Below are 115343 nucleotides of genomic sequence, written 5' to 3' on the forward strand. Positions count from 1 at the left end.
CGCCGCCACCGCCAGGGACACCCGCGCGCCATACAGCAGGCCACTGCCGAGGTCGCGACCGAGCATGTCGCTGCCCAGCCAGTGTGCCGGGTCGTGGAACGGTGCGAGCAGCGGCTGGCTGTTCATCTCCCAGGGCTGGCTGTCGGTCAGCCAGGGAGCGGCCAGCGCCAGCAGGCCCAGCACCAGCAGAAACAGCAGCCCGGCCAGTGCCGACGGCTGCGCAAGGAACCGGCGCAGGAAGGAATGCCGTTGCATCAGTGTGGCCCTCCGGCGCCGATTCGCGGATCGAGCCAGCGACAGGCCAGGTCGGTCAGCAGGTTGAAACTCACCACCATGATCGAAATCACCAGGAAGCCGCCCATCAATACCCCGTAGTCGCGCTGCGCCAAGGCCTCGTACATCAGCCGACCGATGCCCGGCCAGGAATAGACCACCTCGATCAGCAGGATGCCGCTGGCCAGTTGGCCCAGTTGCAGGCCGGCGAAAGTCACCACCGGCAGCAACGCATTGCGCAGCACGTGGGCCCAGAGAATCCGCCGCGGCGACAGGCCCTTTGCCCGCGCGGTGCGCACGTACTCCTGGCCCAGCGCTTCCAGGGTCGCGGCACGGGTCAGGTGGATGTAGAGGGCCAGGAACAGAAAGCTCAGGGACAGGCATGGCAGCACCAGGTGCTGCAAACGGTCAGCCCACCAGGCCAGACCCTGGTAGTCGGCAGCGACGGTTTCCATGCCGAAGGCCGGCAACCAGTCGAGACTCACCGAGAACAGCAGGATCAGCAGCATCGCCAGCCAGAACGACGGGGTGGCATAGAGCAGCAGCGCGCCCTGGGCAATCAGCCGGTCGAGCCACGGCCGGCGTTCCCGGCTGCGCGCTGCAAGCACGCCAAGGGCGATGCCGGCCAGCGATGACAGCAGGAACGCCGAGCCCATCAGTGCCAGGGTCGCCGGCAGCCGCTCGGCGATCAGCGACCAGACCGGCGCCTGGTTGCGATAGGAATAGCCCAGGTCCAGTCGCGCGATATGGCCCAGATAGATCAGCAACTGCTGGGCCACCGGCTTGTCCAGCCCCATGTCCTGACGCAACTGCGCGATGTACCGGGCGTCATCGACCCCGGCTTCGCCGGCCAGCATCAGCGCCGGGTCGCCCGGTGCCAGGCGGATCAGCAGGAAGCTCAGCACCAGCACCCCGAGCACCATCGCCAGCGCCCGCAGCAGCCGCGAGCCAAGGAAGATCAGCCCGCTCATGGTGTCGGCGCATCGAGGTAGACGCTTTCGTCGTCTTCGTTGAGGCTGGTGGCGGTCTGCAGCAGGTTCCTGACCTGGCTATGGTAGAGCGTCGGATAGCGCATCTCGAAGATCGGCAGGATCGGCAGGTCGGTGTTCAGGCGGTTCTCCAGCTCGCTGTAGACCTGGCGACGCTGCTCGCCGTCCGCCGTGTTGGCGACCTTGCTCCACAGCGCATCCGCCTGCGGGTTGCTGTAGCCGCTGACGTTGGCGAACGGCGAGGTCTTGAGGATGTAGTCGGAGCGGTACAGGTAGGCGGTGGTCAGGTACGGATCGCCGACCTGGAAGATGAAATTGTAGGTCAGGTCGAAATCCCAGTCGCTGACCCGCTGGAACCAGGTGGCCGCGTCCGAGGTGACCACCTGGACCTTGAAGCCCAGCGGCTGCAGAGCCTGCTTGGTGTACTCGGCGGCGCGTTCCCAGGCACCGCCCTTCTCGCCGTTGAGCAGGCGGATGCGCACCGCGCCGACATCGACGCCGGACTCGGCGATCAGCGCCCTGGCTTTCTTCAGGTCATAGCTGTACTGCGGCAGTTGTGGATCGTGATACGGCGAGCTGGAGACGAAGGGTCCCTGGGCCACCTTGCCCGTGCCGAAGAAGATGTTGTCGACAATGAACGGCCGGTTCAGCGCATAGAGAATCGCCTGGCGTACCTTGGGGTTGTCCAGCGGCGGCTTGCGGGTGTTGATCTGCAGGAAGGCCAGCCCGGAGTACAGTTCCCAGCCCTGCTCCGAAGACTGCACGCCGGGCAGGCCGCTCAGGCGCTTGAGGTCGGAGTAGTCGGCATCGCCGCCGCGCAGCACCTGCACGTCGCCACGCTCGAAGGCGGCGGCCCGGGAGGAAGCGTCGGGGATCACGTGGAAGACGATACCGTCCAGGTGCGGCAGGCCCTTTTTCCAGTAGTCGGGGTTTTTGCCCAGCTTGATATAGGCACCTCGTTTCCATTCCTGGAACACGAACGGACCGGTGCCGACCGGCTTGAGGTTATAGGGGTTGTTACGGAAATCGGTGCCTTCGTAGAGGTGCTTTGGCACCACCGGGCGCAGGCCGCTGCCCAGGGACGAGAGCAGCGGTGCGAAAGGCTTCTTCAGGTGGAAGGTCACCTGCAGCGGGCCGCTGGCGTCGATGGAGGCGACGAATTCGGTGAACACCCCGCCGAGGCGCTTGTCCACTTCCGGGTAGAAGGTCCGAAAGCTGAACACCACGTCGTCGGCGGTGAACGGCTGACCATCGTGCCAGCGCACGCCGTCCTGCAGGTCGAAGGTGTAGGTCAGGCCGTCGGCGGAGACAGTCCAACTCCTGGCCAACACCGGTTTGGGTTGCAGGTGGGTGTCGTAGGTCAGCAGGCCCTGGAGGATCTTGCCGCTGACGTACTGGGTCGAAACATGGGAGACCACGCCATGCATCAGCGATGGCGGTTCCGGCTGGGCCACCAGGTTGAGCACACCGCCATCGCGGGGTTGTGCCTGCACGCTGCCAGCCAGGATCAGCGCACTGGCGGCGAGGCCGAGCAGGGCCCGGCGCAGGGGCCGGGTGCGAGATGAAGGGGTCGGCGAAAAATCAGGCATGGCGGGCTCCGCAGGAAAGATTCGGCAGGCACGGCACAGGGTGTGCGACCGGCCCTTTCGAGGGTTTTAGCAAGGCCTGTGCCAGTGCTTTTGCGCCCGTGTTTGCGCGGTACCGGGTTGCCGCGCAGTGATGAAAAAACCACAACCCGTGCCGGACACTGTGGAAAAAGCAGCAGCCTCCCCTGTCTCATCGTTGGGAACCGGCTCGCTGGCACCCAAAAACACCAGTCGCGGCTCCCCGAGAAAACCCATTGCCCTGCCCTGGCACAACCCTTGCGACAACTGCGATCTTCGAACCCGCGAGCCTCTTCCCATGTTTCTGGATTACCTGGGCAACCCCATCGATAGCGACCTCTCCACCACCCGACGCGGCATCGACGACTTCATCGGCGGTTTCCTCGGTTATCACCCACGCGCCGAAAACATTCTCGCCGCCGCCGATGCCGACCCGAACTCGCGGCTGGCCAATGCCCTGGCCGGCATCCTGCTGATGTTCAGCGAGTCTCCCGACGGGCCGCGCCTGGCCGAGCGTTATCGCCAGCAGGCCGATGCCGTGCACGTCGCTCACCGCCGTGCCGACCTCTACCTGGCGACCCTCGATGCCTGGATCGCCGACGATCTGGAACGGGTACTGGGCCTGACCGAGCATTTGCTGGACAGCTTCCCCCGCGACCTGTTCGCCGCCAAGCTCAACCAGTACGTGGAATTCAACCGCGGCAACTGGCCGGCGCTGCTGCGCATTGCCCTCAAGGCCCGCGACGCCGCGCCGGAAATCGCCCATAGCCATGGCCTGCTGGCCTTCGCCTATGAACAGTGCCACCTGCTCGATGAAGCCGAGGCCGCCGCCCGCCAGGCCCTGGCGCTGCAGGCCGACGAAGCCTGGGCCCAGCACGCCCTCGCCCACGTGCTGCTGACCCGCGGGCGGATCGAGGAAGGCATCGACTTCCTGGAAAGCGTCAAGCACCACTGGCAAGGCCTCAACTCGTTCATGTACACCCACAACTGGTGGCACCTGGCGCTGTTCTACCTGGCCCGGGGGCAGGATCAGCGAGTGCTGGAAATCTATGATCGACACGTGTGGGGCATCCTCCCGGAATACTCCCAGGACCAGATCGGCGCGGTGTCGCTGCTGGCCCGCCTGGAGCTGGCGGGGGTGGATGTCGGCCAACGCTGGCAGGCCGTGGCGGCCTACCTGCGGGTGCGGGTCGCAGACACGGTGCAGCCGTTTCTTAGCGTGCAGTACCTGTATGGCCTGGCGCGCGCCGGGTTGCCCGAGGCGGACCGATTGCTCGAGGCCCTGCGCGAACGCAGCCACAGCGCACCGGCCTTCAGCCGCGACACCTGGGCCCAGGTGACACTACCCCTGGCCGAGGGGTTGCTGGCCCATGCCCGTGGCGACTGGCATACCGCAGCGCAACGCCTGGGCAGCGTGTTGCCGCGCCTCAACGATATCGGCGGCAGCCACGCCCAGCGCGACCTGTTCACCCAGATCGAACTGGATGCACGGCTGCACGCGGGCGATTGGCGAGCGGCGCAGCAGACCCTGGAACTGCGCCGAGGCTACGATGCGCTGGATGTGCCGACCAATCGGCATCTGGTACGGGTGTATGAGGCGTTGGGGTTGCCGTCCGAGGCCAAGCGGGCCAGGGCACGGATCGAACACTGATCGACCGGACGATCATTACAGCAGACGCCGTAAAACCGCGGGATTCATCCGCGAAGAGGACCTGGAGACCGCCAAGAGCCTCGCGGATGAAGCCCACGGTAGCTCGCAGGCGCATGAAGGCTTGGCGCAATCACTTGCGCGCTTCGAACACCCCCCGCGCAATCGCCCGCGCCACGCAATCGGCTGCCGCCGAGCCGATATAGCCGATCTGCACCTGCCGACGCGGCCCGTCCACCAGCGGCAACTCACCGGAGGCCATGGCGAACACCGTGTCGCCATCGAACGGCAGGTGCGCCGGCCGCACCGCCCGGGCAATGCCGTCCTGGGCCATGATCGCCACACGCTTGCACTCGGCAGTGGTCAGCCGAGCGTTGCAGGCCACCGCCACCAGGGTGGTGTTGGCCCCGGCCTGCAGGCGGCCCATGCTGTCCAGCCGCGACAACTCCGGCATCGGGTCGCTGGCGTCCATCACCGCGGTGGGCCGCGCGCCCCCGAACTCGCCGGCGATCTCCCAGGGCCAGGACCAGAAGGTCTGTCCGTCCGGCATGTACACCGAGCCGATGGGGTTGGCCACCACCAGGGCCGCCACCACCAGCCCGTCATCGAGGGCCAGCGAAGCCGATCCGAGCCCGCCCTTGAGCACGCCGGCCATCGCTCCACGGCCGGCCCCCACCGAACCCAGGGCGAAGTCCTCGCCGACATTGTTCAGTGCCTCGAAGCCAAGGCGGCGGTACGGCGGCTCCAGCCCCCAATGCTTGTCGCCACCGTTGGCCAGGTCATGCAGCACCGCCGCCGGAACGATCGGAATCGCCGGTGCACCGGCCTTCAGGTGCAGGCCGACCTCCTCTTGCGACAGCGCCGCCGCCACCGCATCCGCCGCGCCCAGGCCGAACACCGAACCGCCTGCGAACACCAGCGCATGCAGTTGCCCGACCATGTTCTGCGGCTCCAGCGCCGCCGACTCCCGCCCCCCCGGACCACCACCACGAATATCGATGCTGGCCGTCCAGGCGCCATCGGTGCGGATCACCGTCACGCCGGTGTCGACCCGCAGGTCGGTGGCGTGTCCGACGCGAACGCCAGGTACATCGGTCAACAGGTTACGGGGTCCCGGTAACGGCATGGTCATTTCCTGAGTTGAAGAATATCGGTGTCCTGCCCTTGCGGGAGCCAGCTCCCACAGCACATGTATCGGATCCATTGAGCAAGTGATGTGCCAGCCATCGACGATCCCATGTCGGCTCGGCATGGCTGGCGAAGGCCTGTTGCTAACTCAACAGCCCCCATCGCGACTGCTGACAAATCAACACTCGCCTTCCCCGCTACGCCCACCCACCGCGCGCTGTAGAAAAACCAACAGCCTGAATCGCCGCCGTTGGAAAAACACCAGATCCGCTTCGTCATACGAGCCAAAACCTTGATTTTAAAGGGCTAAAACACATGGCACAGGCCTTGCTCCACGGCCTTCAGCAGAGCTTGAGACCGCGGCCATCGCGCCGGTCCGGCAACAAGCCGTCACTGACCACGCTTGCGACGACCCGCCACGACACCGTCGCCTTACCCGAACAAGGTGGGCCCTGCCAGGGGCCACACCGGGGAACCACTGGAGCGATTCACATCATGAGTTCGACACGCGCCGCCGGCCGCCAGGCCCGTACCACCTTCACCCACAGCCTGCTGTTCCTCGCCGTCTGCGAGGCCCTGAGCTACAGCAGCCTGACCCTTGCCGCCGACATCCCCGCCAGCGACAACCCGCTGGACACCGTGGTGGTCATCGGCAACCGCGGCCAGGCCCGTACCCTGGCCGAAAGTCCGGCCCCGGTGGACGTCATCTCCTCCAAGCAACTGCTCGCCACCGGTCAGGGCGACCTGACCCGAGCCCTGAGCAAGGTCCTGCCGTCGCTGAACCTGCCGGCTTCCTCCGGCTACGGTTCGGCCTCGGTGGTACGCCCGGTGAGCCTGCGCGGCCTGAACGGCGACCAGGTGCTGGTGCTGGTCAACGGCAAGCGCCGCCACAATAGCGCCCTGCTCAACAACGGCACTTTCCTCAACTCCGGCTCGCAACCGGTGGATCTGGACATGATCCCCACCGCCCTGGTCGATCATGTCGAAGTCCTGCGTGACGGCGCCTCGGCCCAGTACGGCTCCGACGCCATCGGCGGCGTGGTCAATATCGTGCTCAAGCAGACCGACCACGGCGGCAGCCTGTCCACCACCTACGGCCAGAACTTCGAGAACGGTGACGGCGAGACCGCCCGCCAGACCGGCAACCTCGGCCTGTCGCTGCCCAACGACGGCTTCATCAACCTGGCCCTGGACGTGAAGAAACAAAACGTCTCCGACCGTTCGGACGCCGCGCCCTACACCGACAGCGCCGGCAACACCAGCCTGCGCCACACCTACTACGGCACCGGCCTGCCGGAAGCGCGCAACTTCAGCTTCGGCTACAACGCCGAGTTGCCGGTGGACGACGCCCTGACCCTCTACTCGTTCTCCACCTACACCCGGCGCAACTCGGAAAAACCCCTGGCCTTCCACCAGCCGGCCAGCTTCGACGGCATCGCCACGCCGTTCCCCGAAGGAGTCGAGGACACCCTGCGTTTCATCGAGAACGACTTCCAGGTCGCCTTCGGCGGCAAGGGCCAGGTCGCCGGCTGGGACTACGACCTGTCCAGCACCTACGGCCAGGACCATGCCCAGGCGACCCTGCGCCACACCTACAACCTCAGCTACGGACCGGACTCGCCGACCTCCGTCGACACCGGGGTCAAGACCTTCAGCCAGTGGACCAACAACCTCGACCTGACCCGCGCCTTCGACCTCGGCCTGGCCAAGCCGACGCAGATTTCCTGGGGCCTGGAACAGCGCTATGAAAACTACAAGATCGGCAAGGGCGACTACGAGTCCTATGCCCTGGGCAACTTCAGCACCGGCGCCAGCGGCAACCCGATCGCCCCGGGGACCATTTCCGGGGCCGGTACCACGCCGGCCGATGCCGCCGAAAAAGGCCGTACCAGCGTCGCCACCTACGCCGAGATCGGCCAGGACCTGACCGACAAGTGGCACGTCGACCTGGCCGGGCGCTATGAGCACTACAACGACGGCTCCGGCACCACCACCAACGGCAAGCTCGCCACCCGCTACCAGCTGACGCCGATTCTCGCCGTGCGCGGCAGCTTCAGCACCGGGTTCCGCGCACCGTCGCTGGCCCAGCAAATCTACAGCTCGACCTCCCAGAGCAGCGTCAACGGCAACCTGATCGACTACCGCAACGTCGCCGTCGACTCGGCCGTGGCCAAGGCCCTTGGCGCCGAAACCCTCAAGCCGGAGAAATCGACCAACTTCGGCCTGGGCCTGACTCTGCAACCGCTCGACAACGCCAGCATCACCCTCGATGCCTACCAGATCAAAATCAAGGACCGCATCGCCCAGACCGGCTACCTTGGCGGAACCCCGCAGATCAACGCGATCCTCGCCGCGGCCGGACTCAACACCAACCAGGCGGTCACCTACTTCACCAACGCCCTGGACACCACCACCCGCGGCATCGACCTGGTCGGCGACTACCGCCAGGACCTCGGCGCCTACGGCAGCCTGCGCTACACCCTGGGCTTCAACTGGAACACCACCGAGATCGATGCGATCCACGCCTCGGACGTGGCCCAGCAGGCCCTCGGCCCGGATGGCGGCTACGACCGCCAGCGACAGGGTAACCTCAAGCACGGCACACCGGAATCCAAGCTGCTGCTGGGCGGCACCTGGACCGTCGACAAGTTCGACATCGGCCTGAACCTGACCCGCTATGGCGAGTACACCCAGTACGGCACCGCGGCGATCTACGACCGCACCTTCGCGCCGACCTGGATCACCGACCTCAACGTCGACTACCACGTGACCAAGGCCATCACCCTCACCGCCGGGGCCAACAACCTGTTCAACATCTACCCGGAACGCACCAGGCTGGCGAGCAGCTCGGGCGGCTTCCCCTACGGCAACTTCTCGCCCTACGGCACCACCGGCGGCTACTGGTACACCGGCGTGACCTACAACTTCTGACCCACCGGGTGGCAGCGGCGCTCGAACGGATCGCCGCTGCCGCCCGCTCAACGGGAGCACACTCATGACCCGCCGAACCGACCAACTCAAGCTCGGAGCCTTTCTCGCCAACAGCGGCCATCATGTCGCTGCCTGGCGTCATCCCCTGGCCCAGGCCGATGCCAGCCTGGATTTCGCCCACTTCAAGACGATTGCCGAAACCGCCGAACGCGGCCGGTTCGACGCCCTGTTCATCGCCGACGTGGTCGCGCTCTGGGGCCATCACCACGATGCCCTGAGCCGCACCGCCCGCGCCGAACATTTCGAACCGCTGACGCTGATGTCCGCACTGGCGGCCGTGACGAACCACATCGGCCTGATCGCCACCGCCACCACCAGCTACAACGAGCCGTACCATATCGCCCGCAAGTTCGCCTCCCTCGACCATCTCTCCGGCGGCCGCGCGGCCTGGAACCTGGTGACCTCGGTGGTTTCCGACGAAGCCTGGAACTTCGGCCGCGAACAGCACATCGACCACGGCGACCGCTACCAGCGCGCCGAGGAATTCCATGATGTGGTCAAGGGCCTGTGGGACAGTTGGGACGACGATGCCTTCACCCGCGACAAGGCCAGCGGCCAGTACTTCGACCCGGACAAGCTGCATACGCTCAACCACCGTGGCGAACACTTTTCCGTACGCGGCCCGCTGAACGTCGCCAGGCCACCCCAGGGCCACCCGGTACTGGTCCAGGCGGGCGCCTCGGAAGCCGGCAAGACCCTCGCTGCGCGGGTCGCCGAAGTGATCTTCGCCTCCGCCAGCGACCTGGCCGATGCCCAGGCCTTCTACCAGGACATCAAGGCCCGCGCCGCCGATCTTGGCCGCGACCCGGACCACATCAAGATTCTCCCCGGCATCACGCCTTTCATCGGCGAGACCCGCGAACAGGCCCAGGCGCTGTTCGACGAGTTCCAGGCCCTCATCGACCCGGTACTCGGCCTGCGCCTGCTGGCCGACACCCTTGGCGAAGATATCGACCTGAGCGGCCATGACCTCGACGGCCCGTTGCCCGAGACCCCGGTCGGCCAGCGCGGCAGCCGTCGCGACAAGGTGCTGGAGCTGGCGCGCAAGGAAAACCTCAGCATCCGCCAGCTGTACCTGCGCCTGGCCGGCGGCAACCCGGTGATCGGCACCGCCGCCGATATCGCCGATCATTTCGAGGCCTGGTTCCAGGCCCGCGCCTGCGACGGCTTCAACGTGTTCTTCCCGTACTTCCCCGGTGCCATCGAGGTGTTCGTCGACCAGGTGACGCCACTGCTGCAGGCGCGTGGACTGTTCCGTCGTGAATACCAGGGCCGCACCCTGCGGGAAAACCTCGGGCTGCCACGGCCGGCCAACCGGTTCAGCCGATCATGAGCGGCGGTTTCTCCCTGGGCTTTCTCAGCCGCGTCTACCGCCCGGCCTTCGACCCGCAGGTCTACCGCGACACCTTGGAGCTGTTCCGCGTTGCCGAGGAGCTGGGCTTCGACAGTGGCTGGGTGGCCCAGCACCACTTCGCCAGCGAACAGGGCCGCCTGCCCTCGCCACTGGTCCTGCTGGCCGCCATCGCCCAGCGCACCCGGCGCATCGCCCTGGGCACCGGCATTATCGTGCTACCACAGGAGGACCCGCTGCGCCTGGCCGAGGATGCGGCGGTGCTCGACCTGCTCAGCGGCGGCCGCCTGGAACTGGGCCTGGGTGCCGGCTTCGACCCGCAGACCTACGACGCCTTCGGCCTCGATCACGGTGAGCGCCACCGCGACTACGAAACCCACCTGCAACGCCTGCGCTCGGCTCTGGGCAACGCACCGCTGAGCGCCGACGGCGCGCGCCTGCTGCCCCGTGCCGAAGGACTTGGGCGACGCTTGTGGGAGGCGACTTCACGGGTCGAACAGGTCGCCGCCCGCGGCAACGGGCTGATCATGGCACCCAATCCGCACCTGCCGCCCGAGGCCGGCGTGGAGCTGGTGGAGCGCTATCGCCAGGCCTGGACCGGCGACAACGGCACCCCGGCGCGGGTGGTCCGGGTTCAGGCGGTCTTCCCTGACGCGGATGCGGCGGCGCCGGGATCGACGCTGCACGGCGATATCCTCGCCTACGTGCGTCGCCAGCAGAGCATCGGTGTCTATCGGGCCGGAATCGATGCCGACTTCAACCAGGTGCTCGCCCGTCTCGGGGTGCTTCACGGAACACCGGAGCGGATCGTCGAGGCTCTCGCCCAGGGACCGCGCCTGGGTGCCCACGACCATCTGGTCGTGCAGGTGCAGACCGCCAGCACGCCACTGCGCGAGGCCATCCGCGCACTGCAGATCATCCGCGAACGGATCGCCCCGGCGCTGGGCTGGCAGCCGACCCCGCAGCGTCCCTCGTCCCTGGAGAAACCGCATCCATGAGCAGCGTCCGTCCCTTCAAGCTGGGTTTCCTCAGCCATGCCTTTGGCGATGATCCGCAGCAGGTCTATCGCGACCTGATCGAACAGTTCGAGGTCGCCGAAGCCCTCGGCTTCGACGGTGGCTGGATCGCCCAACACCACCTGAGCAACGGTTTCGGCCGCCTGCCCTCGCCGCTGATCCTGCTGTCGGCGATCGCCGAACGCACCCGCACCATCGAGCTGGGCACGGGTGTCATCGTGCTGCCCTTCGAGGACCCGGTGCGCCTGGCCGAAGACGCCAGCGTGCTCGACAGTCTCAGTGGGGGTCGCGTGCAGCTGGGACTGGGCAGTGGTGGTGCCAACCTCGATAACTTCGCGGCTTTCCGGCGCGACGCCGAGGAACGTCAACAGGACTTCGCCCGACACCAGCAACGGCTGCAGCAGTTGCTCAGGGGCGGCCCGGTGGACACCTCAAGCGACCTGACCCTGCAACCGCCGGCAGCGGGCCTGGCCCGACGCCTCTGGCATTCCCACGGCAGTGTCGAGGGCGCGGCCTACACCGCCCGGCAGGGCAATGGCCTGCTGTTGGGGACGGCGACCCATGATCCGCTGACCGTGCAGAAGCCTTTGGCGGATGCCTACCTGCAAGCCTGGGAGCATACCGGGCAACCGCCGCGCATCGGTGTGGTCCGGGCGATCTTTCCGGCGGCCGACCGCGCCAGCGCCCAGGCCGAACTGGCAGTGGACATCGAGCGACATATCCCGCGTCTCAAGCGCGAGGGGCTGATCGATGAGGCGGTGGACCTGCAGGAACACCTGCGGCTGATGAACGTGCATCACGGCCACCCCGACGAAGTGATTGCCAGCCTGCGCCAGGACCCGTCGCTGCTGCCCTACGCCGACTACGTGATCGCCGTGGTCCAGGCCGAAAGCTCGACCCAGGCGCAGATCCTCCGGCGCCTGGAAATCCTCGCCGGCGAAATCGCCCCGGCCCTTGGCTGGCATCGCGCATGAGCACAGCGCAACCCTGGCTGGCGGTGGCGTATGCACCGGCGCTGCAAGGCCGGGGGGCCCATTCGCGGGCCAGCCCGGCTCCTACGGATGTGCGTCATGCCTCCTTGCCGCCTACGACTCGATCCATTGGGGGAGCGGGCCGGTCGGTGCTCCGCTTGCTGGCGATCGACAACAACGCGCAGTATCAGGCACAACCCCATTCTTGTCCGGGAACCCCACATGGCACTTGAATTCAGTTGGCAACTCCCCCTGTGCGGTCCCGGCCAGACGCCGGGCTGGGCCCAGCGGCCCGGCCAGTGGATGCAACTGGCCCAGGCGGCGGAATACGCCGGGCTCGACGGCCTGTGGATACCTGGTGGCGCCCATTGCGCCGACAGCCTCGGCGTGGCCGCTGCGCTCTGCGCCCATACCCGGCACCTGCACCTGACCGTCAGCGTACCGCCGGAAGTCATGCTGCCCGCCGCCCTCGCCGCCACCGTGCAAAGCCTGCAATCGATCAGCTCCCACCACGTGCGACTGCACCTGCCCGACAGCGAACAAGGCAGCCTGCGCAGCGCCTTCGGCGAATGGCTCAACCGCGACCAGCGCAACGAGCGTATCGGCGAATACCTGGAAATCCTCGGTCCGCTGCTGCAACCCGACGGCGACGAATTCAACTATGACGGGCGCTACTTCCAACTGGAAAACGCCGGCGTCGGTCGCCGCCCGCTACCCGCCCCGCCCCTGGTGCTTGATGACTCCCAGGACGCCGCGCTGATCGCCCGCCATGCGCAGGTCTGCCTGCTGCGCTCCGGCGCACCGCACTGGCTGCAGCAGGCCATTGAACGCCTGCGCGACAGCCAGGGCCGGCTGACCTTCGCCAGCCGCTTCGGGCTGATCGTGCGCGACACCGAGGACGAAGCCTGGGAGGCCGCCCAGGCCACCCTGGAACAGCCCCCCTTGCAGGTCCCGGACGTCCCGTCGCGGGTCCTGCCGCTCAAGCGCCAGCAGCACCCGGCACGGCGCTTCGAGATCCATCCGAATCTGTGGCAACCCCACAGCGACCAACCGCTGTACATCGTCGGCAGTCCGCACCAGGTCGCCACACGCCTGCAGCAACTGCACGGACTGGGCCTGGGTCAGGTGATCGTCCAGGGTGAGCCGGCGGTGCGCGAGGTGCTGCGGTTCGGCGAACAGATCCTGCCGTTGCTGACGGCCCAAGGCTTGCGCAAGGAGCGCTGCTAGCATGCCCCACGAGTACCGCTCGGCCCTGGAAATCGACTGGTTCCTGCCCACCAACGGTGACGGCCGCCACCTCACCAGCAGCGGCCTGCCCCGCACCGGACTGCTGCAGGCCGGCGAGCGCGCGCCGACCCTGGACTATCTGCGCCAGATCGTCCGCGCCGCCGAACTGGCCGGCTTCGACTCGATCATGGTGCCGACCGCCAGCGGCTTCGAGGACCCCTGGCTGATCACCGCGGTACTGGCCCAGGAAGTGCGTCGGCTGAAGTTCCTGCTGACCCTGCGCCCCGGCCTCGAACTGCCCGCCTACACCGCGCACCGGGCGGCCACCCTGCAACTGCTCAGCGACAACCGCCTGGCCCTGCATGTGGTCAGCGGTTCCAGCCGCTTCGAGCAGCGCTCGCTGGGCGACTACCTCGAACACGACGAGCGCTACGCCCGTACCGCGGAATTCCTCCAGGTGTTCCAGGCGGTCTGGGCCGGCAAGGGCCTGCCGTTCCACGGGCGCTACTACCGCAGCACCAGCGCCACGCCTATCAGTCCCTATGCCTCGGCACCGGCGATCTACTTCGGCGGAGCCTCGGCGGCGGCCGAACAGGTTGGCGCCACCCACGCCCAGACCTACCTGATGTGGTGCGAACCGCCGGCGATGATCGCCGAACGGATCGAACGCATGCGCGAACTGGCGGCGCTACAGGGGCGCACGCTGCGCTTCGGCCTGCGCCTGCACATCTTCGCCGCGGCCACCGACGATCAGGCCTGGGCCCATGTCGAGAAGCTGCTGGAGGAGATTCCCAAGGAGGCCATCGACCGGGCGCAATTGCAACTGGCGGCGTACGAGTCGGTGGGCCAGAGCCGCCAGACGCAACTGGTCCGGGGCCGTGGCCGACGGGCGCGGGAACTGGAGGTTTCGGCCAACCTGTGGGCCGGTGTCGGCCTGGTGCGGGGGGGTGCCGGAACCGCGCTGGTGGGTAGCTATGAGCAAGTGGCGCAGCGGATCGAGGAGTATCACCAGCTAGGGGTCGACAGTTTCATCCTGTCGGGTTTTCCGCATCTGGAAGAGGCGATTCACCTGGGTAGCGAGCTGTTGCCGCAGTTGCGGCGCATCGGTGCGATGCAGCGACAAACCGAACAACGAGTTTGAATGGGCCCCATGGGTGCGACTTTGCCTGAACCGGCCTCTTCGCGGGCAAGCCACGCTCCTACAGAGCCATGTTGTGCGCAAGACCGGCGTACGACACAACCTTTGTAGGAGCGTGGCTTGCCCGCGAAGAGGCCGGCACTCCTTGCACCAAACTACCGCCCCTCCACCGACTCAGGATTTCGCTCGGCCCTTAAGCATGCCGTGGTTGACCAGCAAGGTACGCATCGCGTTACGGGTAATCCCCAGCAATTGAGCGCTGCGCAGTTGGTTGAACCCGGAAAAGGCAAACGCCTCGCGCACGATCAGGTCTTCGATGTCATGCAGCAGGCTCTCGCCCGGCACCTCGAACAACCGCAGCAACTGCTCGCGGATCACCTCCTGGGGTACCCGCGCCACCGTACTGGCACTGGGACTGCGCGCGGCACTGAGGCCGGCGGAAAACTTCAGGTGCTCGGGGCGGATCGGCTTGTCGCCCGCCACCAGCAAGGCCAGGTGCACGACATTCTCCAGCTCGCGGATGTTGCCCGGCCAGGGATAGTCGAGCAGCGCCTGGGTAGCCGCCTCGGAGAGCATCGGTTCGACGATTTTCAGCCGCTGGCTGTAGAGCTTTCGGAAGTGCTCCACCAGCGGCAGGATGTCCAGCGGCCGCTCGCGCAACGGCAGTACGCGGACCTGGGCGACGTTGATCCGGTAGAACAGGTCGAGGCGGAAATTGCCCGCCTCCACCGCCTGTTCCAGGTCGATGTTGGTCGCCGTCACCAGGCGGATATTGATCTTGATCGGCTTGCGCGAGCCGACCCGGACGATCTCCTGCTCCTGCAGCGCCCTGAGCAGTTTCACCTGCAACGGCAACGGCAGGTCGCCGATTTCGTCGAGAAACAGCGTGCCGCCATCGGCCTCCTCGAACCAGCCGGCACGCCGCCCGACCGCTCCGGAAAAGGCCCCAGCCTCATGCCCGAAGAACTCGCTCTCGGCCAGGGTTTCGCTGATCGCCCCGCAGTTCACCGGAACGAAGGCACCCGTGCGACCGCTGGCCGAATGGATATAGCGCGCCACCAGTTCCTTGCCGGTACCGGTCTCGCCATTGATCAGCACCGGCGCTTCGCTCGGTCCGACCCTCTGCAGGTAATCGAGCAGTTGCCGCGAACGCGGGTCGGCGAATACCAGAGCCTTGGCGCGAATCGACAACGGGTCCTTTTCACCCTGCGGCAGGGTCAGGATCGGGCCGGACCGCCCGGCGGTCGTACTCATAGCTTGGCGATGGACACTTCTGTGGATTTGACGAAGGCGATCACCTCGCTGCCGACCGACAGTTCAAGATCGCGCACCGAGCGCGTGGTAATCACCGAAGTGACGATGCCCGAAGCGGTCTGCACATCGATCTCGGACAGCACCTGACCGAGGTTGATTTCCTTGATGACGCCACGGAACTGGTTGCGGACGTTGATAGCCTTGATGGTCATGGGGCAGCTTCCTGTCTGGGAGAGTGGCACGAACGTCGTGCGGTTCGTGGATAAGGTGCACCTTTCTCTATTTTTTCAAAAGGAATTAATAATCATCATTTTATTCCTTTAAGAAATAAGACAGCGAATCTTCCTGAACATCCTTCCTGCGTGGCTAGAATCAGCTTTCGGAAACCGGCATGGCGGAACCTCGCGGACCGACCGTTGCCACACGGATACCCCCGGTATTTCAAGGAGACTTCAATGCGAACGCTCGATCTGGCCGGCGTGGCCGTCCCCGTCATCGGCCAGGGCACCTGGCGCATGGGCGAGGATCGCCAGCAGCGCGCCCATGAGGTGCGTGCCCTGCAGGCGGGTATCGACCTGGGCATGACCCTGATCGATACCGCCGAGATGTATGGCGACGGCGGTGCCGAGGAAGTGGTCGGCCAGGCCATCGCCGGGCAACGCGACAAGGTGTTCCTGGTCAGCAAGGTCTATCCGCACAACGCCAGCGGCAAGGGCATTCCCCTGGCCTGCGAACGCAGCCTCAGGCGCCTGGGCACCGAATACATCGATCTGTACCTGCTGCACTGGCGCGGCCAGTATCCGCTGGAAGAGACCGTCGAAGCCTTCGAGCGCCTGCGCGAGCAGGGCCGGATCGGTCGCTGGGGCGTGTCCAATTTCGATGTCGAAGACCTGCAGGAACTGGCCTCGCCGTTCTGCGCCACCAACCAGGTGCTGTACAACCTGCAAGAGCGCGGCATCGAGTTCGACCTGCTGCCCTGGTGGCAACAGCACAACCTGCCGCTGATGGCCTACTGCCCGGTCGGCCAGGGCGGCGCCCTGCTCGACAGCCCGACGCTGCAGCAGATCGCCGCTCGCCACGACGCCACCCCGGCTCAGGTCGCGCTGGCCTGGGTGATCCGCCATGAAGGTGTGCTGGCGATTCCCAAGGCGGTCAACCTGGAACACGTGCGGCTCAACGCGGCTGCGGTGCAACTGGAGCTGGACCAACACGACCTGGACGCCATCGACCGGGTGTTCATGCCGCCCAAGCGCAAGCATCGGTTGGCGATGGTGTGATCAACATCAACGTCTCGGACTAATCCTCCGCAAGGCATCCGGACCATTTCCAAATCGATGTCAATTTGATATCGATGAGCTATCATCCTGGCCTAATACGCGCCAGCGATTGCTAGCACCCTGGAAATGGAATTCCCTGTGAACAGAATACGTCCCTCCTCTTCGAAGCTTGATCTCCAGGTCATCCCCTTCCGGGTGAAAACCAGTGCCCTTTCGAAAGACTCGCTGCTGACTGACCGACCCTTCTCTCGAAACCCTTCCAGCGAAACGCTGAGCATGCGCCACATCGCCTGATGTTGCGCGGCAGCGTATCGAAAAGTATCCAACCAAAGAGCTGACAGTACGGCTCGTTACAATGGAATTGCTTGCATGATCGATAACGAAACGCCCCAAATTGAACTGCCTATTGATCAGAGTGAGCAGGCAAGACAACCGGGGCGCCAAAATCTGCTGGCTCAGGATGTTTACAGGAAAATAAAAGAACACCTGAAGAACAGCTTGGAAAAGCTACCTGGCCATAATCCTGGGGGCAAGGTAGACCTTGATGAAAACCGAAGTCACGAAGCCATTCTCATTGATGGTGGGCGTGGGACGGGGAAGAGTTCGGTCTTGGTCAATCTAACGACTTACCTCCACGACATGCCGGAACTACTGATACTCAAACCGGTTGACCCGACATTGCTCGAGAACGGCGATGACTTGCTACTGAACGTAATCGTTGCTGCGCTGATGCGGGACAAGACTGTCCAAATGGCTCTGCAGAATAACGAAAGCGCCGCGGAATCGTTCTACGATCAGTTGCATAAACTGGGGGCCGCTCTCGAGGGAATACAGAAGCAGAAGGAACAATATGGACTGGACAAACTTCGCTCATTCATGGGCAACCAGGCCCTCGCCGAACAGGTTCACGAGCTTTTCAAGAAAACACTGGAGCTGACTCGCAAGAAGCTTGTGGTTCTGCCTATCGACGACGTGGACACATCCCTACAGCTCGCTTTCGAAAACGTAGAGGTTGTGCGCAAGTATCTAACGTCACCCTATGTGGCGCCACTAATCAGCGGTGACCTGAGCCTTTACAATGAAGTGATCTGGCGTGAATTCTACAGCCGCCTGACAAATAAGGCAGAGGTCATCGAGGGGGCCGCGCAGCGCCAGGCTCGTGACCTCGCGGAAGAATACCAGCGGAAAATCCTCCCTTTCCCTAAACGTATACAGCTTCCTCTCCTCTCGACATATCTTAAAAATTCAAAAATAGTCCTCACAGAAAAAGGCACATCACTATTTCCGCTACCTGTACTTGAATATTGGCTGGACGCACTCCTCAACGAACGCGTCAATGGCGAAGAAAATAGCCATCAGGCCTTCCCGCTGAGGACGATTCGGGAAATGGCGCAATTCATAAACGCCACACAAACGCTTATATCGAAGCTAAAAGAAAACCTACAGTTAGGCTCACTCAATATCGCAGACCCTTCGCTCCCACATAACCTAAAGCGGCTAATGTTTATGTCAAGGGAAGTTTCCGAAGCAGTACAGGATTTTGAGAAAAGCTATCGCGAGGCATTTTATACCGGCCCTCAGCACAATCGAAAAAGCCGAACGGCTCGAGAGCATGCGTATCAAAAGTTACAAGCTCATGTATCAGCAGTCAGCAGTAGCCTCCCTGACTTCCAGATAGCCCACCTACAGGAATGGTACTCGGCAATTGTCGAGTATTTCCGCTACCAGCGTAAGGGAGGCGTGGCCTTCCTGACAGCAGATACCAACTTGAAATGGATGGGCGATGCCAAATCCCCCTCGGAGCTCTCTGTTTTAAGACATGATCTGTTTCAACCATTCAACCACAGGCAAAAAATTTTCGACAATTTTGAGAAGAGTGCCGAAACCCGGTCCAATTGGACCGAAGCATTAAAAAAACATTTCCCTGAAATAAAACTCGAACATCTGCCCGAAAGAACGATACTTGCATATCCAGCCCCGGAGAGGGGACGCCCTATTGGCAGCTCGCGCTCTGGTCCATGGGCACTCGACGATTATGTATCAGCTGAATATTCAGGGAAAGCTGAGTTTGTACGTAGACTAATGATTCACTGGGGATTCTACTCTTCCAACCAACGTTCCAATCTGGTTCTTCGTGGAAGGCTGTTCGAACTCATGATCACTACGTTGATCAGAAACATTACCGCCACTGAAGTAATGCAAATCCTGAATAGAGCGCCATACCACTCTACAACCGCTCTCACGGATACAAAGCCACTCAACTTCATCGATGATCTGGAACCAGGTAACTCAAAGGAAATCGATGAAACCAGCGAAAGTGACGAGCAGGATGAACTCTTCAAGGAAGCGATCTTGAGTCTCACTGAAGATGTAAACCACTGGAGAAAATCCAGGAACATAAAGACACCTCATAGCTGGCTAATCTATAATGTAATGAACAAATTTTTCAGCCAAGCCGAAAGCTCAAGCCTAAGCAACAATAAACCAAGAAAAGAGGACAACCCATTACGACGAATGGTTGAAGTCGGCATCCAGGCATTTGACTCTCTATGGGCAGCCTTTGGAAGCTTCGAAAAAAGTGAAATATTTGGCTTCCCTCAGGTTATTGCCAATGTAAGCATGACTGAAGCGCACAAGGACTTTGAGAAAAGCCCACTTTACCGACAAAACATACTACCTTTCCTTCAAAACAGAAAAGATGACACCTTTTTCGACTTCAAAACAAACTCCTATACATTCGCACTAGAGTCACACCCGCTACGATTTATACTAAACGATACTTTCTTCGAGTTCGCAGTACCACTGAGTGAAATAATTACCCGAACGAACCTATCAGGCCTAACCGTCGAAAGCGACAAAAGTCCGGAAGCACTGAAAATCGATAGAATTTTCAATGAAACTGCCAGGAAACACGGAGTAAAGCTACAAAGATCCATAATTCAAAACCTTCCACTACATGTGGCAAAACCATTGGTAGACGATGTCATGTCCCAGTGTTACGACGCAGGGCTCGAGGAGAAATATAATTTCGTCATCCACGATACCAATCTCCCGCCACGGTCAGGCAGGCAGAACCTCCAACTATGTATAGAACGGATTGCAGATCTCACGAACATCTCAGGCCCTAGGCCAGCATAATGCTCGACCAATCCCTCTTCGAACTCTCCAGCGCCAGTTGTTTCTCCAGCCCGGCGCTGGGTCAACTGATCCGTGCACACCTGCTGGCTCTCACGGGAGGCTGGCGCGACCCCATGGAACGTCAAACCTTCCACCATGACTGCCTGCTGAAACTGCGGCAAGACCTCGATGCCGACTACCCGCGCCGGTTCCGTATCAACGACATGGAATTGGCGCTCGAGACACTCTGGCCCAAGGGCATGTTCTTTGGGGCCAAGGGCGGCCAACTGAGCATGCTGGACGGTTTGTTCAGGCAGTTATTCGTCGAGAACGGCGACGTCATTCACTATCGGGATGACCATGTTCAGGCTTACGTACGTAGCGCCGCCCGATTGGACCCCAGCGTGGTGGTTGCCTGGCGGCTGGCCAAGCGGATCCGCGAGCAGCCCCAGCTCGAATGCAAGGACCTGATCCGGATCGTCCGGGCACAACGCCCGTTCTTCAGCCCTCCACCGCACGTCGGCAAACCCTTTGCGGAAAACCATGTCCACCTGGGTGGAGTGCACTACGATGGTCTGGTGCTAATGTCGGGACTCAGCAACCCTCTGCACGATCTGGCCAAGGAACCGGCGCTCAGGCTACTGCCCTCGCTGCAGCGTCTGGCTCAGCGGTTACTGATGGAAATCGGCGGCGAAGATCCGGCTCCGAACATCAGGCAGATTTGTGCGCAAACCCTCGGCAATGGCTGGAAAGCCCGCAGTCCCCAGGTCATCAGTTGGAAGTGGCTGGCTGAAAAACAGCTGGAACCCGCGGGTACGCCCCACAACCCACGGTGGCTCAGACAGCAGATCGCCCGCGCCCTGGTCAGCGGCGATATCGGCAAGGCCTGGCTCTGGTTCCTTATCTGGTGCTGGTCGCTGTATCAGGATCAGGATTGTTCCAGTGAACTGCGCATGAGTATCTTTTACTTGCTCAACTCCTTGACACACATGCGCCGCCAGTTGCTGATGGATGGTCAGGGGCTGACGCGCTTTGTCGACGTCTACAACAACCAGGCTCGCCGCAACCTTGGCTGGGATCATCAATACACCGATGCGGCTCGACGGATATTCCAGGGCGTCAACGATGTCGCCGAAATCAAGGTCGTCCATCAACAGTTCAATCCAGAGGCCATCGTCCAGTGGTTGGGACATCTCAACAATGCCACGGGCCTACCCCCAACCTCGAAACTCAGGCCTGTGCCTCTGGCGGAACACCTGGCTCTGCGGGAGTCATTCGAACGTTGGCACTTCTGTATTCATCTGATCAGGGAAGAAAGAAGCCGCGACAACCCCGCCAATGTCTGGATGGAAGCCAATGCGCTGGAACGCAAGTTGCGCAGTGACGCAGCCTGGCAACGCGAAGAGCTGCTGAACACCTCTCCCCACTGGCCGGGCCGTCTGCAGCCAGCCCGCTGGGTTCGCGGCCTGGATGTGGCCGGAGACGAGAACTCGGTCAAGACCGAAGTCTTCGCGCCCGCCCTGCGCTGGCTGCGCCAGGGCCTGCAGAGCAAACCCCATCGCACAAGACCGAGTTCGGGGCTGCACCTGAGCGTGCACGCTGGAGAAGACTACGCCCACCCTCTTTCGGGTATGCGCCATGTCGATGAAACGGTGGTGTTCTGTGACATGAGAGCAGGCGACAGGCTGGGCCACGCGCTGGCACTAGGCATAGCTCCAGCCGTCTGGCTCAATCGTCATGGCGAAGCCGTACTCGCCCTGGATGAATACGTGGATAATCTGGTCTGGGCTTGGCATCACGCCTGCGCGATGAGTCCCCACCTCGCCCTGGCAGCACAAGTTATACCAAAACTCGAACTGACACTCAGAAGGCTAATTCCACACCTGTCCTGGCTTCAGTTTGGCGTAGCCGAAACCTCACTGCCCACACTGGACACACTGTTCAAGGCATGGCATCTGAGGCGCAACTGCTACCACTACTGGAAGCGTGACAACCTGGGCTCGCTCGAAGATGCAAAATTCAAGGTTGCCGTGCCCGACCGCAACCTTCTGGGAGATCCTGATAACCAGGCCGCCAAAGCCTATGAAAGGCGATGGAGGCAACTGCGAGGCAAGCGGGCTGGATTCAGCGGACCGTCCCTTCAAGTGGGTGCCGAAAATCACCAGGAATACCGGGTTCGAGTATGCCAGGCCGATCACGAGACCTCGACAGACCCCCATACCGAAAACGAACTCAGGCTGATCACAGTCACGGAAACCTCCAGTGAAGTCGCCTTCATGCACGCGCTGCAGGACTGGCTGCTCGATCGGTATGACCGTCTCGGCCTGATCATCGAGGCCAACCCCACCTCGAATGTCTACATCGCACGCTTGAAATGCCATAAGGAGCACCCGGTGTTCCGCTGGTATCCACCTGATGAAAACAGCTTGAAGCCAGGCGCCAGCAACAACCTGTACGGGCTACGCCGCGGTCCCATCAAGTTCTGCATCAATACCGACGACCCCGGGATCATGCCCACGACCCTGCGCACCGAATTCGAGCTGCTACGTGAAGCGGCCCAGGAGCATGGGGTTTCCCGTACCCAGGCAGAAAACTGGCTGGAGCGCATACGCGTATTCGGTGTCGAGCAATTCAATCAGAAGCACGAATCGCTGTGGAGTTAACAGCGGCGTCGCTCATACCCATCACTCAGGAAAAAACCATGCACCAACTCAGGAAAAAACGTGACACGGATAACCCGAAACGCCTGCGCTCCTTTCTGGAGAATATGAAGAACAAGCAGTCCGAATTTCGTGACCTTCAGGCGCTCAACACACTCTTCGAAGAACTCTGCACGCTGATACATGACGACGTGCTCTACTATGAACGTATACGCGCCAAACATCGCAGGATCTCGACAGCAACCCGTCTGACTGCTTTTGTGTTTGGAACACTGGGTGTCCTGGCCCCACTTTTAAGCAGTGTTGTGAGCAAGCCAGACAATCTGGCAGCCTGCGGATATCCCCTCTTCGCCATAGCGGGTTCCGCTCTGCTCTTCAATCGTATGTTTGGCGCCACAAAGGGACATGTCAGATACGTAACCGCCCATCTGGCCCTGCAGAATCTAATCACACTGTTTTATATAGACTGGTCATCTTGGAAATCACAACATCCGCAGGGAGTACTTTCGGACGAAGACATCACCAGTGCTTTCGCACTGTTCAAGAAGTTCGTAGGCGACGCGGGCAAACTTGTTCAGGACGAAACGATTGCCTGGGGGCAAGCGGTCATGGAGGACATGGAGTCAGCGGCTAACCAACTGATCGGCAAAGGCTCCTCCAATGCCACTCCTCAGCAACCAACACTCCCAAATCCAGGCAAAGCGCCTACTACCCGATAGACATTAATGCCGCCCAAGGCATCAGGTCCCAAAATACGGGAATACCTACGAAGAAAAACTGACAGCCCCAGGAAAAAAATCCCGCAAGGTGGTATTTCTCTGCAAAAAAGAGAGGAATACCCCCATGGAAGCCGCAAAAGGTACCGCCGCCCTGGAAAAGGCGTTCGATCTGCTCGAAGCCATCGGCCTCGCCCCCGAGGGCCTGGAGACCCAGCAGTTGGCGGCCCAGGTCAATCTGCCCCGCTCCACCCTCTACCGCCTGCTCGGCCTGCTGGTCGAACGGGGCATGGTCCGCCGCGATGCCCACCAGAAGCGTTACCGCCTGGGCTTTCGCTACCTGGAAATGGTCCGTGGCGCCTGGCTGGAACCGGACCTGGTGGCCGCCGCCAGCTTCGAGTTGCGCGCCCTGCGCGACCTGACCGGCGAAACCACCTACCTGGCGATCCGCGATGGCGACCAGGTGCTGTCGCTGGAGCGCTGTGACGGTGCCCACAGCCATCGTTCCGCGGCGGCCATGGGCCAGCACAAGCCCATGCACTGCACCGGCCAGGGCAAGGCCATTCTTAGCGTCATGCCTGACAGCGAGCGCCGTGACCTGCTCAAACACATGTCGTTGGTACCGCTCACGCCACTGACCATCACCGATCGCGACCGCCTGCTGATCGAGCTGGAGGTGACCCGCACCCGTGGCTATGCGATCGACGACGAGGAAATTGCCCTGGGCATCCGCTGCGTCGCGGCACCGGTGGTCGACTCGGCAGGACAGGTGCGCGGCGCCCTGAGCATCGCCGGGCCGGCCTATCGCCTGACCCGCAAGCGCCTCGACCTGCTCGGGCCGGAGGTCGCCGCCTCGGCCCAGCGGGTTGGCAGCCAGTTGGCCGTGCGACACATCTCGGATAATCCGGATGCCCTGCAACCGCTCAGCGAGCGCTGGGCGTTCCTCGGTGGGCAGCCGCGCTGGAGCGAACGCGAGGCCTGCCTTTACTGGACCGACCGGCTCGGTCCGGCCGTCTACCGGCACGGCCCCCACGGCACGGAAAAGGTATTCCATTGCGAGCGGCCGATTCTCGGCATGGAGTTGACCACCGACGGGCTGTTCGTCGCCCTCGACGAGGAGTACCTGTTCGTCACCGAAGGCCGCATACGCAACCGTGGCCAGTGGGGGTTCGGGACGCCGAGCTGCCTGTGCAGCGACCGCGAGGGGCGGCTGTGGGCAGCGATCCGCATGGGCAGCGGGCAGTGGAAGGTCGGCGAGGTACACCGCGACGGCACCTTGGCCAGCCACTGGCAGTTCAACGAGGCGATCAGCGCGCTGTGCTGGGACTCGCAGCACGGCCAGCTGTTCGCACTGGCCGCAGACTCGGGCACGATCCTGCGCCTGGACAATGCTGGCCAGGTGCGCCGCTTCGCTACCCTGCCCAAGGGCTCAGGGCTGCTCAGCGGCCTGGCGGTGGACCTGGATGGCAGCGTCTGGACCGCGCTCTCGGGCGGCTGGAGCATCGTCAAGTTCGACCGTGGCGGCAACCTGGAACGCATGGTCGGCGTGCCCGTCGCCTCGCCGACCGACCTGTGCTTCGGCGGTAGCGACGGCGCAACGCTGTACATCACCTCGGCACGCCAGGCGGTGAGCCGCGAGGCCCTGAAGACCGCGCCGTGGTCCGGCACGGTCATGAGCACGCCAGTGGACAGTCGCGGAGCCCCGGCCGCCATCACCCGGGGCCCCGCCTGAGGCTACTTGAGGGCGAAGGTGTAGCTGAGGACCACCCGGTTCTCGTCGCGGCGCCTGGTCACGTCGCCCTGGATCTCGACGTTGCGCCAGCGCAGCGCCAGGTCCTTGAGCGGCCCGCTCTGGATCACGTAGCTGACATCGAGGTTGCGTTCCCATTCCTTGCCGGCATGACCGTTGACCTGGAAGTTGTCGCCATACACATAGCGAGTGAAGGCACTCAGGCCCGGCACGCCAAGACCGGCGAAGTCGATGTCGTAGCGAGCCTGCCAGGAGCGCTCGCGGGCACGGTCGAAACGCAGCACCTGGATCGCGTTGGATACGCCCGGCAGATCGGTGTCATGCAGGAACGGCAAGGCACTGTCGCCGGCGTTGAACTGGTAGCCCATCGTCACTTTCTGGAAGCCATAGGCGGCGCTGAGCAGCCCCGAGGTCATGCGGCTGTCGAGCACGCCGGCACGGGCCTGGCCGCTTTCGCTGCTGTCCAGGTAATTGAGGGTGCCGCTGAGCCGCCAGCTTCCGACATCGACGAATTTAGTGCCGGTGTACAGCGTCTGCTGGTAGACGTTCTCCAGGCGCCCGCCCCAAATACCCAGGGACAGGCTCGGGTCCGGGGTCCAGGTACCGCCGAGGTAGTTGAAGCGGTCGCTGGTAACGTTCAGGTAGTTGCCGGTCTGCATGTCGCGCGAGCCGCTGAACTCGCGGTAGTTGACTTGGCGCATCTGGCCGAGGCTGAAGCTGAAGTGCTCCAGCTCGTTGACATCCAGCATCGCCCCCTCGAAGAACTGCGGCAGCAGCCGCGAGTCGCCGGCATACACCAGGGGGATTTTCGGGAACAGCCCGCCGACCTTCAGTTCAGTCTTGGAGATTTTCATCTTCAACGCCGCCGTGGCCTCGGAGTACTGGTTTTCCGAGCTCGGATCGGCATTGCGCGGCCCACCGGCCCGATTGTAGGCCCCCGGCAGCAGGGCGCTGCCGCTACGATCCGGGGCTGAGTCGAGCTTGAGCCCGAGGCCGGCATACAGGTCCACGCCAAGGGCCACTGGCGTATCGGTATAGCCGGACTGTGCCTTGAGGATGAAGCCCTGGGCCCATTCCTCGATCTTCGACTGCGCTGGCGGCTTGGAGTCGCGCAGGTCGTGGTTGTAGTAGAAGTTGCGCAGAGTCAGGTTGGCCTTGCTGTCGTCGAGGAAGTCCGCACGGGCAGTGGCCGGCAACAGGCCGGAAACACAAAGCGCGAGGACTGGGACGGATGAGGGGCGAAGCGGACGCAATTGCATTGTTATTATTTTCCTTCGGTCGAGTGATGTTGCGGCACCGGCTCATTGAGCTGGCGCGGATTCAGCGGGCTTGCCAGTTGAATACGAGGGTGCTGCCCAGGCGCTGCCCGGGCTCCAGGACCTGAGTGCCCTGGGCGGGCCATTCGGCGACCGGGCTGTTGAAAGCGTCGGCCAGGTGCGAGACCGGCTCCAGGCACAGGTAGGCGGCGTCCATCGGGGCAAAGGCGACGAAATGCGTCAGCGGCGCCTGGGCCTGCATCAGCAGGCGGCCCTGCGGGTAATCCACCCGCAGAGCGCCATCCCATTGCGAGCCGTACAACGCGAGTTCCTGCTGCGGGCTGTCATCGATGACCAGTGGCTGCTCCAGGGAACGCGAGCGGCCGGTCGGCAGGTAGGCGGCATCAATTTCCCAGGAGCAGCCGACGCTCAGCTCGATCCGCATGCCCGGATGACGCTGGAAATAGGGATGCAGGCCGAGCCCACCGGGCATCGACGAGTGCCCGAGATTGGTCAGGCCCAGGTCGATACGCAGTTGCTGGCCTTCGAGGCTGAAACGCTGTTCGAAGCGAACCGGCCACGGCCAGTGCTCGCCGGTGTATTCGCAGGTCAGATCGACATGCCCGGCGCCCTGCTCCACCACCTGCCAGGGCAATGTCTGCGCCACGCCATGCAAGGTGTGCGGTAGCGCCGCCGGATGCGCGGGCAAGACGTGGCTGGCACCGGCATGCTCGAGTCTTGCGTCACGCAGGCGATTGGAATAAGGCAGCAACGGGTAGATCCCGCCGCGCGGCCAGGCCAGCGGATCGAAGGCCTCGGCGCGGATCGGTGTCATGATATCCAGGCCATCGGCCTGCAGCAGCGCCACGCGCCCACCCCATTCGGGTAGCAGGGCCAGGGACCAGGTTGCGTTCGCCAGTTCTATACGTTTCATAGACAGCTCCAGAATCGAGGCATGCACAGTCCCGTCCGGCGCGCTTTCACGTGCCGGGGGAGGTTTTCCAGGGAGGATTGCGAGGGTTCTAGCTGCGTCGGAACCGTTCGAACACCGCCATGTCCAGCTCCAGGCCGAGCCCGGTGCCGGTTGGTACCTGCATCAGGCCGTCCTGCAGCAGCCCCTTGACGTCATGCAGCCAGCCGTCGGTCTCGACATAGTGGAACTCCACCAGCGGCACATCCGGCTGGACCGCCGCCAGGTGCAGGGTCGCCAGCAGCCCGGGGCCGAAATACGGACTGTGCGGCAGCACCAGGGTGCCATGCCGGCTGGCCAGCTCGGCGACGCGCAGGCACTCGCTGATACCACCGACCTTGGTCACCGAAGGCTGGATCGAGTCCACCGCGCCCTGGCGTATGGCGCTTTCGAACTGCACGGCGGTGCACCAGTTCTCCCCCGCGGAGATCGGTACGCCGTGGCCACGCAGGCTGGCCAACGCCGGGAAATCCTCGGGCGGAAAGATCGGCTCCTCGAGCCAGGCCAGTTCGAGTTCCGCCAGCGCCGGCAGCCACTCGCGCGTGTCGTCCAGGCTCCAGGAGCAGTTGACGTCGGTCGCCAGCGGGATATCGCGGCCAATGGCCCGGCGGCACGCAGCGACCTCCGAGACCGTGTTCTCGTGCAGCTTGATGTGCCTGAAGCCCTCGCGCAGCGCGCGCTCGCACACCGCTGGCGCCAGACCGTCGGTGCCGTAGCGCACCAGGCTGGCGTAGGCGGGAATGGCCGCGCGGCTGGCGTTGCCGAGCAGGCGGTGCAGCGGCAACCCTTCGCGCCTGGCCTGCAGGTCCCACAGCGCCATGTCGACCCCGGAGAGGCCGAACATCGTCACTCCATAGCGACCGAAGATGTGCAGGCGCAGTTGCGCGTCGAGGTTCCAGGCCGGGATGTCGTGGATAGTCTGGCCGACGACCAGCGGCGCGATCAGCCGGTCGATCATCGAGCGCACCGAGTCCGCCACGAAATAGCCGAAGGCCTCGCCCCAGCCGACATTGCCCTGTTCGTCCTCAACGCGGACCAGGACGTTCTCCAGGGTGTGCCAGGTCAGCGGCGTGATGACCTTGGCCGGGCCACCATCGTGGAACGGGATCTCGACGACGAAGGTCTGGAGGCTGGCGATTTTCATGGGCGGGCATCCAGCAGGCTGACCAGCCTGGCCCCGGCGTAGGCGCCACCGACATGGTCACGGCCGGAGGTGGTCGGGTCCATGGCCTCGTAGGGCAGGTAGCCTGGCGCAAGATGATCGCCCGCATTGTCCTGCGGCTGGTAGCCCAGTTCCCGGGCGCGACGGTTGTGGAACAACGGATCGGGGCTTTCGGAAACCCCATAGACCACCTCATGGCGTACCTGCGGGTGCTCCAGGCCGATACGCACCAGTTGCGCCAGGTCGCGGGCACTGGTCCACATCCGCAGCCGTCGGGCATCGGCCACCAGCGGATCGGCGTTGCCGATGCGGATGACGAAGGTCGCCAGGTCGTAGCGCTGGCTGAAGGCGGCACAGGCTGCTTCGCCGAACACCTTGCTCATCGCGTAGTAGCTGTCCGGGGCGGCGGGGGCATCATCGAAGGTCGCGGCGGCATCGGTACGGTACTGTCCGACCACGTGGTGGCTACTGGTGAACAGGAAGCGCCGGGCTCCCTGGCGCTGCGCAGCTTCGAGCAAATACAGCGTGGCGTGGTAGTTCGGCTCCACGGTGCTCTGGAAAGCGATGTCGGTACCGTGGGCGCAAGCCAGGTGCAGGATGCCGAAGACACCCTCGACCGCACGCTCGACCAGCGCCGGATCGGTCAGGTCACCGACGATTTCGCTCTCCCCCGGCTGCAGGTCGCCGACCGGGCGGCGATCGAGCAGGCGCAGTTGATAGTGTTCGCGCAGCAGGGGCCGCAGGGCGGTGCCGACGATGCCGGCCGCGCCGGTGATCAACAGGGTTTGCATGGAATGGATATCCTCGTTCTACGGTCGGCCGTGCCGGTGGACCGGCACGGCCGTTGAATGATCAGGCCGCGATCAGGGCGGGGTTGGCCACGGTCCTTTCGGTGACGAAGATCGCCACGATCAGTGCACCGATGATGCCCAGCAATCCGGCAAGGGCGAAACCACTGGCGAAAGTGCCGGTGTACTGAATGATCAGCCCGGTCACGGTCGGGGCGACGATGCCGGACAGGTTGGCCAGGCCGTGCATAAAGCCGCCGGCGGTGCCGACCTGGTGGTCCGGCACGGCGTCCTGGATCATCGACCAGTACGCCGGGGCGGACAGCATCAGGAAGCCGACCGCAATGGTCATCACCGCCACCGCGCCGGTGATGCTCTCCAGTTGCCCGGTCAGGCCGACGCAACTGGCGGCGACCAGCAGGCAGCAGACCAGCACCACCTTGCGCGAGAACAGCCGCCGTCCGGTGCGTTTGAACACCCAGTCGATCAGCAGACCGCCGCCGATAAAACCGAAGGTACCGACCAGCCAGGGCAGCGCGGTGACCACGCTCATGGACTTGAGGTCGACGCCCTTGGCATCGATCAGGTAGCTGGGGAACCAGGTCATGAAGAAATAGAGGATGTAGTTGTAGCAGAACAACGACAGCCCCGAGATCAACACCGCTCGCTGGCGGATGACCTCGATCACCGGCGTGGTCGGGGCATCGCTGGCAACCTGCACCGGTGTCTCGCGATCGGCATTGATCAACGCCAGTTCCTCGGCGCTCACTTCGGGGTGTTCCTGTGGCGTCGACGTCGCCAGGCGCCACCAGGCAAGTGCCCAGACGATGCCGACCACGGCGATGACGATGAACGCCACGCGCCAGCCCAGCCAGATCGCCAGGAAGCCGACGATCGGGCCCGCCAATGCGCCACCCAATGGACCGCCAGCCTGGGCGATACCAATGGCGCGGGCCCGCTCGGCAATCGGGAACCAGCTGTTGATGGCCTTGTTCGCCGTGGTACTGACCGGCCCCTCGCCGATGCCGAACAGGGCCCGCACGATCAGCAGCGACCAGAAGTTGAAGGCCAGCGCAGTGGAGCCGCACAGCACCGACCAGAACGACATTGACCAGGTCAGTACCCGCTTGGGGCCGAAACGGTCGGCAAAGTAGCCGCCAACGAAACAGAACAGCGCATAGCCGAAGAAGAAACTGCTGAAAATCAGTCCCTTCTCGGCTGGGGTCAAGTGGTAATCCTGGGTAATGAATGGCATGGCAATGGACAACGCCGCGCGATCGACGTAGTTGATCACCATGGCGATGAACAGCATCGCCAGGATGGTCCAGCGAAAGGACTTCTTGTTCTTCATCGGTGTCTCCGCGCGCCCTCGTTGGGGCGCGTCTGTTGTTATTACGGTTATTACGGCAAGCGATCAGGCGGTGTAGTCGACCGCCACCCACTCGAAGTACCGCTTCAGGTCCTGGACCAACGCCTGGTGTGCCGGATGAGGCAGGTAGCGCGCTACCGCCTCGGCATCATCGAAGCTGGAATCGAGCAGGTAGTCCCAGCAGATAGGACGATCCAACTCGTTGGCCGCTACATGCCAGTCGCGGATGAAGTCGATGCGCTGCGGCAGCAGGCGCATGCGTTCGACCAGTTCAGCCTCGAGTTCAGGCTGGACGGGCACATCCGGCAGGCGGCGAAACATCACGAGATGACGCATCATGTTTTCACCCTCCCCTTATGCCTGGGCCCAGGCCGGCGCATCCTGCAGTGCGACCGGACGCAGGAAACGCTCCAGCGCGGCATAGCCGACCGAGGTGGTCTGCGGCGCGGTGGACGATGGCCATGGCCCGCCGTGCTGCTGCGCCGCACACACCGCAACGCCGGTCGGCACACCCTGGAACAGCACGCGACCGGAAACCTGCCCGGCGGCCCGCACTAGGGAACGGTTGGCCGGCGTGTCGTCACTGGCGCCCCAGAGGGTGGTGGTCAAGGTGCCACCGATCGCCGCCAGCACCTGCTCGACCTGGGCCATATCATCGGCGACCACGACCAGCGCAGCCGGGCCGAACATCTCCTCGCGCAAAGCCGGATTGGCGATGAATGCCGTCGCATCGGTGCGATACAGCCGTGGTGCCGGGCCCGCCGCAGCAGTCCCGGCGAACAGCGTGGTGGCGTGCCCGGCCACCACCGAACTGGCATGCTCGAACCCTTCGCGCATGGTCGGCGTCAGCATCGCATGGGTACGCACCGGTTCAAGCGCCGCGCCCAGTTGTGCGACGAAACGCTCGCTGGCCTCCCCCTTGAGCAGCACGATCACACCCGGACTGGTGCAGAACTGACCGCAACCCAGGGTGATAGAACCGGCCAGGGTGTTGGCCAGACCCTGGCTATCCGCTTCCAGCGCGGCCGGCAGGGCCACCAGCGGGTTGATCGAACCCAGCTCGCCGAAGAACGGAATCGGTCGCGGCCGCTCGTTGGCCAGCCGCCACAGCGCGGTGCCACCCTGGTACGAACCGGTGAAGGCCACGGCGGCGATTCCCGGATGCTGCACCAGGTAGCCACCGGCCCCACGAGAGGCACCTTCGACCAGGGTCAGCAGGCCTTCTGGCAGGCCTTGGGCAAGTACCACCTGGCGAGCCAGGTCGAACACCGCCTTCGACAGGCGCGGATGGCCGGAGTGGGCCTTGACCACCACCGGGCAACCGGCCGCCAGGGCCGAGGCGGTATCGCCACCGAGTACGGAGAAGGCGAACGGGAAGTTGCTCGCCGAGAACATCGCCACCGGCCCCACCGGGCGCAGGACGCGCACCAGACGCGGACGCCCGGCCGGCGGTGCGCCGGCAACCGCCTCATCCACGACGCTATGGATGGCACCGGCTTCCAGTTGCTCGGCAAAGCCACGCAGTTGGAACGCGGTGCGTGCCACTTCGCCGTTCAGGCGTACGGCACCGAGATGGCTTTCCTCGTCGGCGATCGCCACCAGATCGGCCTGGTGCGCTTCCAGCGCCACCACCAGGCCACGGAGCAAGCCGGCACGTACGGCCACGCTGGCCTCGGCCCAGGCCGCAGCGGCCTGGACCGCCAGGTTGACCGCCTGGTCGATCGCTTGATGCGCGTTATTCCCGGTCATGCCTGGTCTCCACGCGATTGCGGCTCAAGGTGATAACCACGGCCGGCATAGTCGAAATCGACCAACTCGTTGATCGCGACGTTCTTGTCCGCAGGCGAGGCGTAGAACGCGCGAATCTCCCTGATCAGGCCGCTGTCCTTGTCGAAGATGTACCACTCGTCACCACGCAGGGCGGTTCCCAGCTTGCCTTTCCAGTGGGTCCATTCGATCACCGCTTCATCGCTGTCGTGGCTGACGAGGATCTTGTCGATGGTCCATTGCGAGCCCAGGTTCTCGACGCACCAGACCCATTTGCGGGCGATGGTGTCGGCACTGCGCCATGGGACATCCGGCAGGCCGGCCGGGAAGTAGTGCACGGCATCGGGGGTGAAGCAGGACACCAGCTTGTCGTAGTCGCCTTCGTTGCAGGCGGCGAAGTAGCGGCGAATGGTCTGCGCGTGTTTATGCTCTGCCATGATCGGGGTCCTTATCGGGCGATGATCGAAGGGATGGCCGGGCGACCGGAGGCGACCCAGTCCTGGTAGGCGGCGATGGCCTCGGGGCTTGGCGGGTAGACCCCCCACAGCGGCTCGCCGGCGGCGATGCGCATGGCCAGGTAGTGCTCGATGTCGTCCTGTTCCAGGCAGACCTCGGCCAGTTCCTCGGCCAGGTGCGCGGGGACCAGGGTCAAGCCGTCGGCGTCACCGACGATCACGTCGCCCGGGTAGACGGCGATGCCGGCGCAGCCAATCGGCACTTGCAGGTCAGCCACGTGGTGGTAGGAGATGCGGGTGGTGGCGGTGATTTCGCGGGCATAGGCCGGCAGGCTCATTTCGGCGATCTCGCTGCCGTCGCGCAGTGCGCCGTCGGTGACGATGGCGCGGGCACCACGGGCCAGCAGGCGGGTCACCAGGATGTTGCCGGCGGACGCGGCGGCCGGGTCGTTGCGGCTGTCGATCACCAGCACGTCGCCCGGCTGGATCTGCTCGACACCCTGCCACTGCAGGTTGTCGCCATTGGGCCGGGTGGTCATGGTGCCGTAGGTGTCGATGTCCTCGCGGGCCGGAATGAAGCGCATGGTGAAAGCCCGCCCGGCGAACGGCTTGGCATTGCGACTCATGGCTTTCAGCCCGACGAACGCCGGCTGGCGAAAGCCGCGCTTGAACAGTTGCGTGGTCAGCGAACCACTGGAGCAACGCGAGAGTTTTTCGAGGGTCGCATCGCTGACCGACACCTTGCGATTGGCGCTGTTGTCGTAGTCTTCGGCGTATTGGTGAATCGCCATTATTGTTCTCCAGGCTGAATGGGACGGCGGGCTCGTCGAGCCGGCAACTGGAGACCGATCCTAGGGGCAAGCCCGGCTGCGACAAAACGTCATCACCCGAGAACCGGGCCGCTTGTCCCACATGGCGAGAATCACCCCTGGCGACACTGGCGGAAAAAAAACTCGCGAAGGCAGGTGGCGCTAGGCTGCGCGGGACTTTCCACCGGAGCCTTCGGCATGTCCGCCTACCCACTCGATCCCAACCTCGCCGCGTATGTGGCGCACAGCGCGACCTTCACCCCGGAGAACGACAGCCTGGCAGCTCGTCGCGCAGCCTTTGCCAAGGCCTGCCGGCATTTCACCCCGGCACGGCCAGCCCGCGTCCGGGTCGATGACGAACACCTCGACGGCCTGGCCGTGCGCCTCTACACGCCCCTGCAGCCGGCACCGGCAAACGGCTGGCCAACCCTGCTCTACCTGCATGGCGGCGGTTGGAACATGGGCAGCCACACCACCCATGACTGGTTCGCCTTCGCGCTGCTCAAGCGTCTTCCCGTGGCCATCGTCGCGGTGGACTACCGCCTGGCGCCAGAGCATCCGTTCCCGGCCCCGCTGGAGGATGCGCTGACAGTCTGGCACGCCCTGCGCAGCGGGCATTGGCCACGATGGGACTCGGAGCGGTTACTGGTCGCGGGCGACAGCGCCGGCGGTTCGATCGCCGCCGGCCTGTGCGTTGCCCTGCGCCAGCTCGGCTTGCCGCAGCCGCTGCTGCAGGCGCTGGCCTACCCGGTACTGACGGCGGACGAGACACTGGAGTCGATGCAGGCCCATGCCCATGCGCCGATGCTGACCACCGCCGGGCTGCGGGCATCGCTGGCCGGCCATCTACCGGATGCCGAGCAGCGGATCGACCCTCGCGCGCTGGCCCTGGCGATCGATGACGCCACCGGCCTGGCGCCGGCCTTCATTGGTGTCGCCGAGTACGATCCGCTGTTCGACCAGGGCCGGCAATACGCGCAAGCCCTACAACGCGCCGGGGTTCCCGTCCAATTGCACATCGGCCGGGGCCTGGTGCATGCCAGCCTGCGAGCGGCCGGAGTGGCGGCGGTGGAACAGTTCTACGACGCCCTGACCGAGGCCCTGGGCAAGGCGCTGGCCCTCTAGCGGCATCGCTTCGATTCCCACAGTGCGGGACGCAACGCCCCCTCGGCCAGGCCGGCGCGATTGCAGCCCGCCGCCCTTTTCCACACGCTGCGCCGCATTCCACTTCATCCAAAAATAATCAGGGGAATGCAACATGAAAGTCTTCATCACCGGCGCCAGCGGGCGCGTAGGCAGCCAGGTCGCCAAGGCGCTGATGCAGCGCGGCCACACGATCAGCACCGTGGTACTGCCGAGCGACCGCAATCTCGCCGCGACCCGGGCCACCGGCATCGACTGCATCACTGGCGACCTGGCCGACCGCAACTGCGTCCGCCAGGCCATGGAGGGCGCCGAGGCGGTGTTCCACCTGGCGGCACTGATCTCCTTCCGCACAGAAGACCGCGACCGCCTCTGGCAGGCGAACGTCACCGGCAGCTACAACGTCTTCGACTGCGCCGCACAGCAATCGACCGAGCGGCCGGTGCGGCTGATCTTCGCCTCCAGCGACCAGGTTTACCCGACACGCTTCGCCCGCTATCGCCCGGTCGACGAACACCACCCGCGCGAGCCCTACAGCTTCTACGGCATGACCAAGCTGCTCGGCCAGGACCTGCTGGACTTCTTCGCCCGCACTCATCCCAACCTGAAAGTCACCACCGCGGTGTTCTCACACATCGAGGCGGCAGCCGAAGTGGTCGACCCGAATGGCGAATACTCGCGCCCGGCGTTCTCCCTGCAAGGGCGCATCGACAGTCTACGCGCCGCCAGCAGCCACAACGCCAACTCGGCAGCCAGCGACGTGCAGCGCCTGCTGGATATCCTCGAACCGCTGGCGGGTGACGACGACCCGCTGCTGCTCGCTCGCGATGCCAACGGCAATGCCCATACCCAGGAGTTGACCGACGTGCGCGACATCGTCGACGCCCTGCTGCTGATGCTCGACAAGCCGGCTGCCATCGGCGAAACCTTCAACCTGGCGCCACCGAGCCTGGTCGGCCTGGACACCTTCATCCCTTACCTGGCCAAGGCCACTGGCCGGCGCTACGTCGAGGCCAACCTGCCAGCCGAACTCGGCCAACCCCACAGCACTGCCGCCAAGGCGCGCGCCCTGCTCGGCTGGTCACCCCGCTACAGCCTGTTCGACATGGTCGACGAAGCCGTGGCCGCGCAGAAGCGCTGAGGCCCCTCTCCTCCTCCACCTCCTCACGCAGGTCGTCCCGGCCTGCGTGTGCCTGCACAGGCGAACCTTCATGAACAAGAACAAAAGCCAATATCGTTGGTTCATCGTGACCCTGCTATTCATGGCCATGGTCATCAACTACATGGATCGCGCCGCGCTGTCGGTCGCCATGCCCTTCATCACCCAGAGTTTCGAACTCACGCCCAGCGAAAAGGGCATGGTGTTCAGCGGTTTCTTCATCGGCTATGCCGCCTTCAACTTCATCGGCGGCTACCTGGCCGACCGCTACGGCCCCAAGCGCGTGTTCCTGTGGGCGATGTGCATCTGGTCCGGGCTGTGCGCGCTCACCGCCACGGCCTACAGTTTCTGGTCGCTACTGATCGTGCGCGCGCTGTTCGGCATCGGCGAAGGCCCGGTGCCGACCACGGCAAACAAGGTGGTCAACAACTGGTTCCCGATCCGCGAGCGGGCCCGGGCGGTCGGCATCAACCAGGCCGGAGGCCCGCTCGGCGGCGCGCTGGCCGGGCCGGTGATCGGCGTGCTAGCGCTGTCGCTGGGCTGGCAATGGTCCTTCGTCATCGTCGGGGCCATCGGCATGGTCTGGGCGATCGCCTGGAAACTGATCGCCACCGACCACCCGGCCCAGCACCCACGGGTGAGTGCCGATGAACTGGCCGATATCCAGGCCGGGCGCGACACCGCCACGACGACCGATGACGCCACGAACAAGCCGAGCCTGCTTTCCGTGCTGCTGCGCCCGGCCGTGCTGTGCACCGGGTTCTCGCTGTTCTGCTACAACTACACGCTGTACTTCTTCATGACCTGGTTCCCCAGCTACCTGGTGGACATCCAGGGCGTCAGCCTGCAACAGATGAGCTGGATCACCGCCTTCCCCTGGCTGGTCGGGGCCTGTGGCATGGCGGCCGGTGGCTTCCTGATCGATCGCATCTACCAGAAAACCGGGCGCCAGCTGTTCTCGCGCAAGGTGGTGCTGGTCAGTTGCCTGACCATCGCCGCAGCCTGTATCGGCATGAGCGGCCGCTCCGAGTCCACGCACCTGGTGGTGTTCTTCATGTCCATCGCGATCGGCTTCCTGATGCTCACCGCCTCGGCCTACTGGGCGCTGATCCAGGACACCGTGCCCAGTTGCTACGTCGGCACCGCCGGCGGCCTGATGCACGGCATGGGCAACTGCGCCGGGCTGTTCGCACCAACCCTGACCGGGTTCATCATCCAGACGACCGGCACCTACAGCGCTGCGTTCATCGTCACCGGGGTACTGGGCGTGGCCGGGGCGCTGGCGGTCGGATTGTTCGTCCGCCAGCGCAATGAAGTGCCCCATCAACGGGCGGTGACCACCAACTGACGGCTGTGCGGGCGGTCTGGAACGACCAGCAATAGCGGCTGCTCCACTCCCGATCGTCCCCCTACGCCCGGCCGTCTCCCACAGCAGGATAGTGTCGCCAGTTCCTCCATTGGCTGTCCTGCCACGTATACTGCCGCCCTCTTCCCTCATTCAAGGATGAATCGTGCGCATCATCGTCATCGGCGGCCTGGGCAACTTCGGCGCGCGGATCTGTCGGCGCCTGGCGCTGGAGCCCGGCCTGGAGCCGATTGCCGCCAGCCGCAGCGCCAGCGCGGGCCGGCACCGCTTCGACAATGGGCAGACCGTCGCCACCCTGCGGCTTGATATCGAAGCCGCCGATTTCGAGCAACGCCTTGCCGAGGCCAGGCCGGACCTGGTCATCCACTGCGCCGGGCCCTTCCAGGGCCAGGACTATCGGGTTGCCCTGGCGGCCTGCGCCGCCGGAGCGCACTACATCGACCTGGCCGACGGCCGCGACTTCGTCGACCGCTTCGCCGCCAATGTCGATGCGCAGGCACGAGCGGCCGGCGTACTGGCCGTCTCCGGTGCCAGCAGCGTACCGGGCCTCTCCTCGGCGGTAGTCGACCACCTGGCCCGATCCTTCGCCCGCCTGGACAGCATCAGCATCGCCATCGCCCCCGGCCAGCAGGCGCCTCGCGGCGTAGCGACCATCCAGGCGGTGTTCGGCTACGCCGGCCTGGCTTTTGACCGATGGAACGGTGGCGCCTGGGTGAAAAAGTACGGCTGGCAGGACATTCGCACCTTCCGCTTCGCCGGCATGGGGCGCCGTTGGGGCGCGGCCTGCGACGTGCCGGACCTGGCCTTGTTCCCAGCCCGTTATGCCGGGGTCCGCGATGTCGAATTCCATGCCGCCCTGGAACTGCGCCTGGAACATGCCGGCCTGTGGCTGGCGGCAGCCTTGCGGCGCCTGGGCATGCCACTGCCGATCAGCCGGTTCGCCGCACAGCTGGATGCCTTGTCGAGAAAGGCCCTGGACCGCTTCGGCAGCGACCTGGGCGCCATGCGCGTGCACCTGCGCGGCCTGCGCGGCCTGCGCCAGGACGGCACACCCGGCAGCCTGACCTGGCAACTGACCGCCCCCGGCGGCAACGGCCCGGAGATTCCCTGCATGGCCACCGTGCTGCTGGCCTGCAAGCTGGCCAAGGGGGAAATCCTCCGGACCGGGGCGATGCCGTGCCTGGGCCTGGTGCAACTGCAGGAGTTCGAACCGGAATTCCAGCGCTGGGGCTTCACCTCGGCAGTTGTCGACGGCGAAACCTGACACGCCATCAATGCCTGTGCGGCTTGAGCAGCGGCGTCAGCACCAGCATCGCCAGCGAGGCCACCACCAGCAGGCCGTAAGACGCCTCGAAGGTTCCGGTATGATCGCGCAGGAAGCCGAAGGCAAACGGCCCCAGGGCAGCCACCAGGTAGCCGATGAACAACATGAAGGCGGTCCATTGGCCGGCTTGTTCATGAGTGCGGGTGTTGTCCAGTGGCAAGGTCATTGCCAGGGCGAAGCAGGTGCCCTGCCCCAGGGCAATCGCCACCACTGGCAGTGCGCCAAGCAGGGCCGGGGCCAGCCAGAGCGCCGCCGCACCAGCGGCCGAGAGAACCGCCGACCAACCCAGCCAGGCACGGCGATCCGGTGTGGAGCGGGTCATGACCCCGGAGACGAAACTGCTGATCGCGATGATGGCGGCGAACAGGCCCAGGTTCAGCCCCGATCCCAGGCTGTTGATCGCCAGTTCGCGGCTGCTTTCGCCCACCCAGGCGAAGCAGGCATAGCAGACGAACTGGCCCAGGCCGAAGTACACCGCGATCAGCCAGGCCCGGCCGCTGCGAAATGCCGGTTGGCTGACAGGGCTGCAGGCGCTTTGCACAACCTGCGGCCGGGACGGAAACGCCGTCGCCAGACGTTGCCAACTGATCATCGCCAATACGCAGAGGACCGCCCAGATACCCGCCGCCACACGCCAGCCACTCTCGGCCAGCGCCACGTATTCACTGCCCACCGCGGCCAGGGTGGCGCCTATGCCGAGACCGGCGGCATAGATGCCCATGAGCATGGCCGCGTTGCTGGCGAAGTGGCTCTTGATCCAGCCGCCGATCAGCGGGCCGGAGATGGCAACGCCCACCCCTACCAGGAAGGTCGAAAACAGCAGGCTGGTCGATGACCCGGCGAATGCCCGCAGGACCATCGCTCCCCCCAGCAGGGCCAGGGAGAACAGCACCACCCGGTCGTTGCCGAAACGACGACCGATGCGCGGAATGAAAATGGCGAACAGCCCCATGCACACATCCGGTATCGCCGTCAGCAGCGCCGCCTGGGCGTGCCGCAGGCCGAACTCGGCCTGTATCGCGCCGACCAGCGGCCCGACCGAGACTATGCCCGGTCGCAGCGACAGCGCCAGGATGAACAGGCCGAGGCCCGCCATTAATTCGATTGCCCGCGCTCTCTGTGCAACGGCGACTGACATGTGCTGCCTCCAGGTATCTATCGCTGAACTGATTTGTGTGGCAAATACTAAGTTCGCCACCGACCTGGACGGTTTTGCATGAATGCCAATATTCGTCGCCAAAGTGACAGCCGCAAAGCCGAGGGGCACAGCGATGATCATCACGACTATCAGGACCTGCCCCGGGTGATCACCGCGTTCTCCCGCGACCAGCCGGCCGGCAGCTACAACGCGCCGCACAGCCATCCGCGGGGGCAGTTTCTCTATGCCAGCAAGGGCCTGATGCGGGTCGCCAGCGAACAGGGCATCTGGTACATCCCACCCCAGCGCGGGCTGTGGATTCCGGCGGGGGTGGTGCACGACCAGGTGATGCTCAGCGACACGCGGATGCGCACGATCTACGTCGAGCGCAGCCAGGCCGAACGGTTCGGTGAGCGGGTCAAGGTGATCGAGGTCGACACGCTGCTGCGCGAGCTGATCCTGGCCCTGGCCGAGCAGCCGATGCTGTATCCGGACGACCCGCCCAACCGCAGCATCGTCACGCTGATCCTGCACAAGCTGGAACATTCGCGGACGGTGCCGCTGGAGATTCCCTGGCCCCGGGACCGCCGTCTGGTCACGATCTGCCAGCAGATACTGGAGGAGCCGGGCAAGGCACAGACCATCGAGCAATGGTCCGAGGTGGTCGGCGCGAGCAGCCGGACGCTGATCCGGTTATTCATCAGCGAAACCGGCATCACCTATCGGCAGTGGGTACAACAGGTCCGGGTAGCCCGGGCCTTGACCCTGCTGGAGGCTGGCGAACCGGTCAATCGCATTGCCGACAGCCTGGGGTTCGCCAGCCCGAGCGCCTTTTCGGCGATGTTCAGGCGCCTGCTGGGCGAGTCGCCCAGGGACTATCAGGAGCGGGACTGAAGACCTAGATCGGCTTGATCGAAATCACCTCGAAGTAGCGAAACTTCTTCTTTTTCGCCGCGGCCTTGGCCTCCTGCTCGGCGGTGAAGGTGCTAAGGGTGTTGGCGTCGTACACCAACTCCTCGATCTCGCCTTCGAACTCCTTGGTCGCGTGCAGGATCACCCGCAGCTTTGGCGACAGAGCCTTGGCGACGGGCCGGCGTTTGGCGGGCGCCGCCGGGGTGACGACAATCTTGGGTTCAGGTACTTGCGGGGAGATCGGTTCAGCACTCGGGCGCGGGGAGCCGAACAGCGCCAGGCGCATCTCCTCTTCGCTCAGGACATTGCTCATTGCGGGTGTCTCGATTACAGGTAGGCAGCTGGATATGTAGTAAGCTAACGAACTTTACCAGAGTTGTCTGTCGTCCGCTGCGATCGTTGTCACCGTTTGCTTTCCACCTTGCAGAATCAGGCCCCCTTGGCGATCAACTTGGCAAGAAGCCCCGCCCGGCGCAGGCGATCGGCATTTTCCTTCGCCACGAACTGCGGCAACAGTTCCCGGGCCTGCTGCGCCGTGAGGATGAACACCCCGTCATCGTCACCGATGGCCAGGTCACCCGGCTGGACCTGGACGCCACCGACCCGCACCGGCAGGTTGAGTTCGCCGCTCTGCCCCAGGCTGCGGGTGGTCAGTGCGCTGACGCCTCGGCTGAAGATCGGCAGACGGTGCTCGCGCAGCGCCGCAACGTCGGTCACCGCGCCGGACACCACCACGCCGGCCAGCCCCTTGATCAGCGCCGCCAGGGTGCGCAACTCGCCCCAGCAGGCACACTCGCCGTCGCCCTCGCATTCGATCACCAGCACATCACCCGGCTCGCAACACAGCAAGGCATCGCGCAGGATGCTGCCATCGGGTGTGCGCAGCCTGGCCGTCACCACGTTGCCGATCATGTGGATGCCCTCGAACAACGGCCTCAGGCCCCGCAGGTAGCCCGCGTCGAGCACATGGCCGATGGTGGAACTGGAAATACTCCGGTACTGCAGCAGCAGTGCTGCGTCGACCAGTTGCCGACGCGGTGCGATTCGTGGGTTCAGCGACATTTCTTCGGCCTCAGCAGGGGGCAGGTGGAACAGTATTCGACCGGATGGCTCGCCTCGTAGTAGAAGCAGCAGGTGCGTCGAAAGCGGATGCGCTTGCCTTCGTTTTCAAGGATCGTCGGCGGTCGGCGAAAATGCCGGAGCGGGTTGTAGTCCAGGCCGAACAAGGCCGGCTCGGCCTCGTTCAGCAGCCAGTGGAAATCGGCCTCGCAGCGCTGGCGAATCAAGGGGTCCTCGACCTTGGCCATGCGCTTCTCGTACAGCGAATAGACCCGCACCGCGGTGTTCTCCCAGAGAATCCTGCGGGAAATGCCGGTGACCCGGTAGAAGGTCTGCCACAGCGGCTGGAACGTCCCGGCGAACAGGCTGGAGACGATAGACTCGCGCCAGGCCTCGCGCTGCCCCGGCGCATAGCCGAACGCCTGGGGCTGATCCAGCGGCATCGACGAGGTCCACAGGCCATCGTCATGCCCGTACTCGACCCGGCAGTTGTCCAGCGACAGCAGCAGGCCCTTGTCGTACACCGACATCGCGTACAGGCAGGCGCCGGTGCCGAGAAAGGAGAAACGCTTGGCCAGCAGCGAAGCGGTGATCGCCAGGGTCGGCGAACCGATCACCGGTCCCAGCGCCTGCAGCAGGTCTTCGCAGGTCGTCTCATCGAGCAGGGCCCGCGCCGGCAGCGAACGCGGGTCGCTCTGCTGTAACGGCTTGAGCCGCAGCGCCCCGGACAGCAGCGCCCACTGTGCGTCGGTGAACAGATGGGCCAGGGTCATTGCGGCAATTCCCGGCCAAACGGGATGCACAGCGGTGTTCCGAAGAACGGGTCGCTGATGATCCGGCAGTTGAGGTCGAACACCTGCTTGACCAGCGCCTCGCTGAGAATGTCCGTCGGGCGCCCCTGGGCGAAGGCCGTGCGCTGGTGCACCGCGACCATGTGGTCGGCGTAGCGGCAGGCCAGGTTCAGGTCGTGCAGGACCATGACGATAGTCTTGCCCTCCTGGCGATTGAGGTCGCGCAGCAGGTCGAGGACTTCGATCTGGTGAGCCAGGTCGAGAAAGGTGGTCGGCTCGTCGAGCAGGACCATCTCGGTGTCCTGGGCCAGGGTCATGGCGATCCACGCCCGCTGCCGCTGGCCGCCGGACAGCGCGTCCACCGGACGCTCGGCCAACTCCAGCGTGCCGGTCTGCTGCAGGGCGCGCTCGACCATCGCCTCGTCCTGCTGCGACCACTGCTGCATCCAGTTCTGGTACGGGTAGCGCCCCAGCGCCACCAGTTGCCGCACGCTGATACCCTCGGGCGCGCTCGGCATCTGCGGCAGGATCGCCAGTTCGCGGGCCACCGTCGCCGTCGACTTGCGATGGATGTCGGTGCCGTTGAGGATCACCCGCCCCTGCTGCGGTTTGAGCAGCCGGGCGAAGGATTTGAGCAGGGTGCTCTTGCCGCAGCCGTTGCTGCCGATCAGTACCGACACCTGGCCCTGGGGCAGTTGCAAGTCGAGCCCTTCGATGATTGCCTGGCGCTGGTAACTCAGGGTCAGGCCTTGGGCTGTAATGGATGCCATCTGCAATTCCTCAGTGCCGCTGGTTGATCAGGAGATAGAGAAAGAACGGTGTGCCCAGCACCGCGACGAAAATACCCGCGGGCAGGTCCAGGGGCAGAAACAGCGTGCGCCCGACCAGGTCGGCCAGCATCACCAGGTTCGCGCCGACCAGCGCCGACATCAGCGCCTGCCCGGCAAACCCCGGCGCCACCAGGCGTTTGGCGATATGCGGGGCGACCAGCCCGACGAAGGCGATCGCCCCGCCCCAGGCCACGGCCGCACCGGCCAGGGCCACGCTGACCAGCAACAGCCCGGCGCGCAGCCACTGCACCCGGGCGCCGATACCCCGGGCCAGGTCGTCGTCCAGTTGCTGCACCCGCACCTGCCGGGCCAGCCAGAGCAGCAACGGCAGGATCGCCAGCAGACAGCCGGCCAGGGCCCGCGGCTCCGGCCAACTGGCGCCGTAGACACTGCCCGTCAGCCAGACATAGGCCGACAGGGTGGTGGTCAACGGGCTGAACACCAGCAGGAAGGTGGTCACCGCCGCCAGCAGCGCCGACACGCCGACGCCGATCAGCACCAGGCGCAGCGGCGACGTGCCCTGCTTCCAGGCCAGCAGGTAGATCGCCAGCGCGGCCAGGCCGGCTCCGGCCATCGCCGCCAGCGGCAGGAACTGCGAGCCCAGGGCCAGCGAGAAGAACGACAGATAGCCCACCGCCGCGGCGCTGGCGCCACTGGTGATGCCCAGCAGGTCCGGCGAGGCCAGCGGGTTGCGAATGATGCTCTGCAGGATCAGCCCGGACACCGCCAGCGCCGCCCCCACCAGAGCCGCCAGCACCAGACGGGGCAGGCGCAGTTGCTCGACGATGAAGGTCAGCCCCGGGTCCGCGCCGCCGGCGAGCACGCGCAACACGGTCAGCGGCGACAGGTTGATCTTGCCCAGCGCCAGCGCGCCGAGCATCACCAGCAGGGTCAGCAGCAACGCCAGCACCAGGCGGCCCAGGCTGGAGAGGTCGAGCTGCCGGGAAAAGACCCCGTTACGCACGGTCACAGGCCTAGCCATGACGAGCCCCCCGTCGAGCCAGGACAATGAAGAACGGCGCCCCGAAGAACGCGGTCATCACCCCCACTGGCACCTCCTGCGGCAGGATCACCACCCGCGCCAGGGTATCGGCCAGCAACAGCAGCGTCGCGCCGAGCACCGCGCAGCCCGGCAGCAGCCAGCGATGATCGACGGACAGGCTCTTGCGCACCATGTGCGGCACCAGCAGACCGATGAAACCGATACTGCCGGCCAGTGCCACCGCACTGCCGGCCAGGCCGACGATCAGCACGCTCATCAGCAGGCGGATCGAGCCGGTACGCTGCCCCAGCCCGGTGGCGATCGCCTCGCCGGCGCTCAGCACATTGACCTGGCCGGCCAGCAGCCAGGCACCGAACAACGCGAACGACACGCCGACCAGCAGCGGTGCGGCCATCGCCAGATCACGCTCGGAGAGCGAACCGGCGAGCCAGAACAGCACCGTGTCCAGGCCCTCCTCGTTGACCACCAGCAAGGCCTGACTGAAGGCGGAGAACAGCGCGGTCACCGCCGCCCCGGCCAGCACGATACGCAACGGGCTGAGACTGCTCTCGCCCCGGTTGCCGATCAGCCACACCAGGGCGCCGGCCAGCGCCGCGCCGAGAAAGGCGCACCACAGCCATTGCTGCATCGACGACAGGGCCAACAGCGACGAGCCGAGGATGATCGAAAAGGTCGCACCGGCGTTCACCCCGAACAGCCCCGGCGAGGCCAGCGGGTTGCGCGTCAATGCCTGCATCAGCGCGCCGGCCACGGCCAGGCTGGAGCCGACCGCGATCGCCATCAGGGTCCGCGCCAGGCGGGTGCTGACGATCAGTTGCTCGCCGGCGCTGAGGCTGTCGGCCTGCATCAGGCCACTCAACAGCTGTGCCGGAGAGATCCAGGTGGCACCCGCCGCCAGGCTCAACAGGCAGGACAGCAACATCAGCAGCAGCGCCAGGCTCAGTTTCGAACCACGACTCATGAGGAGGCCACCACCCGGGCGATGTCATCGAGCATCTGGTTGGCCCCGAGGATACCGCCGGAAAAACTCCAGGCGATGCTGTCGACCCGCCAGACCTGGCCATCGCGCGGAGCGCGCAGGTGCTGCCAGAACGGGTAATGCAACAGACGCTCATAGTTGTGCTGCACGGTCTGGCTGTCCGTGCGCTGGAAAACGAAAAACAGGTCGGCATCGACCACAGGCAGGCTCTCTTTACTGGTGAGTTTCATATAGGTGCCATGCGCGCCACGGGCCACCGGATTCCAGTCGAAACCCAGCTCGGTGAGCACGGAGCCGGCGAAGCTGCCCGGCAGGTAGCTGCGCACATGGTCTTCGCGCACATCCAGCACCGAGACGGTCAGCGGCCAGCGCCCGGCGAACTTCGCCTGCAACTGCTCGCGCAGGCGGATGACCCGCTGCTGCCACTGTCCGAGCAGGTCGCTGGCCGCCTGCTGACGGTTGAGCGCCACGCCCATCAGCGCCAGGGTCCGCTTGAACTCGAAAACCTCTTCGAGCATCAGCACCCTGCCCATGCGCTCCAGCAACGGCGCGATACGCTGGTGGCGAAACCGCGAGGCGACGATCACGTCCGGCTTGAGCAGGACGATGTCCTCCAGGCTCGGCTGGGTTTCCAGGCCGACATGGGCGACACCGGCCAATGCCGGACGCAGGTAGCGAAACGTCGGTTTCTCGGTGGGCGAGTCGACCACGCCGACCGGCGTCAGCCCCAGGGCCACGGCGCAGTCGGTGGCGCCCTGGAACAGCGTGACCAGCCGCGGCCCCTCGGCCCGGGCCAGGGACGGCAGGGCCAGCAGGCCGAGGGACAGGCGCAGCACGCTGCGCCTGGAAGGATGCCAGGAACGCTCAGACTTCACGGCGCAACCTGTGGAACGGGTTGACCACCTCGCCCTTGCCGAACGGCATGCTGCCCGGCCCACCGGCGCGGGCGATCATCGGCGTCAGCAACAGCTTCTGCGGCCAGCGCGGTGCCTCGAACAACTGGCGCTGGATCATCGCCCGGGCCTCGTCGTCGAACTCGATGCTCTGCAACAGGCCTTCGAGCACATCGCGCAACACCGTCCACAAGGCCGTCACCGGCACCGCATAGACCTGCGCCAGGGTGTCGATGATCGCCCGCACGTTGACCTGGATGCCCAGGGTCTGCAGCCAGAACAGCAGATCCTCGGGACGCTCGTGGTAAAGGGTGTTGGCATGGCCCTTCTTGATCCGGTAGACCGGGTCGGCCATGCCGTTGCGCTCCAGCCACGGCACGAAGATGCGCAGCGAGTCATGATCGCGCAACAGCAGGCCCTGGGCCTGGCCGGCCTTCCACACCAGCACCGCGTTCTGCCCATGGACCTCGCCGAGCATGCCGATGCGCAGCATGCGCAGGTTGATGTCGAAGAAGCTGTGGCTCAGTTCGCGAAACAGGGTCAGCACCGAAGCCTGGTTGCGCGGCAACTGGCGATACTCCAGCCACTCGTCGAAGAAGTGCCGGTCGCTGTCGGGCAGCGGCGTGCCCAGCGCGGCCATCGGCAGCAGGCGGCACTCGGGATCGTCGAGCAATGCCTTCGGATAGCCCCGCACCATCGCCGACAGGTGCCGCGGCGCCTCGTCGAACAAGGTCGCCTCGGGCGGCATGAACGCCCACCACTTGCCCTCGTCGCACAGGTGCAGCGAGCGCGCCAGGGTCTCGTCGCGGGTCAGCGCCTGGCGCAGCAGGTTCTCGCTGAGGCCGCCGTTGATCATCTTCACCGCCGGCAGGTAACGCGAGGCACCGAGGGAGTAGATCGCCATCGGCAACTTGAGGTAGTCGGCACTCGCGAAGCACGGGGTCATGGACCGCAGCGACGACGTGGCGAACACCGGCGCGCCCTGGAAGGCCAGGCGGCGGCAGTCACCGCGCGCGAACGCCGAGCCCAGCTGTGCCTCCAGCACATGTTCGAACTGCCAGGGGTGAACCGGCAGGGCGACGTGGCTGCGCTCGATCCCCAGCCCACGCAGTTCCTGTTCCAGCTCGGCCTGCAGGTTCTCCGGCAGCAGGTAGCGCGCCGGGAAGGACTGTTCGAGGTCCCCAACCCCGTCGCCGCATTGCAGCAGGGTCTTGTCCACCGCGACCCAATGCAGGCTCACCGGCTGGGCGAACTCGGACTGGTAGCGCCGGTACTCGTCCTCGTCCAGGCCCTGCTTGGCCTTCGCCAGCGGGTGGTACGGACGATCGCGCAGCGACGCCCACTGCTCCATGGTGCGAAAGAAGGTCGCGCCATCCTGTGCCATCAGGTCCTGGTGGTCGATGCGGTGTTCCAGCGACAGCGCGGTCTGCCAGACACTGATGCGCAGCACTTCGAGAAACAGCGCCAGGCCCTTTTCATTGTCCTGCAGGCGCGGCGCCAGGCCGCTGAACACCCGCTGCATGAAGTCCTCGGGCGACAGTCGGGCCCAGCTTTCGCCCTGGCGCGCCAGCACCGGCGTACCTGGCACCTTCTCCCATTGCTGGGTGATGCCGGGACGCAGGGCGATGCTGATGAAGCGCTGCTCCGCCGCATCGCAACACCACTCCCAGATACGCTGCTGCGGGCTCGCCTCGGCCAGCAGCGGCGCCTGCGGATGAGCCAGTTGCCAGTGGGCGGTGTCCACCAGGTTCAGCGGTTCGCTGCCAAATAAGTCTTCCGCCAGCAGGCAGTCGACCAGATCCTGCATCACCAGATCGGCGGCACGTGAAGTGAAGTTCATCGAGTCATTTTCCTTCTGCAGAAAGGGTGGCCAGGCGCGCTTGCAGCGCCCGGAAGGCAATACCGCGCTCATCGCCGAGAACAAAGGCGCGCACGCCCCGTTCCTGCCAGCGGGCGGCATCACCGGGTTGTCGGGGGATGGTGCAATACGGCACGCCCGCGGCCTGCGCGGCCTGCCAGGTATCGAGCAACGCCTGCTGCACGGCCGGCTGGTCGATCCGCCAGGGCATGCCCAGCGATTGCGACAGGTCGGCGGCGCCTTCGAGGATCATGTCCAGGCCCGGTACCGCGGCGATCTCGGCGGCGCGACGAACGCCTTCGGCGCTCTCGATCATCGCCACCAGCATGATCTGCTCATTGGCCTCGCCGACGTACTGCGCCAGGCTGTGCTTGCCGAACGCGCCGGGGCGCCCGGCGTTGAGGCTGCGCCGCCCCAGCGGGTGGTACTTGCAGGCGGCGATGGCCTCGGCCAGTTGCCCGGGGCTTTCGATCATCGGCAGGACGATGCCCTGGGCTCCGCCATCGAGCAGGCGCAGCAGGGTCTTGGGGTTGAGATCGGCGACCCGCACCAGTGGCGTAAGACCATAGGATTCGGCGGTGCGAATCATGTGCTCGACGGTTTCCGGATTGATCAGCACATGTTCCATGTCGATGATCACGAAGTCGAAACCGGCCTCGGCGATCAGCTCGATGGCCGCCGCCGCCGGGATCGAGCTGATCAGGCCGTAGACCGTCTCGCCCGCCTGCAACTTGCGCTTGAGCTGGTTGGTCCTCAGCATGCTTGCGGCCTGTAGGCGTGCAGCGGGTTGGGTACCGAGCGGAAGCGCCGCTCGCCGTCACCGAGCAGCCGGCGCTTGGTCAACTCCTCGACCTCGTAGCTGGGCGCGAATACGTCGAACAGCGCGAAACGCTCACGGTGCTGCGGATGGGCCGCCTGGTAGGCCAGGATCACCTCGGCGGTCATCTGCCAGAACAGCGCTTCGTCCAACTGGTACTGCTGGCGCAGGAAGATCGCCATTTCGGTCAGGCAGATGAAGAAGAAGCAGTCGCAGGAGAAGTCGCGTACCGCCTCGACATCGTCGGTGATGATGAACGAGTTGCGGTTGAGCCTGGCGTGGCTGGCCGGCAGCGGGACCAGGGTCGGGCACAGTTCCGGGCGCGCCAGATGGGCCGGCGAATAGCGGACGCCGTCGTGGAAGTCCTTGAGGGCGACACGCTGCGGCCACCCCTGCTTGACGATCAGCACGATGTTCTGGCCGTGGGACTCCATGCCGATGCCCTCGGCGTAAAGCATGTGGATGATCGGCGGCACGGTGACCTGCAGCAGCTGGCGGGTCCAGGCCTGCAGGCCGTACTGGCGGATCCAGGCATCGATGAACGGCGCCTGCGTGCCCTCGCCGTAACGATTCTCCACATGGCTCAGGCCGTTGAACGGCACCGCCTGCTCGTCGGCCCTGAGGTACGGGTGCAGACTCTCGCGCCAGATCGCCCCGAGGGTGCCGTAGGTCTGCGGCGCCCGGGACTCGGGCAGGTGGTCGTAGTCGAAGCTGACCCCGGCGACTTCGCCGAGGATGACGAAATCCAGCGCGCGGGCGGTGGCGTCGCTGGCAATCAGCTGCTGCAGCCAGTCGGTGATGATCGGTCCGTTCATCACCGTATGCCGGGCCAGGATGCGGGTACTGGAGGTGTTGGTCATGCTCATCGCCAGCTTGACGTACGGCCGCTCCCTGACGCTGGCATTGGCCAGCGTGCGGATCGACTGCTGGGCCCTGTAGGTATCGTCGGAGGTGCCCAGGTAGATCAGCTCGCCACTGAGCAGTTCCGGGTAGAACGTCGCGACGATGGTGTTCTCCCACTGCCAGGGGTGCACCGGCAGCAACTGGTAATCGTCGATACTGCGCCCCTGCCCGGCCAGGCTGCTGGCCAGCTGTTCCCAGCGCGCGGCACCGAACTCCTGGCGGATAAACGCCGCGAAGTCGAGGTTGCGCGAGTGGTTGACCGCCGCCCGCGAGTTGGCCACCGCCAGCCAGACCACGGCGATCGGCGTGGCGAACTCCGGCCCGTAGCGGAGGTTGTCCGCCAGGGAGAAACCGATGCGCGACTTGTAGCAGGGGTGATAGCTGTGGGCGTCCATGAAATGCTGCTCCAGGGCATCCACGTCCAGTTCATGGGCCGGCACCGCGGCGGCATAGCCCTGGCTGCGGGCCTGCAGGTCCTTGAGCTGGGTCTGCTCCAGTTCGAGGATGAAACGGGCCAGGTGCGGGCTGTCGCGGAACTCGCCGAGCCATTCGGCCAGGGCCTGGTGCAGGTCCGGGGTACTGCGCTGACCGTTGCCGTCGACCCGCTCCAGGCTGCCATGTTCGAGGCGGATCACCGCGAAGCTGTCGCTGAGCAGGCCATTGCAGTGGTACTGCACTGCGGCCTGTCGGGCATCACGGCCGTGTACGGTGAAACGATGCAGGCCGTCGCCCAGCGGTTGCGCCTCATAGGGCAGAACCGCTTCATACAGCAGGGTCTGCAGCAGTTGCCCGACCACCCGCTGCTGCACGGTGGCCCGGCAGCGCTTGTCGACCGTGGCCAGCCAGGCGGTGCTGGCCGGGTGGCCGAGTGGCGTTTTCCCCCATTGAGCGGTTGCCAATTCGAAAGTCGTCATGTCCGTACCTTGAAGAAGAGTGTCAAAAGAAGAGTCATCGCTGCTCGACGGCAGCGGGCCGGGCCTCGGCCGTTTCGTCGTGCTGCGGAAAACGCCAGGCGCATGGCAGCGCCAGCAGGATCAGGATGCCGGTGGCGATAAACACCTCGCTGATGGCCGCCGGGCTGGCCGCCTGCCCCGCCGGCCCCATGCGCCACTCCAGCCAGAGCGAGGCGATGACGATGGCCAGGGACGCCACCAGGCGCCGGGAGATGTTGTTCATCGCCGCCCCCTGGGTCACCATCGGCTCGGGCAAGGCATTGAGCCCAGCGGTGGTCACCGGCATGTAGGACAGGCCCAGGCCGGCGCCGCGGACCATCATCAGGGCGAACACCACGGCGATCGCCGCGTCGGCCTTGAGCAGTCCCAGGGCCAGGGTCGACAGGCCAGTGAGCAGCAGACCGCAGGCCACCACCGTGCGCGGTCCGTGGCGGTCGAGGATGTGTCCGCCCATCTGCCCGAACAGGCTGGCGAACGCCGCCGTGCACAGCAGCGCCAGGCCGGTCCAGATGGCGCTGTAGCCCAGCACCACCTGCACCAGCAACGGCAACAGCACCAGGCATTCGAACATGCCGACCGACTGCACCACGGCAATCACCACGCTCAGGCGATAACCGCGCAGGGCGAAGATCCGCAGGTTCAGCAGCGGCGCCTGGCGGCTCAACTCCACCCGGACAAACGCCACCAGGCACAGCAGACCGGCCAGCAGCATGCCCAGGTCGAGGGGATCGAGCAGCGTGCTGGCGTGGCGCAGGCCGCTGATGGACACCATCAGCAGACCGATACCGGCCGCGATCAGCAGGTAGCCGGCCAGGTCGAACGGCTGCCGCTCGGCGGGCTCCGAATCCGGCAGCACCACCATCCCCAGCACCAGCGCCAGCAGGCCGATCGGCACGTTCATCAAAAACAGCGAGCGCCAGCTGAACCACTCCAGCAGCAGGCTGCCGCACAGCGGCCCGAGTGCCGGGGCGAGCATCACCGCCGCACTCCACAGGCCGGTGACCCGCCCCCGTTCGGGCTTGGCGTAGACCGAGAAGATGATCGCCAGCGACAGCGGAATCATCAGCCCGCTGGCAATGCCCTGCACCACCCGGGCGGTGATCACCAGGCTGATCGAATTGGCAACGGCGCCGAGCAGCGAGGCACCGACGAACAGTGCCACGCCCCACAGGTACAGGCGCTTGCGCCCCAGGCGCTGGCTGAGGAAGCTGGTCAGCGGCATGGTCATGCCCATGCTGGTCATGAACCCGGCGACGATCCAGGTCGCCAGCAACGGGCCGATCCCGAACACGTTCATGAACATCGGCAGCGCCGGGTTCAGCGAACTGTTGCTCAGGCTGACCGTCAGCGTCCCCAACAGGACGTTGAACACCACCCAGCGCCGCTGCACGGCGAACCTCACGCCCACTGGCCGTTGCCCCGCAGCAGTTCGCCCTGGCGCACGAAGAGTTGCGGCGGCCTGGGATGACAGAGGAAGTCGGCATGGGAGATGTTGTAGCCGTAGGCCCCGGCCAGCGGCAGTACCAGCAGGTCACCGACTTCGACCCCCTTGAGCGGCCGGGCGCGGCTGAGCACATCCTTGGGCGTGCACAGTTGGCCAACCACCGTGTACAGCCGTTGCGGCGCGTGCGCCGACACTGCCGTGCGCGGCAGGTGCAGCACCGGATGATCATGGCTCTGCGCCGCCGGCAGGCGGAACTGGTGGGTCCCGCCACGGCAGACCAGGAAGTTCACGCCGTGGCTGCTCTTGCGGTCCAGCACCTCGATCACGTAGTAGCCACAGAAGGCACTGATGAAGCGCCCGGGCTCGAAGCGCAGCACCGGGGCATCGGCCTGCCCGGCGAGCCGGCGCTCCAGGTAGCGGCACAAGCGCTGCCAGTCGAACTGTGGACCGCCCAGGTAGTCGACACCGATACCACCGCCGACGTTGAAATGCGTCAGTTGCTCGGGATAGGCCGCCAGCGCCCGCCACTGCTCCCAGCGTTGCAGGTAGAAATCCAGCAGTTGCTCATGGCGCTCCACCGACAACTGATGGGACATGGCGTGCACATGGAAGCCCTTGAGGCTCAGGTGGCTGGCACTGTCGACCCGTTGCACCGCCAGGGCCAGGTCCGCCTCGTCGATGCCGAACGGCGTGGCGGTACCGGCCATCGCCAGCTTGCTCGACAGGGTCGGTGGCAGTTGCGGGTTGACCCGGATGAACACCGGCTGCACCCGCCCGACCTGGTTGGCCAGCCGTTGCAGGCGCTCGATCTCGTTGAGGCTTTCCACATGGATGGCCTCGACCTGGTGCTCCAGTGCCGCACGCAGATCGGAGTCGAGCTTGCCCGGGCCGGAAAACACGTAGGGCTTGCGGGTCGGGCAGGCCATCACCCGCTCGATCTCGCCCCCCGAGGAAATCTCGAAACCGCTCACCAGCGGCGCCAGGGCTTCGAGCATCGGCGCCTCGCTGTTGGCCTTGATCGCGTAGTACAGCTCGACGCCGGCCGGCAGCGCCGCCATCACCTGGCGCACATGCCCGACAAGCGCATCGAGGTCGTGGATGAACACCGCCAGCGGATCGCTGCTCATGGCCCGGGCGTCACGAATCGCGCCCAGAACGGTTTCAGGCAACTCAGCCATAGCGAACCTCCTCGCTCCAGGGTGAATGCAGGTTGACGTAACCCGCCTGACGGTCAGCCGCGGCCGCCAACCGCACCTTGAGGTTGGTCTTGCAGGCGATCGGCTGGCCGGCGATCAGCGCGTCGAGCTCCGGCGCCGGGCCGACCAGTTCTTCGCGAATGCTGCGCAGTTGCCGTTCCACCTGCCGCCACATCAGCGGCGCCAGGTGTGCCCGCTCCCAGCTCAGGGCGAGCACCGCCTCGGACAGGTTGTTGATCAGCAGGCAATAGCTGATCCGGCTCCAGCCCTGGGCACGGGAATACAGCAATGACTGCCGGACCCGCGGATGCAGGCCGACCTCGATGTGGCCCGCGCCCAGCTCCTCGGTCAGCTTGACGCCCTCGAAGTCGCGCAGCAGCAGTTGCCGGGGCTGGCCGGCGTCGTGGATCAGCACGGTGTTCTGCAGGTGCGGCTCCATCACCACACCGTGGTTGAAGAACAGCGCCATCACCGGCCTCAGCAGCAGGGCCTGGTAGCGCTCGAACCAGTCCAGCAACTGGCTGTCTTCCAGCGGCTGGTCATGAAAGCCCTGCAGAAAGCCGTGCACCAGCGGCCGCGAATGAATATCGCGGGCGAACAGCGTGCCGGCCATGACACTGCGATCGGCACCGGCCCGCCGACAGAAGTTTTCCCGCAGGATCGCCCCGGTCTGTTCGCGGAACCAGTGGGCATCGGCTTCGTCGGCCTGCTGCGGTGCCCAGCTCACCGAGCCGGGCTCGGCCACGGTCGACAGGCCACCCAGGGTCTGCGGCGTGCTCTGCTGCAGGCGCTGGAACAACTGGTCGATGATCAGCGTGCTTTCCAGTTCGTACCAGGCGTTCTTGCGCACGCAGTTGGTGATGCGCACATTCAGCGAACCCTTGATGAAATAGTCATGCCCTTCGATGTACCAGGTGCGCATCGAGGCGGTCGGGCTGGCCAATGGACCGGTGGTGCCATGGTCGAAGATCTGGCCCTGTTCCAGCAGGCGCCGGACCCGACGGTCCTGCATGAACAGTTGCCCCTGTACCGGATGCATGCACAGCATGGCGTGGCCTGGCCGGGCCCGGCGCTGGTCGGCGAAACCGGTCAGCACCTGTTCCTCGCTCAAGCCGTTGGCAGTGATCCGCAGGCCCTGCAGCGGTACCTCGAACAGGTGCAGCGCCGTGCGTGCCTGGAACTCCGGGGCATAGGTTTCCTGGGCCAGATGGGCCGGCCACAGGCGCGCCTTGGGGGCGGGATGGTTGGGATGACCGAACCACAGCCCCTGCTCGCTGGCGAGGTAGTCGCGCAGGGGGTCCGGCCGTTGCTCGTCGAGATTATGCGCGACGATGGCCGCGGTCAGGTGCTGGCTCTGCAGGACCTGATCGAGCAGTTCTTCGTTGCTGGCGTTGGTCATGTGCTCGCAGGCCGCCAGCAGCTGTTCGACGAATTCGGGGAACGCCAGGCAATGCCAGGCACCCGGCCCCTTGCGCGCATAGACGTCGGACAGGTAGCGATGGCTGCCCAGGCGGTCGCGGCGATCCACCAGCACGAAGAACTGTTGCTGGTTCGGCAGGCTGATGGTCAGCGGAATGCCCTTCCAGGCCAGCCCCTCCAGGTAACAGCCGGGAGCGATGCCCTCCATCTGCTGCGGCCATTCATAACGCAGGCAGTTCTCGGGTAGCGCGAATTCCTTGATCAGGCAATTGAGCAACGCGCGAGTGCTCGCCAACTCACTCACCATTTTCGAAATAACAGCACGATCGGGATTATTCATGGTCGCTCCACATTGGCCGCAGCCTCACCGGGGACGTGATATCGCAATGACGACACGTGGCATTCATTGCCAGAAAACAGCCAGTTTCTTTCCATAATAAGCAGATAACTCGAAGTGGATATTCGACAAACTCTGCAACTACCTGAAGTTGCCCCTTGATGACCGGAACCAGGCAACAGCCAAGTGCACCGCATCAATCATCGCGGTGGGTTTTCAGCATTCATCAATATTGGGCAAACAGTGTCGCGAACAACTTCAGCCGCGTATCTGCGACAGGGCGGCCGCCAGGGCCTTTTCAAACCGCTGGATGACCAGTCCGCATTGTTCGTCATCGATGATCAATGGCGGCAACAGGCGAATCACGTTGCCGTGGCGTCCGCCGCGCTCGAGCAGCAGCCCCTGCCGGAAGCAGTACTGCTGGATCGCCACCGCCAGTTGCGGATCACCGGGGAAGCTGCCGAGACGGTCGGCCGACTGGCGCTCGTCGACGATCTCGATACCCAGCATCAGGCCCGGCCCGCGGACCTGGCCGATGGCCGGGTGGCGTGCCTGCAGCAACTGCAGTTGCTCCTTGAGCCAGCGGCCGCGGGTTTCGGCCTGGGCCGCGAGGTCCTGCTCCTGCAGTACGCGCAAGGTCGCCAGACCCGTAGCCATGGCCATCTGGTTACCACGGAAGGTACCGGCGTGGTTGCCCGGCGACCAGGCATCGAATTCGCGCCTGAGCCCCAGCACCGCCAGGGGCAGGCCACCGCCGACCGCCTTGGACATGACGATGATGTCCGGCTCGATCCCGGCGTGCTCGAAGGCAAACATCCGGCCGGTACGGGCGAAGCCGGCCTGCACTTCATCGAGGATCAGCAGGATGCCGTGCTGGCGGGTGACCTCACGGATCCGGCGCAACCAGCCGGCCGGCGCGCTGTTGACCCCGCCCTCGCCCTGCACCGCCTCGACGATCACCGCGGCCGGCAGGGACACGCCGCTTTCGACGTCCTCGATGAACTGGCTGAAGTAATAGCCCAGCGCCTCGACCGCGGCCTCGCCACCGATACCCAGCGGGCAGCGGTATTCATGGGGATACGGCAGGAACTGCACCCCCGGCATCAGCGTGGCGATGGCATTTTTCGGCGCGGTGTTGCCGGTCAGCGCCAGGGCGCCATGGGTCATGCCGTGATAGGCGCCGCTGAAGCTGATCACCGTATTGCGCCCGGTGAAGGTCTTGGCCAGCTTGAGTGCCGCCTCCACCGCATCCGCCCCGGACGGCCCGCAGAACTGCAGGCAGTAGTCCCGTCCCTGCCCCGGCAGCAGGCCGAGCAGGGTTTCGCTGAAGGCATCCTTGACCGGCGTGGTCAGGTCGAGGGTGTGCATCGGCAGGCCCGAAGACAGGAAACTGTCCAGGGCCCCCATGATCGCCGCATGGTTGTGCCCCAGCGCCAGGGTGCCGGCACCGGCCAGGCAGTCGAGGTAGGTATGGCCTTCGACATCCGTCACCCACACGCCATGGGCCTTGGCAATCGCCAGCGGCAACTTGCGCGGATAACTGCGCACATTGGATTCGAACTTGCCTTGACGAGCCAGATAATCGGCATTGGTTTGCCGCACAGGATTAGAATGCAATAGGCCATCATTCAACATCTGCTCACCCTCCATAATTCCTGAATGAAAATTATTACCAATGACTGACAAGTGCAACTGTTAGTTCCTGAATATTTAAAAATTCATGAAACTTGCGGAAACTTCGCAAAAAACATCAGACAGCCGGATACCCAAGCCTTATAAACTTGTAATATGCAAAGATGCGCTGCATGCGTTATGCATCTTCAATATAAAAACAACAGGTGCCGTTATATGTTCAAGGCATTATCCAACTTGCATATCGTCAAATGATTCGCTGCTGTTGCCGAACCGCGGAACGCGCAATGATCTTGCGCAGGCGCCGATCCCTGGCGCACCTGCCCCGAGTCAGAAGCCGACGGTGGCCGAGAGCAGATAGGTCCTGGGGGTCGACAGGGTCAGGCCGGGCTCGCTGTCATCCGAGGCACCGGCCGAACTCCAGTAGCGCTTGTCCATCACGTTCTCGACGCTGGCGCGCAAGGTGATGGACTTGTCGTCGATCTTGAAGGCGTAGCGGGCACCGACGTCGAAACGCTCCCAACTGTCGATTTCCTTGCTGTTGGCCTGATCCAGGTACTGCGAACTGGTGTAGATGCCACGGCCGGTCAGGGTCAGCCCCTCGACACCGGGGATGTCCCACTCGGCGCCCAGGTTGACGTTGTACTCGGGGTGGCCGGCGCGCGGTTGCCGTCGAAGGCGCCGTTGGTGGTGTTGTTCAGCTTGCTGTCGATGTACATCACGCCACCGAGCAGGCGAAAGCCCTTGAGCGGTTCGCCGAACACGCTCAGTTCCACACCGCGGTTCTGGCGCTTGCCGTTCGGGCCGAAGACCCGCGAAACGGCATTGGTCTCGTAGGCCGGCTGACGGATCTGGAAGGCCGCGGCAGTCAGGGCGACAGGGCCGAAGTCATACTTGGCACCGACCTCGAGCTGGCGGCTGATGAACGGCGGGAAGATCTCGTCCTCGTTGATCGAGGTCGACGGGGCGATCTTGCCCTGGCTCAAGCCCTCCATGTAGTTGGCGTACAGCGACAGCTCGTCGGTGGCCTTGAACAGGATGCCACCCGATGGCGAGACCTTCTCCTCGTCGTAGGAGGTATCGCCCTTGACGCCGTTGGTCCAGTCGTCGACCTTGACCCGCTGCCAGCGGGCGCCGAGGGTTAGCAGCAGGCGGTCATCGAAGAAGCCCAGGGTATCGGACAGTGCCACGCCAGTGAAGCGGTTCTCGGTATAGACCTTGTCGTCGTAGCGGGTGGGCGTCAGGGGGTCCGGTGTCTGCACCGGGTTGTAGAGGTTGCTTCGGCCCGTCGCGTAACGCGCCCCGCCGTTGGTGAAGTCCATGTAGAAGTCACTGGCCGCCAGGTTCAGCTCATGGCTGACGGAGCCGGTGTGGAACCAGCTGCGCACGCCCGCCGTGGCGGTGCGGACATTCTCGTCCCGGGTGAAATCCCGCGGCGAGACCGTAAAATCTCCGGCATTGTTGGTGATCGACACGGCGTGGCGCAGAAAGTCGTGGTTGCTCTTGCGCAGGCCGACACCGCCGTAGACCATCACCGAGTCGCTGAGGTCGTACTCGCCGTTCAGCGTGCCGAAGGTGTCCTTGGTGTGCGCCCAGCTCCAGGCCTGCGCATAGTTCCTGTGCACGTCGTTGGGGTTGGGCACCTTGGCGTTGGCGCCAATCTGTACCCGCTCCTGCGGCGCGTCGGTGTCACGTTCGGTATGGCCGATGTCGGTCGACAGGCGCAGGCGCTCGCCGCGAAAATCCAGGCCCAGCACCGCCATCTCGCGATCGACGCTCTGGTGATCCCAGGTGGTGTCGCCGGACTGCTTCACCCCGTTGAAACGGACACCGAACTGGTTCTCGTCACCGAACCGCCGACCGATATCCACGGCACCGCCAGTCTGGCTGTCGGAAGCGTAGCTGCCGGTGAACTCGGTGATCGGCTTGTCGGTGGCCCGCTTGGGCACCACGTTGATGCCACCGCCGACGCTGCCACGCGGCGAGATACCGTTGATCAACTGGGTCGGCCCCTTGAGGATATCCACCCGATCGGCCATTTCCATGTCGATGGTGTAGGTCGGCAGCACGCCATACAGGCCGTTATAGGACACGTCGCTGTTGAACAGGCTGAAACCGCGGATGGTGAACTGCTCGTAGCGCCCGCCGGCCGGGTTGGTGGCGCGAACCGAGGGGTCGCTGGCGATCAGGTCGCCGAGGGTACGGGCCTGCTGGTTCTTGACCGCCTCGCTGGTGTAGGTGGTCATGCTGAACGGTGTTTCCATGAAGTCCCGCGAGCCGAGCATCCCCTGCGAACCACGGCGCGCGACCTGGCCACCGGCATAGGCCTGGCCACCGGCAGCGCCATCGGCACCGAGGATCGAGGTGGTCGGCAACTGCACGCTGCCACTGCCCTGCGGGGCCGGCACCAGGGTGTAGGCCTGGTTGCCCACCGGCACCAGTTGCAGCCCCGAACCCTGCAGCAGGCGGGCGAAGCCTTCCTCCACCTCGTACTCGCCGGACAGGCCGTTGCTGTTGTGCCCGCTGACCAGCGCCGGGTCGACCGACAGGTTGACCCCCGCCAGCCCGGCGAAACGGGTCAGGGCCGCGCCGAGACTGCCAGCCGGGACTTCATAGCTACGACGGACACCGTTCTCCGCCCAGGCGGGCGCAACCAGCAACGGTGTGGAACTCAGACTCAGCACGAGGCCGAAACGCAACAGGGGACGCAAACGCAAGGGAGGCACTGCGGACATGGGAGAAAGCTCTCATATTTTGTTCACTTACCTGGAATGACCGGCGAGGTGAAAAAAAGGGACAGCCTTCAGGCAATATTTTTTTCCGCGACTTTTTTACGAGGTACCAGGGTGACCCAATAGCGGGTGCGCATGTGCACGTCCACCGGCAGGCTGGCGGTCAACAGCTCGAGGATGCGATCGGTGTTGTCGAGGCGGAAACTGCCGGTCAGGCGCAGCGTTTCCAGGGCCGGCTCCCAGCGCAGCAGGCCGCTGCGATAACGCCCCAGTTCACGCAGGAAGTCGCCCAGCGGCTGGTTCTGCGCCATCAGCACGCCGTCGCGCCAGCCCGGCAGTTGCCCGTCGAAGGCGCCCACCGCGCCCGCGCCGGAGGCACGCAGGCTGATTTCCCGGCCCTCGCCCAGCGACAGCGCCGGACCTTGCAACGGCTGCAACTGCACCGAACCGCTGACCACCGACACCCGGCAATCCTCGGCATTGAGGCGCACGCAGACCTCGCTGCGGCTGACGACGATACGCCCGTACGGCGCCTGGATGGTCAGGGCGTCGCCGCCCGGCACCTTGAGGGCCATTTCGCCACGCACCAGGGTCAGCCGCCGGGCCTTCATGTCGACGTTCACCGCGCTGGCGGTGTTCAGTTGCAGGGTGCTGCCGTCGGCCAGCGGTATGCGCTTGCGCTCGCCGGTGGAGGTCTGCAGGTCGGCCCGCCAGACCTCCAGCGGCAGTTGCCGACCGATCAGCCAGGCGGCCGGTACCAGCGCCGCCACGCCGAGGGCACGCTTGAGCACGGCACGTCGCCCCGGATCCGGACGATCCAGGGTGGCCATGGCCAGCGCCGTGGGCAACCCGGAAAAACGCTGGCGCAACAACTGCGCCTTCTGCCAGGCGGACTCGTGGGCACTGCTGCTTTCGCGCCAATGCTGCAGCTTGCGGCGGTCATCCTCGTTGGCCGCACCCGATTCCATCAGCGCCAGCCATTGCCCCGCGGCGCGGGCCACGGCACGGGCCTCGGGCGTAGCATTGGAATACATCAGAGTTCCACCAGCAGGCAGTGTTCGTAGGCCTGGGCCATGTAGCGCTTGACGGTCCGCTCCGAGACCTGCAGGCGCTCGGCGATCTGGCGATAGCCCAACCCTTCGAGCTGGCTCCAGAGAAAGGCGCGGCGCACCACGGCCGGCATGCCATCGAGCAGTTCGTCCAGGGCCTGCAGGGTTTCGAGCCATACCCAGCGCTGCTCCGGCGACGGCACGCACTCCTCGGGCAACTGGGCCAGGGCTTCCAGATAGGCCTGTTCCAGGCTACGTCGGGTGTAGAAATTGCTCAGCAGGCGCTTGCCGATCGTCAACAGGAACGCCCGCGGCTCACGCAGCTCGACCAGCGGCTGCGCGCTGGACAACACCCGCAGGAAGGTGTCCTGGCTCAGGTCGGCGGCATCCCAGGCGTTGCCCATGCGCCGCCGCAGCCAGCCTTCCAGCCAGCTGCCGTGATCGCGGTACAGGGTATGCAGGGTGTGCTCCGTTGGCGTCGTGGCTTCAATCATGGGAGAGAACCTGAGCGTAAGGGTGTTAATGAGACTGATTCTAATTAGTGTTACATCCATAAACCAAGTCTTTTTGTGAAAATGCTTACAATCAGGAGGGCTGGCGTCTGTCGGGCCCGATCTCTTCACCCCTGAACCGGACCGCCGCCGCCCCACGCGCCGGCTGCTACGCTGCTGTCAATCACCACAACAGCTGGAGCCCGACCATGCGCAACCCCATCCCGGACTTCCGCGCGCGTTACCGCGCCGCCGTTCACCCGCGCTACAACCCTTGGCTGCATGGGGGTTTCGTGCTGGCTTACGGAGTGCTCTGCATCGGCCTGTTGTGGCACTCGCTGCACGCGTTGCAGCCAATGGAATGGCTGGCCCTGCCGCTGTCGCTGCTGTTCTTCAACCTGTGCATCTATGTCGTGCACCGCTGGCTGGGGCACCACCGGCAGCCGTTCGCCCGGCTGTTCTATGCCCGCCATACCGGTGACCATCACAGTTTCTTCGGCCCCGGCTACATGACCTGCGACACGGCACGGGATTGGCGGGTGGTGCTGTTTCCCGCCTGGCTGATCGTGCTCCACAGCCTGGTGTTCGCCCTGCCACTGTGGCTGGCCCTTCTGCCATTGAATGCCAATGTCGCGGCGCTGTTCGCCAGCGGCACCCTGCTCGGCTACCTGGTCTATGAGGTGTTCCACGCCTGCGAACACCTGCCGGCGAAGCATCCGCTGGCGCGCCTGCCGTGGATCCGCCAGATGCGCCGGCTGCATGAGCTGCACCATCGGCGCGAACTGATGCAGGGGCGCAATTTCAATATTGTGCTGCCATTGATGGACTATCTGTTCGGCACCTTGCACTGGGAACCGCTGGAGGACTGACAGGCCTCAGCCACCCGTCCAGACAGCAGGCACATTGATGGCCCCGCGACCGTTCAGCAACAGCCAGAATCACTTTATTTTCAGGCAGTTAGGTTGAGCATAGATGCGAACGGTATGGACCACGCTGATCTCGTTTTCCCTCGCAGGCGTAGCGCTGTGCGCCGATGGCAAGGAACTGAAGCCCAATGATCGCTACATGTGCAGTTGGGGGGCCGGCACCGCGGCGCGGGCGCAGGAACTGAAGCTGTCGGGGGTTTCGCTGTATGCCGCGCGGCAGAAGATCCAGGCCTACAAATTCAGCAAGGGCTGGATGCGCATGATGGCCCTGGGTATCACCGAACAGACCTACGACAGCCCGTCACGGCTCAAACCCGAGGCCATCCGCCGCGGTTTCTATGAGGATTGCGTCAAGTACAAACTGGCACGCCGCTGACTGGGAACGGCCGCTCAGTTGCTCGCCATCCGTTCCACATTGCCCGAGGTCACCAGCGCCTTGAGCGAGGCATCGAACCGTTTCAGGGCATCGACCTGCAGGTCGCGCTGCTGGTTGATCTGTGCGGCGATCTCCGGCGCGGCCTTGCCCTTGACCCACACCGAAGACAGTTGCTTGCCGGTGGAGCCTTCGGCCTGGCCGATGTATTGCAGGTTCGAGTCATAGAACTTGGCGATGAAGCGGGCCTCGAACTGGTTGTTGCGCTTGGTGACCAGGCGGCTGTAGGTATCGAGCATCACCACCACGTCAGGGCGGGCCTGCACCACCGCATCGAGGTTGTCGTAAACGGTCACCGAAGCGAATTGCTTCTGCAACGAACCCTTGAGCCAGTCGATCGCCAATTTCGGGTCCGAACTGTTGACGAAGGCGCTGCTGATGCGCGAATCGAGGGCATCGTTCTTCGCCCCGTTCAGCGCAACGCTGTGGTAGCGCTCCAGGTACTCGAGCGTATTGACGGTGTTTTCGCTGTACAGCACACCGACCGAGCGGGCCTGCTTCAGGCTGAAGCCGCTGTCGGCCACCGGCAGGAAGTGGCAGGCCTGGTCGCCATTGGCGCTCTCGGCGGCCTGGGCGGGAAAGGTGGTGGCGATACCTGTGCTGAGGACGGCGACAAAAGCCAGCAGGGTTGAAATTTTCATCGCTCGGGTTCCTTCAAAAGCAGGTTCGGTATGTCGCTATCTTCCTCTTTCGCTCAAAAAACAGAACTTGCGTTTTTTGATGGTCACTATCAACCGAACGAATGATGGAAGGCAGCAAGCTGCAAGGGCTGACATTTGCGCCGACCTCGCCCCCCTTCCCTGGCAGTAGGCCGTGCTACTGCTTACGCAACTGCCACACACATGCTGCAGATACAGGCTCTAGCCTAGCAGAGCGCTGGCACCGATGTAGGGTTTTTCTGACCCTTTGGACAGCCTGCATTCAAGATTCGGCAACGGCCAGGCCAGCGCTATAACCCCCTGTGCTATCGAGTCCACGATCCAGCACTTTTGCGTCTGAACAGCGGCCGATCAGGACGCGGCCTCGATCACCCATTTCACCTTTTTCAGCGCTTCACGCAGCACCGTCATGTCCACCGAACCGAGCGCCAGACGGATCGCATGGGGCACATGGGCCGAAACGGCAAAGGGCTCGGCGGTCGACACCGAGACGTTCAGGTCCAGCAGCGCCTTGGTGATCCGGTCCGCCCGCGCCTCCTCGGCCAGCGGCAGCCAGAGAAAGTAGGAGGCGGGATGGGTGATGCACGGCAACCCCGCCAGCACCTCGGCGGCCAGGGCCTGGCGGGCGCGGGCATCGCGGCGTTTTTCGGTTTCCAGGCGGGCGACCGTGCCATCCTCCAGCCAGGCACAGGCCAGGGCCGTCATCACCCCCGGCGTGTTCCAGGTGGTGGCCCTGATCGCCCGCTGCACCAGCGGCACCAGGGGCAACGGCGCGGCGACAAAGCCGACCCGCAGGCCGGTGGCGACGTTCTTCGACAGCCCCGAAACATAAATCGTCCGCTCGGGCGCCAACGCGATCAGCGGTGCCGGTGGATCTTCGGCCAGGAACGCATAGGCACCGTCCTCGATCAGCCAGAGATCGTGCCGCCGGGCCAGGGCCACCAGATGCTCGCGCTGCTCGAGATCCAGCACCCAGCCCAACGGGTTGTGCAGCGTCGGGATGGTGTAGAGCGCCCGCACGCGGCGTGTTCGACACAGTTGCTCGAGCGCCGCCAGGTCGGGCCCGTGCGGGAGCACGGGGATCGGCAGAATTTCCAGGTGCAGGGCCTCGGCGATCACCTTGAAACCGGAATAGGTCAAGGCATCGGCGGCGATCACGTCGCCAGGCTGCAGCAGCGCCATCATCGTCACCGCCAGGCCATGCTGGGCGCCGCCGACGATGAGCACCTGCTCGGGCGTGACGTTGACGCCACGCACTCGCAGATGGCGGGCCACGCTGTTGCGCTCGTGCTGGCGGCCCGCGTGGGGCTGGTAGCGCAGCAGGGCCTCGAGGTCGCCCGACAGCGCCAGTTGGCGCAGGCCGTTGCGCAGCAGCTCCGACTGGCCTGGCAGCGAGGGATAGTTGAAGTTGAGGTCGGCCACGCCCACGGCGATTTCCGGCTGGTCGATGCCCTGCCCCGGCGGCAGGGTGGTTTCCCGGACGAAGGTGCCGCGCCCGGTCTCGCCGCTGACCAGGCCCATGTTCTCCAGCTCGCCATAGACCCGCGTGGCGGTGACCAGCGCCACCCCGTGGGTTTCGGCCAACTGCCGGTGGGTCGGCAGGCGGCTGCCCGGTGACAGCCTGCCCGAGCGGATATCCGCGGCGAGGGTGTCGACCAGCCTCTTGTAGCGCAGACGTGGCATGTGAAAGCGTATCCATGACAATTTTTTGATTGTCATTATCGTCGACCCTAGCATGCCCTTCATGCAACCCCCACGTGAGCCGAGGAGCCTGCTGCCGAATGGAACAGCTATCGAACCTGCAACAATCGACCACCCGCCAGCGCACGCAAGGATGGCTCAACGGCCTGATCGGCGTGGTGATTTTCAGTGGCTCGCTGCCCACCACACGGCTGGCGGTGCTGGAGTTCGACCCGGTGTTTCTCACGGTGGCCCGCGCCAGCATCGCCGGCTTGCTGGCGCTCGCCCTGCTCTGGATCTTCAGGGAACGGCGACCGGCCCGGGGCCAGTGGCTGTCGTTGCTGGTCGTGGCCCTGGGTGTCGTTGTCGGTTTTCCCTTGCTGACGGCACTGGCCCTGCAGCACGTGACCTCGGCGCACTCCATCGTCTTCGTCGGTTTGCTGCCGCTGGCCACGGCGATCTTTGGCGTGTTGCGCGGCGGTGAGCGGCCAAGGCCGGCGTTCTGGTGCTTTTCGGTACTGGGCAGTCTGCTGGTGGTCGGTTATGCGCTGGCCCAGGGGCTCAGCGCGTCGCCCGTGGGCGATCTGCTGATGCTGGCGGCGATTGTGGTCTGTGGCCTGGGTTATGCCGAAGGGGCCAGGCTGTCGCGCACCCTCGGCGGTTGGCAGGTGATCTGCTGGGCGCTGGTGCTGTCGTTGCCGGTGATGCTGGTATTGAGCGGGGCTTGCGCGCCGCCGAGCTTCTCGGGCATTACGCCGGCGGCCTGGGCCAGCCTGGGGTATGTGTCGCTGTTCAGTATGCTGATCGGGTTCGTGTTCTGGTACCGGGGGCTGGCTCAGGGAGGGATTGCCGCGGTGGGACAGTTGCAGTTGCTGCAGCCTTTCTTTGGCTTGGCGTTGGCGGCAACGTTGTTGCATGAGCGGGTGAGCGTGGGGATGGTGGCGGTGACAGTGGCGGTGATTTTCTGTGTGGCGGGGGCTCGCAGGTTTTCTCGGTAGAGGCTGGGAGAGCTTCTGAAAATCGAAGCGCGTTGCCGGCGTGATCGACTGCGCTGGGGACTGTCATGGAAAAAACCCGGGACTGTCAGTAATTTTGTGTTCGGGCATCACATGCGTTTAAGGTGCATGACATGCCAAGCAAAAAGACCCCGGCCAGCAAGGCCAAAAAAGACCTGCCATCCATTCCCAAGGAGCTGGTCGAGCAGTTCGTCAAAGGCCCAATGACAGCCGAGGCGATTCAAGACATCTCGATGGCCTTCAAAAAGGCGTTGGTCGAGCGCGCACTGGGTGCGGAGCTCGGCCAGCACCTGGGCTACCCGCCGGGCGAAGAGCGCCCCGAGGGCACCGGGAATCAGCGCAACGGCACCAGCGGCAAGACGGTTCTGACCGACGACGGCCCGCTTAAATTGGACATCCCGCGTGATCGCGATGGCAGTTTCTCTCCGATCCTGATTCCCAAGCATGAGCGTCGTTTTACCGGTTTCGATGACAAGATCATTGCGATGTACGCGCGTGGCATGACGGTGCGGGAGATCAGCGCCTTCCTTCGCGAACAATACGGCACGGACGTTTCCCACGACTTCATCAGCTCAGTGACTGACGCCGTGATGGAGGAAGTGGTTGCGTGGCAGCAGCGGCCTCTGGAACCGATGTATCCGGTGATTTTCTTCGATGCCTTACGTGTCAAGATCCGCGATGAAGGCATGGTACGCAACAAGGCGATCTACCTCGCACTGGGCGTTTTACCCGACGGCACTCGGGATATCCTGGGCATCTGGATCGAGAACACCGAAGGCGCCAAGTTCTGGTTGAAGGTGTTCAACGATCTGCGCAACCGAGGCGTCGAGGATGTACTGATTGCGGTCACTGATGGGCTCAAAGGCATGCCAGAAGCACTGGCGGCTGTTTACCCTGAGGCCACCTTGCAAACCTGCCTCGTTCACCTGATCCGCAACAGCCTGGACTTCGCCCCATGGGACAAGCGCAAGGGCTTGGCTAAGGCACTGAAACCGATCTATCAGGCTCTGAACGCAGTCGCGGCAGAGCAAGCCTTGAACGACTTCGAGACGGGCCCTTGGGGCAAGCAGTATCCGACGGTAGTTGCTTCGTGGCGGCGGGCGTGGGATCGCGTGATACCGTTCTTCGTGTTTCCACAGGCCATACGCAAGGTGATCTACACCACCAATGCCATCGAAAGCATCAATGCCCAGTTGCGTAAGATCATCAAAACGCGCGGGCACTTCCCGAACGACGACGCGGCGACCAAGCTGATCTGGCTGGTGCTGCGAAACATCACCGCAGACTGGGGGCGAGCTGCGAATGATTGGAAAGGTGCAATGAATCAATTTGCGATCCTTTACGGGGATCGTTTCACCAGGCCGACCTGGTAATTTCATGTCCGTCAGGTGACGGGCGGTAACCGCCCGCACACAAAAAATCTGACAGTCCCAAAAACCCTATAAAACAATAAGAAAAGCCCTCTCTGAGAACGTCCTGAAGCGGGTCGATGAGGGTCTTTCCGGTCGAGATCCGACTCTCTTGATAGACTCTCTGCAACGTCACCACCCGGAGATCACTGTGCTTCGTACGTTTGAACGATGGCTCGACCCCTTCCCGCCCGACGAGGTGCCACCGCCGCCCATGGGCCTGCTGCGGTTCCTCTGGGCCTGCACCCGCGGCGCCCGCGGCTACATCCTCGCACTGGCACTGCTCAGCGCCGGGGTATCGATCTACGAAGCCTGGCTGTTTTCCTTCCTCGGGCAGGTGGTCGACCTGCTTTCCAGCTGGAAGGCCGGCGGCGCCGCCAGCGGCGAGGAAAGCCGCGTGCTGTGGGGCATCGGCATCGTGCTGCTGACCAGCATCGGCCTGGTGGCACTGCGCACCATGGTCCAGCACCAGGTCCTGGCGATCAACCTGCCGCTGCGGCTGCGCTGGGACTTCCACCGCCTGATGCTGCGGCAAAGCCTCTCGTTCTTTTCCGACGAGTTCTCCGGCCGGGTCACCACCAAGGTGATGCAGACGGCGCTGGCGGTGCGCGAAGTGCTGTTCACCGTCATCGAGATCCTCCCCGGTATCGGCGTGTACTTCATTGCGATCATCGCGCTGGCCGGCGGCTTCGCCCTGAAGCTGATGCTGCCGTTCGTGGCCTGGGTCGCCCTGTTCGGGCTGGCCATGCTGTACTTCGTGCCGCGCCTGGGACAAGTCGGCCAGGAACAGGCCCATGCGCGCTCGTCCATGACCGGGCGGGTCTCGGACGCCTACACCAATATCACCACCGTGAAGCTGTTCTCGCATTCCCGGCGCGAGGCACAGTTCGCCCGTGCGGCGATGGAAGACTTCAAGGACACCGGCTTTCGCCAGATGCGCCTGGTCAGCCAGTTCGAGATCGTCAACCAGGCGCTGGTGGTCGGCCTGATCCTGGGGGCCGGCGGTTATGCCCTGTGGCTGTGGCACCAGGGCGGGATCGGCACCGGTGCGGTCGCGGCGATCACTGCCATGGCCTTGCGGATCAACGGCATGTCGCACTGGATCATGTGGCAGATGACCTCGCTGTTCGAAAACATCGGCACCGTGCAGGATGGCATGGCCACCCTGACCCGCGGCCCCAAGGTGCAGGATGCGCCGAACGCCGGCGAACTGGTGACCTCGGGCGGCGCGGTGAGCTTCGATAACGTGAGCTTCAACTACAACGGTGAGCGCCAGGTGCTCGATGGTCTGAGCCTGCAGATCCGCGCGGGGGAAAAGATCGGCCTAGTGGGGCGTTCCGGCGCCGGCAAGTCCACGCTGATCAATCTGCTGCTGCGCTTCTACGACGTGGACCGCGGCGAGATCCGCATCGATGGGCAGAATATCGCCCAAGTCACCCAGGACAGCCTGCGCGGCGCCATCGGCATGGTCACCCAGGACACGTCCCTGCTGCACCGCTCCATCCGCGACAACATCGCCTACGGCCGCCCCGACGCGAGCGAGGCGCAGATTCGGGCCGCCGCGGCGAACGCCCAGGCCGACGGGTTCATCAGCCAACTGAGCGACCGGCAAGGCCATACCGGCTACGACACCCTGGTCGGTGAGCGCGGCATCAAGCTGTCGGGCGGGCAGCGCCAGCGCATCGCCATTGCCCGGGTGATGCTCAAGAACGCGCCGATCCTGCTGCTCGACGAGGCCACCAGCGCGCTGGATTCGGAGGTGGAAGTCGCCATCCAGGAAAGTCTCGACGAGATGATGGAGGGCAAGACCGTCATCGCCATCGCCCACCGGCTGTCCACCATCGCGGCCATGGACCGGCTCATCGTCATGGATGACGGGCGCATCATCGAGCAGGGCACCCACAGCGAACTGCTGGAGAAGAACGGCACCTACGCCCGGCTCTGGCAGCACCAGAGTGGTGGATTCCTGGGCGAGGACCTGGGCGTGGTGGAAGCAGTGGAGTAGCGAGAGCCCTGCGCGGCGGTTGAGGTGAAAAGGCCCCGGGGAGCCTTTTCGCCTCAACGCATGGGATAGCGCATCCGCGCCCGGCTGCACGACGGGACGCCTTTGCCGATTGGCCGTGCGCGCAATTCGAGCAGTGCCTGGCGTCGTTGCACCTGGCCTGTCAGCCAGCAGGCCGTGCAACGGCTGCCAGGCCGCGACGCCGGACCAGCCAGTACACCGCGGGAATCACGAACAGGGAAAGCAGGGGTGCGGTCAGCATGCCGCCGACCATCGGCACCGCAATACGGCTCATGACTTCACTGCCGGTACCGCTGCTCCAGAGGATCGGCAAGAGCCCGGCGACGATCACCGCCACGGTCATCGCCTTGGGCCGGATACGTTGCACCGCGCCTTCGCCGATCGACGCCAGCAGCGCCGACTGCGTGCACTCGCCGTTGGCCTGTCGCTCGGCCCAGGCATTGTTCAGGTAGATCAGCATGATCACCCCGAACTCCGCCGCCACCCCGGCCAGGGCAATGAAGCCGACACCGGTGGCCACCGACAGGTTGAAGCCCATCAGGTACAGCAGCCACACGCCACCGGTCAGGGCAAAAGGCAAGGTGCCCATTATCAGCAGCGCTTCGCCAAGACGGCCGAAGGTCAGGTAGAGCAGCACGAAGATGATCGCCAGGGTCGCCGGTACCACCCAGGCCAGACGTGCGTTGGCCCGCTCCAGGTACTCGAACTGACCGGAGTAGCTCAGGCTCATGCCGGGCTCGAGCCTGACCTCGCGCTCCACCGCCTGGCGCAGGTCGGCCACCACCGATGAGAGGTCACGACCGCGTACGTCGATGTACACCCAGCCGGAGGGACGGGCGTTCTCGCTTTTGAGCATCGGCGGCCCGTCGGCAAGGCCCACACGCGCCACGCTGCCGAGGGTGATCTGGCTACCCTGCGCGGTATAGATCGGCAGTTGCCGCAGGGTTTCGACAGAGTCGCGCCATTCACGGGGGTAACGCAGGCTGATCGGGTAGCGCGCCAGGCCCTCGACGGTCTCGCCGATATTGTCGCCACCGATGGCTCCGGCGACGATGGCCTGCACGTCGGCAATGTTCAGGCCGTAACGCGCCGCGGCCTGGCGGTCGATATCGAGGTCGATGTAGCGTCCGCCGGTCAAACGCTCGGCCAGGGCCGAGGTCACGCCGGGCACGCGCCTGGCGACACGCTCGATGGCCTGGGTCACGTGGTCGATCCGGGCCAGGTCGTTACCGGCCACCTTGACCCCGATCGGGCTCTTGACCCCGGTGGCGAGCATGTCGATCCGATTGCGGATCGGCGGGATCCAGATATTGGTCAGGCCTGGCACGTGCACGGTACGGTCGAGTTCCTCGACCAGTTTCTCGCTGGTCATGCCCGGGCGCCACTGAGCCTTCGGCTTGAGCCGCACGATGGTCTCGAACATTTCCAGCGGTGCCGGATCGGTGGCCGACTCCGCGCGCCCCGCCTTGCCGAACACACTGGCCACCTCGGGCACCGTGCGAATCAGCCGGTCGGTGCGCTGCAGCAACTGCGAAGCCTGTTGCGCCGACAGCCCTGGCAGGGCCGAGGGCATGTACAACAGGTCCCCCTCATCCAGCGGCGGCAGGAATTCCCCGCCCAGGTGGGTCAATGGCCACAGGCTGCTGAGCAGGATCAACAGGGCGCCCAGCAGCGTCATCAGCGGGCGCCGCAGTACAACCGCCAGGGCCGGGCGGTACAGGCGGATCAGCCCCCGATTGAGCGGGTTACGCTGCTCCGCCGGCAGCGGCCCGCGAATCCAGTAGCCCATCAACACCGGCACCAGGGTCACGGCCAGGCCGGCGGCGGCGGCCATGGCGTAGGTCTTGGTGAAGGCCAGCGGTGCGAACAAGCGTCCCTCCTGGGCCTGCAGGGTGAACACCGGGACGAACGACAGGGTGATGATCATCAGGCTGAAGAACAGCGCCGGCCCCACCTCGATGGCCGCCTCGGTCATGACCTGCCAGTGCTGTTCGCCGTGCAGCGAGCGCCCCGGATTGAGCCTGTGCCAGGCCTCTACCCGCTTGTGCGCATTCTCGATCATCACCACGGCGGCATCGACCATCGCGCCGATGGCGATGGCAATCCCGCCCAGCGACATGATGTTGGCGTTGATGCCCTGGTGACGCATGACGATCAGCGCGACCAGTACCCCCACCGGCAGCGAGATGATCGCCACCAGCGACGAGCGCAGGTGCCAGAGGAATGCCGCGCACACCAGGGCGACCACGATGAACTCCTCGATCAGCTTGTGGCCGAGGTTGTCGACGGCGCGGTCGATCAACTGGCTGCGATCATAGGTGGTGACCAGTTCGACGCCGGCGGGCAGGCTCTTCTTCAGCGCCTGGAGCTTGTCCTTGACGCGGGCAATCGCCTCCCGCGCATTCTTGCCACTGCGCAGGATCACCACGCCACCCACGGCCTCCCCCTGGCCATCCAGCTCGCCAATGCCGCGGCGCGCCTCCGGCCCCCGTTGCACCCTGGCCACATCGCCCAGCGTCACCGGCGCCCCCTGGGCGCTCAGGCGCAGGGGGATGGCACGGAAATCGTCCAGCGTCTTCAGGTAGCCCGAGGCCCGCACCATGAACTCGGCCTCACCCTGTTCGAGTACGCCGCCCCCGGTTTCCTGGTTGGCCTTGCCGATGGCCTGCGCCACTTCTTCCTGGGTGATGCCGAGGCTGGCCATGCGCAACGGATCGAGCACCACCTGGTACTGCTTGACCATGCCACCGATGCTCGCCACCTCGGCGACATCCGGCAGGGTCTTGAGCTCGAAGCGCAGGAACCAGTCCTGCAGGCTGCGCAACTGCGACAGGTCATGCCCGCCGCTGCGATCGACCAGGGCGTACTGGTAGATCCAGCCCACCCCGGTGGCATCCGGGCCGAGCACGGGCCTGGCCGAGGCTGGCAGGCGCGACTGCACCTGGCTCAGGTACTCCAGTACCCGCGAACGCGCCCAGTACAGGTCGGTCCCGTCCTCGAACAGCACATAGACAAAGCTGTCGCCGTACGCCGAATAGCCGCGCACGGTCCTGGCGCCCGGCACCGAAAGCATGGTCGTGGTCAGCGGATAGGTGACCTGGTTTTCGACGATCTGCGGCGCCTGCCCCGGATAGGAGGTGCGGATGATCACTTGCGCGTCCGACAGGTCCGGCAACGCATCGATCGGCAGGCTGCGCAGTGAAAACAGCCCCCACGCCAGCAGAAACAGCGTGATGAGCAGCACCAGGATGCGGTTGCCCACCGACCAGCGAATCAGTTTCTCGATCATGGTCGGCTCTCCCTAGCAGGCGCTGCCAAGGCTGACGGAATGTCCGGTGCCGTCGTGGCCTCGATACCCTTGAGGCTGGCTTCGGAATCGATCAGGAACTGTCCCGAGGCCACCACCTTCTGCCCCGCCTGCAGCCCTTGCAGCACCGCGACCTGGCCGTTGCTCTCCAGCCCCAGCCGCACCTGTACCGGACGGAAACGTCCCTGGTCCTCGGCCAGCATCACCATGTCGCGCTTGCCGCTGCGGATCACCGCTTCGGCCGGCAACAGCAGGCTGTCATCGGCCTGTTCGTCCGGATGCAGGGTAACTTGCGCGGTCATGCCCGGGCGCAGCCGCCCCTCGCGATTGGGCAGTTCGATACGCAGGCGCAAGGTACGGCTCTGCAGGTCGGCGTCGGCGAGCACGGCGGTCAGCCTGCCCGGGATCACCTCGCCGGGATACGCCGGCAGGCGTGCCTCTATCGCCTGCCCTTCGCGCAGGCCGCCGGCCTGGGCTTGTGGCACCGCGGCCTCAAGCCAGACATTGAGCACGCCATTGATCCGCGCCAGGGTCGCCCCCGGCATCAGCGCCATGCCCGGACGCAGCTCCAGCGCCTGGATCACCCCCGTGCCGGGCGCCACCAGCGTCACCCGGTTCTGCACCTGGCCGCTGCGCGCAACCCGCTCGATCAGCTCGGCGGGCATCCCCGCCAGCAACAGACGCTGGCGCGCCGCCGCCTGCAACCCCGCATCCCCCAAGCGACGCAGGGCCAGAAACTCCTCCTGCAACCCGACCCACTCCGGTGCCAGGACATCCGCCAACGGCGCCCCCTTGACCACCCTGTCGCCCGTGGCCCGGCCATAGGTACGTTCGACGAAGCCCGAGGTGCGGGCCTGCAGCACGCTGAAGTCCCGCTCATTGTAGGCCAGCACGCCGCTGACCAGCAGCGAACGCTGCAGCCGTCCGGGGGTTGCCGTTGCCAGGCGCACCCCCAGGTTCTGCTGCACCCCCTGGGTGATCTGCACCGCCGGCTGCATCTGCCCGGCATCGGCCTCGGCGTACTTGGCCACCAGTTGCATGTCCATGAACGGTGACTTGCCGGGGGCCGAAAAATGCTGCTGCGGGTACATCGGGTCGTACCAGTACAGCGCCTTCTGCTCGCCGGCAACCGGCGCAGGCCCGCCACGGCCCTCTTGCGCCAGCCAATAGCCCGCCGCGACACCCGCAGCCAGTGCAAACACCACGATCAATCCGATGGAGGTCCGCTTCATGCCCGCACCTCTGCATAGACGAAGTGCAGCCGCGCGGTCGCCGCCGCCAGTTGCCCCTGCCAATCGATATCCTGCAAGCACGCCTGCACCCGCTGGCGCCGAGCCTCAAGCACCTCTGCCAGGGCCAACTTGCCCGCCCGGTAGTCGGCCAGGGCCAGGCGCACCCGCTCCTCGGCCAACGGCAGCAGTGTCTGGCGACTGCGTGTCACCGCCCGTTGCAGGCGCTGGTACTCGGCCAGATCCGCTTCCAGCTGCGCGGTGTGCTCACGCAGCAACGCCTCGCGCTCGTCTTCGAGCTGCCGCACCTGGGCCTGTCGCGCGGCAATCGTCGGGTCCTGGCGTGATCCGCTGAACAGCGGCAACTGGAAGCTGACCTGCACACTGACCATGTTGCTGAAGTCCGGCCCACGCCGCTGGTAATCCACCTGCCATCCCCAGTCCGATTTCTTCTCGGCCTGCGCCTGATGTACCTGGGCCTGCGCCTCGCGGGTCATGGCCCCATAGGCCGCCAGTTCCGGGTGGTCATGCAGGGCATGCAGGTAGTGCGGTGCATCCACGGCCCATTCGGGGAATGCCCGCGCCCGAGGGTCGCTGTCCTGCCCGACCCAGCGTTTGAGCGCCGCTCGCGCCTGGCTCGCCTGGCTCGACAACTGGTCTTTCTGCTCATCCAGTTGCGCCGCCTCCTGTTGCGGCGCCAACGCATCGGCCGCCGCGCCTCCGCCGCCGGCCAGCCGTGCGCGCACGACTGCGGCGAGTAAAGCGTTTTCGCGGTAAAACTCGTCGAATTGCTGCAACTTGCGCTGCACCGTATAGGCCGCGATCCAGGCCTGCGCCGTGGCTGCGCGCACCTTCAGGCGCTCGACCACGGCCTCGGCATCGGCCCGCTCGACAGCCGCCTGGGCCGTCTCGACCCGCGCCTTGCGCTTGTCACGGTTGGGCACCTCCTGCGCCAGGCCGACCACCTGCATGGTCATGAAGTCGCGATTGGCATTCCAGCGGTCGCTACCGTCCACCGGCAGGTTCTGTACCCCCAGGTTCAAACGTGGATCGGGCAGTTCACCGGCCGGCAGCACCGCATGGCGTGCCGCCGACATCTGCTCCTGGCGCGCCTGGAGAGAGGGCGCGTTGCGCTCGGCGAGTTGCAGCGCATCGTCCAGGGAAAGTGAAGCCGCCTGCACCGACAGGGTCGGCAGCAGGATCACCAGGGCGGCCATCGGCGTCAGCCCTGCATGAAGACGTGGGAAAGTCATGAAGAGGATTCCTCGAAAAAACCGGCGCACACGCGCATGCCATCGTCCGGCCGCGAGGGCGGAACGATGCTCTTGGGTTTACGAAGGAATCAGGCGCGGGGCGGTCGCCACAGGTCGGGCGCAGCCCGGGTCAGCAGGTTCCGCGCATAGCTGTCAGCCAGGCCTGGCGCGGCAAAGGGCATGGCGGGCTCAGCCAGGTTGACCTGGAGCACGCTCGCGGTGCTGCACTCCTGGCCGACCTTGCAGGCCTTGGAGCCATGATGGGAAGACTGTCCCTGGTCCTGGTCCTGACAGCAGTCGTGCTGCATCCCCGCCATCCTGTTCATCCCCGCGGCCTGCATCGGGCAGGGTTCGACGGATGAGTCGATCCCCGCCATCCCGTTGAAGGGAAGCGCGAGAACAAGCATCAGGAGGGTGAGCCGTCGCAGCAGGTCGATCATGCCGGTGAGTGTAGGTGAGTTCCGTTAGCTCGACATTAACAACCTTCACACTCGTGCCCCGCAGGAACGACGTTCCAACCCCTGGCGTTCACCCTCGGCCTCATTCAGGCCCCTGAACCTGTCAGGGCCGCCAGTGCGCTGCGCAGCGACGCCTGCTCGGTGAGCTGGTAAAGCTGCAACTCATCCAGCGTCTCCCGGCCCAGTGCGCGCTGGAAGGCGTCGCGGTTGGCCAGTTCCGCGTAATGGGCCTGGGCATGGTCACCGAGGTTGGACTGGAAGATCCCCGCCGCACTGACCGGCAGGAAGTCTTCGTAGACCAGAGGCTCATAGGCCAGCTCCCCACTGGCCAGTAGCGCCTCGACGTCCCGGGACACCCCACCGGCCGCCAGGCCCTTGTCCGTCGCCCGGTAGCGGAAGAACGCCAGTTGCTCGCGGCGCAAGGTCTCGTAGTCATCCGGGAAGGCCTTGAACGCCTCGGCCAGCAGTTCACTGTAACGCTGCGCATTGGCTTCCGAGGGGAATCCCCCCAGCGCCTCGCGGGCCTGCCCCAGCAAAGCGTCGTACAATGCACGGCCTTTCGGGGTCAACGCCACGCCGCGCTGCTCGATCTCGCCGAAACGCGCCGAGTGACTGCCCTGCTCCGGGCCCTGCGGGCCGACGAAGTCGATGGCCTCGTTGAGGGCCTTGAAGCTGGTCTGACGCAGCAGGATCGGGCAGCGACGACGTGGCGGCCCCTCGATCACCGCCTTGGGCGTGATACCACGGCCGGGCATGTCGGCCTGCACCTGGTCGATGTCCAGGGTGCGCGGCGTCAGGTGGTTGATGTGCGGCCCCTTGAACGCGACCACATCGGCGATCAGGCGATGGGCACCGTCCAGGCGCTGGTAATCGGCCAGGCTGACGGTGGCCTGGCCGTGCCAGCGGAAGGTTTCCAGTGCCTGGGTGACGAACTCGTCAGCCGCCGCGGCATCGAGGCCGCCGTCGCGCTCGGCCTGGGCGATCAGTTCCAGCACCCGTGGGGTGAAGATCTGCCGCGCCGCCAGGGTGCGCTCGGCGAAGGCCCGCAGCGCGGTGTCCTGGATCAGTTCCAGGCGCAACAGCGAGGTGAATACCCGGAACGGGCTGGCGCGCAAGGCGCTTTCGTCCACCGCGCGAAAGGCCGTGGAATGCACCGGTACACCGGCCGGGGTCAGGTCGTAGTAACCCACCGGCTGCATGCCCATGACCGCGAACAGCCGGCCCATGGTCGCCAGCTCCGCGGCGGTGCCGACGCGGATCGCGCCGTGGCGCTCCAGGTCCAGCCGCTCCAGCTCGCCGGTATGGGCCAGCGCCTGCGCCACGGCCGGCTGCGCCGCCAGGGTATGGCGGTTGGTGTCGGCCACCAGTTGCATCAGGTCGCCATACAGCGGCACCTCCTGCTGGTACATGGCGCTCATGGCCCGGGAAAAGTCGGCACGAATACGATCAGGCGAAACAAGGGTGCTCATCAGGCAGGTCTCCGCTCAGGCCAGTTGCGCCAGGCATTGTTCGAGGATGTTCAGGCCATCTTCCAGAATGGCCGGTTCGATGGTCAACGGTGGCAGCAGCCGGATGATATGCCGCGCCTTGCCGCTCGGCATCAGCAGCAGGCCGGCTTCGCGGGCGCTGGCCAGCACGGCGGCCAGATGCTGCGGCGCCGGGCTGCCATCGGCATTGACCAGTTCCAGGCCACGCATCGCGCCGACCCCGGTCAGGCGGCCGACGCAGGCAAAGCGTTCTTTCCAGGCGGCGTGATACCGGGCGATCAGCGTGCCCTGTCCTTCGCCCCAGCGCGAAAGGTTGTCATCGCTCATCTGCCCCAGCGTCGCCAGGCCGGCGGCGCAGGCCAGCGGGTTACCGGAATAGGTACCGCCCAACCCGCCTTTGGGCAGGGCGTCGAGCAGTTCACGGCGGCCGACCACCGCCCCCAGCGGCACCCCGCCGGCCATGCTCTTGCCGAGCAGCAGCAGGTCCGGTTCGATACCCAGCCGGGTAAAGGCAAAACGCTCGCCGGTGCGGCCAAAGCCCGACTGCACCTCGTCGATCACCAGCACGATGCCGTGGCGGTCGCAGAAGGCCCGCAACGGCCTGGCGAAATCCGCATCCAGGGCCAGGAAGCCCCCCTCGCCCTGCACCGCCTCGATGAAGATCGCGCCGATGTCCTCGACCGCAATTTCCACGCTGACCAGGCGCTCCAGTGCCTTGAGCGCCTGCTCGGCGGTGACGCCGGTGTCGGCACTGGGGTACGGCAGGTGAAACACCGGCCCCGGCAGGCTGCCGACCTTCTGCTTGTACGGCGCCACCTTGCCGTTGAGATTCAAGGTGGCCAGGGTGCGGCCATGAAAGCCGCCATCGAAGGCCACCACGCCACTGCGCCCGGTAGCACCGCGAACGATCTTCAGGGCGTTTTCCGCCGCCTCCGCGCCGCTGTTGGTGAGCATGCCCGACAGCGCATAGCTGACCGGCACGAACGCGGCCAACGCCCGCAGGTAGGCGCCATATTGGTCGTGGGGTACGGCATTGAACGCGGCGTGGGTCATGCGCCCGGCCTGCTCGCGAATGGCCGCCACCACCGCCTCGTTGCAGTGCCCGAGGTTGAGGACGCCAATACCGCCGATGAAATCGATGTAGCGCTTGCCGGCGCTGTCCCAGACGAGTGCGTTGCGTCCGTGGGTCAGCTCCACAGGGTGAACGATGTTGATCGATTGGCTGATGCAATCCTGATTCATGGCCCGCTGCCGTTCCTGGTGAAAGTGCCTCCATTCAAGCGAGCAGGTACGGGCAAGACAAACGATAAATAGTCGCGGGTTCATTCCTTTCAGTCATGAAGTCGCACTATCACCCCAAAAATCCCACCCTACATCCCTGCCATAGACGGATAAAACTGAAAACCCGTTCTGAACCCACATCCTCTCTGCCCATTAAATTCCAGGAAGGAATGATATTTGGAATTTTGCTCGTTTGTTCGACCAGGCTTTCGGCGCCGATACTGCCCCCTGTCAATTGTGCCTGTCGTCACGCCAAAGGAGTCCGAATCATGATCAGTCAACTGCTGCAACGCCTGGGGGTGCCCGCCCACGCTTATAGCGAAGGCACCTACGCGGTCCATACCCCCATCGATGGCAGCCGTATCGGCTCGGTCAAGCTTGAGGATCGCGAACAGGTGCTGTCGCGCATCGCCACCGCCCAGCGTGCCTTCCAGGCCTGGCGCCAGGTGCCGGCGCCGCGTCGTGGCGAGCTGGTGCGAGTGTTCGGCGAAGTGCTGCGCGAGCACAAGGCCGACCTCGGCGAACTGGTGTCCATCGAGGCCGGCAAGATCACCCAGGAAGGCCTGGGGGAAGTGCAGGAAATGATCGATATCTGCGACTTCGCGGTGGGCCTGTCGCGCCAGCTGTACGGCCTGACCATCGCCTCCGAGCGTCCTGGCCACCACATGCGCGAGACCTGGCATCCGCTGGGCGTGGTCGGGGTGATCAGCGCCTTCAACTTCCCGGTCGCGGTCTGGGCCTGGAACACCGCCCTGGCGCTGGTCTGCGGCAACGCGGTGATCTGGAAACCGTCGGAAAAGACCCCGCTGACCGCCCTGGCCAGCCAGGCGCTGCTGGAGAAGGCCATGGCCCGTTTCGGCGAGGCCCCTGAAGGCCTGGCGCAACTGATCATCGGCGACCGCCAGGCCGGCGAAGTACTGGTGGACGACACCCGCGTCGCCCTGGTCAGCGCCACCGGCAGCACCCGCATGGGCCGCGAAGTGGGCCCACGGGTCGCCGCGCGCTTCGGCCGCAGCATCCTGGAACTGGGCGGCAACAACGCCATGATCCTGGCCCCGAGTGCCGACCTGGACCTGGCGGTACGCGCCGTGCTGTTCAGCGCCGTCGGCACCGCCGGCCAGCGTTGCACCACCCTGCGTCGCCTGTTCGTGCACAACTCGGTCAAGGCCGAGGTGGTGGCCCGGGTCAAATCCGCCTACGGCAAGGTGCGGATCGGCGACCCGCGGGAAGGCAACCTGATCGGCCCGCTGATCGACCAGCAGAGCTTCAACGCCATGCAGAACGCCCTGACCCAGGCGCGCGACGAAGGCGGCCAGGTGTTCGGCGGCGAACGCCAGCTCGCCGACCGGTACCCGAACGCCTACTACGTCAGCCCGGCGCTGGTGGAAATGCCGGGCCAGTCCGCCGTGGTACGCCACGAAACCTTCGCGCCGATTCTCTACGTCATCGGCTATGACGATTTCGACGAGGCGCTGCGCCTGAACAACGAAGTGCCCCAGGGCCTGTCGTCGTGCATTTTCACCACCGACGTGCGTGAGGCCGAAGCCTTCCAGAGCGCAACCGGCAGCGACTGTGGCATCGCCAACGTCAACATCGGCACCAGCGGCGCGGAAATCGGCGGTGCGTTCGGCGGCGAGAAGGAGACCGGCGGCGGCCGCGAATCCGGCTCCGATGCCTGGAAAGGCTACATGCGGCGCCAGACCAACACCGTGAACTACTCCCGCGAACTGCCGCTGGCCCAGGGCATCGTGTTCGACTGACCGCTATCCGGGGTCATCGCCGGTCGGTGACCCCGCTCTTTTCAGGGTGTCGAAATGGGGCGTCATTTCGACACCGCCGCGCGGGACGCCAGCCGACCCTACCGCCGATAAGCCTTGCCGAAGTGCCGTTCCAGTCGCGACTGCACCAGCTCCAGCAGGATCGACAGCAACCAGTAGATAACCGCTGCGGTGGTCAGCATCTCCATGTAGCGATAGCTGGAGCGGCCGTAGGACTGCGCCAGGAACATCACTTCCCACACCCCCATCACCGAGATCAGCGACGAGTCCTTGAGCATGGAGATGAACTGGTTGGCGGTGGGTGGAATGATCACCCGCATGGCCTGGGGCAGGATGACGTGCCGGAAGATCTGCCGCGAGCGCATGCCCAGCGCCAGTGCCGCCTCCCGCTGCCCCCGGGCAACGCCCAGGATGCCGGCGCGGAAGATCTCGCTCAGGTAAGCCCCGTAGTTGAGCGACAAGGCAATGATGCCGGCACTGATTGCCCCTGGCACCATGCCCAGTTGCGGCAGCCCCAGGTAGATCAACAGGATCTGGATCAGCAGCGGCGTACCGCGGAAGAATGAGGTATAGAAGCTGGCAATCCCCACCAGGACCGCGCTGTTCGACAACCGCGCCAGGGCGGCGGCGAAACCGAACAACACCGAGACCACCATCGAGCACAGGCACAGGAACAGGGTCAGCGCCGCACCCTGCAGGAAGCCGTTCGGCCCCAGTTTGAAACCGGCCAGGTTCGGGAACTTCTCCAGGATGATCGAGAATTTCAGGTCAAAGCTCAGGAAGAACGCCACGAACAGAACGAACAGCGCCAGCCAGGTCAGGTACAGGCGCGTGCGAAAACCCAACAGGCGCGTGCCCGCGGCCTTGGCCACGGGCTTCGGGGAAGGTTCGAAGGCACTCATTTACTGATGTCGGCGCCGATCCATTTCTGCGACAGACGAGCCAGGGTGCCGTCGCTCTTGAGTTCGGCGAACACTTGGCGCACCTTCGCCTCCCACTCGGGGTCGCCCTTCTCGATGGCGACTGAGTTGGGCTCCTCATACAGCGGGGCACCGGCCAGCTTGAAACGCTTGTCCTGGTTCAGGCGCGGTTGCGCGGTCACCAGGTTGGTCAGGATGGCATCCAGACGAACCCCGGCGCCCAGTCCCAGGTCCTGGAAGGCCACGTTGTCGGTGTCGTAGGGCGCGATCTGGACGAAGTCGAAGGGATAATCGATCTTCTGGTCTTCGGCACCTTCGATCACCAGGTTCTTGTTCAGGTAGCTCTCGTAGCTGGAGGCGCTGGTCAGGCCCACCTTGCGACCGTCCAGGTCCTTGGCCGAATGAATGCGGTCATCCTGGGCGTTGACCACGATCACCGCCGGCGAGGCGTAGTACTCGACCGGGAAATCGAAGACTTCGGCCCGCGCCTTGCTCGGCGTCATCGAGCAGATGCACAGGTCATAGCGGCCGCTCCAGCGACCGGCGGCGATCACGTCCCAGGAAGGTGTTTCCAGGCGCAGCTTGACGCCCAGCTTCTGCGCAACCGCCTTGGCCACGTCCACGTCGAAGCCATCGAGCTGGTTCTGCTCGTTCAGGAAGGAAAACGGCGGATAGCTTTCCATCAGCACGTTGACCAGTTCCTTGCGTGACTCGACCCGATCCAGCGTGACACCGGCAACAGCCTGTGAAGCAGCGGCAAGGGCGAGCAGCCCTGCGCCCAGCAAGCAAGGAAAACGCATATAAGTACCTGAAAAGTTGGCTGAAAACGAATTTCAGCTATTTAATAGCTATAAGCGCACTGAACATAGTGAATTTTCTTCATAAGCACATCCAGGAAGGTTATATGAAACAACGATCGATGGTGGTTCTAGACGGTGGCATGGGGCGCGAACTGCAACGCAGCGGTGCTCCGTTCCGCCAGCCGGAGTGGTCCGCGCTGGCGCTCAGCGAGGCCCCCGAGGCGGTCGTGGGCGTGCATGCCTCGTTCATTGCCGCCGGAGCCCAGGTCATCACCAGCAACAGCTACGCCGTGGTGCCCTTCCACATCGGTGAGGAGCGCTTTGCCCGGGAAGGACGTCAACTGGCCGAAACCGCCGGCAAGCTGGCCCGTACCGCCGCCGACGCCAGCGCGCAGCCGGTGCAGGTGGCGGGCTCCCTGCCACCGCTGTTCGGCTCCTATCGGCCCGACCTGTTCCAGCCTGAGCGCGTGGCCGAAGTGCTCACGCCGCTGCTCGAAGGCCTGGCGCCGCACGTCGACCTCTGGCTGGCCGAAACCCAGAGTTCGATTGCCGAGGTCCGCGCGATCCACGCCCACCTGCCGGCCGATGGCAAATCGTTCTGGGTGTCGTTCACCCTGCAGGACGAAGACATCGACGACACACCACGCCTGCGCTCCGGCGAGCCGGTGGCCGATGCCATCGAGGTCGTTGCCGGCCTGGGCGTGAGCGCCGTGCTGTTCAACTGCAGCCAGCCGGAAGTCATTGGTGCGGCCGTGGACGTGGCGCGCTCAGTGATCGAAGGGCTGAACGTCGATATCGCCATCGGTGCCTACGCCAACGCTTTCCCGCCGCAACCCAAAGAGGCCACCGCCAACGATGGCCTGGATGAACTGCGCGAAGACCTCGACCCACCCGGCTACCTGGCCTGGGCCCGGGATTGGCGGCAACGCGGTGCCAGCCTGATCGGTGGCTGCTGCGGCATCGGCCCGGAACATATCGCCGAATTGAAGCGCAACCTGGCTTGAGCCTCTGATGAAACAGGCTCGCGCCGGGATCGAGCAGCCGCTGCATCACGCCGCGTTCGGACTGACGTTCGTGGCCCTCGACCCCGATGGTCACCGGTTACGCGTGTGCCTGCCGGACCGGGTCGCCCGCCCGGGCAGCCGACGTAAAGGAGTATCTGAAACCGGCGGCCGCGTGGCGATCTGTGGTCGCCTGAAACCTGTCAAACGGTCCTGTGCAGCAAAGGCATGCGGCTTGATCCAGTTTTCCGGCTGCGATTGCCAGGGGGACTGGGGAGGATTCGAGGCTTCTCTTTCAGGAGCCCCGCCATGTCCCACCCTCGCCACACGCCCCCTGCGCTCGCCCCCACTGGCCTGATGAAGCCTTTCAGGCGCCTGGGCCTGATAGTCCTGGTACCCCTGCTGCTCGCCCTGCTCAGCCTGCTCGTGGGCAGCCTGGTGAGCATCAGCGGGCTTTCGCTCATGCGCTTCGCTCAGTGGCAAGCGTGGCAGGTCCACCATTACGGGTACTTCCTGCTCGCCCGCCTCCTCCTCTTCAGCCTCGCCGCGTGGGGATGGGTGTGGTTCCGTCGCAGGGCCCTGCCGGTTCAGCCGGGCGTTCCCAACAGCCTGAAAAGGGCCGAGGTCATTGCCGCCCTCGGCATCCTCCTGATCGAGCTGGTGCGGGCCCTGGCACTGTGGGAGGGCCTGGCATGACGCTCTATGCCAACGATTACCTGGAGTACTACCTGACCCTGGTGGGCTGGCTGGTCAGCAACGGGATCTGGAACGTGATGATGGACTCGGGCTTCTTCGCGCTGCCCTTTCTGGTCATCCTGCTGCAGGAGTGGTTCAAGGCCCGGGAGGAAGGCGGTGGCGCCGAGCTGGCGTTTGCGGCCAGCGCCAGCATCGAGCACCGCTTGTGGCTGGCGACCGCGGTGATCCTGTTCGCCGGAGTGCCCGTCATGACCGTGAGCCTGAGTACCCTGGAGTTCGACCAGAGTCGTTCGGAACAGTGTCAGCATCAAGCCCCCCTGCCCCAGAACACCGGCTGGTCAAAGTCCTTCACCACCCTGAACGGCCAGAGTGCGAAGGTGCCGTTCTGGTGGTTCTTCGTGCACTCGGCATCCAAGGCCGTGAGCGGCGCCGCAGTGGCGGCCATTCCCTGCGGGACGGATCTGCGGCAGATGCGCATGGAGGTGAACAACACCCGCCTGACAAACCCGCTGCTGGCTCAGGAGGTGGCCGACTTCGTCGACGACTGCTACGGCTACTCCCGCGCCAAGCTGTTCATGAAGCAGCCTGACCTGACCGAGGAACAGACCAACGACATCAACTGGATCGGCTCGCGGTATTTCCTGGAGAACAAGGGGTTCTACGACACCTATCACTCCAAGACTCCACGCGACGCATGGCCATACGATCCTGAGCGGGACGCGGGCCTGGCGAAAGTACCCGGCGGTGGCGGCTACCCGACGTGCAAGCAGTGGTGGAGTGACGAAAAGGAGGGATTGAAAAGCCGGGTGCTCGCCGAAGTGGACAGCTCGCTACTGGAGCGTTTCACCAAGTGGGCCACGTTTACCAGCAAGGACAAGGTGGACGAAGCGCTCATCCGGCAGGTGGTTTCACCGAGAAATCAGCAAATGACCCAGGGCAAGGTCTATACCGACTACGGTGGCCGGATTGGCCCTTCGATTCCTGACGTTGCGGCCCGGGTGACCGGCGCGGTGGGTACGACCATGGGCACGCTGACGAACCTGCCGGCGATGGACGTCGTGCGCCAGGCGCTGCCGATGGTAATGGCACTGCTGAAAATGGCGCTGGTGATCTGCATTCCACTGGTGCTGGTGCTCGGCAGCTACGACCTGAAGGCGGTGATCACCGTGTCGGTGGTGCAGTTCGCGATGATCTTCGTCGACTTCTGGTTCCAGCTGGCGCGCTGGATGGACAGCACCATCTTCGATGCCTTGTACGGGTCCGGCTCGCCCCATTCGAACCTGAACCCGTTGATGGGGTTGAACAATGAGCAGGCTGATTTTCTGTTGGGTATTGTGATGGGGGCGATGTTTCTTGCGCTGCCTTCATTCTGGATGACCTCATTGGCCTGGGCCGGCCTACACACAGGCCATTTCCTAAAAGGTCTGGTAGATGGAACTATTAGCCCTCAACAATATGGAGGAAAAGGCAAAGATATATTGCAGCGGACTGCACAGAAATCAATAAAGAGAAATTCCAAATAGTTATTAAACTCATAGATCACGATGAAATGCAGGATCAATTCGATTCTCTACGGAGTACGGATCCGGAAAAAGCCTTTCTCCATCCATCCAAACCGGCTCTTCTTCATCCTCTATCTCTGAGCTATTAAGCAGTATTTCCTTAAGTATCAAAACGCCAACAACAACGACCAGAATCCAAAATACCAAACCCAGAAACCCGCCAATCAATAACAATCGCACCAACCCACCCAGCAAGCTCGCCAACATGGCGGGCACTCCTTTCTTCATCGCCCACCCGATCACTGGCTCCTCCCACCTGCGATAGCGGCGGGAGAGCCAGTCAAATACGCGTTTCAGACGATAGACAAGTCCCTTTTTCCTGGCTTTAGCAACCATGCTTATACCCTCGCGATTGAGATTTACGGCGCCGTACTGCTTCTCGGCACGACGCTCAAATCAGCTTGGCAGAGGGTCTGTACAAGCACCTGTAGGCTTTTTCCCAAATAAAGACGGATTCGACATCTGGGTCCCCGAAACCCGATTCAACCAACCCACCGTCGGGTGGCGATGGGCGTGGTGCACCTGATCGAACTGGCACAGTTGAGGATGGACAAGTTCCTGAGCGGGCAGGCCGTCAGCCGATAGCACTGGCGCTGTAAGTACCACCGGCGCGGTGGGTCAGCGGGCATCTTCCAGCCGACAGTTTCTCCAGTGGCAGAAACGTTGAATCATCCCCTGCATGATCCGTCCAATGACCTACTGCCCTGTATCCCGGGCAGCGAATTCATCCGGATAAAGCGCAGGTCATCAGTCCGGCGTTCAAGAACCCAGGAGAAGTCCCATGCATCGGGTGGTCGACAGCAATACCCAGGAAACAAGAATAGATTTTCTTCAGGACACCCTGTTCGGCGTCAACGCCTTCAATTTCCACTGCACGGCACAACTTTCACTCTCACCCACCGGCCCCTCATCGACCTTGCAACTCTTGATCGCACCGCCCTGGCCTGAACAGTTCGAAGCGGCTCATTCGCTCACCTTCCGTTGGAACGAGACGCTGTACAGTGGGACGGTCCGCGCCGCACACCGGCAGCCCGATGGCCGCCTGCTGCTGACCCTTGAGCGGCAACCCTGAGAGGCCGCCGCCCAGCAGGCGCAGCAGCAGAAAGCACCGAGGCCACTGGCGTTCAGCCCTTGCTGTGTTCGGGAGAGGACGGACCCTTGGTCACACCACGTGGGCCGGTTATTCCCCAGGTCACCAGGCCGACCACGGGCAGCAGGAAAATCACCGCCGTCCAGAAGGCCTTGCTGCCAGAGGGTTCGGGGCTTCTCCAGACGCTGTTGATGGCCCACAGGTCCAGTAACAAGAGGATGGCCAGAGCCCCGATCCAAAAGTAATAGGTTTGCATGATGGTTCTCCTGGTTGATAAAGCATTAGGTCGGACGCTATCCGGGCAGTTCAGTCAATCTCTCAGCCCTCGGACCAGGGGCGAGGCCAGGTTTCCCCGGGATCGCCGCCCGGTTGATCGGGCACAGGGCATTGTCCGGGGAGAAAAGGATTTAAGAACTTCAGCCCGCGGGGTGGTCGATTCAAGGAGGTGCCCGTCTCACAGCCAGTGAACAAACACCGCTCAACGAACCGATTGATCAAGGGGAAGTCATGGCTTACCTGGACCTGCTGCAATGGCCCGCCATGGTGGTCACCGTATTGGCCGCCTGGCTGATCGGCTCACTTAAACCCAGACGCCGAATGATCGGCTTCGTCTGTTTCACCCTCAGTAACGTGCTGTGGGCGATATGGGGATGGCACGCCCAGGCCTATGCGTTGATCGTATTGCAGGTCTGTCTGTGCGCAATGAACGTGCGCGGTTTCGGGAAAAACGCACGGGATCGCAAAACCGCCCACTCGCCCAGCCAAGGGCACTGATCTCGAACAGTCCCCGGAACTACCCGGCACGCTGGCGGGTGGGGTCGCGGCTCTGCGCCAGCAGCAGGTCGACCACTGCACGACAACGTGCCTGATCATCCAGGTGCGCGGGTTGGGCCTGGAAGCAGCGCAATTGATGTTCGGCGCTGGTGCCGTCCCGCAACAGGTTGAAGGCCTGGTTGAACAGCTGCTCCTGGCCCAGGGCCTGCGCCGTGGCGCCGAAGGTGTGCCGGGCCGACGCCAACCAGTGGTGCAGATCCATCACCGGCTGTTCGGGGTCCATCAGGTAGTGCCCGTGCACGCCCCAACGGCGAGCCTGAAAACGGTTCTCCTTGAGCAACCAGTGATGGACCAGGGTGTAGCGCTGACCGGGCTCGGCGTGCAGGCAGGCATGGCGCACCATGACGCTGAACAGGCCGGCCAGGGTCAGGACATCCTCGACGCGGGGACAGGCATCGGTCAGGCGCAGCTCAAGCGTCGGATAGCGCAACGACGGCCGGATCCCCCACCAGATCGGCGTGTCGGCACGTAGCGCCCCGGCGCGACGCAGCAGGGCCAGATAGTCGCCGTAGGCCTGGTCATCATTCAGGTATTCGGGAACGCCCATCCGCGGCCACTCATCGCACACCACCTGGCGGTAGCTGAAGTAGCCACTGTCGCGGCCTTGCCAGAACGGTGACGAGGCGCTCAGCGCCAGTAGCAACGGCAGCCAGGGCAGTACCTCGTTCATGACGCGGATGCGGTCAATGCCGGGGGGCACTTCAGCATGCACATGCAGGCCGCTGAGCACACTGCGCTGCGCGACCTGGGCGTAATCGCCGAACAACTGCCGGAAATGCTCCTGCCCGGTGGCACGTTGAAGGTGCCACTGGGCCACTGGGTGCGTTCCCGCGCAGAGGAAGCCCAAGCCGTGAGGCGCCAACGCCTGGTCGAGTGCGTAGCGTCGCTGGCGCAGGTACTCGCTGGCCTGAGCGAGATGCTCGAACACGGGCGACGCCACTTCGATCTGGCCCTGGAACATTTCGGTGGCGAACCCCGCGCCCAGCGCCTCACGACAATCGCGCAGCACCTGGGCCGAAGGCTCGGCGACCATCTGCCGGCTGTCCAGATCGGTGATGAAATACTCCTCTTCGACCCCCAGACGCTGTGGCAGGCCGTGATCGAAGGACATGGCGGGCCTCATCGCTCAGGGCAGACGGGTGACGGTGAGCACCACCACCGCGATCCGCTCCACCTGCTCATAGCCGGGTTTGTCCAGCTCCTCGCCAAACACATCAGGGTCCAGTTCCCGATAGGTCCAGCCATAGCGCCCATCGACCAGAAGCGTCCGGGCGGCCTCGAGAAACGGATCCTGCCCCTGGACTATCGCCACGCCGGTGTACAGGACCAGCGCACCATTGACGTCCAGCCGTGGCAGGGAAGCCTGGAGGATGCGCAACGACAGGTGCTCGCCCAGTGCCCCGCCACCATGACGATAGGCTCGTTGCCGGCTGTCGTTCATGTAGGGGGGATTGGCCACGATCAGATCGAAACGCCCCTCGATGCTGTCGAGCAAATCACTGTGGTAAACGCTGAGGTTGCGCACCCCGGCCAGCTCGGCATTCACCGCACTCAAGCGCAGGGCGCGCGGGTTGATGTCGACGGCCAGCACCTGCGCATCATGCCGGGCACGCGCCACCAGCAGGGCCCCGACACCGGTTCCGCAACCAATGTCCACGGCACGCCTTACCGGTGTAAAACGCTGGTTCAGATAGTCCGTGATCACACCGGCAAACCGATAACTGTCGGGCCCGAAGAACACGGCATCCGGCTCTTCGGTCGGAAACGCGGAATGGGCCAGCAGCATGTCTCCCAGGCTCGACCATCGAATCGTGCTGCGCAGGCGACCGGCGTCTTCCCGCAAGATCCCGGCCTGCTGCAGTTGGGCAAGCTGCGCCGCCTCCAGCAGGCTGGGCTCGAAGGGTCGGGACCAGCCAAATACATCGCGAAGATCCACCGCACAGGGTAGCGGTGATCGGGCCAGCACCCGCTGGTGCGTCAATGGCGTGGGTGTGACGAAACGGTAGCCGTCCGCCTGCAGACGCCGCCCCAGTTGCACCAGCGCCTGGTCGGTCTGGCGCGACAGCGTGTAGTCGCAAGGATTCATGGCCGCTCTCCTGAGCAATCAGCGCAAGCGCTTACGCAGTTCGAGGAAGGTGCGGGCGGCAAAGAGCCCGGCGGGCCGGCTATGGCGAGGAGCTGATAGCCAGGGCAACAGCACCGCGATCTGCTGGTCAGGTGAATACCGGTTCAACACCTGGCGCAAGAGGCAGGTTTCCGGATCGTCTTGAGCATCCTCCGCCGCCCGGCGATGGGCCACTCCCCCCCGGGGAATGCCAACAGGCGCTGAGTCCTGCCACCTTCCCGCAATCCAATCCTTGATCAGTTGCTTCTCATAGCCATTGAACACCCCGAACATCGCCGCGGCGTCACCCTCGATCAGACGCCAGAAGCGACTGTCTCGCGGGTCCTGGTGACGACGGATCCAGCCCCGGTCCTGCAAGGCCTGCAAGAACGCCGGAATACACCCCGGTTGCTCCAGCCACTGGTTGACGGTCTTGCCTTCGAAGCGACAGCGATCGGCATGCAGGTACTGGCCGGCCAGTCGCTTGCGCTCCAGCATCGACACCACTTCCCGCTCCAGATCGAAAGCCCTGATCACGTCCAGCGTGCCCAGTCCCAGGTCATTGAGCTGATAACCGCGGGCCACTCGTTGCCAGTACTGTTTGGCGTCCATGCCGACCGGCTTCAGTTCGCTGACGGCTTGCACGGCCTTGCGCGCATGGCCCGTGCTGGCGTTGTCGATGGTGACGTGCAGCGTAAAGTAGTAGGGGTCGATGCCCAATTCGCTCAGCTCGTAGGTGCAGATCAGCAAATGCAGGGGCAACTGCTCGTAACCCAGGTTGTAACCCAATACCTCCGGCAGGAAGGCATCGGCAGCGTGTCCCAACGCCAGTTGAATCACACCTTGCCGATAGTGCTCGTCGCCCAGATCCGGATCGTGCTCGCAATCTTCTTCGGCCAGCAGCCGGCGATACAGGGCCACATGATTGAGCGCAGCCTCGCCATCCCCCAGCTCCTGCAGATAGGTGGTGATCAGACCGTCATAGCGATAGTCCCTCCAGTGTTTCAACGTTCCGTACAGCCAGGCGCCATCGACCAGCTTGGTCGGTGCCACGGCCTGCAGGAAGTACAGCGCATGCGCCTTGTTGCGCAGATAACGTCGCCCAGCGCCCTGGCGGCGTTCCTGCAGGTAGTGAGCGTACTGCCGGGCGACCTCGGCACAGTGGCCCTCGACCCAGGCCAGCAGCTGATGGAATTGAGTGGGCAGCGGATGGGCAGCCGGTTCCACCTGTTGCAATTGCTCGTGGAGAACGTCACAGGCCAGCTCCACGGGCGGCTCGTCACCCAGGGCCAGCAGTTGCTGGTACAGGTTGCGCAGTGGCGCGCACGGTAGCGGTGCCAAGCTTGCGCTCAGCGCTTTGACTGGCGTCATCGAGTACTCCTTCAAATCAGTGGCTCATGAGGGGAAGAGCCGCTGCGCAAAGGAAAGATTCCATTCCGTTTCATCAATGGCTGATGACCGGTCCTGAAGACGGAAATTCGCCGTTTCGCTTCATCGGCACCGGGCCTGAAAGAATGCTTCGCGACGGTCGAAGTCTGACAAGGCGCAGCGCTCCTGTCCCTGTTCCAAAGACCTCAAGGCGAAGCGGCCAAGCCGACGTCGATGCCGCACCGCCCTCCCCTCTCTATACCCCTATTGCAGAAACACGCCGCTTGCTTATAAGCATCAAGCGGCAGAAAAACAGCAAACTACCGTTCATCGCCAGAAGAAAATTTAGTTCCAACTTCTCCCACCCACCCCAATCCCAGTTAATGCTCGCCCTGCGGTGAGCGAAACAACTCAACGAACCAGAGGTATCATCATGACCAGTAAAGGCAATTCGAACCCAGGCAACTTCGCCAACGATCGTGAAAAGGCATCCGAGGCCGGCAAGAAAGGCGGTCAGGCGTCGGGCGGCAATTTCGCCAACGATAAGCAGAAGGCCTCTGAAGCGGGCAAAAAAGGTGGCCAGCATAGCCACGGTGGTCAAGGCCGCGGTTGATGTCTGAGTCCTTGCGCAGGGGCTGCGGCCCTTGCGCCTCTTTTTGCAAGCCTTGCACCCTGCCCTCTCAGGCTCGGCATGACGACTCTCGGAGATTGTCCCTTTATTCTGGATAGTCTCTGCTTCGGTATATTCTCTATAAATCGAAAAATCCGGCTGTAATAAAAAAGCCAAACCCAGAGCATTGATGGCCCTAAAAAATGTCGAAATTACCGATCATGGGTGTTTCATATTTAAAGTCTATTCTCCTTTCGGGATGAATTGAAACTACCAGGCCACTCCTGCTCGATACGGATGTTGCCTTGCACAACCGCTGCCGTTCAAACGCAATCGGATTGAACTCCCTTCAAGCACTCTGCTTCATACCTTAGGCAATGGTTCTCCACCGTTCCACCCGCCAAGGATGATGAGCATGCCCCATGCCGACACCCTCCAGCATGACGTACTGCAAACCCTGCTCAGCCGTTTTCCGGCGTCTGCGCCTGCCGCTCAAACCCTGCGCACCTTGCAGGCCCACGGCCTGGATCGATTGCCGTTGCCAGGCCAGGGCAAGACCTTGCAGCGCTGGCAAAAACTGGCCCAAGTGGCCGGGCATGACCTTTCACTGGCCAAACTCTATGAAGGCCATACCGATGCGCTGGCAATCCTGGCTGAATGTGATGCGCAGCATCTGAAGGAGCAGGCTATCTGGGGCGTCTGGGCCGCCGAGCCGCCCTATGCCAGCACGCGGATTGTCGCCCGTCGGGGCCCGCAGTTGCAGTTGCGCGGGCGCAAGGCCTGGTGCTCGGGCGCCCACCACATCGATCGCGCACTACTGACCGCCTGGGATGAAGAAGGCCGTCAGCAACTGGTCGCCATCCATCTCAACGAGCCCACCCAACACCTGGACGCCAGCACCTGGCACGCGGTGGGCATGGCAGACACCGGCAGCGTTGAGCTCGAGTTTCGCGACACCCCTGCGTACCCGGTGGGTCAACCGGGGCGTTATCTGGAGCGTCCGGGTTTCTGGCATGGCGGGGCAGGTATTGCCGCTTGCTGGTATGGGGCCAGTGAGGCCCTGGCCGAGCATCTGCGCCAGTACTGCTACACCCGGCGATCCGATCCCCATGCCAACGCACACCTGGGGGCTGTCGAGGCGTCCCTGTGCGCCGCCAGAGCCACACTGCGCGAATGCGCAGCCTGGATCGACGCGCATCCGCAGGCCGAGGCCAGCGTCCCCGTACGCCGCTTGCGGGCAGTGGTGGAAGAAGCCGCCTCGAACGTGAGCGCTCATGTGGGACGTGCGCTGGGGGCCAGCCCCTACTGTCGTGATCCCCACTTTGCCCGGCTCGCTGCCGACCTTCCGGTGTACCTGCGGCAAAGCCATGCCGAACGGGACCTGGCAGAGCTGGGCCAACAGGTGGCCGATGCGGCGCTAGGGAGCTGGCAGCTATGAGCACCGCCATGGACTCGAAGGCGATTGAGGGAACCGGCACGCCCCTGGCCGACTGGCAACGCTCGGTGTCCCTGGCGGGGGTGCCGCCCATCAGCCGCAACACGCTCGTTCCCGACGGATGCCGGCTGGTCGTGGTCGCACCGCACCCCGATGACGAGGTGCTGATGTGCGGGGGGCTGCTGGCAGGCCTGGCCCAACAGCCGGCACCGAACCTGTTGTTGATCTCGGTGACGGACGGCGAAGCCAGCCATAGAGGGTCGACGCGCTGGACTGAACACCGGCTTCGGCAAGTGCGCCCCCGGGAGAGCCTGGCCGCCCTGCATGAACTGGGACTCAAGACCACGCAGCTGCAATGGTTGCGTCTCGGGCTGCCGGACAGTGACGTTGCACGCCATGAACCCGAGCTGTGCCACGACCTGTCGCAATGGATCGAACCCGGGGACCGCGTGATCACCACCTGGCGCGAGGACGGTCATGCTGACCATGAAGCGGTTGGGCGGGCCTGCGCCGGGGCAGCCCGACAACGCCAGGCCATGCTGTTCGAAGCCCCCGTGTGGGCGTGGCACTGGGCCCTGCCGAACGATGCCCGCCTGCCGTGGAAACGTGCTCGCAAACTCTCGCTCGACGCCTCGACGCTCTCACTCAAGCGTCGGGCGATCGCCGCTCACCGCAGCCAGACAGGGCCTGATCAGGACACCGCGCCAGTGCTGCAGGCCCATGCCCTCGAAAGGCTTCTGCAACCCTTTGAACTGGTATTCACATGAGTGTAAGCGAGCACTACTTCGCCCAGTTGTTTGCCGCCAGTGACGATCCCTGGCAATTTCGCAGCCGCTGGTACGAGCAACGAAAACGCGACCTGATCCTATCCTGCCTGCCACGGCAACGCTATGGGCGTGTCTTCGAGCCCGCCTGTGCCAATGGCGAGCTCAGTGCCGCCCTGGCCTGCCGCTGCGACGCACTGCTGTGCCAGGACGGCGACCCGACGGCCGTGCGCCTGGCACGGACCCGCCTGGGCGACCTGCCCCACGCGGTGGTCGAACAGGGCCGGCTGCCCACGACCTGGCCGGCGGGACCGTTCGACCTGATCGTACTGGGCGAGATCGGCTATTACCTCAGCGCCTGCGACTGGCGCCAGGTTATCGCCCAGGCCTTCGACAGCCTGGCGCCCAGGGGTGAAGTGCTGGCCTGCCACTGGCTTGCGCCCATCGCGGGGTGCGAACAGGACGGAAGCCAGGTCCATGCCCTGCTCGAACGCCATCTGCCCCTGCATCGGGTCGTGCGCCATGAGGAAGCGCAGTTTCTGTTGGAGCTCTGGAGCCCGGAGCCCTGCGTCGTCAATCTGCAGGAGACCTGCCTATGATCGCCGTGATCGTACCTGCCCATAACGAGGCCCAGCGACTGGGGAAATGCCTCCAGGCCTTGAAACGGGCCGCCCGCCCTGTGGAACGCCTGGGCGAAGCCGTCCAGATCCTTGTCGTCCTGGATCAGTGCAGCGATGCCAGCCACTCCATCGCCGTGGCACATGCCGTTCGCACCCTGAGCATCGACGCACGCAACGTCGGCATGGCCCGCCGGGCCGGCGCCTCCCTGATGCTGGAGAACGGCGCTCGCTGGCTGGCGTGTACCGATGCCGACAGTTGCGTCCCTCCCGACTGGTTGCTCTGCCAACTGGCATTTGGCGCCGATGCCGTGTGCGGCACCGTGCATGTGGAGCACTGGCAGGCTCATCAGGATGCCAGGCTGCGCCAGCGTTATCAGGCCCACTACCAGGCGCGCGAGCATCATCGCCACATCCATGGGGCCAACCTGGGCATTTGTGCCAGGGCCTACCAACGGGCCGGCGGCTTTCAACCCCTGCCACTGCACGAGGATGTACAACTGGTGAACGACCTGCAGCAAAGCGGGGCTCGAATCGTGTGGACCGCCCGCAACAGTGTCTCCACCAGCAGTCGCAGCGACTGTCGCGTGCGCGGCGGCTTCGGCGATTTTCTCACTGCGCTGGGCACTTGAGCCCCGCCATGGGCTTCCTCCTGTGGATGAGCGTGCTGGGCGGCATTCTGCTGGTCCTGGCACTGACCTCCTCCGCCTTGCGCTGGATGCCGATCACCACCTCGGCCGCCTGCCTGGTCATGGGGATTGCCATGGGGCCTGCCGGACTCGGCTGGCTGCAACTGGACCTTCATCAGGCGTCGTCCTGGATGGAGCACCTGAGTGAGGTCGCCGTACTGTTTTCCCTGTTCGTGTGTGGGCTCAAGCTGCGCCTGCCTCTGAAGGACCCCAGCTGGCGAGTCGCATTCGGGCTTGCCGGACCGGTGATGCTGCTGAGCATCGCTGCCACCGGCATGGCGCTGCACTATCTGCTCGGACTGCCCTGGGGAGCCGCTGTGCTGGTGGCCTCGATCCTCGCCCCTACCGACCCGGTATTGGCCTCCATGGTTCAGGTGAACGACTCGAGGGATCATGACCGGGTGCGCTTCGGCCTTTCCGGCGAAGCAGGACTCAACGACGGGGTGGCCTTTCCATTCGTCCTGTTGGGGTTGGCGATGCTCCAGGCGCCAGGCAGCACCAGCGATGGCTGGCTGGAGTGGCTATGCAAGGATCTGGTGTGGGCCGTTCCGGCAGGCCTGCTGATCGGCTACGGCATGGGACGCGGGCTGGGCCGGCTGACGCTGCTGATGCAAACCCGAAACCGGGACAGCACCTCCTCGCCCAACGACTACCTGACACTGGCGCTGATCGCCCTGGCCTATGTCATTGCAGAGGCGTTGCAGGGGTATGGTTTTCTCTCGGTCTTTGCGGCCGCGCTCGGCTTGCGTCGGTCGGAAGTGATCTCCTCGGACAGTGCCAAAGCGCCCGCCGAGCATCTGGTGCAGCCCGTGGTCGGGCACCAGAACGTCGAGCCGCACCTGGCCCTGCATGGCGATGTCGATGCCCTGGAAGAGGCCCAGGTGGCGGCAGGGGTGATGATGGGGGACATGCTGGCCTTCGGTAACCTGGTGGAAAGGGCCATGGAGGTGTTCCTGGTCACCCTGCTGGGGGTCGTCATCGTGAACTGTTGGGACGGGCGGGCAGTGATCATCGGCGCCCTCCTGTTTCTCGTCATCCGGCCGTCGAGCGTCCTGCTGCTGCCTTGGGGCCCACTGCTGCAGACGCCTCAACGGTGGCTGGTCGGCTGGTTCGGTATCCGCGGGATCGGCAGCCTGTATTACCTTTTCTACGCCTTGAATCACGGGCTGGACGCGGACCTGGCCGGGACCTGTGTCGGCCTGACCCTCTCGGTGGTCGCCCTCAGCATCCTGATCCATGGCCTGAGTACCCAGCCCATGCTTGCCCGCTATGAGCGGCTGAGGGCGAAGCAGGACGACGCCTGACCCGAACGGGACCGCCTGCCAAACAGGTCCACGCCCTGCCGCTTGATCCTGCAAGTCGAATCAGAAGCTGACGGTCTGCACTATCACCGACCAGCTTCCGAGCAACAGCCAGAAGAGGGCAAAAAGCAGCGGTGAGCGCAGGGAGAACAGCAGCGATTTGCGGTACCCCTTGTGCGTTGATTCACTGGCGCAGAATAACGGCGACTCATCATAGGCCAGTCCCATCACCGGCTCGCTCTGCAAGAGCTGGCTTTGCTTGAAGTGCCAGTGATCGATGATCTCGTACGCCGCCTTGATGCCAGGCCAGGCGTTCAGGGAACTGAGAATGCCGAGCAAGGCCAGTATCGGCGGCAGGGACAGCGTGAACAGCTTGCCCCACTCAGGATTGACGTTGCTCATACAGGAAGCGAAAGCGATGACCAGAAATGACTGGGCCGTGAGGTAGGCGTCCGTCCGATTGGACAGGATGGTGGTTTCGTACTGGATTTCACGGCGATAGAAATCCAGGCGCTCCTTGGGAGAGCCGAACATCTTGGCATTCTGCTCGGTCAGGTCATCCTCGTTGATCCGAGACGTCAGGATCCGGGGCATCGCAACAGGCTCTCGTGGTCAGTTTCCATTACGCGTTGTCGGGCTGCCCGGAGACAGATCCTCGGCGATACATGACGGCTCTCCTGCAAAACGCTTGAAACTCAAAGACCCGGCTGCCGCGATAATAATTCCATTGTTTTTATCCAGGCCCGACACAAGGCAATCACAGCGCAACTGGCCGCTTCGCCAGTTTTACCGCTCGTCCGTAAAAAAAACATCCGTTCAAACCAATCCGGGCGACGCCTTTTCCATACCCCTGTTACCGATTCAAACGCACTGAAACACACACCGCACTGAATGCAGTGCGCGTGAGGGAGCACCTATGAAAATCAAAAAACCTCATCTGTCTTTCCTGATCAGTGCAATGACGCTACAGGGGTGTAATGCCGTTCTGTTGAACCCCAAAGGCCAAGTCGCCATTGACGAGCGCAATCTCATCTTTCTCGCCACGGCGCTGATGCTGGTTGTGGTCTTGCCGGTGATCGTCATGACCTTCTGGTTCGCCTACCGCTATCGCGCCAGCAACAAGACCGCGCCCTACGCACCGCGCTGGGCCAGCTCACACAGGATCGAGGCGGTCGTCTGGGGAGTGCCGCTGCTCATCATCTTGATTCTGGGTGTCGTCACCTGGCGGACCACCCTCTCGCTGGATCCCTACAAGCCCCTCGAGTCGCAGGTCGCACCGCTGAATGTCCAGGTGGTGGCGACAGACTGGAAATGGCTGTTCATCTATCCCGACCTGGGGATCGCCAGTGTCAATGAGCTGTCCCTGCCGGTAAACACTCCGGTCAGCTTCACCATCACTTCCGACGCGGCGATGACGTCATTTTTCATTCCCGCATTGGGAGGCCAGGTCTACGCCATGGCCGGCATGCAGACCCTGCTCCACCTGATCGCCAACGAAACGGGGCAGTTCCGGGGCATCGCCGCCAATTACAACGGCCCCGGTTTCTCGGACATGCACTTCGATACCTATGCCACGACCGCCAGCGGGTTCGAGGCGTGGGTGGCCAAGGTGAAAGCCGCCCCACGATCACTGGATCACGCGCAATACGCAAGGCTCGCCAGACCCACCATCGCCCATCCGGTGACCTACTACTCCCGCGTCGATGAAACGCTGTTCCAGGCCATTGTGGACCAGTACGAGGGGATGAACCCATCCAACGGAACCAAGGGCAAGGAAACCGGGATGCGTGCCATCGGGATCCATGACCGCAAGCCCCAACCCATGATGTCGAAGGAGCCCTGACATGTTCGGAAAATTGACCTGGGACGCCATCCCCACCGATGAGCCGATCATCATGTACACCCTGGCGGTGGTGGCGCTGATCGGCGTCACCCTGCTCGCCTGGGTGACCCATAAGCGGTACTGGGGCTACCTGTGGCGCGAATGGCTCACGAGCGTGGACCATAAGAAGATCGGCTGCATGTACATCATCGCGGCGCTGGTCATGCTGCTGCGCGGTTTCTCCGACGCCATCATGATGCGGACACAGCAGGCCATGGCCGCCGGTGGGGGAGCCGGCTACCTGCCCCCGGACCACTACGATCAGATCTTCACCGCCCATGGCGTGATCATGATCTTCTTCATGGCCATGCCGTTCGTGGTGGGGCTCATGAACGTCGTCGTGCCGCTGCAGATCGGCGCCCGCGATGTCGCCTTCCCTTTCCTCAATGCCTTGAGCTTCTGGCTGTTCGTGGTCGGAGCCGTGCTGGTCAACGTGTCATTGGGGGTCGGCGAGTTCGCCCGTACCGGCTGGGTGGCCTACCCGCCTCTTTCAGGGCTCGCCTACAGCCCCGGCGTTGGGGTCGACTACTATATCTGGTCGTTGCAGATCTCCGGCATCGGTACGCTGCTCACCGGGGTCAACTTCTTCGTGACCATCCTGAAGATGCGGACCCAGGGCATGACCCTGTTCAAGATGCCGATCTTCACCTGGACGGTGCTGTGTACCTCCATTCTGATCCTGGCCGCCTTTCCCATCCTCACCGCCACGCTGTTCATGCTGACCATGGACCGCTACCTGGACATGCACTTCTTTACCAATGAAGCCGGCGGCAACCCGATGATGTACGTCAACCTCATCTGGGCCTGGGGACACCCGGAGGTGTACATCCTGATCCTGCCGGCATTTGGCATCTTTTCGGAAATTGCCGCCACGTTCAGTCGTAAGCGCCTGTTTGGCTATGCCTCGTTGGTATGGGCAACCATCGCCATCACGATCCTGTCGTTCATCGTCTGGCTCCATCATTTCTTCACCATGGGTGCCGGCGGCAACGTCAACGCGTTTTTCGGCATCATGACGATGATCATCGCCGTGCCGACCGGGGTGAAGATCTTCACCTGGCTGTTCACCCTGTACAAAGGCCGGGTCCGCTTCGAAACCCCCATGCTCTGGACGCTGGGCTTTATCGTGACGTTCAGCATCGGTGGCATGACCGGTGTGCTGCTCGCGGTGCCGGGGGCGGACTTTCTGCTGCACAACAGCCTGTTTCTGATCGCGCACTTTCACAACGTCATCATTGGCGGTGCGGTGTTCGGCTACATGGCGGGACTGACCTACTGGTTCCCCAAGGCCTTCGGCTTCCGTCTGAACGACAAGTGGGGAAAGACCGCCTTCTGGTGTTGGCTGATCGGCTTCTACTTCGCCTTCATGCCGTCCTACGTGTTGGGTTTCATGGGCATGACCCGACGCCTGAATCACTTCAACAACCCCGAGTGGCGCCCATGGCTGATGCTGGAGTTGATCGGCGTGGCGATCATTCTCTGTGGAGTGACGTGCCAGGCCGTGCAACTGTGGGTGAGCATTCGCGATCGCGACAAGAATCGGGACAAGACCGGAGACCCCTGGGACGGGCGCACCCTGGAATGGGCGACAGCCTCCCCGCCCCCGGTCTACAACTTCGCTCAACAACCGGTAGTGGATGACCTGGATGCCTATTGGGGAATGAAGGAGCGTGGCATCAGCACCCTCACCCACACCGACTACCGGCAGATCCACATGCCCAGCAACACCTCGGCCGGCCTGCTGATCAGTCTCTTCACCTTCCTATGCGGTTTTGCCCTGGTCTGGCACATCTGGTGGCTGGCAGTGCTGGGACTGGTCGCCGCCGGTGTGGCCCTGATTGTTCGCAGTCATGACGAGCACACCGACCATTTCATACCCGCGCAGGAAGTCGCCGTGATCGAGAAAACGCGGCTTCAGCATCTGACGGAGGCGTCATCATGACTCACACGGTATTGAATCAAGCTATCGCCCATAACCACGAACAGGGCCATGAAGACGCGGGCTCCCTGAAGGTGTTCGGCTTCTGGGTCTACCTGATGACCGACTGCATTCTGTTCGCGACGCTGTTCGCCAGTTACGCCGTCCTGCGCGACAACGTCGCCGGTGGACCTTCGACGGTCGACATCTTCGAGCTGCCTTATGTCCTGGGAGAAACCCTGTTGCTGTTGCTGAGCAGCATTACCTACGGCTACGCGATGCTCGCCCTGAACCGAGGTGCCGCCGGACAAGTGATTCGTTGGCTTGGGCTGACGTTCCTGCTGGGGTCCGCCTTCGTGGGCATGGAGATCAATGAGTTTCACCATCTGGGGATCATGGAAAGCATCCATATCAAGATGCTGGCACATTGAGTCACGCTCCCGGGCACTTGATCACCCCACTATCGCCCGTTACTTGCCAGCCCTGACAATCGACCTTCAATCATTCTCAACCTGAGGCTGCGCACGAGCAGTCGACGCGCCCCCACAGAGGCTTTATTTAGCGAGACGATTTATCGACTGACCATCGAATAAACTCAAAACAAGTTGAACCTTCAATAAACATCCATCCGTCGCCCCTATAAAAGAATAAAAAAACCTTGAGCGTTTTCTCCCCTCAACATTAAACGGGCCAACGGCTCGTACTTTAACAATCATGAGGTGAGATAAAATGGCTAATACTGAAAACACCAATCCTGGAAACTTTGCCAATGACCGTGAAAAAGCCTCTGAAGCAGGCCGCAAGGGAGGCCAGGTATCGGGAGGCAACTTCGCCAATGATCCGGAACGAGCCGCCGAAGCCGGTCGCAAAGGCGGTGAGCACAGTCACGGCGGGGGCCGGCATGCCAGCGACGCCCAGGACAACGAGTCTAACGGCGGTCGCGGCGGCAACTTTGCCGAAGACCGTGAAAAGGCTTCAGAAGCGGGGAAAAAAGGTGGCCAACATAGCCACTCCGGTGGGCAGAAATCCTGAGTACGTGTAACCCGGACCAGGCCTCAGGGACATCGGGGCCTGGTCACCCTCTCGCCAACCCCTCTTTCATCCTGATATTGAAGGGCCCATCACCTGAACGGCCGTGATGCCTTGTGCGACCCAGACAGACCGATGCGCCCGAGGAGATTCAGCATGTTTTTACACAATAAGCGCCTTCAATACACCGTACGCGTCGCGCAACCCAACCCGGGCCTTGCCAACCTGCTGCTTGAGCAGTTTGGCGGTGCCAATGGCGAGCTCGCCGCCGCCGCCCGGTACTTCACCCAGGCACTGGCCGAAGAGGATCCAGGCCGCAAGGACCTGCTGATGGACATTGCCACAGAAGAACTGAGCCATCTGGAGATCGTCGGCTCGATTATTGTCATGCTCAACCGGGGCGCCAAGGGCCAGATGGCAGAGGGCGTCCAGGCAGAAGGCGAGCTGTATCGATCCATCAACGGGGCCGGCAATGATTCACACATCACCAGCCTGCTCTACGGGGCCGGAGCCCCACTGGTGAATTCCGCCGGCGTGCCCTGGACGGCGGCCTACGTCGACTCCATGACGGAACCCACCGCCGACCTTCGCTCCAACATTGCTGCCGAAGCCCGCGCCAAGATCGTCTACGAGCGGTTGATGAACGTGGTCGACGACCCCGGTATCAAGGAGGCGCTCGGTTTCCTGATGACCCGGGAAATTGCTCACCAGAAGTCGTTCGAGAAAGCCCTGCACGCCATTCAACCCAACTTCCCCCAAGGCAAGCTGCCGGGTATGCCTGAGTTCGCCAATACCTATTTCAGCATGTCCAAGGGCGAGCCTGACCTGCGCGGCCCATGGAACAATGACGAGGATTTCGAGTACGTCGACAATCCTCAACCGGCGCTCGATGGTGGGGACGGGAGCGCCAGCGTGGACCTGCCCGCTGCCGACGAGGATGTGCTTGAAGCCATGAAAATTCGAACCCAGTCGGACCCGGCAGCCAACCCTCTCACCGGTGCGGACCTGGGGTCTGGACTCACTCGCAGCAAAAACCCCCTGTAAACGTCAAACGAGTGCGGCGACGGTCGCACTCTTCCAGATGGAGGGCGCGCTGAATAATGGGTTAACCACAACTTGTGTACACCCCCTCATTCAGATACCTCAGGCAAATAACCGCACCCGAAAGAGCAAGAACGCCCTTCCATCCTCGATATCCGATGTTATTCAGCGATTCGCGGCGAACCGACTCAACCCGCCAAGTTCCCGGTTAGTTCCTCCCATCCCCCGCTTGTTTCACGACGATCCAACCACGCCTTATGAAATGACGCTAATCATTTAAAAACCTATACAAAGCATGTACAAGAAAAAAATATCTGTACAACATTAATCCGAACAACAAACCATACACCCGTTTAAATAAAAACCCAGAGGCTAATTGATATCACGCCATTCAATTAAACCCCCAAATAATTTGAACCTCCTGCCTCGCCTGCCCGACCAACTCAAACAACAAGGAGGGAAAATGAACAATCAACTTTTCATCATCGAATACTTTCTTCACGGCGAGCAGAAGTCTTTCATCATCAGGGCACCCACAATGAATAACGCCGAGGCTTGGCATTGGGCCTGTTGTGATGCGGGCATAGGCCGTATTCCCCGATTCGCCCGAGAGCGCGTCAAACGGATCAGTAAACCGCTCGCCGAACGCTATGGCGTCGAGAACGTGAAATGGTGGCGCTCCGGCGAAGCGCCCTTTGTTCCAAAACCCTATATCCCGCCGCCACCCGACTGACCGCCTGTTGCGACAGATAGCCGGGTTGATTCCCTTCATTTGAAAGACAAGCCAGAAAAAGGAGGACTGCGATGAACCGAGTAGCGAATAACAAAAAGACCACCCAAAACCGTTGGCTCGCGGCAACCGAACGCAGCAACCGCCTATTCAGGGAGGCGGCCCGGTTGGATGACGAAGCCTACGACCTGCTCAGCGACGGTGTCGTCACCTCGGACACACTGGAGAAATTTCGCCTCGCCAAGGAGCAGGCCGCGGCCAGGTACGCGCAAGCCCGCAAGGCCTGGGAGCAAGCCAAGAATGAGTTTCAGCTAACCCCTGAAGACGCTGGCGACAGCTGCGGCTGATCCGCAGCCGTTGCAGGCCACCGCGTTCGGGCGCCGTCAGCCCAGCGCCCCGTCAATGATCCGTGGCGTGAGCCGGTGGCCAGGGTGAAAGCCCCTTCACGATGCCCTTTTGGAGAACAGTGAGGTGTTCAATGACCATGACCGTAGGCGATTTTCTGGTGCAACGCTTGTATCAATGGGGTGTCCGACGCCTCTATGGCTATCCGGGCGACGGCATCAACGGTGTCTTCGGTGCCCTCAACCGCAGCCAGGGCAAGATCGAGTTCATTCAGGCCCGGCACGAGGAAATGGCCGCCTTCATGGCCACGGCCCACGCCAAATTCACCGGCGAACCCGGGGTGTGTATCGCCACCTCAGGTCCGGGCGCTTCACACCTGCTGACGGGCCTCTACGATGCGCAGATGGATCATATGCCCGTACTGGCGATCGTTGGACAGCAGGCACGCACGGCGCTGGGCAGCCATTACCAGCAGGAATTGGATCTGGTGTCGATGTTCAAGGACGTCGCGGCCGCCTTCGTCCAGCAGGCCTCAGCCCCTTCGCAGGTTCGCCACCTGGTCGACCGGGCACTGCGGATCGCCATCGGTGAGCGACGCGTCACAGCCTTGATTCTGCCCAACGATCTTCAGGACCTCGAATACGAGGAGCCAGGTCGCGCCCATGGCACCGCGCATTCCGGCTCAGGCTACAGTGCCCCGCGGGTGATCCCTCATGCGCAGGACCTGCAACGCGCGGCCGAGGTCCTGAACGCCGGGAACAAGGTGGCGATCCTGGTCGGGGCCGGCGCGTTGCAGGCCACCGAAGAGGTCATCGCCGTGGCCGAGAAGCTCGGAGCCGGCGTTGCCAAGGCGCTACTGGGCAAGGCAGCCCTGCCTGATGACCTGCCCTGGGTCACCGGCTGCATTGGCCTGCTGGGCACCGAGCCCAGCTACAAGCTGATGAACGAGTGCGACACCCTGCTGATGATCGGTTCCGGGTTTCCCTATGCCGAGTTCCTGCCCAGGGAAGGCCAGGCGCGTGCGGTGCAGATCGACCTGCGGCCCGGCATGCTCAGCCTGCGGTATCCGATGGAGGTCAATCTGCAGGGCGATGCCAGCCAGACCTTGCAGGCACTGCTGCCATTGCTTGAACACAAGACTCGCCGCCAGTGGCGCAAGAAGGTCGAAAGCTGGCGCGCCAGTTGGGACAGAACCCTGGAAAAACGCGCCCTGGTCAAGGCCGATCCGATCAACCCGCAACGGGTAGTGTTCGAACTCTCGCCCCGTCTTCCCGACCACGCAATCGTCACCAGCGACTCGGGCTCCTGCGCCAACTGGTTTGCCCGCGACCTGCAGATCCGCCAGGGCATGCAGTGCTCGCTGTCCGGCGGCCTGGCCTCGATGGGGGCTGCGGTGCCTTACGCCATTGCCGCCAAGTTCGCCCACCCTCGGCGCACCGTGGTGGCGCTGGTCGGCGACGGCGCCATGCAGATGAACAACATGGCCGAACTGATTACCGTGGCCAAGTATTGGCGGCAGTGGGAAAGCCCCCGCTGGATCTGCGCCATCTTCAACAATGAAGACCTGAACCAGGTGACCTGGGAACAGCGCGTGATGGAAGGCGATCCCAAGTTCGAAGCCTCGCAGGGCATTCCGGACGTGCCCTACCACCTGTTTGCGATCTCCATCGGCCTCAAGGGCATCTTCGTCGAGCGCGAAGAGGACGTCGCTGCGGCCTGGGAGCAGGCCCTGGCCGCCGACTGCCCGGTGGTCATCGAGTTCAAGACCGACCCCAACGTGCCACCGCTGCCGGCGCATATCACGCTCGAGCAGGCCAGAAAAATGGCCTCGACCCTGGCCCAGGGCGATCCCGATGAAGCAGGCATCCTCTTGCAGACCGCCAAACAGGTGGTGAGCAGCGTACTGCCCAAACGCAAGAGGTGAAGGGTCAGGCCTGATGGTTCGCCGGCAGACGCTACCCGACCTGGCGGAGCTTCCCTTTGACCGTTCGACTTTCCTGCTGTGTTAACGGCGCAACGCCACAGCTTTTCCAATGCTTTTATTTGCAATCCCTGCGCCCGGTCGAAGTCGGACCTTGTATGGCAGCCGTTCTGCCAGCAGCCACCGCTCATTTTCAATCAGGAGGAACCCATGCAAATCCAACCTCATCACGCCCCACTCGAAGCCTGCAAACGGTTCGCGCTCGAACAGAACCGGCGACTGTTCGACAGGGCCTATGCCCTTCAGCATGCCGCCTATGAACTGCTGGAGCGCCCCGACCTCGATGCGGAAACCTTCAGCCATTACCAGACGCTGAAGGCCAAGGCGCAGAGTCAGGCCAGAGAAGCCATCGAGCATCTGCAACTGGTGGACCGGGATATCGCTTGAGCCCGATCGAGGCCACCGCCCGAAGGTGGCCACCGCGCATGAATCACCGGCCTACGGCATTGCCCATGAGGTCAGACAGGAGGTAGAGCGCCAACTGAAGCCCCCCTTATTTAAACCGGAGAACTTTCACTCATGAACTCACCACTCCAGAGCAAGCACATACTCATCATCACCTCAAACACCGGTATCGAAAGAGATGAACTGTTAAGACCGTTGCAGACCCTGCGTGAGCTGGGTGCGACGGTCACCCATGGGTCCAGCGAAGGCGGTGCGACCCAGACCTTCCTGCACGATACCGACAAGGACAGGCAGGTCGAATCCGACGCTCGATTGGCGGATCTGAACGGCGGCGGCTTCGATGCGCTGCTGATTCCCGGCGGTACCGTCAACGCCGATACGCTACGCCAGGATGGCGAGGCCCTTCGTCTGATCAACGACTTTGTCCAGGCAGGCAAGGTCGTTGCCGCCATCTGCCACGGGCCCTGGACATTGATTGACGCCGGCGTAATCGCAGGCAAAACGCTCACCTCCTACCCCAGCGTGCGGACAGACCTGGTCAATGCCAAGGCTGAATGGATCGATGCCTCGGTCACGCAATGCCAGGCCAATGGCTGGACGCTGATCACCTCACGCAACCCCGGCGACCTGGACGATTTCAACCAGGCCATTGCGCAGGCGCTCGTGGCCGCCTGACGACCTCCCTGGCAGGTCATTCGGCGTCAGGCGATACAGTCGGGAACAGTCAGATGTCCCAGCGGTATCGCATTGGCCCCTACCGGACAACTCAATCCAGGCAACTTCGCATGAGTCGCCACTGAACGCCCCATCGCTGAACTGCCCATCCCTGATTCTGATGGAGACGCACGTATGAAAACCTATCCTCGCCCTCCCTTTCCGTCCCAACCCCAATCCACTCCCGGCTCGCAGAAAGCCATGGATCCCTACCCCGATTGCGGGGAGCAAAGCTACCGGGGCTCCGGCCGCCTGCAAGGCAAGATTGCCTTGATTACCGGCGCCGACAGCGGCATCGGCCGCGCCGTGGCGATTGCCTTTGCGCGCGAAGGCGCCGATGTCGCCGTGGCCTACCTGGATGAACATGAAGATGCCCGGGAAACCGCGCGCTGGGTCGAACAGGCCGGTCGCCAATGCCTGTTGTTGCCCGGCGATATAGCGCAGAAAGAGCAATGCAGCGAACTGGTGGCCAAAACCGTCGAGACATTCGGGCGCATCGACGTGCTGGTCAACAATGCCGCCTACCAGATGACCCACGAGACCCTGGAGGACATTGCCGACGAGGAGTGGGTGCGAACCTTCGACATCAACATCACGGCGATCTTCCGCCTCTGCAAGGCGGCCCTGCCCCACATGGCCAGCGGCAGCTCGATCATCAATACCAGCTCGATCAACTCCGATGCGCCCAAGCCGACCCTGCTGCCCTATGCCACCACGAAGGGCGCGATTGCCAACTTCACTGCCGGGTTGGCGCAACTGCTCGGTCCCAAAGGCATTCGTGTCAACAGCGTGGCGCCCGGTCCGATATGGACACCCCTGATCGTGGCCACCATGCCACCTGAAGAGGTCAGGAACTTCGGTCAACAGACGCCCCTCGGGCGGCCCGGCCAACCCGTGGAAGTCGCGCCGCTCTACGTGCTGCTGGCCTCTGACGAGTCCAGCTATGTCTCGGGGTCACGCTATGGCGTCACCGGCGGCAAACCGATCCTATAGGCTAGAGATACTCAATCGCTCACCCACCACCATTTCGGTGATCCAATCGATCAGAATGGAGGTATAGGCATCCTGCGCGACCTCGGTACTCAAGCTGTGGTCGGCGTCATCAATGATGCGGTGGGTGAGCGAATGGGTCTGTTGAAACGCAGCCCGGTAGCTCATGATCGTGGCATGGGGCACATGCTCATCATGCTCCGACTCGACAATCAGAACGTCTCCCCGAAACGCCGCACACGCTCTCAGGGCGCGGTTTTCAGTCGCCTGGATGTGACTCGCCCGGTACTGCATCAGATCCCTGCGATCGAGTTGGCGTTTGGCCATGTGCCAGTTTTCATCACGATAAATGGCAGGTACCCGCAGGGCCAGCCAGCGCACCTTGCGCAGTTGGCTGAGAATCGTCGCCAGGTAGCCACCATAGCTGGTGCCCACCACCGCGATCGATGAGGTGTCCAGGGCGGGATGCGCCAGCAACCGGTCATACGCGGCCAACAGGTCACGCAGGTTGTCTTCACGCGTGACCTGCGCCTGTCGGCTGTCCTCTGCGCCATGCCCGCGCAGATCGAAGGTCAGGCAGATACAGCCCAGGCCGGCGATCCCCCGGGCACGCTTGAGGTCACGCTCCTGGCTCCCTCCCCAACCGTGCACGAACAACACGCCGGGGACCTTGGATCGGGGGCTCAGAAAATTGCCCGCGATGGAGTCTTCCTCGACGTTGATCCACACCGGTTCGCTGTTAGCAATCATGGTCATCGACCTGTGCATACTTGAGAATGAAATCACCCCGGCCATCAGGGCCGCGATACAGCACCCGTGCCGACTCAGGCAGCGGGCATTCGGCATGGGCCTCATGGGTGGAAGCACGAACGGCCTTCACCGCCGGGCGCTCACGAAACACCTGCAACGCTGCCAGTTCGGCCCCCGTCGCGCCGCCCACCCGCCAGGACTGCTCAAGCACGCCGAACTTCGATTCTCCCTCCCTGCCCATGCCCTGCAGCACGTCATAGTTGCGACGCGAAGCAAAGAAGCCCGGAAAGCTCAGCGCGGCGGCAGTGTCATAAACGCGCGCATACTCGATGGCCTTGCGCACTTGCGGCTCCAGGTCCCGCGCCAGCAGATCGACGTAGTCGCCACGTACCAGCAACAGGTCGGAGCCGGCGTACACCGACTCACCGTGCCGGTTCAGTACCTGGTGCTGGTGGCCGTGATAGGTCATCAGCAAACCGTCGATCAGGGTCTGTCCCACGCTGTGGGTCACGGCCTGTTCAAGGTTTTCCTCCAGGACGATACCCTGGGCACAGGTGGGCTCATCAAGACCACTCAACCACTGCGCCAGATCGGTGCTGTCGTGCAACACCGCCTGGCCGGACCCGCCGCACGCCTGCACCTGCTTGACCCGCAAGGGCCCTGAGCGCAGCGCCTCAATAGCCGCGTGCCGGGCATCGTCCCGATCGAACACCGTCAGGCCCGCCAGCACCACGGCCCGCACCCGCTCCGCGAATTGGGGATTCCACCCCTGCGGCTGCCAGCGCGTTCGGGAAAGTAACGGGTGGGAAATCGCCTTGGTGGCCATGAAAGCGTGTTGCACATAGCCACCCAGCAGGTCCTCCGCACCACTGATGCCCAATTCGACCCGCTCCTCACCGACCAGGGTGTGGGCAGGAACAAAATACAGCGCCTGCGCCGACTCGCGGTCCTGCGACCTGATGTCGGTGAATGACCAGCCGAGAATCTGTGCCAACCAGCGCGCCAGCGCCAGGTTGGTCTGTTCCTCATGCTCCCCGGCCCCGACACTGCCGTAGGCCACCACACACCGTTGCTTCGCCGTAACGCTCATGGGGAGGGCTCCCTTTGTTGACCCTATAGGGAAGCCGACTGACCCCGCGGATCAATAGTTCGGCCGGATCGATCAACGGAGCGTGGGCGTCGTGGCAGCCTGCCGCCCCGCAGGGCGCCGGCTATCCGGGGCGCACGGATTCTTCTTGAACTGCACGGCGCAAGGCCCGGTCGCAGCTACAGGGGACAGCTCGAAATCAGCCCCCTCGCGCCCGCGTGGTCCGCTCACAGTGAAGCCGACACGCGCAGGCCAGACCCGGAAGGAAGGAGGAGAACGGTGAACCAGGTCAACCCCGTACCAGGCCCAGCCAGCCTGCCACCGGCTGTCGATGCGATACATCGACTGACGGTGCTCACCCTCAATGTGCACAAGGGCTTCAACCTGTTCAACCGGCGCTTCATCCTGCCGCAGTTGCGCGAGGCCGTACGCAGCACCGGGGCTGATCTGGTGTTTCTCCAGGAAGTGCATGGCAGCCATCGCCAACACGAGCAGCGCTACCCCGATTGGCCTTCATTGCCTCAGTACGAGTACCTGGCCGACAGCATGTGGCCGCAGTTCGCCTACGGACGCAACGCGGTGTATCCCAATGGGGATCACGGCAATGCCCTGCTCTCCAAATTTCCGATCCTGGCCTATGGCAACCGGGATGTTTCGGTCCAGGGCAACGAGCAGCGCGGGCTGCTCCACTGCACACTGGATGTGCCCGGGCATGCCCGGGTGTTCGCCATTTGCGTGCATCTGGGCCTGCGCGAAGCCCAGCGTCAGAACCAGATCGATCTGTTGTTCGATTACCTGGGGGCATTGCCCCCCGACGCGCCGGTGATCATCGCCGGGGATTTCAACGATTGGCGTCGACGCGCTGACCGCCGGCTCTGCGAGAAGTCCTGGGTCGAAGCCTTCGCCCAGCTTGAAGGTGCGCCGGCACGCAGCTTTCCTGCGCGGTTTCCCTGGCTACGCCTGGACCGGGTCTACGTGCGCAATGCTTCGCCCCTGGGCGCACGCGTACTGAGCACACGCCCCTGGTCGCACCTGTCGGACCATGCGTCGCTGGTGGTGGAGCTGGCCCTGTGAACGCCCCCTGGCTGGAAGGTAATGACGTCCGGTTGCTGATCAATGGCAACGACTATTACCGCCGTGTCTTCGACAGCATCGGCCAGGCTCGCCAACGCGTGCTGCTTGAAACCTTCATCATCCAGGACGATGCCGTGGGCAAGGCATTGCAGCAGGTGCTCGTCGAAGCCGCTCGACGGGGCGTGCAGATCGATGTCACGGTCGATGGCTACGGTACCGCCGACCTGCCTCCCGCCTTCATCCAGGCCCTGACCTCAGCGGGGGTGCGCCTGCATGTCTTCGATCCTCAACCGCGCTGGATGGGCATGCGTACCAATCTCTTTCGGCGCCTGCACCGCAAGCTTGTCGTGATTGATGGCCAGCGGGCGTTTGTCGGCGGGCTCAACTATGGCGCCGATCACCTGGACGAATCCGGCCCCATGGCCAAACAGGACTATGCGGTGGAGGTGACCGGCCCCGTCGTGGCCCAGGTGCAGGCCTGCTGTCTGCGCCTGCTGGGCCAAGAGCCACCCGAGCAGCGGGCGGCGCCCGACGGCCGTCTGCGCGGACAGGCATGGGCACGGTTGCTTGACCGTGACAACCAGCATCACACCAATACGATCGAGGAGCAGTACCTGGCAGCCCTCCAGGCCGCCCGCTTTCGCGTGCTGATCGCCAACGCCTACTTCTTTCCGGGTTACCGGTTGCTGCGAGAGCTGCGTAACGCCGCCCGGCGGGGTGTGGAGGTGACGCTGATTCTGCAGGGGCAGCCGGACCTGCGTTGGGTGCGTGCCCTCTCCAGGCTGTTGTACAACCACCTGCTACGCGATGGCGTCAGGGTATTGGAATACTGTCGTCGGCCACTGCATGGAAAGGTCGCGCTGGTGGATGATCAATGGGCCACGGTGGGTTCGAGCAACCTCGATCCGTTGAGCCTGGCCTTGAACCTGGAAGCCAATCTCTTCATTCGCGATGACGTGTTCAACAAACACCTGCACGATCACCTTCAACAGCTCATCCGCCACGACTGCAAGCGGATCACCCTCGAGCGCATGGTCCGCGGCTTCTGGTGGAGGGCCCCGCTGATCTTCCTGTGCTTTCACTGCATCCGGCATTTTCCGACGATTGCCGGCTGGCTGCCGGCGCACAAGCAATACCTGCGCCCCCTGGCCCCCCACGCGCAGCCCATCAGTTGCCAGGAAGGAGAGCGCTGATGACGGGCAAGGCCTGGCAGGCCCGAAGCCGGCAGTGGCTGACACTGTGCTTTGTGGTGCTCGTCTGCACGCTGCTTTACTGGATGGCCCGCCACCTGGATTGGCACCAGGTCCTGCGTTCGATTCAAGGCTATGAACCCGGGACACTGCTGCTCGGTCTGGCGATGGCCCTGTTGAGCTACGCACTGGTCAGCGGTTATGACCTGCTCGCCCGCGCCTACACCGGCCACACGCTGCCGGTGCGGCATGTTCTGCCGGTGGCCTTTGTCTGTTATGCCTTCAACCTGAACTTCACCACCTGGATCGGCGGCATCGCCTTGCGTTTACGCCTCTACAAGCGCCTGGGGCTTGAAACAGCTACGGTCACGCAAATCATTACCCTGGGGATCGTCACCAACTGGATAGGTTATGCGGCCCTGGCCGGCGTGGTGTTTTCCCTGCGTCTGGTGACATTGCCGGACAGCTGGAGCCTGGGGGCGCTCGGTTTGCAGCTCATCGGACTGACGCTGGTCGTCATCGCCGGGGGTTATCTGCTTGCCTGCGGGTGGGCCAGGCAAAGGGCCTGGGCCTGGGGCAGGTACGAGTTCACCTTACCCTCGCTGCGCCTGGCGCTGTTTCAGGTCGGGCTCGGTGCCAGCAACTGGGCGTTGATGGCGGGCCTCATGTTCCTGCTGCTCCCGGCTCCCTTGAGCTATCCTGCGATCCTGGGGGTTCTGCTGATCAGTTGTGTCGCAGGCGTCATCACGCATATTCCCGCAGGGCTGGGTGTGCTGGAGGCGGTTTTTCTCGCCCTGCTCCACGACCAGCTTGACCAGGGCCCGCTGGTGGCCGCACTGCTGGGTTATCGAACGCTCTACTACCTCCTCCCCTGTTGCTCGCGGGCGCCAGCTACCTGGTACTGGAAAAGCGTGCCAAAGCCATGCGCCAATCGGCCAACGAGAGTCCTGGAGGGTAACGCCTGGAACCTTGGCCGAGCTTTTCCGTACTGTCGTTCAACCGAGGCCTGGGCCCTTGCGCTCGTCATCATTCCATGAGGTGTGCCATGTACGAAGACCGAAAGGAACATGCCTTACAGGCTTGGGAAAAACTGCTGGAAAAACCGGAGAGTCACATGAACGCCAAGGAGCAGCATGAAGAGCTCGTGCGGCTGGCCGATGAGTACTTCGACGAAGGCTTCATCGACGGCGACGAGCGCGCCGCGCTGCTCGGCAGGGCAGCTCGTGCCTACGCGAATGTGGTTGAGGGCGCTGATGACTCCCTCATTGATCCTGCGCAATGACCGAGATTTTTCCATTTCGCTCAAGTATGGCGAACTTGATCTGGTCCACGCGTTCGATGCCCTGGTTTGAACGTGCCGCTTCCATGAGATCCGCTTCGATCAGACGCGCCTGACGCAAGCGCTCATGCAGAATCCTGCCGTGCTCGACGAGAATCGTGGGCTCGCCGTCGATCAGCCGGGAGATTGTCGAGAATCGTCGCTTCAACAGCGACAGGCCCACGTCCACCGCAATCAGCGTGACGATGACCACGATGGAGTTGGTCAACGAGAAATCGTCGCCAAGCAGCGCCTGCTGCGTGGCCTCGCCAATGATCATGAGCAATACCAGATCGAACGTGGTCAGCTCCGCCAGCGAGCGTCTTCCAGCGATTTTGAACAGGATCATCAAGGCCACGTACATCGCGGCCGCTCGTAACACGGAGTCCATGGTGCACCTACGGTAGGATGTATTGTGTCAGTTCAACGGGCGAGGAGCCCGCTATCGATACGCGGCTGCTGTAGCCTCCCAGGCCATCGCCTCGCAGCATCAGATAAAGCGTGGCCTGTCCTTGAGCGTCGGTCTGCAGCCAAAACCTGAGCCCCCGTGCGGAGCTGACCGTCCTGATCGGATCGGGTTGCAGGGTTTCAATGCTGAATCCCTCGAAAAGATCCCCATCCAGCGCCAACTCGACCTGCGACTGGGCCCGGCCACTGGCAACGGTTATCTTCATGGGATTGGTCGAGCCGTTGCGGTGAACGATCTCGTAGCGCAGCGTTACCCTGCCGTCCTGGCTGTGAAGCTCCCGGCTGCTCAGCGGCCCACGAGAAAAAACCCCGAGCAATGCCATCAACACGATAACGACCAAGCCATACCAACCCCACCGCTCAAATCGCCAGACTTTGAGCTGATAGACCATGTCTTCGCGTACCGGGTAATCGCGGCTTTGCTCGTCCGCGGATTCAGGCTGGTTCACGCAGCTCCTCCCATGCCCTCTCGCCGATCCTGCCTGCGGTGCACGACGGCGCGGTGGTGAACCGCAAGGCCTGCTTATGCAGACAAGCAATGATGTTTGCGGCGGTGGACATACCCCTTTCTCCCCAGGTGTTTTTCGACGGACGCCAAGGCTGTCACTGCCTCACCGACCGCTTGTGGTGGTCAAGACCGGATTGGCCCACCCGGCAATCCTTGCGGATCGCCAGGTACCCTTCGCGCTCCATCACGACACGTTGCCTGTTCGGTGGAGTCTGCAAAGGGGGAAATTGTTCAGAAAAGCTGAGCGCAGGGGGAGCTGTTGCGGGGTGGAGTCAAAGATGAAGGGGTGTTGAAGCAGATGCCCGGGGTGTAGACGAACCGACGCTTACATGTACATCTTTTAGAATTCTGTACAGCTTTTCAGGCGTCGGCACCCAGCTATTCGAGTTTTCACCTCGATAGGGCGATGTCAGGCTATTGGCGCCTCAGGTGTCTGCGGACTCATCCGTCGCTCGCGCATTGAGCCTGAGCTCCTCCTTGATCTCTGCGACCAGAAGCGCAATGGCCCGAATCGACCTCAAACCTTGAGGGTCAATGCCGGTGACGGTGAGCTGCTCCTGCCGGGTATCTGCGTCCATCAGTTGAATCGTGAGGGTTTTCCCCTGATCGACCGTGCAGATGCACGGGGTTGGCAGAAATGCGGTTTCAATCAGACGACGCAATTCAAGAGTAGAAGGCATCGCAAGGGCGTCCCACTAGATAGGTGATTATTCATTCAGGAAGAAAACAAACCCAATTAATTGGGTGCGCACCGGGATTTATAGCAAGTTACTGAGAAGTTGAGCGTGCGGCCGAGATATATCCCACGGAAGGCCATCCCGAGTCAATCCGGACTTGCTCACTGACAGATTCGGTTCTAATCGCTGCTCTTTATCAGCAAGCAGAAAGCCGAGCGGTCATTGCCATCACCTTAATATCAATCCCGCCACCCTACTTATACGAAACGGCACCCGACTTGTATAAGTTTATCCGAATGCCGCTCGTCGCCATTTTCGAAAAAAAAGAAAACACACCCATCGCCGCCACTCTCTGAATAGTTGCCGGCAGCCTGAATCAGACCGCTAGCAGACAGGCAGTCAAACCAAGGATATCAATCATGCGAACGCCAACTGATAAGCAGCACAATAATCGCCAGCGAGGCGTGGAAACACGTCCTGAAGCCAAGACTGGCCCGACCTCGAATTCACCCCCTTGTTACGAACATCAGCGAAGGGTCAGACAGTCCGAAGCCATCGTCGGTGCATCTCAGACACCCCCCGTTTGTGAAAGAAACCTATTACACCATCCATAAGGCTGCGCTATTTGATACAAACCCCGGCACATCAGCATTAAATTCTAAAAATCTCTCTGACAGAGAGGAAATCCAGCATGAGTACTCAAGACAAGCAAGGCCATATGAGTGTGAACGAAACCGGTAAAAAAGGTGGCGAAAATAGCCATGGTAGCGAGTGCAACCGTTGACGTGCCTGGCATAGGGGAGCTGCGCTCCCCTGCTTTGATTGAAGAGGGAAACCATGCCTTTACACATTATCAACTTCACCGGGCCGATCACCGCCTCCACCTGCAGCCAACTGATCGAAAAGGCCTCGGCGGCCGTACAGCAAGACGCATCAGAGCTGGTGCTCAATATCGCAACCATGGGGGGTGAATGTAGCTACGGGTTTACCCTGTACAACTTTCTGTTGTCTCTGCCGATTCCCGTGCATACCCACAATCTGGGTACAGTCGAGTCGATGGGCAACATCATCTTCCTGGCTGGCGAGCGCAGGACCGCCTGCCAATACAGCAAGTTTCTATTTCATCCCTTTCATTGGCATGTTCAGGGTGCCGTAGATCATTCACGCATGTCCGAATATGCCATGAGCCTCGATTACGACCTGCAACTGTATGTACGTATCGTAGCCGAGCGCACCCACGGCGCTATCGAAAAACTGGAAACCGAAAAATACCTGATCGCCGCACCGAGGATCATTGACCCGCAACAAGCGATCGCCGCCGGTCTGATCCATGCCATCGACTTGCCCATCATCAAGTCGGACTCGGTCAGCAGCTTCATTTATTCCTGACGA

General features: G+C 63.8%; 99 protein-coding genes and 4 pseudogenes. 50 read left to right on the forward strand and 53 right to left on the reverse strand.

Features of this window, described 5'->3' with window-relative positions:
- Nucleotides 1–254: 254 nt before the first annotated feature.
- Together ACM62G_RS00005 and ACM62G_RS00010 are read right to left on the reverse strand one after the other, a co-directional pair.
- Nucleotides 255–1244, reverse strand: coding sequence for an ABC transporter permease (locus ACM62G_RS00005; protein WP_419736418.1), 990 nt, complete (start codon nucleotides 1242–1244; stop codon nucleotides 255–257).
- A complete protein-coding gene (locus tag ACM62G_RS00010; protein ID WP_419736419.1) occupies nucleotides 1241–2851 on the reverse strand; it encodes an ABC transporter substrate-binding protein in 1611 nt (536 codons plus the stop codon). The genes ACM62G_RS00005 and ACM62G_RS00010 overlap by 4 nt, the downstream gene beginning before the upstream one ends.
- Before the next feature lie 313 nt (nucleotides 2852–3164).
- Here ACM62G_RS00010 and ACM62G_RS00015 point away from each other — a divergent pair, with 313 nt between their 5' ends.
- Nucleotides 3165–4517, forward strand: a complete 1353-nt coding sequence (locus ACM62G_RS00015; protein ID WP_419736420.1) for a tetratricopeptide repeat protein — start codon at nucleotides 3165–3167, stop codon at nucleotides 4515–4517.
- Between the two features lie 130 nt (nucleotides 4518–4647).
- On the opposite strand, the gene ACM62G_RS00020 is transcribed toward ACM62G_RS00015, so the two are convergent.
- Nucleotides 4648–5640, reverse strand: a complete 993-nt coding sequence (locus tag ACM62G_RS00020) for a P1 family peptidase (RefSeq protein WP_419736421.1) — start codon at nucleotides 5638–5640, stop codon at nucleotides 4648–4650.
- 497 nt (nucleotides 5641–6137) lie between these two features.
- Between ACM62G_RS00020 and ACM62G_RS00025 the strand changes: the two genes are divergently transcribed.
- From ACM62G_RS00025 to ACM62G_RS00050, 6 genes are all read left to right on the forward strand, one after another.
- Nucleotides 6138–8573, forward strand: a complete 2436-nt coding sequence (locus tag ACM62G_RS00025) for a TonB-dependent receptor plug domain-containing protein (RefSeq protein ID WP_419736422.1) — start codon at nucleotides 6138–6140, stop codon at nucleotides 8571–8573.
- 64 nt (nucleotides 8574–8637) lie between these two features.
- The gene (locus tag ACM62G_RS00030) at nucleotides 8638–9966 is read left to right on the forward strand and encodes an LLM class flavin-dependent oxidoreductase (protein ID WP_419736423.1); all 1329 of its coding nucleotides are present in this window, start codon (nucleotides 8638–8640) and stop codon (nucleotides 9964–9966) included.
- Entirely contained in the window at nucleotides 9963–10982 is a 1020-nt protein-coding gene (locus ACM62G_RS00035) for an LLM class flavin-dependent oxidoreductase (RefSeq protein WP_273820365.1), read from the forward strand. The genes ACM62G_RS00030 and ACM62G_RS00035 overlap by 4 nt, the downstream gene beginning before the upstream one ends.
- Nucleotides 10979–11974: an LLM class flavin-dependent oxidoreductase gene (locus ACM62G_RS00040; RefSeq protein ID WP_273820364.1), complete on the forward strand. Its 996-nt coding sequence runs from the start codon at nucleotides 10979–10981 to the stop codon at nucleotides 11972–11974. The genes ACM62G_RS00035 and ACM62G_RS00040 overlap by 4 nt, the downstream gene beginning before the upstream one ends.
- A 219-nt stretch (nucleotides 11975–12193) precedes the next feature.
- Nucleotides 12194–13198 carry an LLM class flavin-dependent oxidoreductase gene (locus ACM62G_RS00045; RefSeq protein WP_419736424.1) on the forward strand — a complete coding sequence of 335 codons (1005 nt, stop codon included), beginning with the start codon at nucleotides 12194–12196 and terminating at the stop codon, nucleotides 13196–13198.
- A gap of 1 nt (nucleotide 13199) precedes the next feature.
- Nucleotides 13200–14339: an LLM class flavin-dependent oxidoreductase gene (locus tag ACM62G_RS00050; protein WP_273820362.1), complete on the forward strand. Its 1140-nt coding sequence runs from the start codon at nucleotides 13200–13202 to the stop codon at nucleotides 14337–14339.
- A gap of 171 nt (nucleotides 14340–14510) precedes the next feature.
- Here the strand turns inward: ACM62G_RS00050 and ACM62G_RS00055 are convergent, their stop codons facing one another.
- Together ACM62G_RS00055 and ACM62G_RS00060 are read right to left on the reverse strand one after the other, a co-directional pair.
- On the reverse strand, nucleotides 14511–15590 hold the full coding sequence (locus ACM62G_RS00055; protein WP_054059387.1) for a sigma-54 interaction domain-containing protein: 1080 nt from the start codon (nucleotides 15588–15590) through the stop codon (nucleotides 14511–14513).
- On the reverse strand, nucleotides 15587–15802 hold the full coding sequence (locus ACM62G_RS00060) for a TOBE domain-containing protein (protein WP_186680386.1): 216 nt from the start codon (nucleotides 15800–15802) through the stop codon (nucleotides 15587–15589). Before ACM62G_RS00060 ends, ACM62G_RS00055 begins: the two co-directional genes overlap by 4 nt.
- A gap of 243 nt (nucleotides 15803–16045) precedes the next feature.
- Here ACM62G_RS00060 and ACM62G_RS00065 point away from each other — a divergent pair, with 243 nt between their 5' ends.
- From ACM62G_RS00065 to ACM62G_RS00085, 5 genes are all read left to right on the forward strand, one after another.
- A complete protein-coding gene (locus ACM62G_RS00065) occupies nucleotides 16046–16867 on the forward strand; it encodes an aldo/keto reductase (RefSeq protein WP_419736425.1) in 822 nt (273 codons plus the stop codon).
- Between the two features lie 369 nt (nucleotides 16868–17236).
- Nucleotides 17237–20005 carry an antiviral RADAR system adenosine triphosphatase RdrA gene (rdrA, locus tag ACM62G_RS00070; RefSeq protein WP_419736426.1) on the forward strand — a complete coding sequence of 923 codons (2769 nt, stop codon included), beginning with the start codon at nucleotides 17237–17239 and terminating at the stop codon, nucleotides 20003–20005.
- Nucleotides 20005–22647 (forward strand): antiviral RADAR system adenosine deaminase RdrB, encoded by a 2643-nt coding sequence (rdrB, locus tag ACM62G_RS00075; protein ID WP_419736427.1) that lies wholly within the window; start codon nucleotides 20005–20007, stop codon nucleotides 22645–22647. Before rdrA ends, rdrB begins: the two co-directional genes overlap by 1 nt.
- Nucleotides 22648–22685: 38 nt before the next feature.
- On the forward strand, nucleotides 22686–23363 hold the full coding sequence (locus ACM62G_RS00080) for an SLATT domain-containing protein (protein WP_419736428.1): 678 nt from the start codon (nucleotides 22686–22688) through the stop codon (nucleotides 23361–23363).
- A gap of 124 nt (nucleotides 23364–23487) precedes the next feature.
- Complete coding sequence (locus ACM62G_RS00085; RefSeq protein WP_419736429.1) at nucleotides 23488–25092, forward strand: IclR family transcriptional regulator domain-containing protein; 1605 nt, start codon at nucleotides 23488–23490, stop codon at nucleotides 25090–25092.
- Nucleotides 25093–25094: 2 nt separating this feature from the next.
- On the opposite strand, the gene ACM62G_RS00090 is transcribed toward ACM62G_RS00085, so the two are convergent.
- From ACM62G_RS00090 to ACM62G_RS00130, 9 genes are all read right to left on the reverse strand, one after another.
- A complete protein-coding gene (locus ACM62G_RS00090; protein ID WP_301601436.1) occupies nucleotides 25095–26306 on the reverse strand; it encodes an OprD family porin in 1212 nt (403 codons plus the stop codon).
- 124 nt (nucleotides 26307–26430) lie between these two features.
- Complete coding sequence (locus ACM62G_RS00095) at nucleotides 26431–27300, reverse strand: aldose 1-epimerase (RefSeq protein WP_419736430.1); 870 nt, start codon at nucleotides 27298–27300, stop codon at nucleotides 26431–26433.
- An 88-nt stretch (nucleotides 27301–27388) separates the two neighbouring features.
- The gene (locus tag ACM62G_RS00100; RefSeq protein WP_273825593.1) at nucleotides 27389–28480 is read right to left on the reverse strand and encodes a mandelate racemase/muconate lactonizing enzyme family protein; all 1092 of its coding nucleotides are present in this window, start codon (nucleotides 28478–28480) and stop codon (nucleotides 27389–27391) included.
- Complete coding sequence (locus ACM62G_RS00105) at nucleotides 28477–29289, reverse strand: NAD-dependent epimerase/dehydratase family protein (protein ID WP_419736431.1); 813 nt, start codon at nucleotides 29287–29289, stop codon at nucleotides 28477–28479. The genes ACM62G_RS00100 and ACM62G_RS00105 overlap by 4 nt, the downstream gene beginning before the upstream one ends.
- 61 nt (nucleotides 29290–29350) lie before the next feature.
- Entirely contained in the window at nucleotides 29351–30637 is a 1287-nt protein-coding gene (locus ACM62G_RS00110; RefSeq protein ID WP_273825595.1) for an MFS transporter, read from the reverse strand.
- 63 nt (nucleotides 30638–30700) lie between these two features.
- Nucleotides 30701–30994 (reverse strand): Dabb family protein, encoded by a 294-nt coding sequence (locus ACM62G_RS00115; protein WP_273825601.1) that lies wholly within the window; start codon nucleotides 30992–30994, stop codon nucleotides 30701–30703.
- A gap of 15 nt (nucleotides 30995–31009) precedes the next feature.
- A complete protein-coding gene (locus ACM62G_RS00120; RefSeq protein WP_419736432.1) occupies nucleotides 31010–32404 on the reverse strand; it encodes an aldehyde dehydrogenase (NADP(+)) in 1395 nt (464 codons plus the stop codon).
- A complete protein-coding gene (locus tag ACM62G_RS00125) occupies nucleotides 32401–32859 on the reverse strand; it encodes a nuclear transport factor 2 family protein (protein WP_273825603.1) in 459 nt (152 codons plus the stop codon). The genes ACM62G_RS00120 and ACM62G_RS00125 overlap by 4 nt, the downstream gene beginning before the upstream one ends.
- Nucleotides 32860–32870: 11 nt before the next feature.
- A complete protein-coding gene (locus tag ACM62G_RS00130) occupies nucleotides 32871–33668 on the reverse strand; it encodes a ribonuclease activity regulator RraA (protein ID WP_273825604.1) in 798 nt (265 codons plus the stop codon).
- Between the two features lie 216 nt (nucleotides 33669–33884).
- Here ACM62G_RS00130 and ACM62G_RS00135 point away from each other — a divergent pair, with 216 nt between their 5' ends.
- From ACM62G_RS00135 to ACM62G_RS00150, 4 genes are all read left to right on the forward strand, one after another.
- On the forward strand, nucleotides 33885–34811 hold the full coding sequence (locus ACM62G_RS00135) for an alpha/beta hydrolase (protein ID WP_419736433.1): 927 nt from the start codon (nucleotides 33885–33887) through the stop codon (nucleotides 34809–34811).
- A 133-nt stretch (nucleotides 34812–34944) separates the two neighbouring features.
- Nucleotides 34945–35970, forward strand: coding sequence for an NAD-dependent epimerase/dehydratase family protein (locus ACM62G_RS00140; RefSeq protein WP_273825606.1), 1026 nt, complete (start codon nucleotides 34945–34947; stop codon nucleotides 35968–35970).
- 70 nt (nucleotides 35971–36040) lie between these two features.
- Complete coding sequence (locus tag ACM62G_RS00145; RefSeq protein WP_419736434.1) at nucleotides 36041–37336, forward strand: MFS transporter; 1296 nt, start codon at nucleotides 36041–36043, stop codon at nucleotides 37334–37336.
- A gap of 163 nt (nucleotides 37337–37499) precedes the next feature.
- Nucleotides 37500–38618 (forward strand): saccharopine dehydrogenase family protein, encoded by a 1119-nt coding sequence (locus ACM62G_RS00150; protein ID WP_419736435.1) that lies wholly within the window; start codon nucleotides 37500–37502, stop codon nucleotides 38616–38618.
- Nucleotides 38619–38625: 7 nt separating this feature from the next.
- On the opposite strand, the gene ACM62G_RS00155 is transcribed toward ACM62G_RS00150, so the two are convergent.
- Entirely contained in the window at nucleotides 38626–39816 is a 1191-nt protein-coding gene (locus ACM62G_RS00155) for a CynX/NimT family MFS transporter (protein ID WP_419736436.1), read from the reverse strand.
- Between the two features lie 78 nt (nucleotides 39817–39894).
- On the opposite strand from ACM62G_RS00155, the gene ACM62G_RS00160 reads away from it, so the two are divergent.
- Nucleotides 39895–40710 (forward strand): AraC family transcriptional regulator, encoded by an 816-nt coding sequence (locus ACM62G_RS00160; RefSeq protein ID WP_054059382.1) that lies wholly within the window; start codon nucleotides 39895–39897, stop codon nucleotides 40708–40710.
- Between the two features lie 4 nt (nucleotides 40711–40714).
- Here ACM62G_RS00160 and ACM62G_RS00165 read toward each other — a convergent pair whose 3' ends face one another.
- The 17 genes and pseudogenes from ACM62G_RS00165 to ACM62G_RS00245 all read right to left on the reverse strand — a co-directional run bounded on the left by ACM62G_RS00165 (nucleotide 40715) and on the right by ACM62G_RS00245 (nucleotide 61117).
- The gene (locus ACM62G_RS00165) at nucleotides 40715–41041 is read right to left on the reverse strand and encodes a hypothetical protein (protein ID WP_419736437.1); all 327 of its coding nucleotides are present in this window, start codon (nucleotides 41039–41041) and stop codon (nucleotides 40715–40717) included.
- Between the two features lie 116 nt (nucleotides 41042–41157).
- Entirely contained in the window at nucleotides 41158–41790 is a 633-nt protein-coding gene (locus tag ACM62G_RS00170) for an RraA family protein (RefSeq protein ID WP_419736438.1), read from the reverse strand.
- Complete coding sequence (locus ACM62G_RS00175) at nucleotides 41781–42560, reverse strand: IucA/IucC family C-terminal-domain containing protein (protein WP_419736439.1); 780 nt, start codon at nucleotides 42558–42560, stop codon at nucleotides 41781–41783. The genes ACM62G_RS00170 and ACM62G_RS00175 overlap by 10 nt, the downstream gene beginning before the upstream one ends.
- Nucleotides 42557–43348 (reverse strand): ABC transporter ATP-binding protein, encoded by a 792-nt coding sequence (locus ACM62G_RS00180; protein ID WP_419736440.1) that lies wholly within the window; start codon nucleotides 43346–43348, stop codon nucleotides 42557–42559. The genes ACM62G_RS00175 and ACM62G_RS00180 overlap by 4 nt, the downstream gene beginning before the upstream one ends.
- A gap of 10 nt (nucleotides 43349–43358) precedes the next feature.
- Entirely contained in the window at nucleotides 43359–44390 is a 1032-nt protein-coding gene (locus ACM62G_RS00185) for a FecCD family ABC transporter permease (protein WP_054062677.1), read from the reverse strand.
- On the reverse strand, nucleotides 44383–45372 hold the full coding sequence (locus ACM62G_RS00190) for a FecCD family ABC transporter permease (protein ID WP_054062678.1): 990 nt from the start codon (nucleotides 45370–45372) through the stop codon (nucleotides 44383–44385). Before ACM62G_RS00190 ends, ACM62G_RS00185 begins: the two co-directional genes overlap by 8 nt.
- Nucleotides 45369–46265, reverse strand: a complete 897-nt coding sequence (locus ACM62G_RS00195) for an ABC transporter substrate-binding protein (protein ID WP_273825615.1) — start codon at nucleotides 46263–46265, stop codon at nucleotides 45369–45371. Before ACM62G_RS00195 ends, ACM62G_RS00190 begins: the two co-directional genes overlap by 4 nt.
- Complete coding sequence (locus tag ACM62G_RS00200; RefSeq protein WP_419736441.1) at nucleotides 46255–48123, reverse strand: IucA/IucC family protein; 1869 nt, start codon at nucleotides 48121–48123, stop codon at nucleotides 46255–46257. The genes ACM62G_RS00195 and ACM62G_RS00200 overlap by 11 nt, the downstream gene beginning before the upstream one ends.
- 4 nt (nucleotides 48124–48127) lie before the next feature.
- A complete protein-coding gene (locus tag ACM62G_RS00205; protein ID WP_054062681.1) occupies nucleotides 48128–48901 on the reverse strand; it encodes an HpcH/HpaI aldolase family protein in 774 nt (257 codons plus the stop codon).
- Complete coding sequence (locus ACM62G_RS00210; protein ID WP_419736442.1) at nucleotides 48895–50775, reverse strand: IucA/IucC family protein; 1881 nt, start codon at nucleotides 50773–50775, stop codon at nucleotides 48895–48897. The genes ACM62G_RS00205 and ACM62G_RS00210 overlap by 7 nt, the downstream gene beginning before the upstream one ends.
- A gap of 34 nt (nucleotides 50776–50809) precedes the next feature.
- Nucleotides 50810–52216 carry a DHA2 family efflux MFS transporter permease subunit gene (locus ACM62G_RS00215; protein WP_273825619.1) on the reverse strand — a complete coding sequence of 469 codons (1407 nt, stop codon included), beginning with the start codon at nucleotides 52214–52216 and terminating at the stop codon, nucleotides 50810–50812.
- On the reverse strand, nucleotides 52213–53436 hold the full coding sequence (locus ACM62G_RS00220; protein WP_273825620.1) for a type III PLP-dependent enzyme: 1224 nt from the start codon (nucleotides 53434–53436) through the stop codon (nucleotides 52213–52215). The genes ACM62G_RS00215 and ACM62G_RS00220 overlap by 4 nt, the downstream gene beginning before the upstream one ends.
- Complete coding sequence (locus ACM62G_RS00225) at nucleotides 53429–55213, reverse strand: IucA/IucC family protein (protein ID WP_419736443.1); 1785 nt, start codon at nucleotides 55211–55213, stop codon at nucleotides 53429–53431. Before ACM62G_RS00225 ends, ACM62G_RS00220 begins: the two co-directional genes overlap by 8 nt.
- Before the next feature lie 255 nt (nucleotides 55214–55468).
- A complete protein-coding gene (locus tag ACM62G_RS00230; protein WP_419736444.1) occupies nucleotides 55469–56845 on the reverse strand; it encodes a diaminobutyrate--2-oxoglutarate transaminase in 1377 nt (458 codons plus the stop codon).
- Between the two features lie 327 nt (nucleotides 56846–57172).
- A pseudogene (locus tag ACM62G_RS00235) lies at nucleotides 57173–59577 on the reverse strand (TonB-dependent siderophore receptor).
- 68 nt (nucleotides 59578–59645) lie between these two features.
- Nucleotides 59646–60608, reverse strand: a complete 963-nt coding sequence (locus tag ACM62G_RS00240; RefSeq protein WP_054062687.1) for a FecR domain-containing protein — start codon at nucleotides 60606–60608, stop codon at nucleotides 59646–59648.
- Nucleotides 60608–61117: a sigma-70 family RNA polymerase sigma factor gene (locus ACM62G_RS00245; RefSeq protein WP_419736445.1), complete on the reverse strand. Its 510-nt coding sequence runs from the start codon at nucleotides 61115–61117 to the stop codon at nucleotides 60608–60610. Before ACM62G_RS00245 ends, ACM62G_RS00240 begins: the two co-directional genes overlap by 1 nt.
- A 206-nt stretch (nucleotides 61118–61323) precedes the next feature.
- Between ACM62G_RS00245 and ACM62G_RS00250 the strand changes: the two are divergent.
- A pseudogene (locus ACM62G_RS00250) lies at nucleotides 61324–61977 on the forward strand (sterol desaturase family protein); the annotation flags it as partial.
- Nucleotides 61978–62086: 109 nt separating this feature from the next.
- Nucleotides 62087–62416 carry a hypothetical protein gene (locus ACM62G_RS00255; RefSeq protein WP_054057386.1) on the forward strand — a complete coding sequence of 110 codons (330 nt, stop codon included), beginning with the start codon at nucleotides 62087–62089 and terminating at the stop codon, nucleotides 62414–62416.
- A gap of 14 nt (nucleotides 62417–62430) precedes the next feature.
- Here the strand turns inward: ACM62G_RS00255 and ACM62G_RS00260 are convergent, their stop codons facing one another.
- Entirely contained in the window at nucleotides 62431–63114 is a 684-nt protein-coding gene (locus tag ACM62G_RS00260; RefSeq protein WP_273825626.1) for an ATPase, read from the reverse strand.
- A gap of 369 nt (nucleotides 63115–63483) precedes the next feature.
- Nucleotides 63484–64815, reverse strand: coding sequence for a PLP-dependent aminotransferase family protein (locus ACM62G_RS00265; RefSeq protein ID WP_419736446.1), 1332 nt, complete (start codon nucleotides 64813–64815; stop codon nucleotides 63484–63486).
- A gap of 98 nt (nucleotides 64816–64913) precedes the next feature.
- On the opposite strand from ACM62G_RS00265, the gene ACM62G_RS00270 reads away from it, so the two are divergent.
- From ACM62G_RS00270 to ACM62G_RS00280, 3 genes are all read left to right on the forward strand, one after another.
- Nucleotides 64914–65810, forward strand: a complete 897-nt coding sequence (locus tag ACM62G_RS00270; RefSeq protein ID WP_419736447.1) for a DMT family transporter — start codon at nucleotides 64914–64916, stop codon at nucleotides 65808–65810.
- Between the two features lie 131 nt (nucleotides 65811–65941).
- Entirely contained in the window at nucleotides 65942–67201 is a 1260-nt protein-coding gene (locus ACM62G_RS00275; protein WP_419736448.1) for an IS256 family transposase, read from the forward strand.
- A gap of 187 nt (nucleotides 67202–67388) precedes the next feature.
- Nucleotides 67389–69242 (forward strand): ABC transporter ATP-binding protein, encoded by a 1854-nt coding sequence (locus ACM62G_RS00280; RefSeq protein WP_419736449.1) that lies wholly within the window; start codon nucleotides 67389–67391, stop codon nucleotides 69240–69242.
- Between the two features lie 160 nt (nucleotides 69243–69402).
- Here ACM62G_RS00280 and ACM62G_RS00285 read toward each other — a convergent pair whose 3' ends face one another.
- The 6 genes from ACM62G_RS00285 to ACM62G_RS00310 all read right to left on the reverse strand — a co-directional run bounded on the left by ACM62G_RS00285 (nucleotide 69403) and on the right by ACM62G_RS00310 (nucleotide 78236).
- Nucleotides 69403–72549: an efflux RND transporter permease subunit gene (locus ACM62G_RS00285; protein WP_419736450.1), complete on the reverse strand. Its 3147-nt coding sequence runs from the start codon at nucleotides 72547–72549 to the stop codon at nucleotides 69403–69405.
- Complete coding sequence (locus ACM62G_RS00290; protein ID WP_419736451.1) at nucleotides 72546–73799, reverse strand: efflux RND transporter periplasmic adaptor subunit; 1254 nt, start codon at nucleotides 73797–73799, stop codon at nucleotides 72546–72548. The genes ACM62G_RS00285 and ACM62G_RS00290 overlap by 4 nt, the downstream gene beginning before the upstream one ends.
- Nucleotides 73796–75049, reverse strand: a complete 1254-nt coding sequence (locus ACM62G_RS00295; protein WP_419736452.1) for a TolC family protein — start codon at nucleotides 75047–75049, stop codon at nucleotides 73796–73798. The genes ACM62G_RS00290 and ACM62G_RS00295 overlap by 4 nt, the downstream gene beginning before the upstream one ends.
- 89 nt (nucleotides 75050–75138) lie before the next feature.
- The gene (locus ACM62G_RS00300) at nucleotides 75139–75489 is read right to left on the reverse strand and encodes a hypothetical protein (protein WP_273825641.1); all 351 of its coding nucleotides are present in this window, start codon (nucleotides 75487–75489) and stop codon (nucleotides 75139–75141) included.
- A 104-nt stretch (nucleotides 75490–75593) separates the two neighbouring features.
- Nucleotides 75594–76976, reverse strand: a complete 1383-nt coding sequence (locus ACM62G_RS00305; RefSeq protein WP_419736453.1) for a VOC family protein — start codon at nucleotides 76974–76976, stop codon at nucleotides 75594–75596.
- Nucleotides 76977–76991: 15 nt separating this feature from the next.
- Nucleotides 76992–78236, reverse strand: a complete 1245-nt coding sequence (locus ACM62G_RS00310) for an aspartate aminotransferase family protein (RefSeq protein WP_419736454.1) — start codon at nucleotides 78234–78236, stop codon at nucleotides 76992–76994.
- A gap of 308 nt (nucleotides 78237–78544) precedes the next feature.
- Between ACM62G_RS00310 and ACM62G_RS00315 the strand changes: the two genes are divergently transcribed.
- A complete protein-coding gene (locus ACM62G_RS00315) occupies nucleotides 78545–80035 on the forward strand; it encodes an aldehyde dehydrogenase family protein (RefSeq protein ID WP_419736455.1) in 1491 nt (496 codons plus the stop codon).
- Nucleotides 80036–80133: 98 nt separating this feature from the next.
- On the opposite strand, the gene ACM62G_RS00320 is transcribed toward ACM62G_RS00315, so the two are convergent.
- Nucleotides 80134–80955 carry an amino acid ABC transporter permease gene (locus ACM62G_RS00320; protein WP_054060789.1) on the reverse strand — a complete coding sequence of 274 codons (822 nt, stop codon included), beginning with the start codon at nucleotides 80953–80955 and terminating at the stop codon, nucleotides 80134–80136.
- On the reverse strand, nucleotides 80952–81773 hold the full coding sequence (locus ACM62G_RS00325) for an ABC transporter substrate-binding protein (protein WP_054060788.1): 822 nt from the start codon (nucleotides 81771–81773) through the stop codon (nucleotides 80952–80954). The genes ACM62G_RS00320 and ACM62G_RS00325 overlap by 4 nt, the downstream gene beginning before the upstream one ends.
- Before the next feature lie 119 nt (nucleotides 81774–81892).
- Here ACM62G_RS00325 and ACM62G_RS00330 point away from each other — a divergent pair, with 119 nt between their 5' ends.
- From ACM62G_RS00330 to ACM62G_RS00340, 3 genes are all read left to right on the forward strand, one after another.
- Nucleotides 81893–82777 carry a homocysteine S-methyltransferase family protein gene (locus ACM62G_RS00330; protein ID WP_419737585.1) on the forward strand — a complete coding sequence of 295 codons (885 nt, stop codon included), beginning with the start codon at nucleotides 81893–81895 and terminating at the stop codon, nucleotides 82775–82777.
- A 306-nt stretch (nucleotides 82778–83083) separates the two neighbouring features.
- Nucleotides 83084–83470 carry a hypothetical protein gene (locus ACM62G_RS00335; RefSeq protein WP_273825646.1) on the forward strand — a complete coding sequence of 129 codons (387 nt, stop codon included), beginning with the start codon at nucleotides 83084–83086 and terminating at the stop codon, nucleotides 83468–83470.
- Nucleotides 83467–84993, forward strand: a complete 1527-nt coding sequence (locus ACM62G_RS00340) for a conjugal transfer protein TraG N-terminal domain-containing protein (RefSeq protein WP_419736456.1) — start codon at nucleotides 83467–83469, stop codon at nucleotides 84991–84993. Before ACM62G_RS00335 ends, ACM62G_RS00340 begins: the two co-directional genes overlap by 4 nt.
- 9 nt (nucleotides 84994–85002) lie before the next feature.
- Here the strand turns inward: ACM62G_RS00340 and ACM62G_RS00345 are convergent, their stop codons facing one another.
- A complete protein-coding gene (locus ACM62G_RS00345; RefSeq protein WP_419736457.1) occupies nucleotides 85003–85368 on the reverse strand; it encodes a DUF3742 family protein in 366 nt (121 codons plus the stop codon).
- Between the two features lie 445 nt (nucleotides 85369–85813).
- Between ACM62G_RS00345 and ACM62G_RS00350 the strand changes: the two genes are divergently transcribed.
- On the forward strand, nucleotides 85814–86104 hold the full coding sequence (locus tag ACM62G_RS00350) for a hypothetical protein (RefSeq protein WP_273825649.1): 291 nt from the start codon (nucleotides 85814–85816) through the stop codon (nucleotides 86102–86104).
- A gap of 52 nt (nucleotides 86105–86156) precedes the next feature.
- Here ACM62G_RS00350 and ACM62G_RS00355 read toward each other — a convergent pair whose 3' ends face one another.
- Nucleotides 86157–86378, reverse strand: coding sequence for a PLD nuclease N-terminal domain-containing protein (locus ACM62G_RS00355; RefSeq protein WP_419736458.1), 222 nt, complete (start codon nucleotides 86376–86378; stop codon nucleotides 86157–86159).
- 251 nt (nucleotides 86379–86629) lie between these two features.
- On the opposite strand from ACM62G_RS00355, the gene ACM62G_RS00360 reads away from it, so the two are divergent.
- The gene (locus ACM62G_RS00360) at nucleotides 86630–86896 is read left to right on the forward strand and encodes a hypothetical protein (protein ID WP_054056891.1); all 267 of its coding nucleotides are present in this window, start codon (nucleotides 86630–86632) and stop codon (nucleotides 86894–86896) included.
- Between the two features lie 19 nt (nucleotides 86897–86915).
- Here ACM62G_RS00360 and ACM62G_RS00365 read toward each other — a convergent pair whose 3' ends face one another.
- From ACM62G_RS00365 to ACM62G_RS00375, 3 genes are read right to left on the reverse strand one after another with little or no spacing between them, the layout of a single operon-like run.
- The gene (locus tag ACM62G_RS00365; RefSeq protein WP_054062744.1) at nucleotides 86916–88067 is read right to left on the reverse strand and encodes a carboxylate-amine ligase; all 1152 of its coding nucleotides are present in this window, start codon (nucleotides 88065–88067) and stop codon (nucleotides 86916–86918) included.
- Between the two features lie 15 nt (nucleotides 88068–88082).
- A complete protein-coding gene (locus ACM62G_RS00370) occupies nucleotides 88083–89042 on the reverse strand; it encodes a methyltransferase (RefSeq protein ID WP_419736459.1) in 960 nt (319 codons plus the stop codon).
- 18 nt (nucleotides 89043–89060) lie between these two features.
- The gene (locus ACM62G_RS00375) at nucleotides 89061–90431 is read right to left on the reverse strand and encodes an iron-containing redox enzyme family protein (RefSeq protein ID WP_419736460.1); all 1371 of its coding nucleotides are present in this window, start codon (nucleotides 90429–90431) and stop codon (nucleotides 89061–89063) included.
- A 430-nt stretch (nucleotides 90432–90861) separates the two neighbouring features.
- Here ACM62G_RS00375 and ACM62G_RS00380 point away from each other — a divergent pair, with 430 nt between their 5' ends.
- The 6 genes from ACM62G_RS00380 to ACM62G_RS00405 all read left to right on the forward strand — a co-directional run bounded on the left by ACM62G_RS00380 (nucleotide 90862) and on the right by ACM62G_RS00405 (nucleotide 95847).
- Entirely contained in the window at nucleotides 90862–91041 is a 180-nt protein-coding gene (locus tag ACM62G_RS00380; protein ID WP_054056895.1) for a general stress protein, read from the forward strand.
- A 403-nt stretch (nucleotides 91042–91444) separates the two neighbouring features.
- Complete coding sequence (locus ACM62G_RS00385; RefSeq protein WP_419736461.1) at nucleotides 91445–92476, forward strand: acyl-CoA dehydrogenase family protein; 1032 nt, start codon at nucleotides 91445–91447, stop codon at nucleotides 92474–92476.
- Nucleotides 92473–93240, forward strand: a complete 768-nt coding sequence (locus tag ACM62G_RS00390) for a PIG-L deacetylase family protein (protein ID WP_419736462.1) — start codon at nucleotides 92473–92475, stop codon at nucleotides 93238–93240. The genes ACM62G_RS00385 and ACM62G_RS00390 overlap by 4 nt, the downstream gene beginning before the upstream one ends.
- Nucleotides 93237–93836: a class I SAM-dependent methyltransferase gene (locus tag ACM62G_RS00395; RefSeq protein WP_419736463.1), complete on the forward strand. Its 600-nt coding sequence runs from the start codon at nucleotides 93237–93239 to the stop codon at nucleotides 93834–93836. The genes ACM62G_RS00390 and ACM62G_RS00395 overlap by 4 nt, the downstream gene beginning before the upstream one ends.
- A complete protein-coding gene (locus ACM62G_RS00400) occupies nucleotides 93833–94486 on the forward strand; it encodes a glycosyltransferase (protein ID WP_054056898.1) in 654 nt (217 codons plus the stop codon). The genes ACM62G_RS00395 and ACM62G_RS00400 overlap by 4 nt, the downstream gene beginning before the upstream one ends.
- Before the next feature lie 8 nt (nucleotides 94487–94494).
- Nucleotides 94495–95847: a cation:proton antiporter gene (locus ACM62G_RS00405; RefSeq protein ID WP_419736464.1), complete on the forward strand. Its 1353-nt coding sequence runs from the start codon at nucleotides 94495–94497 to the stop codon at nucleotides 95845–95847.
- Nucleotides 95848–95907: 60 nt separating this feature from the next.
- On the opposite strand, the gene ACM62G_RS00410 is transcribed toward ACM62G_RS00405, so the two are convergent.
- The gene (locus tag ACM62G_RS00410) at nucleotides 95908–96438 is read right to left on the reverse strand and encodes a hypothetical protein (protein WP_054056900.1); all 531 of its coding nucleotides are present in this window, start codon (nucleotides 96436–96438) and stop codon (nucleotides 95908–95910) included.
- Nucleotides 96439–96760: 322 nt separating this feature from the next.
- Between ACM62G_RS00410 and cyoA the strand changes: the two genes are divergently transcribed.
- From cyoA to ACM62G_RS00465, 11 genes and pseudogenes are all read left to right on the forward strand, one after another.
- On the forward strand, nucleotides 96761–97687 hold the full coding sequence (gene cyoA / locus ACM62G_RS00415; protein ID WP_419736465.1) for a ubiquinol oxidase subunit II: 927 nt from the start codon (nucleotides 96761–96763) through the stop codon (nucleotides 97685–97687).
- 1 nt (nucleotide 97688) lies between these two features.
- Nucleotides 97689–99668: a cytochrome o ubiquinol oxidase subunit I gene (gene cyoB, locus ACM62G_RS00420; RefSeq protein ID WP_419736466.1), complete on the forward strand. Its 1980-nt coding sequence runs from the start codon at nucleotides 97689–97691 to the stop codon at nucleotides 99666–99668.
- Nucleotides 99665–100033: pseudogene (locus ACM62G_RS00425) on the forward strand (cytochrome o ubiquinol oxidase subunit III); the annotation flags it as partial. The gene cyoB and the pseudogene ACM62G_RS00425, both read left to right, overlap by 4 nt.
- Before the next feature lie 340 nt (nucleotides 100034–100373).
- On the forward strand, nucleotides 100374–100676 hold the full coding sequence (locus tag ACM62G_RS00430) for a general stress protein (protein ID WP_081005884.1): 303 nt from the start codon (nucleotides 100374–100376) through the stop codon (nucleotides 100674–100676).
- A gap of 153 nt (nucleotides 100677–100829) precedes the next feature.
- Nucleotides 100830–101717, forward strand: coding sequence for a manganese catalase family protein (locus ACM62G_RS00435; protein WP_416772818.1), 888 nt, complete (start codon nucleotides 100830–100832; stop codon nucleotides 101715–101717).
- Between the two features lie 460 nt (nucleotides 101718–102177).
- Nucleotides 102178–102447 (forward strand): DUF6555 family protein, encoded by a 270-nt coding sequence (locus ACM62G_RS00440; RefSeq protein ID WP_054056907.1) that lies wholly within the window; start codon nucleotides 102178–102180, stop codon nucleotides 102445–102447.
- Between the two features lie 71 nt (nucleotides 102448–102518).
- On the forward strand, nucleotides 102519–102791 hold the full coding sequence (locus tag ACM62G_RS00445; RefSeq protein ID WP_054056908.1) for a hypothetical protein: 273 nt from the start codon (nucleotides 102519–102521) through the stop codon (nucleotides 102789–102791).
- 131 nt (nucleotides 102792–102922) lie between these two features.
- A complete protein-coding gene (locus ACM62G_RS00450; protein ID WP_419736467.1) occupies nucleotides 102923–104713 on the forward strand; it encodes a thiamine pyrophosphate-requiring protein in 1791 nt (596 codons plus the stop codon).
- Nucleotides 104714–104920: 207 nt separating this feature from the next.
- A complete protein-coding gene (locus tag ACM62G_RS00455; protein ID WP_419736468.1) occupies nucleotides 104921–105157 on the forward strand; it encodes a hypothetical protein in 237 nt (78 codons plus the stop codon).
- A gap of 132 nt (nucleotides 105158–105289) precedes the next feature.
- Complete coding sequence (locus ACM62G_RS00460) at nucleotides 105290–105850, forward strand: type 1 glutamine amidotransferase domain-containing protein (RefSeq protein WP_419736469.1); 561 nt, start codon at nucleotides 105290–105292, stop codon at nucleotides 105848–105850.
- Between the two features lie 174 nt (nucleotides 105851–106024).
- Complete coding sequence (locus ACM62G_RS00465; RefSeq protein WP_273823386.1) at nucleotides 106025–106882, forward strand: SDR family oxidoreductase; 858 nt, start codon at nucleotides 106025–106027, stop codon at nucleotides 106880–106882.
- On the opposite strand, the gene ACM62G_RS00470 is transcribed toward ACM62G_RS00465, so the two are convergent.
- Nucleotides 106877–107629: an alpha/beta hydrolase family protein gene (locus tag ACM62G_RS00470; RefSeq protein WP_054056931.1), complete on the reverse strand. Its 753-nt coding sequence runs from the start codon at nucleotides 107627–107629 to the stop codon at nucleotides 106877–106879. The two genes, ACM62G_RS00465 and ACM62G_RS00470, sit on opposite strands and share 6 nt — an antisense overlap.
- Nucleotides 107619–108719: a DUF3182 family protein gene (locus ACM62G_RS00475; RefSeq protein WP_273823385.1), complete on the reverse strand. Its 1101-nt coding sequence runs from the start codon at nucleotides 108717–108719 to the stop codon at nucleotides 107619–107621. Before ACM62G_RS00475 ends, ACM62G_RS00470 begins: the two co-directional genes overlap by 11 nt.
- 276 nt (nucleotides 108720–108995) lie before the next feature.
- On the opposite strand from ACM62G_RS00475, the gene ACM62G_RS00480 reads away from it, so the two are divergent.
- The 4 genes and pseudogenes from ACM62G_RS00480 (at nucleotide 108996) to ACM62G_RS00495 (ending at nucleotide 112262) form a co-directional block, all read left to right on the forward strand.
- Nucleotides 108996–109790, forward strand: coding sequence for an endonuclease/exonuclease/phosphatase family protein (locus ACM62G_RS00480; RefSeq protein WP_419736470.1), 795 nt, complete (start codon nucleotides 108996–108998; stop codon nucleotides 109788–109790).
- Nucleotides 109787–110983, forward strand: coding sequence for a cardiolipin synthase ClsB (gene clsB / locus ACM62G_RS00485; protein ID WP_054056915.1), 1197 nt, complete (start codon nucleotides 109787–109789; stop codon nucleotides 110981–110983). The genes ACM62G_RS00480 and clsB overlap by 4 nt, the downstream gene beginning before the upstream one ends.
- Nucleotides 110983–111938 (forward strand): annotated as a pseudogene (locus tag ACM62G_RS00490) (lysylphosphatidylglycerol synthase domain-containing protein). The gene clsB and the pseudogene ACM62G_RS00490 overlap by 1 nt, the downstream one beginning before the upstream one ends.
- A gap of 87 nt (nucleotides 111939–112025) precedes the next feature.
- Nucleotides 112026–112262 (forward strand): hypothetical protein, encoded by a 237-nt coding sequence (locus ACM62G_RS00495; protein WP_416772808.1) that lies wholly within the window; start codon nucleotides 112026–112028, stop codon nucleotides 112260–112262.
- Here ACM62G_RS00495 and ACM62G_RS00500 read toward each other — a convergent pair.
- The 3 genes from ACM62G_RS00500 to ACM62G_RS00510 form a co-directional block, all read right to left on the reverse strand.
- The gene (locus tag ACM62G_RS00500) at nucleotides 112243–112689 is read right to left on the reverse strand and encodes a DUF421 domain-containing protein (protein WP_054056918.1); all 447 of its coding nucleotides are present in this window, start codon (nucleotides 112687–112689) and stop codon (nucleotides 112243–112245) included. The genes ACM62G_RS00495 and ACM62G_RS00500 overlap by 20 nt on opposite strands.
- A gap of 7 nt (nucleotides 112690–112696) precedes the next feature.
- Nucleotides 112697–113215 (reverse strand): hypothetical protein, encoded by a 519-nt coding sequence (locus ACM62G_RS00505; protein WP_419736471.1) that lies wholly within the window; start codon nucleotides 113213–113215, stop codon nucleotides 112697–112699.
- Between the two features lie 484 nt (nucleotides 113216–113699).
- A complete protein-coding gene (locus tag ACM62G_RS00510; protein WP_054056919.1) occupies nucleotides 113700–113954 on the reverse strand; it encodes a DUF1652 domain-containing protein in 255 nt (84 codons plus the stop codon).
- Between the two features lie 834 nt (nucleotides 113955–114788).
- Here ACM62G_RS00510 and ACM62G_RS00515 point away from each other — a divergent pair.
- Complete coding sequence (locus ACM62G_RS00515) at nucleotides 114789–115340, forward strand: ATP-dependent Clp protease proteolytic subunit (protein WP_054062763.1); 552 nt, start codon at nucleotides 114789–114791, stop codon at nucleotides 115338–115340.
- The last annotated feature ends 3 nt before the right edge of the window (nucleotides 115341–115343 follow it).

It is taken from the genome of Pseudomonas sp. COR18, assembly GCF_048568395.1.
GTDB lineage: Bacteria > Pseudomonadota > Gammaproteobacteria > Pseudomonadales > Pseudomonadaceae > Aquipseudomonas > Aquipseudomonas fuscovaginae_B.

Coding starts and splice junctions, on each gene's coding strand:
- ACM62G_RS00005 (WP_419736418.1), bottom strand. CDS start 1,244: ATGAGCGGGCTGATCTTCCTTGGCTCGCGGCTGCTGCGGGCGCTGGCG.
- ACM62G_RS00010 (WP_419736419.1), bottom strand. CDS start 2,851: ATGCCTGATTTTTCGCCGACCCCTTCATCTCGCACCCGGCCCCTGCGC.
- ACM62G_RS00015 (WP_419736420.1), top strand. CDS start 3,165: ATGTTTCTGGATTACCTGGGCAACCCCATCGATAGCGACCTCTCCACC.
- ACM62G_RS00020 (WP_419736421.1), bottom strand. CDS start 5,640: ATGCCGTTACCGGGACCCCGTAACCTGTTGACCGATGTACCTGGCGTT.
- ACM62G_RS00025 (WP_419736422.1), top strand. CDS start 6,138: ATGAGTTCGACACGCGCCGCCGGCCGCCAGGCCCGTACCACCTTCACC.
- ACM62G_RS00030 (WP_419736423.1), top strand. CDS start 8,638: ATGACCCGCCGAACCGACCAACTCAAGCTCGGAGCCTTTCTCGCCAAC.
- ACM62G_RS00035 (WP_273820365.1), top strand. CDS start 9,963: ATGAGCGGCGGTTTCTCCCTGGGCTTTCTCAGCCGCGTCTACCGCCCG.
- ACM62G_RS00040 (WP_273820364.1), top strand. CDS start 10,979: ATGAGCAGCGTCCGTCCCTTCAAGCTGGGTTTCCTCAGCCATGCCTTT.
- ACM62G_RS00045 (WP_419736424.1), top strand. CDS start 12,194: ATGGCACTTGAATTCAGTTGGCAACTCCCCCTGTGCGGTCCCGGCCAG.
- ACM62G_RS00050 (WP_273820362.1), top strand. CDS start 13,200: ATGCCCCACGAGTACCGCTCGGCCCTGGAAATCGACTGGTTCCTGCCC.
- ACM62G_RS00055 (WP_054059387.1), bottom strand. CDS start 15,590: ATGAGTACGACCGCCGGGCGGTCCGGCCCGATCCTGACCCTGCCGCAG.
- ACM62G_RS00060 (WP_186680386.1), bottom strand. CDS start 15,802: ATGACCATCAAGGCTATCAACGTCCGCAACCAGTTCCGTGGCGTCATC.
- ACM62G_RS00065 (WP_419736425.1), top strand. CDS start 16,046: ATGCGAACGCTCGATCTGGCCGGCGTGGCCGTCCCCGTCATCGGCCAG.
- rdrA (WP_419736426.1), top strand. CDS start 17,237: ATGATCGATAACGAAACGCCCCAAATTGAACTGCCTATTGATCAGAGT.
- rdrB (WP_419736427.1), top strand. CDS start 20,005: ATGCTCGACCAATCCCTCTTCGAACTCTCCAGCGCCAGTTGTTTCTCC.
- ACM62G_RS00080 (WP_419736428.1), top strand. CDS start 22,686: ATGCACCAACTCAGGAAAAAACGTGACACGGATAACCCGAAACGCCTG.
- ACM62G_RS00085 (WP_419736429.1), top strand. CDS start 23,488: ATGGAAGCCGCAAAAGGTACCGCCGCCCTGGAAAAGGCGTTCGATCTG.
- ACM62G_RS00095 (WP_419736430.1), bottom strand. CDS start 27,300: ATGAAACGTATAGAACTGGCGAACGCAACCTGGTCCCTGGCCCTGCTA.
- ACM62G_RS00100 (WP_273825593.1), bottom strand. CDS start 28,480: ATGAAAATCGCCAGCCTCCAGACCTTCGTCGTCGAGATCCCGTTCCAC.
- ACM62G_RS00105 (WP_419736431.1), bottom strand. CDS start 29,289: ATGCAAACCCTGTTGATCACCGGCGCGGCCGGCATCGTCGGCACCGCC.
- ACM62G_RS00110 (WP_273825595.1), bottom strand. CDS start 30,637: ATGAAGAACAAGAAGTCCTTTCGCTGGACCATCCTGGCGATGCTGTTC.
- ACM62G_RS00115 (WP_273825601.1), bottom strand. CDS start 30,994: ATGATGCGTCATCTCGTGATGTTTCGCCGCCTGCCGGATGTGCCCGTC.
- ACM62G_RS00120 (WP_419736432.1), bottom strand. CDS start 32,404: ATGACCGGGAATAACGCGCATCAAGCGATCGACCAGGCGGTCAACCTG.
- ACM62G_RS00125 (WP_273825603.1), bottom strand. CDS start 32,859: ATGGCAGAGCATAAACACGCGCAGACCATTCGCCGCTACTTCGCCGCC.
- ACM62G_RS00130 (WP_273825604.1), bottom strand. CDS start 33,668: ATGGCGATTCACCAATACGCCGAAGACTACGACAACAGCGCCAATCGC.
- ACM62G_RS00135 (WP_419736433.1), top strand. CDS start 33,885: ATGTCCGCCTACCCACTCGATCCCAACCTCGCCGCGTATGTGGCGCAC.
- ACM62G_RS00140 (WP_273825606.1), top strand. CDS start 34,945: ATGAAAGTCTTCATCACCGGCGCCAGCGGGCGCGTAGGCAGCCAGGTC.
- ACM62G_RS00145 (WP_419736434.1), top strand. CDS start 36,041: ATGAACAAGAACAAAAGCCAATATCGTTGGTTCATCGTGACCCTGCTA.
- ACM62G_RS00155 (WP_419736436.1), bottom strand. CDS start 39,816: ATGTCAGTCGCCGTTGCACAGAGAGCGCGGGCAATCGAATTAATGGCG.
- ACM62G_RS00160 (WP_054059382.1), top strand. CDS start 39,895: ATGAATGCCAATATTCGTCGCCAAAGTGACAGCCGCAAAGCCGAGGGG.
- ACM62G_RS00165 (WP_419736437.1), bottom strand. CDS start 41,041: ATGAGCAATGTCCTGAGCGAAGAGGAGATGCGCCTGGCGCTGTTCGGC.
- ACM62G_RS00170 (WP_419736438.1), bottom strand. CDS start 41,790: ATGTCGCTGAACCCACGAATCGCACCGCGTCGGCAACTGGTCGACGCA.
- ACM62G_RS00175 (WP_419736439.1), bottom strand. CDS start 42,560: ATGACCCTGGCCCATCTGTTCACCGACGCACAGTGGGCGCTGCTGTCC.
- ACM62G_RS00180 (WP_419736440.1), bottom strand. CDS start 43,348: ATGGCATCCATTACAGCCCAAGGCCTGACCCTGAGTTACCAGCGCCAG.
- ACM62G_RS00185 (WP_054062677.1), bottom strand. CDS start 44,390: ATGGCTAGGCCTGTGACCGTGCGTAACGGGGTCTTTTCCCGGCAGCTC.
- ACM62G_RS00190 (WP_054062678.1), bottom strand. CDS start 45,372: ATGAGTCGTGGTTCGAAACTGAGCCTGGCGCTGCTGCTGATGTTGCTG.
- ACM62G_RS00200 (WP_419736441.1), bottom strand. CDS start 48,123: ATGAACTTCACTTCACGTGCCGCCGATCTGGTGATGCAGGATCTGGTC.
- ACM62G_RS00205 (WP_054062681.1), bottom strand. CDS start 48,901: ATGCTGAGGACCAACCAGCTCAAGCGCAAGTTGCAGGCGGGCGAGACG.
- ACM62G_RS00210 (WP_419736442.1), bottom strand. CDS start 50,775: ATGACGACTTTCGAATTGGCAACCGCTCAATGGGGGAAAACGCCACTC.
- ACM62G_RS00220 (WP_273825620.1), bottom strand. CDS start 53,436: ATGGCTGAGTTGCCTGAAACCGTTCTGGGCGCGATTCGTGACGCCCGG.
- ACM62G_RS00225 (WP_419736443.1), bottom strand. CDS start 55,213: ATGAATAATCCCGATCGTGCTGTTATTTCGAAAATGGTGAGTGAGTTG.
- ACM62G_RS00230 (WP_419736444.1), bottom strand. CDS start 56,845: ATGTTGAATGATGGCCTATTGCATTCTAATCCTGTGCGGCAAACCAAT.
- ACM62G_RS00240 (WP_054062687.1), bottom strand. CDS start 60,608: ATGTATTCCAATGCTACGCCCGAGGCCCGTGCCGTGGCCCGCGCCGCG.
- ACM62G_RS00245 (WP_419736445.1), bottom strand. CDS start 61,117: ATGATTGAAGCCACGACGCCAACGGAGCACACCCTGCATACCCTGTAC.
- ACM62G_RS00255 (WP_054057386.1), top strand. CDS start 62,087: ATGCGAACGGTATGGACCACGCTGATCTCGTTTTCCCTCGCAGGCGTA.
- ACM62G_RS00260 (WP_273825626.1), bottom strand. CDS start 63,114: ATGAAAATTTCAACCCTGCTGGCTTTTGTCGCCGTCCTCAGCACAGGT.
- ACM62G_RS00265 (WP_419736446.1), bottom strand. CDS start 64,815: ATGCCACGTCTGCGCTACAAGAGGCTGGTCGACACCCTCGCCGCGGAT.
- ACM62G_RS00270 (WP_419736447.1), top strand. CDS start 64,914: ATGGAACAGCTATCGAACCTGCAACAATCGACCACCCGCCAGCGCACG.
- ACM62G_RS00275 (WP_419736448.1), top strand. CDS start 65,942: ATGCCAAGCAAAAAGACCCCGGCCAGCAAGGCCAAAAAAGACCTGCCA.
- ACM62G_RS00285 (WP_419736450.1), bottom strand. CDS start 72,549: ATGATCGAGAAACTGATTCGCTGGTCGGTGGGCAACCGCATCCTGGTG.
- ACM62G_RS00290 (WP_419736451.1), bottom strand. CDS start 73,799: ATGAAGCGGACCTCCATCGGATTGATCGTGGTGTTTGCACTGGCTGCG.
- ACM62G_RS00295 (WP_419736452.1), bottom strand. CDS start 75,049: ATGACTTTCCCACGTCTTCATGCAGGGCTGACGCCGATGGCCGCCCTG.
- ACM62G_RS00300 (WP_273825641.1), bottom strand. CDS start 75,489: ATGATCGACCTGCTGCGACGGCTCACCCTCCTGATGCTTGTTCTCGCG.
- ACM62G_RS00305 (WP_419736453.1), bottom strand. CDS start 76,976: ATGAGCACCCTTGTTTCGCCTGATCGTATTCGTGCCGACTTTTCCCGG.
- ACM62G_RS00310 (WP_419736454.1), bottom strand. CDS start 78,236: ATGAATCAGGATTGCATCAGCCAATCGATCAACATCGTTCACCCTGTG.
- ACM62G_RS00315 (WP_419736455.1), top strand. CDS start 78,545: ATGATCAGTCAACTGCTGCAACGCCTGGGGGTGCCCGCCCACGCTTAT.
- ACM62G_RS00320 (WP_054060789.1), bottom strand. CDS start 80,955: ATGAGTGCCTTCGAACCTTCCCCGAAGCCCGTGGCCAAGGCCGCGGGC.
- ACM62G_RS00325 (WP_054060788.1), bottom strand. CDS start 81,773: ATGCGTTTTCCTTGCTTGCTGGGCGCAGGGCTGCTCGCCCTTGCCGCT.
- ACM62G_RS00330 (WP_419737585.1), top strand. CDS start 81,893: ATGGTGGTTCTAGACGGTGGCATGGGGCGCGAACTGCAACGCAGCGGT.
- ACM62G_RS00335 (WP_273825646.1), top strand. CDS start 83,084: ATGTCCCACCCTCGCCACACGCCCCCTGCGCTCGCCCCCACTGGCCTG.
- ACM62G_RS00340 (WP_419736456.1), top strand. CDS start 83,467: ATGACGCTCTATGCCAACGATTACCTGGAGTACTACCTGACCCTGGTG.
- ACM62G_RS00345 (WP_419736457.1), bottom strand. CDS start 85,368: ATGGTTGCTAAAGCCAGGAAAAAGGGACTTGTCTATCGTCTGAAACGC.
- ACM62G_RS00350 (WP_273825649.1), top strand. CDS start 85,814: ATGCATCGGGTGGTCGACAGCAATACCCAGGAAACAAGAATAGATTTT.
- ACM62G_RS00355 (WP_419736458.1), bottom strand. CDS start 86,378: ATGCAAACCTATTACTTTTGGATCGGGGCTCTGGCCATCCTCTTGTTA.
- ACM62G_RS00360 (WP_054056891.1), top strand. CDS start 86,630: ATGGCTTACCTGGACCTGCTGCAATGGCCCGCCATGGTGGTCACCGTA.
- ACM62G_RS00365 (WP_054062744.1), bottom strand. CDS start 88,067: ATGTCCTTCGATCACGGCCTGCCACAGCGTCTGGGGGTCGAAGAGGAG.
- ACM62G_RS00370 (WP_419736459.1), bottom strand. CDS start 89,042: ATGAATCCTTGCGACTACACGCTGTCGCGCCAGACCGACCAGGCGCTG.
- ACM62G_RS00375 (WP_419736460.1), bottom strand. CDS start 90,431: ATGACGCCAGTCAAAGCGCTGAGCGCAAGCTTGGCACCGCTACCGTGC.
- ACM62G_RS00380 (WP_054056895.1), top strand. CDS start 90,862: ATGACCAGTAAAGGCAATTCGAACCCAGGCAACTTCGCCAACGATCGT.
- ACM62G_RS00385 (WP_419736461.1), top strand. CDS start 91,445: ATGATGAGCATGCCCCATGCCGACACCCTCCAGCATGACGTACTGCAA.
- ACM62G_RS00390 (WP_419736462.1), top strand. CDS start 92,473: ATGAGCACCGCCATGGACTCGAAGGCGATTGAGGGAACCGGCACGCCC.
- ACM62G_RS00395 (WP_419736463.1), top strand. CDS start 93,237: ATGAGTGTAAGCGAGCACTACTTCGCCCAGTTGTTTGCCGCCAGTGAC.
- ACM62G_RS00400 (WP_054056898.1), top strand. CDS start 93,833: ATGATCGCCGTGATCGTACCTGCCCATAACGAGGCCCAGCGACTGGGG.
- ACM62G_RS00405 (WP_419736464.1), top strand. CDS start 94,495: ATGGGCTTCCTCCTGTGGATGAGCGTGCTGGGCGGCATTCTGCTGGTC.
- ACM62G_RS00410 (WP_054056900.1), bottom strand. CDS start 96,438: ATGCCCCGGATCCTGACGTCTCGGATCAACGAGGATGACCTGACCGAG.
- cyoA (WP_419736465.1), top strand. CDS start 96,761: ATGAAAATCAAAAAACCTCATCTGTCTTTCCTGATCAGTGCAATGACG.
- cyoB (WP_419736466.1), top strand. CDS start 97,689: ATGTTCGGAAAATTGACCTGGGACGCCATCCCCACCGATGAGCCGATC.
- ACM62G_RS00430 (WP_081005884.1), top strand. CDS start 100,374: ATGGCTAATACTGAAAACACCAATCCTGGAAACTTTGCCAATGACCGT.
- ACM62G_RS00435 (WP_416772818.1), top strand. CDS start 100,830: ATGTTTTTACACAATAAGCGCCTTCAATACACCGTACGCGTCGCGCAA.
- ACM62G_RS00440 (WP_054056907.1), top strand. CDS start 102,178: ATGAACAATCAACTTTTCATCATCGAATACTTTCTTCACGGCGAGCAG.
- ACM62G_RS00445 (WP_054056908.1), top strand. CDS start 102,519: ATGAACCGAGTAGCGAATAACAAAAAGACCACCCAAAACCGTTGGCTC.
- ACM62G_RS00450 (WP_419736467.1), top strand. CDS start 102,923: ATGACCATGACCGTAGGCGATTTTCTGGTGCAACGCTTGTATCAATGG.
- ACM62G_RS00455 (WP_419736468.1), top strand. CDS start 104,921: ATGCAAATCCAACCTCATCACGCCCCACTCGAAGCCTGCAAACGGTTC.
- ACM62G_RS00460 (WP_419736469.1), top strand. CDS start 105,290: ATGAACTCACCACTCCAGAGCAAGCACATACTCATCATCACCTCAAAC.
- ACM62G_RS00465 (WP_273823386.1), top strand. CDS start 106,025: ATGAAAACCTATCCTCGCCCTCCCTTTCCGTCCCAACCCCAATCCACT.
- ACM62G_RS00470 (WP_054056931.1), bottom strand. CDS start 107,629: ATGATTGCTAACAGCGAACCGGTGTGGATCAACGTCGAGGAAGACTCC.
- ACM62G_RS00475 (WP_273823385.1), bottom strand. CDS start 108,719: ATGAGCGTTACGGCGAAGCAACGGTGTGTGGTGGCCTACGGCAGTGTC.
- ACM62G_RS00495 (WP_416772808.1), top strand. CDS start 112,026: ATGTACGAAGACCGAAAGGAACATGCCTTACAGGCTTGGGAAAAACTG.
- ACM62G_RS00500 (WP_054056918.1), bottom strand. CDS start 112,689: ATGGACTCCGTGTTACGAGCGGCCGCGATGTACGTGGCCTTGATGATC.
- ACM62G_RS00510 (WP_054056919.1), bottom strand. CDS start 113,954: ATGCCTTCTACTCTTGAATTGCGTCGTCTGATTGAAACCGCATTTCTG.
- ACM62G_RS00515 (WP_054062763.1), top strand. CDS start 114,789: ATGCCTTTACACATTATCAACTTCACCGGGCCGATCACCGCCTCCACC.